Below are 114554 nucleotides of genomic sequence, written 5' to 3' on the forward strand. Positions count from 1 at the left end.
TAGTGCCTTCCCGAAATGGTCCATGCCGCAAGCAAAACATGGGCCGTTGGCGCCGATCAATACGGCGTGTCCTGCAACAGAAAACGGCCCTGCCCACCCGTAGATCACAGGGGGGAAACCCGCTTCGCTCCTCGCCACTTGGTTAAGCCTGCCTTCAGCCACCCAACTGCCAACCGTGGACACAATCAAATCGGTGTTCTTGAAAACGTTAAAACGTTTGCCGTAGAGCGATTGCCAGTCCTCAGCAAAGTACTTAATCGAGCGCATATGCGGGAAGTCACCAGCCAATTTTTGTGTAAGTGACTTAGCTTTAGACGTTCGGACTTGCGTGACCCCGAGCATATGACGTCCAACATTGGGATAATCCAGAAGTTCTGGGTCGACCAATGTGATCGAGCCAACACCTGTCTTTGCCAGTAGCAGAGCAACCTCGCTTCCCAATGACCCCGCGCCGATCATCAGAACACGCTTGCCAAACAAAGGGGTGACAGTAGGGGTGTCACGCCCATGTATCCACGATGCATCCGCGCGCATAGTCTCGAGGCGCTCAACCTTGTTCCCCCCGAACAGCCGCTGCATCCGGATATGGGTCGGTACCTTTCCAGGCCGGAAGCCCTTCTGCACCATGTCTGGGCGTCGCTCGGCTTTCATACCCTGTTTGACGGGAGGCATAACTTCGACGGCAAAAAACACCGGCCCATCATCCGTGCGCCCCTCGAAGGAAATGGTGAACTTGTCATCAGCAGTTTCCGCAGCTTCTTCCAGAAGCTCTATGGATTCGGGTGCCAGATCCCGTAAAAAGCGTAGAACCGTCGCACCCGACTTCGGGTATTCCGAAGGCAGAATAGGCCTTTCGAGGACGATGTGCGTTGCGGTTGTGAAGCGGTAGTTCTTCTTGTTCCCCGGAAATCGGTTGCGAAACCAATTATCCAAAGCCGCGTCGTCATCCGCTAGATAGTAGTCAACTGTGCTGCGCCACAGGCATACCCTACGAGAGGCGCCCCCGGGAGACAGAAGGCTGACGATGTTTTTGCCACCCTCTGTTTTGCTCCAATAGGAATCGAACTCGTCCGCGAAATCATTGATAAACGCGTCGTCGTATGAAGCTACGATCAATCGAGTAGCTTCTTTGATAGCGTCCCATATTAACCCTTTGGGGTTCAAGGGATTGTGCTCTGTGCCCGGCGGGTAAAGGCAGAATGCACCATGGCAGGTCTTGCGCGACGCGCAACAACGCCAGATCATCCCTGTCGCTGGCAATTGCCGCCGACGTCTTCTCAAAGACAGACACCACTGCGGCCATGAGTGTGATCGATGCCAGCCTACCCTTGGGCCATTGGAAGTCTTTCCAGCCCTTGAGATAGCGGCTAACGGTTCGGACCTGTTCGCCGTATTGTTTCACGGCATCGACAAACCAGTCTTCGAGTTTACGCGGGTCGGATTTCATCCAACCCTCGTTGCGGTGCGCGAGCATCATCTCGTCGTGAGACAACATTCGATACGCAGTATCTTCTATCCGCAGTTCGGCTGTGAAGTCCACACTGAAGTGGTCCCACCTTTTCGGACAGTTTTGCAGCTTTTCTAAGGTGTATCGGGTTTAGATTTCATGCTGCTCTTTGCTCTTCCAAGCCTGCCCAATATGCGTCCTCGGGCGTCAGCCGATCACGCGCGGAATGGGGGCGTTCGCTGTTGTAGAATGCCATCCAGTTTTTGACGACCTTTCGGGCCTGGAAGCCGTCATTGATCTCTTCGAGGTAGATCGCTTCCTGTTTCAAGCTCCGCCACAGGCGCTCAATGAAGATGTTGTCGAGGTATCTACCGCGACCGTCCATTGAGATACGTATGCCCGCTTCGGTCAGCGTCGTGATCCAGGCCGAACCGGTGAACTGGCTGCCCTGATCGGTATTCATGATCTCGGGAGGGCCGTGTTTGGCGATGGCCTCGTGCAGGGCCTCCACACAGAAGTCGGCGTGCATTGTGTTCGACAAGCGCCAGCTCAGAACCTTGCGCGACGCCCAATCCATGATGGCGACCAGATACAAGAACCCGTTTCGCACCGGCATGAAGGTAATGTCGGCGCACCAGACCTGGTTGGGCCGGTCGATCTGCATCTCTCTGAGCAGGTACGGATAGACCGGGTGCTGAGGATGGGGCTGGCTGGTCCGAGGGCGTTTGTAAATCGCTTGCAGGCCCATCTTGGCCATCAGCCGCCTGATGCGATGACGTCCGACAATGGTTCCTTCCCGCCGCATGTAGGCAGCGATCTGGCGGCTGCCGAAGAACGGGTATTTGGTGAATATCCGGTCGATCTCTTTCATCATCCCAGCGTGTCCGCATCAACACCGACCGGCGTGTAGTAGAAGGCCGACCGGCTCAGCCGCACCAGTTTGCACTGCTGGCTTATGCTCAGTTCAGGATGATCCCGTTTGATCATCGCGCGTTTCTTCTCCGGGCTCACCGCTTCAGCCCTTCGGACAAAAAATCGTTCTCGACGGCCAGCCTCCCGATCTTGGCATGGAGCTCCTTGATTTCTGCTTCTGTCGGCCCTTCCGGCCTGCCGCCACGCGCAAACACATCGGCCATGCCTTCGACAGCCTGACGCTTCCACGTGCTGATCTGGTTCGGATGCAACTGATGCTTCGCGGCGATCTCCTGGATCGTCTTGTCGCCACGCAGCGCTTCCAACGCGATCTTGGCCTTAAACTGGTCTGTAAACTTCCGGCGCTTCGCCATTCTCGTATCCCTTCAAAGGTTCGGGATACACCTTAGCCAACTGTCCAGTTTTCTGGGACCACTTCACATCCTGGCAACAGCAACTCTCATTGCACCACTCGTCATGGGGACTCAGGTTTTGGCCCATGCTACCTACGCAGAGAGTGAGGTCACCCAGGGTGAGACCGCCCGTCTGACGCTGCGCGTGCCGCATGGATGTGGCGACGAGGCCACGCTGCGCGTGCGCATCCAAATCCCGGAAGGTCTCATCGCAGCGCAGCCGATGGTCAAGGCTGATTGGGAGCTGGAAACAGTGACGGGTCCCTATGAGAACAGCTACGAATATTACGGCAATACCCTTACCGAAGGCGTGCGCGAGATCATCTGGTCAGGGGAGTTGTCCTCCCCCTATTACGACGAGTTTGTGTTCCGTGCACGGGTGACGGACAAGGTGGCCGCGAACGAGATGTTGTATATCCCGGCAATTCAGGAATGCGCCAGCGGCGTCGCGCGCTGGATCGAAATCCCGGCTGAGGGGCAGGACAGTCACGATCTGGATGAACCCGCATCGGGCGTCATGGTTATCCCGGCGTCGCACGACGGCCACGCCCACTAAGTCAGTGTTTGCAATCTACTCGCGCGCGCGAAGATTCCGCCGGACCTGAACAGCGTCCGGCGGGACAAAAGTTGTAGCCTTGGTGATGACAGCTCCCTGACCGCTCATTTTTACCTGTTACGTGGACCGGTCGACGAGCGGCGGTTCGGCTCTTCATTAAAGGGCTGACCCCTTGTTTTTTATTCTGCGGTAAAGTCGGGGCGGTTCAGGTTGAGAAATTTCGAGGTTTTCGCCCGCGTGTCATACTCCTGTGATGTAGGACTGATTTGAGGACCGCGAGTTGTCGTAGACTTGGTCATGATGTCATCGCGCATCCGTTCCATGTGAATTTCCATAGTCTTTTGTTATGGAGCTTGGCACAGGAATAGTCTTGAACCATGCGAACGCTCGGATAACGTGTAGAAATTCAGCATCAACGAAAATGTCGGTGCGATACTCGGGAGAAACACATGAAAAATCTGACAACTGGCGCCTTGATCGCCGGATCAACGATCCTTTCGCCGTTTGCGGCCTATGCCGAAACCGAAATCCAATTCTGGCATGCCTTTACCGGTCGGCTTGGTGAACTGGTTGCGGACCAAGTGGAAGATTTCAACGCGAGCCAGGACGAGTTTACCGTCGTTGCATCCCACAAGGGAAACTATTCCGAGACGTTGAATGCAGGCATTGCGGCGTTCCGCGCCGGTGAACAGCCGCAAATCCTGATGGTGTTTGAGGTCGGAACAGCCACGATGATGGCCGCCGAAGGGGCGGTACGCTCCGTCACTGAAGTCATGGAAGCCTCTGGCGCTGAGTTTGATCCCGATGCCTATATCGGTGCGGTCAATGGATATTACACCAACACCGAGGGCGAGATGCTGTCCTTGCCGTTCAACGCGTCCACGCCCGTCCTGTGGGTAAACCGTGATGCGTTCGAGGCTGCTGGCGTCGATCCTGACACTGATCTGTCCACCTGGCAAAACGTCGGTGAGGTGCTGACCGCGCTTAAGGACGGTGGCAGCACTTGCCCCCTGACCACTGCTTGGCAGAGCTGGATTCACCTCGAAAACCTCTCTGCTTACCATGACGTTCCCTTCGCCACGCAAGAGAACGGATTTGCAGGGACTGATGTTGAATTGGTGTTCAACGGCGAAGCGCAGGTTGCGCATATCTCGGCCATGGGCGAATGGGCGCAGGACGGAAAATTCATCTATCTGGGCCGACGCAATGAAAGCGGCGCAAACTTCCGTGCCGGCGAATGTGCCCTGTTCACCGAAAGCTCTGCTGGGTATGCGGGTATCGAGGCAGAAGCAGAGTTCGATTTTGACGTGCGCCCCCTTCCGTATTGGGAAGGTGTCGGCAACAGCCCGCAAAACACCATTATCGGTGGTGCTTCCCTCTGGGTGATGGAGGGTCATGAACCGGAGGAATACGAAGGTGCGGCACAGTTCCTCGCATATCTGTCATCCACACCGGTGCAAGCGCAATGGCATCAGGACACCGGCTATTTGCCAATCACCAACGACGCCGCCGAGGCCACACGTGAATCCGGTTTTTACGCCGACAACCTCGGCACCGAAGTGGCCGTCCTTCAGATGACCGCGAATGAGCCGACCTCGAACTCCAAGGGCCTGCGTCTTGGCTCATTCGACCAGATCCGCGGGATCATTGACGAAGAGTTTGAGGCCGTCTGGGCCGGTGACAAGGACGCGCAATCCGCACTCGATAGCGCCGTGGCACGTGGCAATCAGTTGCTGCGCCGCTTTGAGCAGGCGAACTAATCAAGCATATGATGCGGGCGGCCGATTGTGGTCGCCCGCATGTTTATTGAGGCGCTCTATTTATGGAAAAACGGGTCACGTTCAAAGGCTGGCTATTGCCGCTGTGCCTGATCGCGCCGCAGGTCCTGGTGTCTGCGGTGTTCTTTTTTTACCCCGCAGGACAGGCCGTTTGGCAGTCCTTGTTCATTCCGGACCCGTTCGGGCTGTCGATGCAATATGTCGGCCTAGGCAACTTTGAATACCTGCTGTCTGACCCCTACTATCGCGCCTCATTCCTGACGACGGCAATCTTCTCGACCTTGGTCACGCTGTGTTCCATGGTTCCAGCCCTGTTTCTGGCGGTTGTCGCGGATCGTTTGATCAAGGGCGCAGGCGTGTACCGTACCATGCTGATCTGGCCCTATGCCGTGGCGCCCGCCATCGCGGGCGTGTTGTGGCTGTTCATGTTCAACACGCGTGTCGGCGTCGTCTCGTGGTATCTGGGCCATTTGGGATATGATTGGAACCACGTGCTGAACGGTGGAGAGGCCATGGGCCTGGTTGTCGTGGCCTCCGCCTGGGGGCGCATCAGCTACAACTTCCTGTTCTTTTTCGCGGCGCTTCAGGCGATACCAAAATCTGTCATAGAAGCCGCGGCGATTGACGGCGCGCGGTTCTGGCGCCGGTTCTGGACCATCGTTTTGCCGCTGTTGTCGCCGACGACGTTCTTCTTGCTGGTCGTCAATATCGTCTACGCCTTCTTTGAAACTTTCGGCGTGATCCACACGATCACGTCAGGCGGCCCGCAACAATCCACGACCATTCTGGTCTACAAAGTCTTCTCGGACGGGTTCGTGGGCCAGGACCTCGGCTCCTCTGCCGCGCAGTCGGTAATCTTGCTGGTGGTCGTCGGGGCGCTGACAATCTTCCAGTTTAAATTCATTGAGCGGAGGGTGCATTATTGACCCAATATAATGATCCCCCCCCCGGCATGGTCGAAAGGCGCGGCGCGTCATTGTGGCTTAGCCACGTCATCATGATCGGTGGCGTTCTCATCGTGTTTTTCCCGATCTGGCTGGCCTTCGTCGCATCGACCGTCACCCAACCGGAAATCACGCAGCCCCCCATGCCGCTGTGGCCCGGCGATCAGTTCCTTGCCAACTATCGCGAGGCCTTGCTGTCGGGTGTGAACGTGCCCGTCGCAACGATGCTGTTTAACTCTCTGGTTATGGCCATGGGCATCGCGGTCGGCAAAATCATAATCTCGCTGCTGTCGGCGTTTGCGATCGTTTACTTCAAGTTTCCCGGCAAGATGATCTTCTTCTGGCTGATCTTCCTGACGCTGATGCTCCCCGTCGAGGTGCGTATCGTGCCCACCTATGAGGTCGTCGCGGGCTTTGGAATGCTCAACAGCTATGGCGGGCTTATCCTGCCGCTCATCGCATCAGCCACAGCAACGTTTCTGTTCCGCCAGTTTTATATGACCGTGCCCGATGAACTGGCCGAGGCCGCCCGCGTGGATGGTGCCTCACCCATGCGGTTCTTCCGGGATATCCTTTTTCCGATGAGCCGCACAAACATCGCCGCATTGTTCGTGATCTTGTTTATCTACGGCTGGAACCAGTACCTTTGGCCGCTGCTGATCACGACGGACCCGTCGATGAACACCATTGTGATGGGCATCAAACAGATGTTTCCGTCAGGCGATGACACGGCAAACTGGCCGGTCATTATGGCGACGTCCATTTTGGCAATGATCCCTCCGATCATCGTCGTCATTTCAATGCAAAAACTGTTTATCCGCGGTCTCGTGGACAGTGAGAAGTAGGCAACCATGGCAACTGTAGAGCTCCTCGATATCAAGAAACGCTTTGGCAGCACCCAGGTTATCCATGGTGTCAGCACGGCGATTGAGCACGGTGAGTTCATCGTCATCGTCGGCCCGTCCGGCTGCGGAAAATCCACGCTTCTGCGCATGGTGGCAGGGCTGGAAAGCGTGTCTGAGGGTGAGATCAGGATCGGCGGCAAGCGCGTCAATGAGCTCGAACCAATGGATCGCGACATCGCGATGGTGTTTCAGAATTACGCGCTTTATCCGCATATGTCCGTGCGCGAAAATATGGGGTACGGGCTGAAGATCGCGAAATTTCCGAAGGCCGAGATCGCTCAAAAGGTCGAGGCCGCAGCAACACTTTTGCAACTGACCGATTACCTTGATCGACGCCCTCGTGATTTATCTGGCGGCCAGCGCCAGCGTGTCGCCATGGGGCGGGCCATCGTGCGTGAACCGGCGGTGTTCCTGTTTGATGAGCCGCTGTCGAACCTGGATGCAAAGCTGCGCGTACAGATGCGTCTTGAAATCCGCGATTTGCAGAGCCGCCTTGGCATCACGTCGCTCTATGTCACACATGATCAGGTCGAGGCTATGACAATGGCGGATCGGATGATCGTCATGAATGCAGGTCGCGCCGAACAGATCGGCACGCCACTGGAGGTTTACGAACGCCCGCAAACCCTGTTCGCGGCGCAGTTCATCGGCAGCCCGTCGATGAATGTTCTCAATGGCAAGGTGACGGACGAAGGCCTTTCCATCGTCGATACAATCGTACCAACCCATATGAAGGCTATGGGCAACGTCACAGTCGGTATCCGACCCGAACACGTGGTCGCCGATCCAAACGGACCGCTGTCGATGACGGTTCAGATGGGCGAACCTCTGGGCGCGAATACGCTGCTGCACGGGCGTATTGCAGGCAGCAAGGAGGCATTCACTATCAGCCTGCCCGGGGTGCATCATGCCGTTTCCGGTGAAACGGTTCGGTTCAGCGTCGATCAGGATAACCTGCATTTCTTTGACCAGCAAAGCGGACAGCGAGTTGAGGGATCGGGATAATCTGTCCGTCGTCATATAAAGTTGGAGGTCAGAGCGGCTTGAGTATTGGAGGCTCTGGCTCGTTTGTTTGATTGATTATGCTGCTTGTTTTTGATGTTGCGAGCTTTGACCTGCCCCCCGAAACGTCCCTCAGTTTGATGTAGAGTTTGCTCAAGCTTTTGAAGGAGCAAACAAATGCGAAAGAGCTGTGTCGCAAGCACGGCGTCAGCGATGCGACTTTTTACAAATAGCGCTCGAAATATGGCGGTATGGAAGTGTCCGACGCCAAGAAGTTGAAGTCGCTTGAGGTTGAGAACGCCAAGCTCAAGTAGTTGTTGGCGGAACAGATGATGGATGTGTCGACGCTGAAAGAGATGCTGGGAAAAAACTTTTGAGGCCCGGTGCGCGACGTAGAGCTGCGAGCTGGGCCATGACAGAGAAACGGTACAATCAGAAACGCGCCTGTGCTTTGGCCGGGATTGATCCACGCGTTTATTGATCCACGCGTTTATCGGCGTGTGTCGAAGCGGCCAGCGGATGCCGAACTGCGCGGGCGGCTGAAGGAGCTGTCATCTGAACGACGGCGGTTTGGATATCGACGCCTGCACATTCTGCTGAAGCGCGAGGGGTGGCATGTGAATTGGAAGAAGCTGTACCGGATTTACCGCGAAAAAGGGTTAACTGTCCGTAAACGGGGCGGACGCAAGCGCGCAGTGGGCACCAGGGCGATCCCCCAAGGTCCAAACCAACGGTGGAGCTTGGACTTCGTGTCTGACAGCCTGACTTGCGATCGTCGGTTCCGGATTCTGAATGTGATCGACGATTTCAGCCGAGAATGTCTGGCGGCGGTCGTTGATACGTCTTTGTCTGGGGGCCGCGTCGCTCGGGAACTTGATCGGATTGCCGAGATGCGGGGCTATCCTTGCATGGTGGTCAGCGATAACGGCACAGAACTGACTTCGAATGCGATCCTGAAGTGGCAGGAAGACCGCAATGTCGAATGGCATTACATCGCGTCCCACTGCCTGGCAGGGTCATGCAAAGCATGATCCCGAGAGGGGGTAAACCCATGCAAAACGGTTTTGTGGAAAGCTTCAACGGCAGGATGCGGGATGAGTGTTTGAACGAACACCTGTTCGATAGTCTACGCCATACCCGCAATCTCATCGCGGCGTGGCGCAACGACTTTGACCACCACCGCCCACACACAAACCTCGCTGGCTTGACGCCAGCAGAATATGCTAACCGGTCAAAGGAAGACCAAAACCTGAACAGAGCTAACCTAAATTAGCGGACACATTGGGGAGCAGGTCAAAGTTGAGATTTGAGCGCCCTCCCGCAACCATGGTTCCCTTGGCAGCTTTCGAAGCTGCTAGGGTGGGACAAAGCAAGCCCCCGCAACAAAAATAACTAACAAATGCAAACACTAATAGCCACCTTCGGGTGGTTCTCTGCGTTGCGCTTCGGCTTAGGTCCATGTCGTCACCGAGAGGGGAACTAGCTGGCAAAGATGTTGCGCAAGAGGTGCCCGAAGCTGTCGGTGATGTTCATGTCTGGCTATATGAATCAGGCCACCGCCGCCGGGGAGGTGGTTCTGGCGCGGTTTATCCGATTGGTGAACCGGTGTTCCGAGAAGATCTGCTGCGCTCCTTGCGGGCCGCGTTGCCAGACTTTCAGCCTTAATCGCTCAATACATGAGCGCGTCATGGCTTCGTCACGTAAAAAGTGGACATTGCGCGTCGGCCTTGCATTAATGCGGCAACTTCAAATCAAAGGAACTTATCATGGGTACGAAATCCGGCTTGCTGACCACGACGGTTGTGATCACGGCGATGTCTGTGGCTGCTGCCAATGCGGAAACGCTGCGTTTGCTGACCTGGGGCGGGTATGCACCTGATGATGTGATCGAGATGTTCGAGGCGGAAACCGGTCATTCTGTCGAGGTTACGACCTCTAACAACGAAGAAATGATCGCGAAGCTGCGGGCCACGAATGGCGGCGGTTTCGATCTGGCGCAACCCAGCCAGGATCGCATTACCAGCGCGCAGGAGGAGTTCGGCATCTACAAACCCATCGATATGTCACGTGTCGATGCCGAGCAGTTCATCCCTTCGATGCTGAGCGCGACCGCGGACAACACCACGCTCGACGGTGAGGTTTACGGCCTGCCGCATGTTTGGGGCACCAGCGGTCTGGTGGTGAACACTGCCGAGGCGGGCGACGTGACGGATTACATGGATCTGTGCGATGAGGCGGTCGCAGGCCGCGTGTCGTATCGGTTGAAGCGGCCGACGCTGATCGGCTTTGCCTATTCGATGGGGCTCGACCCCTTTGCGGCATATGGCGACACCGACAGCTATCAGGCCATTCTGGATGAGGTCGAGCAGACCTTGATCGACTGCAAGGACAACGTCAAAACCTATTGGGATGGCGGTGATGAGATCAAGAACCTGCTGCGGTCAGGTGAGGTGGTCGCGGCGATGGCATGGGACACGGGCGGTTGGCAATTGAACGCCGACAACCCTGATATCACCTTCGTCGCGCCCGAGGCTGGTGCCCTGGGCTGGATCGACACATTCGTCCTGCCGGCGCGCGGTCGGGCGGATGATGCGGCTTATGATTGGATCAACTTTGTGATGCGGCCTGACGTGGCCGCGATGATCACGAACACCGCAGGAAACTTCACCGCTGCCGTCGGTGGCGACGAAGGTGTCAGCGCCGAGTTGAAGGCCCGCTATCAGGGCAGCTTCGATCAGGCTGCGATCGACAACATCAAGTGGTATCCGCCGGTTCCCGCCGGGTTGGAAACGCTCGAAGGTGCCGCGCTGGACCGGATCAACGCCGCGAACTGAGCGATCCGAAAATATGATGACGGGAAGGGCGCAATCCGCGCCCTTCTTCGTTGAAGGAAAGACACTGCACATGCCCGCGACCCCCGACCTGCAATGCATCGAACTGACCAAGGATTTCAGCGACTTTCGTGCTGTCGATCAGGTGAGCTTCGATGTTCCCCCCGGTTCCTTCTTCTCGATCCTGGGCCCGTCCGGGTGTGGCAAGACAACCTTGCTGCGGATGATCGCGGGGTTTCAGTTCCCCACCAGCGGCGATCTGAAGATCAAGGGCAAGTCAATGATCGGCGTCGGGCCGAACAAGCGTCCGGTCTCGATGGTGTTTCAGCATCTGGCGCTGTTCCCGATGATGAATATTGGGGAGAATGTCGGCTTCGGCCTGCGACAGCGCGGCGTGAACAAGACGGAGATCAAGCAGCGGGTGGAGCGTGTGCTGGACAGGGTCGGCCTGCCCGGCATCACCGAACGGCAGGTTAGCCAGTTGTCCGGCGGGCAGAAGCAGCGCGTCGCCATCGCGCGGTGTATGGTGTTGGAGCCGGACGTCCTGCTGCTGGATGAACCGCTGGGCGCGCTGGATCTGAAGCTGCGCGAGCATATGAAGATCGAGCTGAAATCGCTGCAATCGGCCTTCAACACCACATTCGTCTATATCACCCATGACCAGTCCGAGGCGTTGGTGATGAGCGACAAGATCGCCGTGATGAACAAGGGCCGTTTCGACCAGATCGGCACGGCGCGCGAATTGTACTACGACCCCAACAGTGCCTTCGTGGCCGGCTTCGTCGGGGATGCGAACCGGTTCGAGGGGAAGATCACCGCCGTGAACGGGGACGCCGTGACGATGATCACCGACAACGGATCGCACCTGAAGGCCCGCACGATCACGGAGCGTGTGACCGAGGGACAGCACGTACAGATCTTCATCCGGCCCGAGGCGATCCAACTGACGCTTGAGGCCGTTGCGGATGCTGATGAGTACATGATCGAGAGCGTTCTGTTCAACGGGGCCAACAGCCTGGCCATCCTGCGCGATCCGGCCACGGGTGATCTGCTCAACGTCACGCTGCCGCAAACCGGGGCGTTTCTGGTATTGGGCAAGGGCGACAGAGTTCATGCGCGATGGGATCCGCAGCAGGCCAGATGCTATCCGGGCGAGGGTCGCTAGGATGGCCTCGGACAGATCGAAACTGGGATTCTACCTGCTGCTGGCGCCGCTTTTGCTATGGCTGGTCCTGCTGATCATCCTGCCGCATATCGGACTGTTCTTCGTCTCCATAAGTGAGAAGGTGGGCGTCCGGCAGTATGAGACGGGCTTGGGCAACTACGCTGTCTTTTTCAATGAGCCGCTCTATTGGCGGACATTCGCACGCACCGCGATCATGTCGATTTCGACCACCGCGCTGACGCTGATACTGGGTTTTCCCATCGCGTATTACATCGCGAAGATGACACGCGGGCGCACGAAGACCACCTTGTTCCTGATGTGCCTGATCCCGTTCTGGGTGTCCGAACTGGTGCGCACATTCGGGTGGATGATCCTGTTGCGCGAAACGGGAATTGTGTCCAATGCGCTGCAATATCTTGGCCTGACGGCGGGGCCGGTCGAGTTTTTGTACAATGACGCGGCGATCATGGTGGGGTTGGTCTATACCTCGATCCTGTTCATGATCGTACCGCTGGTCACGACGCTGGACAGCCTCGACGACAGCATGATTGAGGCGGGATACGATCTGGGAGGCACCGGCGTTTCGATCCTGCGTGAGATCATCATCCCCCATGCCATGCCGGGCATCGTTTCGGGCTGCATCGTTGTGTTCATGCTGTCGCTGGGCAACTACCTGACGCCGATCCTGCTGGGGGGAAAGGACAGCCTGTGGTTCACCGGGCTGATCTACACGCAGTTCATCACACGCTTCAACTGGGAGCTCGGCTCCGCCTTCGGGTTCCTGCTGCTGGCGCTGTCCTCGGGTATCGTCTTCGTCGGGTTGAAGCTGTCGCGTCAGACCTTGTCAGAAACAATGGGGCGGTGAGATGATTCCGACCGTACCGCAATCGGGCGTTCTGAAATGGTCCTACCGGGCCTATGTGACGCTGTTCTTCGTCTATCTCGCCCTGCCGCTCAGCGTGGTGTGCGCCTTCGCGTTCAACGACAGCGTGTTTCCCTCCCTGCCGTGGGAGGGCTTCACGCTGGACTGGTTCTTTGGCGATGAGGCACCTTTCATCGGCGTGTTCCACGAACGCTCGATCCTGCGATCCATCGGGACGTCGGCCTTCGTCGCGGTCTGGGTGGCGGGCATGGCGGTTTCCGTGGGAACCTGCAACGCGTTCCTGTTCGTGCGGCACAGCTTTCGCGGGCAGGGGGTTCTTTATATTCTGATGCTGCTGCCGCTGATTATTCCGGGCGTCATTCTGGGGATTTCGATCCTGGTCTTTTCCAGCTCTGTCGCCAACACGTTGGAGGATGCGACCGGCCTGTGGTTCGACGGTCTGCGGCCGGGGCTGATCCTCGTCATTCTGGGGCAGTTCTCGTTCATCACGACCTTTGCGACACTGGTTATTTCCGCTCGTTTGCAGAAATTCGATCAAAGCCTGGAGGAAGCGGCCCTGAATCTGGGCGCCACGAAATGGGGCGCGGTCCGGCAGGTCACTCTACCGTTCCTGCTGCCCGCCATTCTGGGGGCCGGTGTCGTTTCGGTGTTGATGAGCTTTGAGAACTTCAACACGACGCTGATGCTGGTCGGGTCGGATTCGCCGCTAACCATCACGATGTTCGACAAGCTCAAGCATGGCTCGACCCCGGTCCTGAACGCGGTTTCGCTGCTGCTGATCGTCTGTTCCGCCATTTTGGGCCTTATGTCCCTGCTGTTTCAGGGGCGCGGGAGTAAGGGCTGACAGAGTGCTGGGCCGGATCGGTCCTATATATGCCGGCGTGGGGGCATGGTCTGAACTTGTCATGCCCACCCCGCCGACCTAGCTATCGGGAATGCGCAGGTTCCTCACCTCTCTGCTGGTTTTCGCTCTGCTCCTTGCGGTTCAAATGGATGTCGTACATGCGTTGGACCAAGGGCATGGCGATATGCCTGTCTCTGCTCAAATGCCCATCTCTGCTCAAACGTTTATGCATCAACTGAATGCGGATGAGTCCTGTTGCGAGACGACAGGCGCGCATGCGAATTCTTGCCTGAGCGATATTGCGAACCCTCAGTACACTGCGATCACCGCATCGGGAACGCGCGTCGTAAGGTTCAGCCCGTTTCAGGGGCGCACGCCTGTCACGTTCAGCCCCGATGGCCCTATCGACCCTCCCAAAGCCTGATCCCTATCGAACCTGATCTGTCGCGCCAGTGGCGGGGCATCTGTAGATATGAGGATCTTCAATGACAAATCGACGAGCTTTTCTGACCCTGCTGGGCGGTGGCGCCCTGACGAGCGCATTCACACCGGCGCTGGCAAATGCCGCGTCCGCACTGCCGGGTAACAAGATTCACGTGCTGGCGGCACCGGGCTGTGGCTGTTGCCATGCCTGGGCCGATCTGGCGCGATTGCATGGCTATGATGTGACGATCAGCGATCTGGTGGAACCCGATGCGCAAAAATCGGCGCTGGGTGTGCCGCTGCGGTTGGCCTCCTGTCATACTGCACTGTCGGGGGGATATGTCTTTGAGGGGCATGTGCCCTTCTCAGCACTTGCCGCTGTGTTGCGGGACCGCCCTGCCATCACCGGTCTGGCCGTACCGGGCATGCCCGTGGGGTCCCCGGGAATGGGTGACGATCCGAACGCACGCTTCGACGTGATCGCATTCGGAGGCGACGCGGCAGACGGGCGGGTGTTCTATCGCGCGGGCTTCGAAGCCCCGTTCGCGGGGTGAGTGGATGCGTATCGCAGTCGTTTCACTGGCCGCCCTCGCCTTGATCGCGGGGGCGGGCTATTGGGCCATGTCCGCTTCCGACGGTTCGTCACCGACGGTGCAATTGTATCCGGACGACCGGCAAAGAACCGCGAACGGGCGGCTGATCTATCGGCAGTCCTGCGCCTCGTGCCATGGTCGCGAGCTGGAGGGGCAGCCCGAGTGGAGGAAAGCGGGCCCCGACGGTCTGATGCCCGCCCCACCGCATGATGAGACGGGCCATACCTGGCACCATCCCGACGCGGTGCTGTTCACGCTGACCCGCGATGGGCTGGGGGCGGTTCTGGGTGAAAACGCGTCCTATACCTCGGCCATGCCGGCCTTTGGCGACACTCTGACGGATGAGGAGATCGTGGACGTGCTGTCCTATATCAAATCGACGTGGCCCGAGGATATTCGGGCAACCCATGACGACATCAATGCGCGCGCCGCGAACGGCTAGGCCGATCGTTCTGGCCGGTGCGGCATTCATACTCGGTCGCTTCCACCCCAGTCGATGCGGTGGAGGCGGCCAAGTTGCCGAGCCGATGCCGCGACATACCATGAATACGAGACTCGAAATTTCATAACCGACTTTGCAAAGGAAAATACGATGTCTGGAACAGATACTGGAAAGACCGCGGAACTTTACCGCATGGTGATGCCCGAGCACACGTGCCCCTATGGCCTGAAATCGAAGGACCTCCTCGAAAGGCAAGGTTACGACGTCGAGGATCACCCCCTGACCACGCGTGAAGAAACCGACGCCTTCATGGCGAAACACAATGTCGAAACCACGCCGCAAACCTTTATCAATGGCAAGCGGATCGGCGGATATGACGATCTGGAGGTGCATTTCGGCAAGAGGGATCCGAACGCGGATGACACCAGCTATACGCCGGTCATTGCTCTGTTTGCCGTGGCGGCACTGACCGCACTCGCCTTCAGCTGGTACGCGCTGGACACCCTGTTCGCATGGCAGACGCTGGGCTGGTTCGTCTCGATCTCGATGATATTGCTGGGGCTGCAAAAGCTGAAGGATATCGAGAGCTTCTCGACCATGTTCCTCAATTACGATCTGCTGGCGAAACGCTGGGTGCGGTATGGCTACATCTATCCATTCGTGGAGACGGGCGCGGGAATTCTGATGACGGCGATGGTCGGCATCTGGCTGGCAGCACCCGCCGCGCTGTTCATCGGCACCGTCGGAGCGGTCAGCGTTTTCAAGGCGGTCTATATCGACAAGCGTGAGCTGAAATGTGCCTGTGTGGGCGGGGATTCCAACGTGCCGCTGGGGTTCGTTTCCCTTACCGAGAATCTGGGCATGATGGCCATGTCCATCACGATGCTTATCCTGCTGTTCACCTGACGCCGGTATTGATAAGCCGGAATTGGTAACGCGGTCCCCATTCCGCTGCGGGCCGCAATGGATCGGAGGTCCGCGCCATGAGACGCGCCTATATCATGGTTGCGCCGAACGGTGCACGGCGCGGCCGGTCGGATCATCCCGCGTTGCCTGTAACTTTGCCGCAGATCGTCGCCACGGCGGTGGCCTGCGCCGGGGCAGGGGCCGACGCGCTGCACCTGCATGTGCGTGACGCTGAGGGGCGCCATTCGCTGGATCCCGGCCGCTATATCGAGACCCTGGCAGAGTTGAGCCGCGCAGTGCCAGACCTGCGCGTCCAGATCACGACCGAGGCGGCAGGCCTCTTCGACGTTGCCACGCAGCTCGATTGTCTGACCCGTGTGCGGCCTGATTGGGCGTCGATCTCGATCCGTGAAATCGCCCGCGATCCTGCCCGTGCCAGCGCGATCTACGGCACCTGCGCCGCGCAGGGCACCCAGGTGCAGCATATCCTGTACGACAGTGCCGATATTGCCCTGCTGCGCGATTGGCGGGCGAGGTCTGTCGTCGCGGCGGGGCAAACCTCGGTCCTGTTCGTTCTGGGGCGTTATACAGCGGGACAGGTCGCCGCTCCACTCGATCTGGAGGAGTTCCTGGACGCCGCGCCCGACATGCGCGACTGGATGGTCTGCGCATTTGGCCCGCACGAACATGAATGTCTGCTGGCGGCGGCACGGCGGGGCGGTGACCTGCGGGTCGGCTTTGAAAACAGTCTTACGGATTGTTTTGATCGTCAACATGCCGACAACGCGGCCTCGGTCCGCGCGTTGCGAGCCGCGCTTGAAAAACAGATCGGCTAGCACATCGCCCTTGCGGCCACAGGGCGGTCAGATCGCTTGCAGCGATCTGAATGCGAAATCGGCGGCATTTGCTCACAGAGGTCTGGCGGCACTGACCGCCAGCCCCTAAAGAACATACGGTATTCAACCGACCCGAACGAACGCCCAGCATTCAACCAGATACCGGATATGGCCTGCCCCAGCCGCCGAGCCATGACACGACCACCTGAGAGTATTCGGAGATTCCATGACCAAGTTCTGTCTGACTGTCGCCTGCCCGTCCCGCCGGGGCATCGTCGCGGCCATCGCCGGTTTCATCGCGGAGCAGGGCTGCAACATCACTGACAGCGCCCAGTTCGACGACCTCGACAACGGCCAGTTCTTCATGCGCATCAGCGCGGTAGCCGAGACGGGCACCACGCGCGACGAATTGACCGAACGCTTTGCCGAACTCGCCCACACGTTCGAGATGGATTATCTTTTCCATGATGAGATGAGCAAGATGAAGGTCGTCGTCATGGTCTCCCGTTTCGGGCACTGCCTGAACGATCTGCTCTACCGGGTGCGCATCGGTGCCCTGCCGATCGAGATTGTCGCCGTGATCTCGAACCACATGGATTATCAAAAGGTGGTCGTGAACAACGACATCCCCTTTCATCTGATCCGCGTGACCAAGGAAAACAAACCCGAGGCCGAGGCCCGCATCATGCAGGTGGTTGAGGAGACCGGCGCGGAACTGGTGGTCCTCGCCCGGTACATGCAAATCCTCAGCGATCGGATGTGCCGGGAAATGTCGGGGCGCATCATCAATATCCATCACTCGTTTCTGCCCAGCTTCAAGGGCGCGAACCCGTACAAGCAGGCCTTCGCGCGCGGGGTGAAGCTGATCGGGGCCACCTCGCACTACGTCACTGCCGATCTGGACGAGGGACCGATCATCGAGCAGGACACAGTGCGCGTCACCCATGCGCAAAGTGCGGAGGATTACGTCAGCCTGGGCCGGGACGTCGAGGCGAGCGTACTGGCCCGCGCCATCCACGCCCACGCGCATCGACGCGTGTTCCTGAATGGAAACAAGACGGTGGTTTTCCCGGCCTCGCCCGGCAGCTACAGTTCCGAAAGAATGGGGTGATTTCTCGGGGCGGCCCGGTTTGCGCCCCTTCGCCAACTCAACCGGTATGACCCGCCGCGGGGGCATCATGCCGATGCCAAGGGAAAGTCTGATATGAAACGTCTGGAAGGAAAATCGGCTCTGATAACCGGCGCGGCGCGTGGCATCGGTCGCGCCTTCGCGCAGGCCTATCTGGCCGAGGGGGCGACGGTCGGCATCGGGGATATCGACATGTCAGCGGCGGAACACACGGCTGGCGATCTGGGTGCCGGGGCCTATGCGGTCCATATCGATGTGGCGGATCAGACGAGTATCGACGCCGCGATGGCTTGCGTGATCGCGCGAACGGGCAAGCTGGACATTCTGATAAACAACGCCGCCCTGTTCGATGCGGCGGAAACGGTGGATATCACCCGCGCCAGCTATGATCGGCTATACGCCGTGAACGTGGCGGGAACCCTGTTCACCATGCAGGCCGCGGCGCGCCAGATGATCGCGCAAGGTCATGGCGGTAAGATCATCAACATGGCCTCTCAGGCGGGCCGCCGGGGTGAAAGCCTCGTTCTGATCTACTGCTCCACTAAGGCTGCCGTCATCTCGATGACGCAATCGGCAGGACTGAACCTGATCCAGCACGGAATCAACGTGAATGCCATCGCGCCCGGTGTCGTGGATGGTGAGCATTGGGAACATGTGGACGCGATGTTCGCCAAGCTGGAGGGCAAGCAACCGGGTCAGAAGAAAGCCGAAGTGGCCGCCGGCGTTCCTGCCGGTCGGTTCGCCGTTCCGGAGGATTTGACCGGTATGGCGGTCTTCCTCGCATCCCGCGATTCCGACTACATCGTTTCCCAGACATACAATGTCGATGGCGGTCAGTGGATGAGCTGACGACGGTCCTCAGGACCCGCTCATCGGGGGGGCAGTGCCCGTTCAGGATGTCTCGTGAATGCCCGCCAGCAAGTCTTGCACCACCGCGTCGAAGGGCTGGTCGATATCGACGGTAATCGCATCCTCGGGCGGGGTGGGGGGCTGCAAGGTTTCGAATTGACTGGCCAACAGCGCGGCCGGCATGAAATGGCCCTCTCGCTTGGTAAGGCGTTTCGCGATGACTTCCGGCGAACCGTCCAAAAACAGGTACGTGACATGTTTCCCGGCGGCCTGCGCTATTGCGTCGCGATACTGTTTTTTCAGGGCCGAACATGCGATGAGCGTCGTCTCATCATGCCGCGCCAGCGCCTTTCCAACCTCGATCAACCAAGGGGCACGGTCGGCGTCGTTCAGTGGTTCGCCTCGTGCCATCTTCGCGATATTGCTGGCTGGATGCAAAGCGTCGCCGTCGATGAAGGTGCCGCCCAAGGCCCTCGCGACCGCCGCGCCGATGGAGGATTTGCCGCAGCCCGACACACCCATCACGACGAAGGCCCTCGCGCTCGAATCTGCGTTTCGTATGGTGTCATGGTCCTTTGCGGTCACGACTCATGTCCTCCGTTCGGTCGTCGGTGTCGCTGGCTCGGATTGCTGCACAACGCACGGATCGCAATCAGATGCGCAGACTGTCATCCTCGGCGTGCACGTCAAGGTGGTGGGGAGTGGTACCGGCTCTGATGACCGTAACCGGAATGTAGGAATTGACAGGGGAAGGTTGTTATAACATAACAGCACCATCAAAAAGGAGTCACCCATGCCGCACCTGCGTCCCACCCTCGCTGTTTTCAGTCTGCTCGCGACACCCGCCATGGCCGAGGTGCCACTTGTCGTGACCGATATCGCGCCGGTGCACTCGCTGGTCTCCATGGTGATGCAGGGCGTGGGGCAGCCCGATCTGCTGATCCCGGCTGGATCGTCACCGCATGATTTTTCGCTGCGACCCTCGGATGCTGCCCGGCTTCAGGACGCGGACCTGATTGTCTGGATCGGCGAGGATCTGACCCCTTGGCTCGCCCGTCCACTCAGCATCGTAGCTGAGGGCGCGGTGAACATGCCCCTGATTGAATTGCCCGTGACCTTGCTGCGTGAGGGCGGGCATGAGCATGATACACTGGACGCGGCCGCCCATCCCGACGACGATCACGACGATCACGACGATCACGACGATCACGACGAGGAAATGCATGGTTCCCACGATCCGCATGTCTGGCTGGACCCGGTGAACGCCATCGCATGGTTGCCGGAGATCGCAAGCGCGCTGACCAGGCAGGATCCGCAGAACGGCCCGCTCTATTCCGCGAATGCTGCAAACGCCGCAGACATGCTCGATCAGTTGCTGGACGAACTGGCGCAGGGCGACCTTGCCCGCCCATTTATCGTGTCCCATGACGCGTTTGGATATTTCGAGGATCGTTTCGATGCGCACGCCCTCGGCTCGATCGCGGGTGCAGATGCGTCGGCCCCCGGTCCCGCCCGTGTCGCCGCGCTGCGCGATGCCGCGCGCGAGGCGGATGTGCGCTGCGTTCTGGTGGAGCCTCAATTCAACTCCGGCCTAGCGGAGGCGGTCGTGCCGCAGGGGGTAACGATCAGACAGATTGACGCGATGGGATCGGATCTGCCGTTGGGCGCCACGCTTTATCCCGATATGATCCGCAGCATTGCAGCCGCAATTTCAGGCTGCCCTGATGAGTGAGTGCAAAAATGAGTGAGCACAAGGCAGAACAGGCCGCCGGACTGGCGCGGCACGACCACTCTGCCTGTATCGCTGATGCGCTGGACGTGGTCGAGCGGACCTGCGCGGCGGAGGGCCTGAACCTGACGCCCGTGCGTCGGCGCGTATTGGAGATCCTGCTGGAGACGCACACCGCGCTGGGCGCTTACGATGTGTTGGAGCGTCTGGCGGCGGAGGGGTTGGGCTCCAAGCCGCCCATAGCCTACCGTGCGCTGGGGTTTCTGGTGGATCACGGGTTCGCCCACCGCATCGAGGGGCGCAACGGTTTCGTTGCTTGCGCACATCCCGGGGAGCGGCACGAGCCCGCCTTTCTGATCTGCCGCACCTGCGGGCGGATCGGTGAGGCCCGGATCGAGACGGCGGAACTGGATCGATCCGCCGATCTGTCCGGCTTCGAGGTCGAGCGTACCGTTCTGGAGGCGGAGGGCTTGTGTCACCGCTGCGTAAAGGTATCCTGATGCAATCTCTCGTACAGACCCACGACATCGCCGTCGGCTTCGGCGGGCGGCAGGTCCTCTCGCATGTGGCCATCACCATCAATCCGGGTGAGATCGTCACCATCGTTGGCCCGAACGGTTCGGGAAAATCGACATTGCTGCGCTTGATCGCGGGGGCGGTAAAACCCGATCACGGTCAGGTCGTGCGCCGCCCCGGTCTGCGGATCGGCTATGTTCCGCAAAAGCTGCAATTGGACCCCACACTGCCCATGACCGTCCGCCGGTTCCTTGATCTGCCGCGCCGCTGTGACGATGCCACGGCGCTGGTCGCGTTGGAGGAAGCCGGGGTAAGCCCCGCCGCCGACAGGCAGATGTCCGAGCTGTCCGGCGGTCAGTTTCAACGTGTCCTGCTGGCGCGTGCCCTGCTCAACCAACCTGACCTGCTGATTTTGGACGAGGCGACGCAGGGCCTGGATCAGCCCGGCTCCGCCGCGTTCTACCAAAGGATCGAGGCGGTGCGTGATAAACTGGGATGCGGCGTCCTGATGGTCAGCCACGAACTGCACGTGGTGATGAGCGCATCGGACCGGGTCATCTGCCTGAACGGTCATGTCTGTTGCGAGGGGACGCCGGATGTCGTCTCCTCCGCCCCTGAATATCGTGAGTTGTTCGGAACCGGCACCGGTGGGGCCTTGGCGCTCTACCGCCATGAACACGACCACGCACATCACCACAACCCCGAGGATTAGACCCGTGTTCGACGATTTTCTGGTTCGCGCCACCCTGGCCGGTGTCGCCGTCGCGATGGCGGCTGCGGTGCTTGGATGTTTCGTCGTCTGGCGTCGCATGGCCTATTTCGGGGACGCGACGGCCCATGCCGCGATCCTGGGTGTGGCCCTGTCGCTGGGGCTGTCTATCTCGATCTTTGCGGGGGCGATGGCGGTGGCCGTCATCATGGCGCTGATCGTCGCGGGTTTGAGCGGTCGCGGCTATGCCGAGGATACGCTGCTCGGCGTTCTGGCGCATTCGGCGCTGGCCTTCGGTCTGGTCGCGGTGTCGTTCATCCCGGACGTGCGGGTTGATCTGGGCGCCTATCTGTTCGGAGATATCCTGGCGGTGGGCAAGGCTGATCTGGCCGTGATCTGGATCGGCGCGCTGGCGGTGGTCGGGCTGATTGCATGGCGTTGGTCGCGTTTGCTGATGGCGACGCTGAATGCGGACCTTGCCTTTGCGTCGGGCATTCATCCCCGGCGCGAGCAACTGGTCCTGACGCTTGCACTGGCCATTGTGGTCGCCGTGTCGATCAAGGTTGTGGGTGCCTTGCTGATCACGGCCCTGCTTATCATTCCCGCCGCCGCCGCCCGCCCCTTTGGCCGCACGCCCGAGGCGATGGCGCTGGGCGCGGTGGTGATCGGGGTGGCCTCCGCCGTGCTTGGCATGGTCGCGGCCTATCAACTAGACACGCCGACCGGTCCCACGATCGTCAGCGTCGCGGCGATCCTGTTCGTGCTGAGCAATCTGAGCCGTCTGTTGTGGAGCCGCTAGGCCGCGCCACGCACGAGGCGAAGAAAGAGGCATCGGGCCGGAAACGTGCCTCCCTCAACTGTCCGGGGAGCTCTCCCCCGACTGAGGCGGCAGGGGAACCGGGCTGTCGGACTTGAACGTCAAGGTCCTGTACGGGAACGGAATTTCGATGCCTGCATCGTCCAGCGCACGCTTGACGGCGGACACCACCTGATCGCGGGAGGCCCGGATATCGATCGGGCGGGAGCCAGTCCACCAGGTGATCTCGAAATCTATGGACGAAGCGCCGAAGGCATGGGCGAAGACCTGCACATCGCGCACGTCATTGCGCACGGTATCGACGCTACGCACCGCGTCCTCGATCACCGTGCGCGATATATCCACATCCTCACCATAAGCGACGCCGCAGATGATACTGGTTCGGCGCAGCTCGGCATCGGTTCTGACAACCACGGGGTTCTGGAACAGCTCTGCATTCGGCACCACGGCAAGCTGCCCGTCGGTCTGGCGAATATGGGTGTCACGGATGGTGATCTCCTCGACCTGACCTTCGATCCCGGATTCCTCCGTCCAGATATAGTCCCCGATCTTGAAGGGTTCGCGCAGCAGGATCAGCAAACCGGCCAGAAAGTTCTCGAATATATCCTTGAACGCGAAACCGATGGCGACAGAGCCCAGACCGAGTGTGGTCAGCGCGCGGCCGGGGGTGATCGAAGGGAAGACGATCGTGCAGGCGATCAGCAGACCGATCAGCCAGATTACAATGGACGTGAGCATCATCAGCACTTCACGCAGGTTCCGCCGCATCCGCGCCCGGTTGGCAACGCGGCGAATGATCCAGCGTGATGCGATGACTGTCAGCCAGGTGACAATTATCAGCAGGATAGCCGCTGCTATGCGGGGCAGGGCGGCGATCAGGGCCGTCCCGTATCCGCTGATCTGATCCATGATCAGAGTAATGAAACCCGCTTCTTCCATTGGCACCTCCCCGTTCGCAGGGACAGTTAGTCGCAATCGGCGCGAAATCAAAAGTTAACGCGCGCGGGCGGTTCGCTTCCCCTTCCCGAGGTGCGATTTTTGGCCGCTCATGGAACCATCACATTGCCGGGAGGTTGGTCGGGTACTCAAACAATAGGTAATTTCGAGGGAAAATAGATGGGTAGCGTATTCTATCTGATTGGTCTGATCGTGATCGTTCTGGCCATCATTAACCTTGTATTTTGAAAATTCTATCGGAGGCCCGATTATGACCGATATGTATAAAGACACCTCGTCCGGTTCCGCCAATGACACCGCGAACGAGGCCAAGACCGAAGTCAAGGATGCGGCACGCGATGTTGCAGGCTCCGCGCGCGAAGTGGCGCAGGATGCAGCCAACGCTGTTCGCGACGAAGCCCAGAGCCACGCCGAGACCGCGAAAGGCAACGTTGCTGCCGAAGTCTCCAACATGGCGGGTGCGCTGCGCACAGCGGCAAGCGAGATGCGCGACGGTTCCCCCCAGGAACGTACATTCGCCCAGATCGCGGACGGTCTGGCCGATGCGTCCGACAGCATCAAGGACAAGGACCTGGGTGAGATCGCCAGCGATGTGTCCCGCTTCGCCAAGCGCAATCCGCTGGTCTTCCTCGGCGGTGCCGCGTTGGTCGGTTTCGCTGCAACACGGTTTGCGACGGCATCCGCACGGAACGAGGCGGATTATTCCGGTTCGACCGGGGCGTCCGCTCGTGGAAGTGCCCATGGCAGTGAGCGCCAGCCCGTCACGACGTCCACCACGCCACCAGTGACCCGTCCGACACCAGCCATCCAGCCTGGTTTGCCGGGGGCCAAAGCCAACACATCGGGAGATAACGCATGACCGATCCCATCTATACCGATACCACTCCGCCGCAGCAGCCCGCCAGCCGCTCCACGACCGATCTGATCGGTGATGCGCTGAGCCATGTCAGCTCGCTCGTCCGTAAGGAAGTCGATCTGGCGCGCGCCGAAGTGAACGAAAACCTCAACCGCGCCGGTGTGGCGATCGGACTGATCGTAGGGGCCGTCGTGATCGCGCTGACCGCGCTGAACGTTCTGGCCGCCGCACTGACCGCCGCATTGACCGAGGCGGGCATCCCCGCTGGGTGGAGCGCACTGCTCGTCGGTGTCGTGCTGGCCATCATCGCATTCGTGCTGATGAACAAGGGCCTGAACGACCTGAAGCTTTCGAGCCTCGCCCCCAGCCGCACCGCCGACAACGTCAAGCGTGACGCGCAAGCTGTAAAGGACGCATACGATGCAAAATGAAAACCGCACCCCCGAGCAGATCGAGCGCGACATCGAGCGTGAGCGCATGGATCTCAAGCAGACCATCAACGGCATCCAGGATCGGTTCTCGGTCGATGGCGTCGTGCGTGAAGTCTCCGACCAATTGCGTGAGCATGGTGGCGACATCGGTCGTACGGTAAGCCGTTCGGTCAAGGAAAACCCGATGGCACTGGCACTTACCGGTGTCGGGCTGGCGTGGATGATCTTCGGTCAGAACCGGCCCGCGCCGCGTTCGGTCGAGGCGCATCGCCCCCGGCATCTGCACCAGAATCGCCACGTCGCGCATTCCACTGATCTGGATGATGACGACTACGATTATGATGACCGCGTCGCGGTCGCCCGGACCACGCACACACAGCGTCCTGCGCGCCCCGTGCCACTGCCCGCCGGCCCTGAATGGTCGCGTCCGGTAACGCCCTCCGATTTCGACGACCATGATGAGGATTCCGGTCCTGGCATGATGGACAAGGCGAAGGACAAGGCCTCCGCTGCGGGCGATGCCGTGAAGAGCGGTTTGTCCTCCGCCGGGGACAGCGTCGCGAATGCAAAGTCCGCTGTTGGCGGGGCCGCGTCTTCGGCTGCTTCCTCGACTTCCGGTGCCGCAGGCGCGGTGCGGGATCGGGCGCGTGGTGCGTATTCCGATGCCAGCGCACGTGCACGGCTGATGCGTGAGCGTATGGCGGCGGGGACCGAATCCCTGTCCGAGGACGCGCGTGAGCGTGTGATTGCCGCGCGTGAACGTGCGATGCAGGCCCGTGACGACGCGGCGCGCGCTCTTCGGAACAGTGGGGACAAGGCTGCTGACTTCTATGAGGATCATCCCCTCGTCGTAGGCGCTTTCGCATTCGCCATCGGTGCCGCTGTTGCAGGTGCCCTGCCGCGGACCCGGACGGAGGACGAGTATCTCGGCTCCCGCTCGGATGAGCTGTTCGACGAGGCGGAGCGCATCTTCGAGACGGAGAAGGCCCGTGCCAGCAAGGTCGCGGATGCCGCGTTGAAGGAAGCCAAGACGGTCATTTCCGACACCAAGGCCGATATCGACGCCAAGGCAGAAGGTGACAAGAACGCCGCCAAAGCTGTCGGCGACAAGGCCAAGGACGCCGCGGAACGGGTCAAGGATGCCGTCGCGGATGAGGCTGACAATCAAAATCTGGGCGGCAGCGTTCCCAAGCCCTGATCCCAGCACCTGATTTGAAACGTGAAACGGCCCCCTCAGCGGGGCCGTTTTTTCATCCGCATGTGAAACGCCTGTCTATTGCGGCTCGTCCGGCTCGCGGTCATCCAGCAAAATCCGGGCGGCGTCACCTTCCAAATCCTCGTATTGTCCATGTCGCAACGTCCAGATGCACGCCGCCAGCCCGGCAGCGCCCAACGTGATGGAAACGGGGATGAGAACGATGAGAATGTTCATCGGCGCACCGCATTTCCAACGACAGTGACCGACGACAGCGACATCGCGATTGCTGCGGCCAGCGGTGAGGCGAGCCCGGCCAGCGCGATGGGTATGGCGATGGCATTGTATCCCGCCGCGATCGCCAGATTCTGCCGGATGCGTCGCAGCGCCCTTCGCGCCGCGCGCAGCGATTGGGGCACGGCCCGCAGATCGCTGGCAAGGACCACTCCGTCCGAGGCGACCCGGGCGGCGTCCAGCGCGGTGGCCGGGGCAAGGGAGACATGCGCCGCCGCCAGCGCCGCCGTATCGTTCAGCCCGTCCCCGATCATCAGCACCCTTCGACCCTGCGCGGTCAGTTCAGCGACCAGCGCGGCCTTGTCCTGTGGCTGCATCCCGGCATGTACATGCGAGATCCCCAACCGTGCCGCCAGAAGATCGGCGGCCTGCTGCCGGTCGCCGGTCAACATGTGGACGTCGTATCCGTCGGACCGCAGGCTCTCGATCATATCGGCAGCGCCGGGGCGCAAATGCTCGGCCATATTCAGCGCGATCTGACGGTCGGGCAGCGTCAGGACCGTGCCATCGGGGCCGCGACCCAGCGCCACGGGGGAACCATTCCATGTGGCGGTCATTCCCTGACCCGCCGTCTCATGAATATCGTCGAGCGCAACCGGCGTGTGGCCCGTCAGCGCGGCGGCAATGGCTCGTGAGACAGGATGGCTGGAGGCCTGCGCCAGGGTCAGCGCGATTCCGGCCGCAGTCGCGTCCAGTTCGGGCAATCGTGGCGTGCCCTCGGTCAAGGTTCCGGTCTTGTCGATCAGGATGCAATCGACCTCGGCTAGACGCTCCAGTGCCGTACCGGATTTCAGCAGGATGCCCGCCCGGAACAACCGGCCGGTCACACTGGCCGTGACGGCAGGCACGGCCAGGCCCAAGGCGCAGGGGCAGGTGATGATCAGGACGGCGGTCGCAATACCAATGGCCAGATGCGCGTCACCCGTGCTCCACCACCAGCCCAGAAACGCCAACGCGGCAAGCCCATGCACCAACGGCGCATAGAGCCGCGCGGCGCGGTCCGCGATCCCGGAATAGCGGTGGCGACCGGTTTCGGCCACCTCGACCAACGCGGCAAGACGGCGCAAGGTGCTGTCCGCCGCACGGGCGGTGGCGCGCAGAGTCACGGGAGCGTCGAGGACGGTTTCGCCCGCGCAGATCGACGCACCCGCCTCGATTGCGACCGGCGCGGATTCGCCCGTCAGGGCAGAGCGGTCGAGTATGGCCGGTCCCAGCGTGGTGCCGTCCACCGGCGCACGCGCTCCGACGCTCAACGCGATATGATCGCCGGGCAGAATGCGGGCCACATCGACGGTACGCCGTGTGGTGCCTTCGATCAGGGTGGCGCGGGGCAGTTCCAGCGCCGTCAGTTCCGCCGCCGCGGATCTGGCCGTGGCGCGGGCGCGGTGATCCAGATACCGCCCCGCCAACAGAAAGAACGTCAACGACAGCGCCGCGTCGAACCATGTGTCCGCCCCGGCGGAATAGATCGTTTCATGCAGCGAGGTGACGCTGGCCAGCAGGATCGCCAGGGCGATGGGCACGTCCATGTTGACGCGCCCCCCCCGGATCGCGCCGAGGGCCGAGCTAAAGAACGGCACCGCCGCGTAGGCCAGCGCGGGCAGGGCGATGGCGGCTGAAACCCAATGGAACATGGCTTCTGTGGTTTGCGAGGCCCCCGACCATACGGCGACCGACAACGCCATGACATTCATCATGGCAAAGCCCGCGACCGCAATCCGCGCCAGCAGGGTGCGGCCCGTATCGTCGCCCGTAGGGGTCGCGATGCTGTCGTCCAACTGGTGGGCCTCGAACCCGGCGGCGGTCAGGGCCGCGAGGGCCGGGGCGGCTCCGATATCGGGCGCGGTGACGATGCGCACGCGGCGGCGGCCCAGATTGACCCGGGCGGCGCGGATGCCGGGCACCGAGGTCAGGGTACGTTCGACCCCGGCGATGCAGGCGGCGCAGTGAATGCCCGGCAGGGACAGATGCACCACCTCACCCGCCGCATCGCGGGCGATGTCCTGCGCGGAAGGGACCGCGACACAGGCTGCGCAGGCGGCGGTCATGGCAGCACATGCAGGGGTATGCGACGGCGAAACGGCGTGCCGTCCGCGCTGCGCAGATCCAAGCGCAGGTTCCAGTTCCCCGGGGCGAGGGGCGTGTGCGCCGACAGATAGCTTCCCGTCCACACGAAGTCGGGCGTCATGTCCGAGGCCACCGTCGTCGCGCGGCCCAGCGTGGCGCTGACGATTTCGGGGTGCACATTCCGCCCATTCGGACCGACGATGTGCAGGCTCAGATCCTCATCTGCGTAAGTCAGATCGACGGTCCAGCCCAGGGCGTCCTGCGCAGCCCGGTCGGCGTCGAATGTCTGGCTGGCGACGTAGGAACTGTCCGTCTCCAGACCGGGAAAGGTTCTCACGGCGCTATAGGCCAGCAGCAGGTTCACGGCGATGATGATGCCGAACCCGCCGATGAACATGGCCAATACGTGCCAGCCGGTCAGCGTGCGGTTGTGAGGGCGTCTGGTGTGCAAGGGTTCAGCGTGCATTGTTGCCTCGTCCGTTGAAGATGGTTTCACGGTGCGCCTCCTCGCCCGAGGCGGTGTCGCGGATCGTGAAGCCGATCGTGGTGCGCTCGTCCTGCGCGGCGTCGGTTTCGGGTGGTGCGATAACGTATGCACGTTGCAGCATTGTCGCGTCGGGGGGAACCGTCACGGTCACGCCCGCATGTCCTTCGAGCATCAGCGCCAAGTCGTCGTCAGAGGTGAGGGAGAACGCAAAGTCGCGCGGCTCCCCATGCTTGTTGCGCAGACGAATGTCGTAGGTGTTGCGCACCGCGCCGTCGGAAAGCGTCACGAAGGTCGGGTTGCGCACGGGGGCGATCGTCAGCTCGATATCCGGGCGCAGGTACAGGGCCGCCAGCAATCCCGCGCCGATAGCCGCCCATACGATGGTGTAAAGGATCGTGCGCGGCCGCAGCACGTGCCGCCAGTTCGCGGTGGGCGTCCAATCTTGGCTGTGAGACGTGGTGAAGGGCTGTTCCGCTGCATTTGGCGCAGGGGCCGGGTCGCCCTCAATCGGTGTGGTGGCCGTCGCGTCCGCATCCAGCCCGGCACAGGCGGCGGCGGTGGGGGCCGGTACGCCGGTCGCGGCACCCTGATCCTCCGGCGCCTCGTTTCCGAAGGGACGGACCGGGGCGTGTTCGCCCGGCAGAACCGGCGGGCGGTCGTCGAGGGCGAGGTAGTCGATCAACCCGCGCGGGCGACCGATCCGGGCCATTACCTCATCACAGGCGTCGATGCACAGGGCGCAGGTGATGCATTCCAACTGCTGGCCCTCGCGGATGTCGATGCCCATGGGGCAGACGTTGACGCAGGCCATGCAGTCGATGCAATCGCCCAGCACCTCGCCCTCGCGCGACAGTCTGGGTGCCGCGGAATCCTTGTCCGCGCCCGCGCCCGCGCCGTAGCGTACGGGCAGGGCGGGGCCGACCTCCGCCGCGACAGCGCGGCGTCGTGCGTTGCCCTTTCCACGCGGCTCCCCCCGCCAGTCGCGATAACCGACGGTCAGGGTGCCCTCGTCCATCATGGCGCCCTGTATGCGCGGCCAGGGGCACATGTAGATGCAGACCTGTTCGCGCATGAAACCGCCGAATATGAAGGTCGTGGCGGTCAGGATCGCGATGGTGACATAGGCGACGGGGGCCGCTTCGAATGTTACCAGATCGCGCAGCAATGTCGGCGCATCCGCGAAGTAGAACACCCACGCACCGCCCGTGGCCATGGCGATCAGCAGCCAGATCACCCATTTGGTGACGCGCAGCCGCCATTTATGCAGGCTCCACGGTGCTTTCCACAGACGTACGCGGGCGTTGCGGTCGCCCTCGATCCAGCGTTCGACCTTCAGGAACAGGTCGGTCCACACGGTTTGCGGACAGGCATAGCCGCACCAGACCCGACCAAGGGCTGAGGTGAACAGGAACAGCCCCAGCCCCGCCATGATCAGCAGGCCCGCCACGAAATAGAATTCATGGGGCCAGATCTCGATGAAGAAGAAATAGAATCGCCGGTTTGCCAAGTCGATCAGAACTGCCTGATCGGGCAGGGCGGGGCCGCGGTCCCAGCGCAGCCAAGGCACCAGATAGTAGATGCCTAGGGTGATCCCCATTATCCACCATTTCAACCGCCGGTAAAAGCCGGAGACCCTTTTGGGAAAGATGGGTTCGCGTGCAGCGAAGAGGGGGGCATCGGACATGGGCGCGGCTTCCGTCGAAGGGATGTTTCGCGGCCTGTATCGCGCACCGCACCCGCCCGCGCCTTGAGATGGATCAAGGCGCGGGCGGGTGCGGCGTTCTGTCAGTCAGCGGCGCCGACCTGTGCCTCACCGCCGCCCAGACCGTGAACATAGGCGGCGACGGCGCGGACCTGCGCTTCGCCCAAGCGCTCTCCCCAGGGGGGCATCACGCCGAAGCGGGCGTTCTCGATGGTGTAGGTAACATCCTCGGGAGTGCCGCCATAAAGCCAGATCGCATCCGTCAGATCCGGCGCGCCCAAGGTGCGATCACCCGTACCCTCATCCCCGTGGCACGAGGCGCATTGGTCCGCGAACAGGGTCGCGCCCAGCGGATCTGCTTCCTCCAGCCCGGACAGGCTGCGGACATGGGTGGTCAGGGCCGCGATTTCTTCCTCCGACAGCATCTCACCGAAGGCGGGCATGGCGGACCAGCGGGTCGCGGGGTCGTCCTCGGACCGGATGCCGTGGCGGACGGTGTCGGCAATGTCGGTGATTTGTCCACCCCACAGCCACGCATCGTCGAGCAGGTTGGGATAGCCCGCCGCCTGCACACCCGCCGCGCCCGCGCCGTGGCATTGCGAGCAATTCGTGCGAAACACCGCCGCCCCAGCCGATACGGCGAAGCGGTGCAGCGTCTCGTTGCGTTCCAGTGCGCCAAGGTCCACCTCGATCAGGCTCTGCGTCATCTCGGCGTTGGACAGGTTTACGGCCTCGATCTGTGCCGCGACCTCGCCCCGGGTGGTCCAGTCCAGAATGCCGCGGGTCGTTCCGGACACGAGGGGCCATGCCGGATAGAGGATCGTGTATATGATCCCCCAGACGATGGTGGCGTAGAACGTCCACAACCACCACCGGGGCAGCGGGGTGTTCAGCTCCTCGATACCGTCCCAGTTGTGGCCGGTCGTCTCTGTCCCGGTTTCGTCATCGATGCGTTTCTTGTCAGTCATTGCCGTCACCTTTTGTCCGGGGGGCGTTGTGGCGGGTCAGCTGCGCATCGTCGTGACGGAAGGGTACGGCCGCCGCATCGTTGTGCATTCCGCGCGATCCCGGTCGGAAGGCCCACGCCACCACACCGAGGAAAATCAGCGTCAGGACCAGAAGGACCCAACTGTCGGCCAGTTGGCGAAGGAAGGAGTATGTTTCCATGACGTGCGCCTCAACGATCAGGGTCGGGCGTGAAGGTCGAGAAATCGACCAACGTGCCGAGCATTTGCAGATAGGCGATCAGCGCGTCCATCTCGGACGTGCCTGGTAGCCCGTCGAAATTGCGGACCTGTGCGCCCGGATAACGTTCCAAAAGCCCGTCGATGTCGCCGGTGGGATTGGTCTGGACCAGGAAATCCGCGCGGGCCGCGATCACCATATCCTCGGTATAGGGCACACCAACGCTGCGATGCGCGGACAGCAGATCCTCGATATGCGCGCCGTTCAGGCGGGTATCGGCCAGGAAGGCGTATTTCGGCATCACGCTTTCCGGCACGACGGATTGCGGGTCGGACAGGTGATCGACATGCCATTCGTCCGAATAGCGCCCGCCGATGCGCGCCAGATCGGGGCCTGTGCGTTTCGAGCCCCACTGGTGCGGGTGGTCATACATCGATTCCGCGGCCAGACTGTAATGGCCGTAGCGTTCGACCTCGTCCCGCATGGGGCGGATCATCTGCGAGTGGCAGGTATAGCACCCCTCGCGCACATAGATCTCGCGCCCCGCCAGTTCGAGCGGCGAATAGGGACGCATCCCCTCGACGTCCTCGATGGTGTTTTCCAGCCAGAACAGTGGCGCGATCTCAACGATGCCGCCGACGGTGACCACCGCGAAGCTGGCGATCAGCAGCAGGGTGGCGTTGCGCTCCAACCGCTGATGGAAGGATATGGTTGCCGTTTCGGGCGGCAACTCGTTGGGGACGTCGCCGGGCACGTCCGACAGGGTCTTTACCTTGGGGTCGTCCGCGGGATCGTAGTCGGGGTTGTGAGGGTCCTTGCTCATATTCTTACTCCGCAGGGGTGGCGATGGCAGCGGTGCGCGGCTCGCGGATGGTCATCCACATGTTCCAGACCATCAGCACACCGCCCGCCAGGTAGAGCGCGCCACCCAGGGCCCGCACGACATACATCGGGAATTTCGCATCGACTGTGTCCGCGAAGGAGTTCACGAGGAAGCCGTTGGGATCGACCTCGCGCCACATCAGGCCTTCCATGATGCCCGACACCCACATCGACGCGGCGTAGAGCACGATACCCACCGTCGCCAGCCAGAAATGGGCGTTGATCGCGGGGACCGAATACATCTCGCGCCGGCCCCACAGTTTGGGCGTCAGGAAATACAGCGCGCCAAAGGTGATCAAGCCGTTCCAGCCCAACGCCCCCGAATGCACGTGACCGATGGTCCAGTCCGTGTAGTGCGACAGCGAGTTCACGGCGCGGATCGACATCATTGGGCCTTCGAACGTGCTCATCCCGTAAAAGGCCAGCGAGGCTACGAACATCCGGATGATCGGATCGGTGCGGATCTTGTCCCAGGCGCCTTGCAGCGTCATCAGACCATTGATCATGCCACCCCACGAGGGCATCCACAGGATGATCGAGAACACCATCCCCAGCGTCGCGGCCCAGTCGGGCAGGGCGGTATAGTGCAGGTGGTGCGGTCCCGCCCAGATATACAGGAAGATCAGCGCCCAGAAGTGGATGATGCTCAGCTTGTATGAATAGATCGGGCGGCCAGCCTGCTTGGGCACGAAATAGTACATCATGCCCAGAAAACCCGCCGTCAGGAAAAAACCGACCGCGTTGTGGCCGTACCACCATTGCGTCATCGCATCCTGCACACCGGCGAAGACCTGGACCGATTTCGACCCGAAGATGCTGACCGGAAGCGCCAGGTTGTTGACCACATGCAGCATCGCGATCGTCACGATGAAGGCGAGGTAGAACCAGTTGGCGACGTAGATGTGCCGCTCACGCCGACGCAGGATCGTGCCGAAAAACACCGCCAGATAGGACAGCCAGACGATGGTCAGCCAGATGTCCACATACCATTCAGGCTCGGCATATTCCTTGGACTGGGTGGCCCCAAGGAGGTAGCCCGTGGCGGCCAGCACGATGAACATCTGATATCCCCAGAACACGAACCACGCCGTAGGTCCGCCCCACAGACGTGCGGCGCAGGTGCGCTGCACCACGTAGAAGGACGTCGCGATCAGCGCATTGCCGCCGAACGCGAAGATCACAGCCGAGGTGTGCAGCGGGCGCAGGCGTCCGAAATTCGCATAGGGCTGCGCCCATTCGATGTTCAGCGCCGGAAAGGCCAGCTGGAACGCGATAAACGTGCCGACCAGAAATCCGACGACCCCCCAGAACGCGGTGGCGATCACGCCCGCCCGGACGGGACCGTCCATGTAGCCGGTCGGTGCCACGGGGGGCAGCGCAGGGCCACCGCCCACCGGCAGGGATTTCAAGGTCCAGACGAACAGGCCTGCGGCCACCGTCATGAAGATGAGTGCGTGCACCATATAGGCGACATCGCGTGACCAGCCGGCGGCCAGGGCTGCGAAAAACGCAATTGCGGCCAGCGCGATCAGCAGCAGGACGCCCGAGGAGCCTCTGAGGTAATAGGACATGCGGACGGGATCCCTTTCCGATGGAGTTCGGATCGGGCATCGCAGATGCGCGGGACCTGCGCCTTGATTCAGGTCAAACCGTTTGGAATTCGATCAGGGGGCTGCGTCGATTTCAGCCTCAGCCTGCAGGGCGGCCAGATCGGCACATAAAATACCGCGGCGCCCCTCCAGCCCGATCAGGCCGTCGCGGCGCAGGGCGGTCATCTGCCGGCTGACGGTTTCGATGGTCAGGCCGAGATAGATCGCCATCGCTTCTCGCGTGAGGGGCAATTCGGCGCGTATGGGATGCACGTCCGTTGCGGTGCGACGCAGGATGTTGACCAGCAGGCTGGCGACTTTCTCCCGCGCGGTCTTGCGACCCAGAACCATCATCCACTCGCGGGCGGCATCCAGTTCGTCCAGCGACATTTTCAGCAGGCGTTCCATGACATGCGGCGTGTCGCGAACCAGTTGCTGGAATTCCGCGCGCCGGAACAGGCAGAAGGTCACATCGGTGGCGGCGACGATCTGATACGCGGCACGGTCGCGGTCATGCCGTCCAACAAAATCCGACGGCAGCAGCAGACCGACCATCTGCGTGCGCCCATCCTCCATCGAGCGGGTCAGCGTGGCGCAGCCTGATACAATGGACCCGACGAAGGGCAGAACGTCACCCTCCATCACGATGGTTTGTCCGACGCGCCAGCTGCGATAGGTCTTCATCCGTTCCAGTCGCAACAGTTCATCGTCCTCGCAGGTCGCGCAGATGGCGCGGTGGCGGATCGGGCAGGCCGAACAGCTGGGCGCGGCGAGGGAGAGGTCGATACGGGTCATGCCGCACATCTACACACCAGTTGATCGACATCAAGGCGCGACGGAGAAACATCTGCTCCGGCCTGTCGAATCGTGCGGAACGTGACCGCGAGAACACGCGATTCGTTTGCCTGTCAGCGGGCAGCGAGAGATGTGAAAACTGTCCACACCAGCGTGACGCGGGACTGCAACGGCGGACATCCGTGGCCAGACAGCCTGACAAAAGGGGCGGAGGCGCGAAGATCACGCCCCTGCCCGAAATCGCTACACGTTCAGCAGAAGGTGCTGCCGCTCCCAGGGGGAGATGACTTGCATGAACTGGTCGTGTTCCGTCCGCTTTACTGCCGTGAACGTATCCACGAAATAATCGCCCAACACGTTTCGCAACTCCACGCTTTCGTCCAGCGCGACGATGGCGTCCAGTAGCGAGGTGGGCAGATCGCGGTCGCGGCTGTAGCTGTTGCCCTTGACCCGGACCCGCGGCTTGATCTCCTCGGTCAGGCCCAGATATCCGCAGGCCAGCGTTGCGGCCAGCGCGAGGTAGGGGTTGGCGTCCGCACCCGCGACCCGGTTTTCCACGCGGCGCGCGGCGGGGGTGGCGCGGGGGCTGCGCAGGCCGGTTGTCCGGTTGTCCTCGCCCCAGTCCAGATTGATCGGGGCCGACCAACCCGGAATCAGGCGGCGGTAGGAGTTCACGTAAGGCGCGACCAGCGCCGTGGCCGCATGGAAATGCCCCTGCTGACCGCCGACAAAGGCATCGTGCAGCGCCGTGGCCTTTCCATCCGGGCCGGAAAAGATGTTGTTGCCGTTCACGTCCGTCACGCTCATGTGGATATGCATCGCGGAGCCGACCTGATTGCCATACGGCTTCGCCATGAAGGTCGCGTAGGAGCCGCAGCGCAGGGCGGCCTCGCGGATCAGACGCTTGAACAGGAACACCTCGTCGGCCAGACGCACCGGATCGCCGTGGATCATGTTGATTTCAAGCTGGGCGGGTCCGGCCTCCTGAATGATCGTGTCGATGGCCAGGTTCTGGGCGTCGGCGTAATCGTAGATCAGTTCGATCACCTCGTCATATTCATCCACCGCGGACAGGGAAAACGCCTGATTGCCGGTGGACTGCCGCCCCGATCGGCCCACGGGCGGCTCCAACGGATAGTCGGGATCGTGGTTCGGTTTGACCAGGTAGAATTCGATCTCGGGCGCCACGATCGGATACCAGCCACGCTCGTTATAAAGGCTCACCACCCGTTGCAGCACCTGACGCGGGGCGAGGCCGAACGCCTTGCCATCCTCGGTCTGGGCGTCATGCATGATCTGGAGCGAGCGGTCGTTGGCCCATGGCACGGCGCGGATGGCACCGTAATCCGGTGTCAGCACCAGATCCGGATCGGTATAGAGTTGCGGGCCGACTTCCTCGGTGTAATCGCCGTTGATGGTGGCGAAGAAGGTGGACATCGGCAAACGCAGGCCAGGCTCACGCAGGAATTTCGCCGCCGGCATCACCTTGCCACGTGCAATTCCGGCCAGATCGGGAATGACGCATTCGATTTCCTCGACCCGGTGTTCGCGGATCCACTGGCGAAGCTGATCCAGCGCATCGGGCGCATCGCCGTCGATGTTGGGGGACTCGGTAAGGCTGAGCGGATTGCGCGGTTGCATTGTAAGGCTCCTGAAGCGTTGCGTTTACTGGCTAACATGGCCGCGATACGCGCGGTAGTGGGTCCGTGCGACGAAAGCTCTTCCCAAGCCGCGAACATGCTGCATATGCTCAAACCAAGCGAGAACGCCAACTGAGGAGTGCACCATGCTCAAGACCAAGCTGACCGCCACCACGGCCCTTGCCGCGCTGGCGCTGACGGTCCCGGCCGCGCTGATGGCGCAGGATCGGGTGCTCAACATATACAACTGGTCGGACTATATCGCCGAGGACACCATCGCGAAATTCGAGGAAGAATTCGACGCGACGGTCAACTACGACGTGTATGACGGCAACGAGGTGCTGGAGGCCCGGTTGTTCGCCGGAAATACCGGGTTCGACATCGTGGTGCCGACATCGGATTTTCTGCGCAGACAGGTTTTGGCGGGCATTTATCAGCCGCTCGATTATTCCAAACTGCCCAATGCCGAAAACATGGATCCCGACCTGATGGCGGCCGCTGCGGTCTATGACGCGGATAACGCCCATTCCGTGATCTACATGTGGGGCACCACCGGCATCGGCTACAACACCGCGATGATCGAGGAACGGCTGGGCGCAGATGCGCCGACCGACAGTTGGGACATGGTATTCGACCCGGAGGTAATCTCGCAACTGGCCGATTGCGGCGTCACCATGCTGGACGCGCCGACGGAGATGCTGCCCGCCGCGATGAATTACCTCGGCCTCGACCCGAGATCGACCGATACCGACGATCTGGAGGCAGGGGCGGAGCTGCTGGCCTCGATCCGGCCTTATGTACGCTATTTCCACTCATCCCAGTACATTTCCGATCTGGCGAATGGCGATGTCTGCCTGTCTGTCGGTTGGTCCGGTGACGTGTTCCAGGCGCTCTACCGCGCCGAGGAAGCGGAAAACGGGGTCGAGATCGCTTACGTGATTCCGTCCGAAGGCGCCTTGCAATGGTTCGACATGATGGCGATCCCCGCCGATGCGCCGAACCCCGATCTGGCGCATGAGTTCATCAACTTCGTGATGCGCCCGGACATCACCGCCGATATCACCAACTACGTCTGGTATGCCAACGGCAACGCCGCGTCGCTGGAACTGGTGGACCCCGAAATCACCGGCGATCCCGGAATCTTCCCGACGGAGGCTGCGAAGGACCGTCTGTGGGCCTCCGAAGTCTATGACGCGCGGACCGACCGGACGATCAACCGGCTGTGGACCACCGTCAAGACGGGCGAGTGATCGCGGTGCCGACGCAGGACGAACCGTTCCTGCGCATCCGCAATGTGGTGAAGGAATTCGACGGCGTGCGCGCCGTCGATGACCTGTCGATCGACATTCACCGAAAGGAACTGTTCTGCCTGCTGGGCGGCTCCGGTTCGGGAAAATCGACCCTGCTGCGCATGTTGGCAGGGTTCGAACGACCGACCTCCGGCTCGATCGAGATCGAAGGCCGCGACATGATCGGCATCGACCCGGCGGACCGGCCCGTGAACATGATGTTCCAGAGCTATGCCCTGTTTCCCCACATGAATGTCGCAAACAACATCGCCTATGGATTGCGCCGGATGGGCATGGGCCGCGCGGAGCGGGAGGCGCGTGTGCGCGAGATGTTGCGCCTCGTGCGGATGGAAGGTTTCGCCACGCGCAAACCGCACCAGATGTCGGGTGGGCAACGCCAGCGGGTCGCCCTGGCACGGGCGCTGGCCCGGGGGCCGAAACTGCTGTTGCTGGATGAGCCGTTGAGCGCGCTGGATCGCAAGCTGCGTGAGGAAACGCAGTTCGAATTGATGGATATCTTCGACAAGACCGGCACCACGTTCGTCGTCGTCACCCACGATCAGGAGGAAGCGATGACGCTGGCCACCCGGATCGGCGTGATGGACAGGGGCCAACTGGTGCAGGTGGACACGCCGCGCCGCATCTACGAATTCCCGCGCAACAGGATGATCGCCGATTTCGTCGGCAACGTGAACATGCTGGACGCGACCGTCAGGGGAATGGACGGTGATCGGGTCCGGCTGGATTGTCCCGCCATCGGGCAGCAGGTTCTGGCCGCCTGCGAGGGGACCCCGCCCGAGGTCGGTACGCCTGTCACTCTCGCAATCCGGCCCGAGAAGATCACCCTCGGCACCGGGTTTCCCGCAGTGGTCGAGGATTACGCCTATCGCGGCGACGTCACACGCTATCGCCTGACATTGCCGGGGGGCGGCACGCTGGACGTAACCCGCCCCAACCGCTTCCGCGAGGGGGAGGGCGACATCACCTGGGACACCCCCGTTCTGTTCGACTTCGCGCCCGAGGGTGCCGTGGTGCTGCGCGAATGAGCGGGCATCGGATGAGCGGGAACCGGATCATTTCGCGCTGCCGCGCGAGGATATTTGCAGGACAGAAGAGGGCCGCTTTCTTCTGTCTCGAAATATCCATTTCGGATCCGCCCCGATGAGCGAGCCGGTGGAGCGCATCACGGACGTGACCGTCAATGATCTGGCAAGGGCGAAGCCGCGACGCAGGCTGGGCGGCGGTTGGGGCAAGCGGCTGGTGATCGGCGTACCGTTCTTCTGGTTGCTGCTGTTCTTTCTGATCCCGTTCGGCATCGTCTTTCTGGTGTCGCTGGGCAGCCCGCAGTTCAGCGTGCCGCCCTATTCGGCCGCTTTCGAGTTCGACGGCTGGTGGCCGCGGTTCGTCGGGTCCTTCGGCAATTACGTCTTTCTGACCGAGGACGATCTGTATTGGCGGGCCTATCTCGGCTCGGTGAAGATTGCGGCGGGCGCGACGTTTCTGTGTCTGCTGGTCGCCTGGCCGATGGCGTGGATGATCGCGCGGGCCGAACCCGCGCGGCGCAATCTGCTGCTGATGCTGGTGATCCTGCCGTTCTGGACATCGTCATTGTTGCGGATCTATGCGCTGATGGGAATGTTGCGGCAGGGTGGCATCATCAATTCCGTTCTGATCTGGGTCGGTGTCATAGATCAACCGATCCAGATGATGCAGACGGATTTTGCCGTCTATCTGACCATCGTGTTTACCTATCTGCCCCTGATGGTGCTGCCGCTCTATTCCACGCTGGAGAAGCTCGACGGCGCGTTGTTGGAGGCATCCGCCGATCTGGGCGCCTCGAAATTCGCGACGTTCTGCACCGTGACCTTGCCGCTGAGCGCACCGGGCATCGTCGCGGGGTGCCTGCTGGTGTTCATTCCGGCAGTGGGGGAGTTCGTGATCCCCGATCTTATGGGCGCTCAGGATTCCCCGATGATCGGAAATGTCCTGTGGGGTGAGTTCACGCGCAACCGCGACTGGCCCGTCGCCAGCGCGGTGGCCATCGCGATGCTGGCATTGCTGGTCATACCGTTCATGCTGCTGCGCTCCTCCCCGGCGCTGCGTGAGGAGGCGTGATGTTGAGGTTTCTGGCGATCCTTGGTTTCGCGCTGCTCTACGTGCCGCTGACGATCCTTGTGATCTATTCGTTCAACGCCAGCCAGCTGGTCAGCGTCTGGGGTGGGTGGTCCACCAGATGGTATGTCGAGTTGTGGTCCAACGAAGCGGTGCTGGACGCGGCCGTGGTCTCGCTGCAAGTGGCGGTGCTGTCCGCGACGGTGGGCACGGCGTTCGGCACGGTGATCGGCTATGTCCTGTCACGCTTCGGCGGATTTCGTCTGCGCATCCTGTTCACTGCGATGGCCACCGCGCCCATCGTGATGCCCGAGGTCGTGACGGGCCTCTCGCTGTTGTTGCTGTTCATCACGATGGAGCAATGGTTCGGTTGGCCCGAGGGGCGGTCGATCCTGACCATCGTGATCGCGCACGCGACCTTCGGCATGGCCTTCGTCGCGGTGGTCATTCAGGCGCGTCTGGCCGGGTTCGACAAGAGTATCGAGGAAGCCGCCCGCGACCTGGGCGCGCGCCCGCTGCAAATATTCGTCGGGATCACCTTGCCGGTGATCGCGCCGGCAGTGATTTCCGGCTGGTTGCTGGCATTCACCCTGTCGCTGGACGATCTGGTCATCGCGAGTTTCGTCAGCGGGCAGGGGTCCTCCACCCTGCCGATGGTGATCTACTCCAAGGTTCGGCTGGGCGTCAGCCCGGATGTGAACGCGCTGGGCACCATCGTGATCGCCATCGTCGGCGTGGGGCTGGTTGTGGGCATGCAAATCATGCGCCGGGCAGAGGTGCGCCGTAAACGGGGGCAGGATTGAAATGAGGCTCCCCCTCGATTCCGCCCCACCCACCGCGCGCGAAGCCTTCGCCCTGCGTGAAACTACCGGCTGGCCCATGCCGAGCGTAGAGCGGTTGGCCAGCGCGCTGGATGCTTCCTGCGCGCATGTGACCGCGCGCGACGAAGCCGGAACCCTGATCGGAATGGCGCGCGCGGTCGGGGACGGCGTGCTGAACCTCTATATTCAGGATGTGATGGTTCATCCCGACATGCGCGGTTGCGGGATCGCCCGCGATATGGTGGCCGACCTGCTGGCGCGGCTGCAATCGCAGGCGCAGCCGATGACGACCATTGGTCTGCTGGCGGTTGCCGGGTTGGAGCCATTCTATGAAAGCCTTGGCTTCACACGTCGGCCCAATGGGCAGTTCGGCGCCGGAATGATGCTGTTTACGCAATAGGCCGCGCTTGAACTGACAGGAACCGCGCGGTAAGCACTTTTCAAAGCGTGGAGGGATTTCTATGGCAGTGGGTGAGACGGGCGATCTGGTCAGTGTCGAATGGCTGGCCAAACATCTGGGCGCACCTGATCTGCGCATCCTCGACGCCAGCTGGTTTCTGCCCGCGCAGGGCCGCGATGCCCGTGCCGAGTATGAGGACGAGCATATCCCCGGCGCTCGTTTCTTTGACATAGATGAGATTTCGGACAGTGCGTCCGATTTGCCGCATATGGCCCCCCCGGTCGAGAAGTTCATCTCACGCATGCGGGCGATGGGCATCGGCGATGGGCACCGTGTTGTGGTTTATGACAGCACCGGTCTGTTTTCCGCACCCCGCGTCTGGTGGCTGTTCCGCCTGATGGGCAAGAGCGACATCGCCGTTCTGGACGGTGGCCTGCCCGCATGGAAGGCCGCCGGTCACCCTGTCGAGGATGACTTGCCCTTGCTGCGTGACCGCCACTTCACCGCACGGCGCGACACGACCAAAGTGCGCGACGTCACGCAGGTCGCGGCACAGGTCAAGCTGGGCCAGGAGCAGATCGTGGATGCCCGTTCCCCCGCCCGGTTCAAGGGTGAGGAGGAGGAGCCGCGCCCCGGTCTGCGCGCGGGCCATATCCCCAATTCGTTGAACGTCTATTACAGGGACGTGCTGACGAGGGATGGGACGATGAAGTCGCAGGACGAACTGCGCACCGTGTTCCAGGCCGCCGGCGTCGATCTGAACAAACCGATCATCACCACCTGCGGCTCCGGCGTGACGGCCGCGATCCTCAGCCTCGCGCTCGCCGTGATCGGGCATCGTCAGGTCGCGCTCTACGATGGATCGTGGGCCGAATGGGGGATGTATCCGGATCTGAAGGTCGTTCAGGGATGAGGCGCGAGGCAGGTGAGAAGGTCGAATATACCATCACCTTTCTGGAAATGAACGAACGGCCCGGCTTTCCCCGTCCTCCCGCGCCCAGCCGCCCCCCCGTGGCCTTGCTGAGAGCGGAGGATCCGCCGGTGCGCTATTTCCTCGACCTGTATCGCGGTGTCGGCTCCGATTGGGAGTGGAACGATCGTCTGCGTCAGCCCCATGCGGAACTGGAGGCGTTCGTCTGCGATCCGAAGGTGCATCTGTACACCCTGATCCGAAACGGCTGGCCGTCGGGGTTCTTCATGCTCGACCACCGTCAGGATGAGATCTGCGATCTGGCCTATCTGGGGTTGATGCCCGAGGTCGTGGGGGCCGGTCTGGGCACCTGGCTGCTGCGCACGGCGATCCATTCCGCGTGGGATGCCCCGGAAACCCGGCTCCTGACCATCAATACCTGCACGCTGGACCACCCGCGTGCGCTGCCGCTCTATCAGAAAAACGGGTTTTCACCCGTGCGCCAAGAGATCGCGACCATGGTGCTGCGCGCACCGCGCGAAATGCCCTAAGGAGGCTTTCCAATGTTCAGCACCCTTCCCGAGCCGAAGCCGGACGCCATTATCGCGCTGATTCAGGCCTTTGCCGACGATCCGCGTGAGGACAAGGTCGATCTGGGGGTCGGCGTCTACAAGGACGATGCCGGCAAGACCCCGGTCATGCGCAGCGTCAAGGAGGCGGAGCGTCGCCTGCTGGCCCGTCAGGACACCAAGAGCTATACCAAACTGACCGGAAACCCCGATTTTGTCGCCGGTATGCAGCGCCTTGCCTTGGGTGATGTGAACGAGCGTCTGACCGGCGCGCAGGCCCCCGGCGGCACCGGAGCATTGCGCGTGCTGTTCGAACTGACCCTGCGGGCGAACCCGAATGCACGGTTCTGGTATTCCGATCCCAGCTGGCCAAACCATCAGGCGATGCTGACCAGCATGAAGGTTCCGCACCAGTCCTATCCGTATTTCGACACCGATACGCTGGGCGTGAAGTTCGATGCGATGATCGAGACGCTGGACGGGCTGGGCCCGGACGACATCGTGATCCTGCACGGCTGCTGCCACAATCCCACCGGCGCGAACCTGACTCAGGCGCAGTGGGAGCGTGTGACGCAAAGCGCGCAGGACAATGGCTGGATGCCGCTGGTGGATTTTGCCTACCAAGGTCTTGGGGACGGGCTGGAGGAGGACGCGCGTGGCGTGCGCCACATGGCGTCGAAGCTTTCGCGTTTGATGATCGCCATGTCGTGCTCGAAGAATTTCGGCCTCTACCGCGATCGGGCCGGCTGCGCCATCGTTCAGTGTGAAAACGCGGCCGAGGCGGCACTGGTCGCGGCGACGCTGGGTGTGGTGAACCGGTTGCTCTATTCCTTCGCGCCGGACCACCCTGCATCGGTTGTGGCGGAAATCCTGGGCGATCCCGAGCTTCGCGCCGATTGGGAGGCCGAACTGGGAGCAATGCGCGATCGCATCAACGGCCTGCGCACCGGTCTGGCAGAGGCGCTTCGGCAGGAGACGAATTCCGGCAGGTTCGATTTCATCGCGGAACATCGCGGCATGTTCTCGCGTCTCGGGGCGACCCCCGCACAGGTGGCCGCGATGCGTGAGGGCGGCATCTACATGGTGGGCGACAGCCGGATGAACATCGCAGGTCTGACCAGCGACAAGCTGCGCGATTTCGCACGCGCGGCGGCAAAGGCGGGAATTTGATGGCCGCGCTGCCCTATATCACGGCGGATGACGTCGGCAAATGCGACTGGCCGCGTCTGGTCGATGCGCTGCAGGCGGGGCATCGCGGTGCGGCGCCGGAAATCGCGGATCAGTTCCTGCATCGCGGCGACGATGTGATGTTGAGCCGTGCCGCCTGGATCGACGGACTGGGCGTAGGCGTGAAGTCGGTCACGGTCCTGCCGGGCAACACGGGCAAGGGCCTGCCCAGCGTGCAGGGCGCGATGCTGATCTTCGACGACGCAACAGGCGCACCGCGTGCCCTGATCGACAGCGAGTTGATCACACGCTGGAAAACGGCTGCGGATTCAGTGCTGGGCGCGCGTCTGCTGGCGCGCGAGGATGCAAAACACCTGTTGATTGTCGGCGCAGGCTCGGTCGCGGCCAGTCTGATCGAGGCCTATCCCGCCGTTCTGCCGGGACTCGAGCGGATCACCATCTGGAACCGCACGACAGCCAAGGCACAGACTTTGGCCGCCGCGCATTCCGGCGTTGAGGTCGCGTCCGATCTGCACGCGGCGCTGGCCGATGCGGATATCGTGTCCACCGCGACGATGAGCAGCGCACCGGTCCTGCCTGGTGCCCTGCTGCGGCCCGGCACCCATGTTGATCTGATCGGGGCATTTACCGACACCATGCGGGAGGCGGATGACGAGGTGCTGCGCCGCGGCCGCCTGTTCGTCGATGCGCGGGAAACCACAGTGGATCATATCGGGGAGCTGACGATCCCGCTGGCGGCGGGAACCATCAGTCGTACCGACATACAGGGCGACCTGCGCGATCTGGTTGCGGGCAGCGTGAAGCGCGACAGTATGGAAGAGATCACGGTGTTCAAGAATGGCGGCGGGGCGCATCTGGATCTGATGACCGCCGATCTGATTTTGACGATCTGCGGCGTTTAAGGAACTTTTCGCAATACGGTCACGTTGAGTGATTGTAATTGAAGATGAAAAGGAACTTTCCATGCGCAGCATCATTTATCTTGTCGGTCTCGTCGTCGTCGTTCTGGTTATTCTGAGCCTGCTCGGCATCGTTTGACCTTCGGGCCGTCACTGCGCGGCTGCAACATCTTCATGCGCATTCAGGCTGATCTGGAAACTTGCACCCGGCCCGTTCGGAGAGAGAGTAAGATCACCGTCCAGATTGCGCATGATTTCCCTGCTGATCGGCAGGCCAAGCCCGGCACTGCCCGCAAGGGTCTGATGACCGAGCCGGGTGAATTTCTCGAACACCTTTTCCTGATCCTCAGGCGCGATGCCGGGGCCGTTATCCGCTATGGTAATGGTTACCCTCTGTCCGGTTTTCTTGACCTGCACGATGATCGCGGGGGGGCTGCCTTGCCCGTATTTCACCGCATTGCTCAACACATTTATCAGCACCTGCGCCAGCCTGTCGCGATCGGCTGAAACGGTAATGTCCTGTCCGGGCGCGTGGATCAGTTGCACTCCCGCCCGTCGCATCAAAGGTTCCGTCGCCGCCAGCGCCTGTTCTATCGTCGCGTTGAGCGAGACCGGAACCTGCACGATCTGCGCCTGACCGTTTTCCAGTACGGAGACATCGAGGATCTCATCCAGCAAGCGGGTCAGGCGCTGGCTTTCTTCGTGTATGATGGAGACGAAGCGCCGGGCCTGGTCCGGCTCCAGATCATCGCCGTCGCGCAGGATCTCCGCGAAGGACCGCACGGAGGTCATGGGCGTGCGCAGTTCATGACTGACCTGGCTGAGGAAGGCGTCCTTCTGCTCTGCGATCTCGTGTAATTGCGCGTTGGCGTGGCGAAGCTGGGATGCTGTCTCCTCCAACTCGCGGCTCTTTTCCTCGATCCGGTTGGAATATTCGATGATCTGGGCGGTTTCATCGGCCATGCGCATCAGCTCCGACACTGACACCGTACCGTGCCCGCCGATCTGGCTGACCATCGCATGAGCGGAGGCCGCGCCGATCGCGCCGGCCAGGGCGCGCTCCAACCTCTGCGTCAGGTCCGAGGAGGGGTCGGGCAGACCGCTTGCCTTACCCTGCGCACGTGCCGTCTGCGTGAACATCCGCCACGCGGTTTCACGGCCTAGGATGCGTTGGGCAAGCTCGAACAAATCCTCGGATTTCGCGGTACGTCGCAGGGCCATGCCGGGGCGGTCGGCGGTGCCGGTGAACACATCGACAAACAGTTTCGCCTGCAGTTGCTCCAGCGCGCCGGGCCGTGACAGCAGCGATACCACCACCAGCGCGCTGACGTTTACCGCCATCGACCACAGTGTCGCGTGGACGAGGGGGTCTTCAAATTCGGAACCGAACAATCCTTGCGGCCGCAGCAGCTCCACACCCCATGGCCCGTTGGCGATCACTTCGGGTGACAGCAGGAACGCGCCGTCGAAACTGGGTATGAACAGCGCATAGGCCCAGACCCCGAAGCCCAGTATCACTGCGGTAATCGCCCCGGTGCGCGTTGCACCGCGCCAGTACAACGCGCCGATGATGCTGGGAAACAACTGCGCCGCCCCCAAAAACGAGATCAATCCGATGGAGGCCAGCGAGGTGGAGCCGCCCGTGACCCGGAAATAGATATAACCCAGCGCCAACACTCCGACGATGCTGGCCCGCCGTGACAGCAGCAGCATTCCGCGCACATCGCCGCTCGCCGCAGTTGTATGCCGCGTGGATCGCAGCCAGAGCGGCATGATGATGTGGTTCGATACCATGGTGCTGAGCGCGATGGCCGCGACGATGACCATGGACGTCGCGGCGGAAAACCCGCCCAGAAACGCCAGCAGCGCCAGTCCACCGTTCCCGGCCCCCAGCGGCACAGTCAGAACATAGATGTCCGGATTCGCATCGGCGGGCAGACCGGTCATGCCCATGATCGCGATGGGCATGACGAACAGGGACATCAGGAAGACATAGAAAGGGAATGCCCAACTGGCCGTCGCCAGATGACGCTCGTCCACATTCTCGACCACGGCGACCTGAAACATCCGGGGCAGGCAGATCACGGCGGTGGCGGACAGGAACAGCAGCGTGACCCATCGCGGACCGAAGACATCCGCGCTCAACAGGTCGGGGTCGGGCAGCCGCGCAAAGATATCCGCCGGGCCATCGGCGATACCAAAGACCACGAACAGACCGACGGAGGTCAGCGCGACAAGTTTCACGACAGCCTCCACCGCGATGGCGGTCACGACGCCGTAATGCTGTTCATTGGCATCGACATGCCGGGTGCCGAACAGGATGGTGAAGGCGGCCAACCCGCTCGCGATCCAGAACGCCGTCTGCGCGGGGCGCGTGCCAACATCCGAGAACAGCGTGAAGCTCAGACTCAACGATTGCAATTGCAGCGCGATATAGGGGGTGGAGGCGAGCACGGCGATCAGCGTCACGACGACGCCGATGGACGTGCTCTTGCCATAGCGGGATGACAGCAGATCCGCGACCGAGGTGATGCGCTGTTCCCGCGAAATCCGCACCAGTTTGCGCAGGATCAGCCACCAGCCCAGAAATGTTAGCGTCGGGCCCAGATAGATCGTCACGAACTCCATGCCGCTGCGCGCGGCGGACCCGACTGCCCCGTAATAGGTCCAGGTCGTGCAATAGACGGACAGCGACAGGGTGTAGACCCAGGGCGATCTGATCCAGCCGAACTGCCCGCGCTTCGCCCGTTGTTCCGCCCAGAATGCGATGCAGAACAACAGGGTGACGTACAATAGGCACGTTATGACGATCGTGTTCCAACTGGGCATGATTATTCGTCGTCCGGGTGCGACAGCAGATGCGCCAGCCGTCGGGCGATGGCAATCAGCACCAGCCACTGGCCGAACAGCCACAGCACGATCAGCGGAATTCCGAATACCGTGACGGGGACGGCGAACAACCCGACGAAGGGCGGCAGGATCAGCATCGCGGCGAAGATTGGCAGAATGACCGCTCCGTCATAGCGTCGCTTGCGCGCGCGCGGAATGTCCTCCGGCTGGCTCACGGATCCAGTCCGGTAAGCCGGCGTGCCTCCGCGATGATGGCGGCGTTCGAGAACGGCTTGGTCATGAACAGATCGGCACCCAGCTGTTCTGCCTGATCGCGGTCACGGGTCTGGCCCTTGGCTGTCAGCATCATCACCGGGGTCGCGCTCAGCCCGTCATGGGCGCGCAGATCGCGCAGCACGTCGAAGCCCGAAAGGTTTGGAAGCATCACGTCCAGTATCATCAGATCGGGTGAAACACGCTCCGCCTCACCCATGGCGCGGGCGCCGTCGGGCATGGTGGACACCTCGAACCCGTCGCGGCGCAGCAGGAACGCCAGCGATTCCATGATATTAGCTTCATCCTCGACGATAAGAATGCGTTTGGGCATAGGTCTCCTTCCCTCCCCGGCGCATATGCGTCATCTGTCGTGACCCTTGGCGCGTGGGATACCTTAGCGCCGCGAACGGTCATGCGGCAACGTCAAAGCTGATGCGCGATCACCGGCTCCGCGATGCGGGCGGTACAGCGCGTCCGGGAGCAGACCCGGCATCCCGGGCCTGCGGCAACGGTGCCCGGATCGGTGGGCGCAAACAGATGTCGCGCGGAATCGGGAACGATCAGCATCGTGGCGGACGGGCGTCCGCGTTCGCCCATACGGTGGGGCGGGTCTATTTCGGCAGTGCAGATCGCCAGCGTGCTCTGACCGCCGGGCATCTGAACATCGACAGGCCAGGTCGTGCCGGGTTGCCAAAGCGCGTCGAAGACCGGCAGCAGCGGACAGGCCGCCATCTGACGTGAGATCGGCCAGTCGGGCAGGGGACGACGCAGCAATATCTGGCCCGCGCCGTTGATCGCGATCAGTCCCAACGGCGCCTGCCCCTGTCGGAAGGCCAGCCTGCGCATCAGTTGCGCGACACCAACGCCCAGCTTACGCGCCGCCACAGTCAAGTCGAGCGGCGTGGCAAGCAGATCGGTGAGCACCGCCTCCGGAACAGCTTCGGCATCGTTTCGCCATCGGGTCAGCCAGTGGCGCAGTTCGGCCCGCGCGGCGGCCCCCTTTGGCAGCAACGTGTCCAGCAATGGCTCCACCTCACCGCCATGCTCCAACTGTGTGAAGCTGTAGCCCGCCGTTTCCAGGATGCGGGCGACCTCTTCCTCGGGCGTTGCGGGGGGGCGGTCGGAGGAGGCGGTTCGGTCGAAGTAATCTGTCAGGGCACCTGCAACCTCGCTCAATCGCTGGCTCTCGTCATGGATGGCGCGGGTGAACCGCTGGCGCTGTGGCGCTTCTATGTCGTCCACCGTGGCCAGGATCGAAGCGGTGGAGCGGATCGCGGTGATGGTGGTCAGCATCTCATGCATGTCCGATTGCAGCACCGGGTCATGGGTCAGCCGATCACCCAGCGCCTCGACCGTGGTGCGCAATTCACGGTTCGTTTGATCGAGCGTGGAAATCATGCGGGCCCAGCCGGGATAGCGCCCGACGAATTCCTCTATCTGATGCGTTTCGGGGTCATGGACCGGCAGATCGGCGGCAGCCTCGCGCAGGGCCGCGACCAGGCCGAGGGTCGCTTGTTCGCCCAGTGCGGAGGGCGGCACATCCAGCGCCCGCGCCAGCGCCAACAGCACCTTTCCCGCGACGGGGCGGCGGTTGTGCTCGATAAGATTGAGGTAGGACGGGGAAATCCCGGCCTCTCGCGCCAGGGCGGTCTGGGACAGGCCAAGGACGAGTCGACGCTCGCGAATCCGCAGCCCTGCGAACGACCGCACCATGGGGAAAATCCTTTCGCAAAAGCGTCTTACCGCGCCGCAATGTAATGTTCTTCACAGATCGACATATTGCAACTGTAAATATTTTACAAAATTAATATGCAAAAGCAACCACTTGTTGATTTGTTTACACCGACCCCGAATAGTGACGTCAGGTCAGAAATGGCCTGCCTGCGCCGTTCAGTCGCATCAAGAACGACCGACGCAGGCGATCCGACACAAAGGGAGGAACCTCATGTCGAAATCGAACTTCAGCCGTCGCGGTGTGCTCAAGACTGGCGCGGCCTTTGGCGGCGTTCTCGCAGCGCCGACATTCTTCACGTCCGCGGCCAACGCGTTCACCAACGCGCCGGGCGCGTCTTCCGTGACATTCGGCTTCAACGTGCCGCAGTCCGGCGCCTATGCCGACGAAGGCGCGGACGAGCTGCGCGCATATCAGTTGGCCGTGAAGCACCTGAACGGTGAGGGCGACGGCGGAATGCTCAACACGTTTTCGTCCCGCGCGCTGGACGGCACCGGCATTCTGGGTCGCAAGGTCGAATATGTTACGGGCGACACGCAGACCAAATCAGACGCTGCGCGTGCCTCTGCCCGCTCGATGATCGAGCAGGACGGCGCGATCATGATCACCGGTGGTTCGTCCTCGGGCGTAGCCGTGGCGGTTCAGGGTCTGTGCCAGGAAGCTGGCGTGATCTTCATGGCGGGTCTGACCCACTCCAACGACACGACCGGCAAGGACAAGAAGGCGAACGGCTTCCGCCACTTCTTCAACGCCTACATGTCCGCAGCTGCCTTGGCACCCGTGCTGTCGGCCAACTATGGCAATGACCGCAAGGCGTATCACCTGACGGCAGATTACACTTGGGGCTGGACGCAGGAAGAATCCATCGCGGCCGCGACCGAAAACCTGGGCTGGGAGACGATCAACAAGGTGCGCACCCCGCTGGGCGCCGGCGATTTCTCGCAGTACATCACGCCGATCCTGAACTCCGGCGCCGATACGCTGATCCTGAACCACTATGGCAATGACATGGTGAATTCGCTGACGCAGGCGGTTCAGTTCGGTCTGCGCGACCGTCAGGTCAACGGCAAGGACTTCCAGATCGTCGTTCCCCTCTACTCCCGCCTGATGGCGCAGGGTGCGGGCGAAAACGTGAAGGGCATCTTCGGGTCCACCAACTGGCACTGGTCGCTTCAGGATGAGGCTTCGCAGGCCTTTGTGCGCGCGTTCGGTCAGGAATACGGCTTCCCGCCGTCCCAGGCCGCGCATACCTGCTACGTGCAGACGCTGCTCTATGCGGATGCGGTGCAGCGCGGTGGCGACTTCAACCCGTGCGCGGTGGCCGAAGCCCTCGAAGGGTTTGAGTTCGACGGTATGGGCAACGGGCCGACCCTGTACCGTGCCGCCGATCACCAATGCTTCAAGGACGTTCTGGTGGTGAAGGGCAAGGACAACCCCTCCAATCAGTTCGACCTTCTGGAAGTGGTGGATGTCACCCCGGCCGATCAGGTTACCTATGCACCCGATCACCCCATGTTCGCCGGTGGTGAGCTGGGTGAGTGCAACCCGGGCGCGTAAGCACCTTCGGGCCGCCTTGCCTCGGGGCGGCCCATCCCCCTCATTCAACACCGGGAGCATCAGATGGGCGATATCGTCCTGCAAATTCTCAATGGCCTCGACAAGGGTTCCGCATATGCGTTGATCGCCCTTGGCCTCACCCTTATTTTCGGAACGCTCGGCGTAGTGAACTTCGCCCATGGCGCATTGTTCATGCTGGGCGCATTCGTCACCGTTACGTTCACCAACCTGCTCAGCTTCGAAAGCGTCACCCTGTCCGAGACGGAAACGACGGCCTGGGGATCCCCGCTGGAAATCCGCGAGCCCGTGCTTCAGGCATGGTTCGGGGATTTCGGTCTGTGGTTGATCGACTATTCGGTGCTGGTGTCGATCCTCGTCGCGATCCCGATCATGTTCATCATCGGAGTGGTGATGGAACGCGGGCTTATCAAGCATTTTTATTCCCGCCCCCATGCGGAACAGATCCTCGTCACCTTCGGCCTTGCCATCGTGTTGCAGGAAATCGTGCGCACGTTCTATGGCGCGAACTCGATCTCGCAATCGGCACCCGACGCGTTGCGCGGAATGATGGATTTCGGGGTCGTTCTGGGATTCGAGCCGGGCATGGTGCCCTATCCCACATGGCGTTTCGTCTATTTCTTCTTCGCGGTGGTGGTCATCGGTGGCGTCTTTGCCTTTCTGCAATTCACCACCTTCGGAATGGTCGTGCGGGCCGGCATGGCGGATCGGGAAACCGTGGGCCTGCTGGGCATCGACATCGACAAGCGGTTCACCTTCATGTTCGGTCTGGCGGCCACGGTCGCGGGTCTGGCGGGGGTGATGTACACGCCGATCCTGTCACCCAACTATCAACTGGGCATGGATTTCCTTGTATTGAGCTTCATCGTGGTCGTGGTCGGGGGCATGGGTTCGCTGCCCGGCGCGGTGGCAGCGGGGTTCCTGCTGGGCATCCTGCAATCCTTCGCCTCGATGAACGAGGTAAAGGAGATCATTCCGGGCATCGACCAGATCATCATCTATCTCGTCGCCGTCATCATTCTGCTTACCCGACCCCGGGGCCTGCTGGGCCGCGCGGGCGTGATGGAGGACTGAGCCATGTTCGGATCCAAGATCTCCGACACTACGACGCTGATCCTGTTCGTGATCGTGGTCGCCTTGATTCCGCTGCTCGCGGCACCGTTGGGCGCGGGCTACCCTGCGCTGATGCAGTTCTTCGCGATTTTTGGCATCCTGGCGATCGGGTTTAACATCCTGTTCGGCCTGACCGGCTATCTCAGCTTCGGGCATGCGGCCTTTCTGGGGGTCGGTTCCTATTCGGCGGTGTGGATGTTCAAGCTGTTGAGCATGAACGTGATCCCGGCGCTGATCCTGTCGATCCTGATCGCGGGCGTGTTCGCTCTCATCATCGGGTTCGTCAGCTTGCGCCGGTCCGGCATCTACTTTTCGATCCTGACGCTGGCCTTCGCGCAGATGAGCTACAAGCTGGCCTATTCGGTGCTGACCCCGATCACCAACGGTGAAACAGGTCTGCAACTGGCGCTGGACGATCCGCGAATTCTGGACAGTGCTCGCACCAGTGGTCAATTGCCGACGCCCAACCTGTTCGGTCTGGATATGAACGCGACGCGCGTGGTCGATGTCCTGGGTCTCGAAGTGCAGCTGAACTTCGGCTACTTCTTTTCAGCGGCGTTTTTGGTGCTGGCGTTCTGGATCGCGATGCGCATCTTCCGCTCGCCCTTCGGTCTGATGCTCAAGGCGGTGAAGACCAACCAGAACCGGCTGAACTATACCGGCGTCAATACCCGGCCCTACACGCTGGCAGCGTTCGTCATCTCCGGCATGTATGCGGGGCTGGCGGGCGGATTGCTGGCCTGCATGGACCCCCTCGCAGGGGCGGAGCGCATGGTCTGGACCGCATCGGGAGAGATCGTTCTGATGACGATCCTGGGCGGGGCGGGCACCTTGCTGGGGCCGATCATCGGCGCGACCGTCATCAAGTTCGCGGAGGCCAAGCTGTCCAAGTTCAACGAGGGCGTCGTGCATGGCTGGTTCGATTTCCTGCCTGACGGGCTGGCGGACGTGCTGACATGGGTCGTGGCGAAATTCGTCGGTGACGGCTGGCACCTGACGCTGGGTCTGGTCTTCATGCTGGTCGTGACGTTCCTGCCCGGCGGCTTGGTCGAGGGCGCACGCCGCATCGGCGGCTATCTGGGGCGGCGTGGTCAGAAGGAAGACCTCGAACAGCTCGGCTCCAACGTGCAGGGTGGCAAGACCACCGCTGCGGAATAAGGGAGAGGACGATGGGTATTCTCGAAGTCCAGAACGTAAACAAGCGCTTCGGCGGCTTGCAGGCGCTCGACGATGTCAATTTGAATGTTGAGGAAAACACGGTCCACGCCATCATCGGGCCGAACGGCGCGGGCAAGTCCACGCTGCTCAACTGCTTCGTCGGGCGGTTGACGCCCGACACCGGCACCGTGATGTTCGACGGGCAGAGCCTGATCGGGCGCAAACCACACGAGATCAACCAGATGGGCGTCAGCCGCGTTTTTCAGACGCCGGAGATCTTCACCGATCTGACCATTCTGGAAAACGTGATGATCCCGTCCTTTGCCAAGCGTGACGGGGCATTCAAACTCTCCCCCTTCGCGGCGGTGAAGGCCGAAAGCGCCATTCGTGATCATGCCGAGGATATGCTGGGTCAGGTCGGAATGCTGGAAAAGCGTCATATGGTGGCCTCCGCCATGTCACGCGGTGACAAGCGGCGGCTGGAGATGGCAATGTGTCTGGCGCAAAGCCCCAAGCTGCTGCTGCTGGATGAGCCGACGGCCGGCATGGCGCGGGCGGACACGAACGCGACGATCGACCTGCTCAAGCAGATCGCAGACAGCCGTCCGATCACCTTCGTGGTCATCGAGCACGACATGCACGTCGTGTTCTCTCTCGCCGATCGGATCAGCGTGCTCGCACAGGGTCACGTGATCGTCGAGGACCACCCGAGCAACATCAAGGGCAACCCCAAGGTGCGCGAAGCGTATCTGGGCGATGCGCACGAGTGAGGACGAAACATGACTGAAACTTCTACTCTGAGAGCGCCGGAGCATCCTTCCTCGCCTGCCTATTTCTCCTGCGTCGACATCCACGCCTATTACGGTGAAAGCTACATCGTGCAGGGCATCAGCATGAACATCCGGGAGGGGGAGATCCTCGCCCTGCTCGGGCGTAACGGCGCTGGGAAGACCTCCACGCTCAGGGCCATTGCGCGGGCGGGCTCACCCCTGGTCACGCATGGCGAAATCTGGCTGGATCACCAGCCGATCCATGAGATGAGCGCGCATGAGGCCGCACGTGCAGGCGTGGCGCTGGTGCCCGAGGATCGCCGCATCATTCAAGGCCTGACCGTCGAGGAAAACCTGCAACTGGCCCAGATCGCCCCGCCCAGGGGCTGGTCCATCGAGCGTATCTACGAGTTGTTCCCCCGTCTGGGTGAGCGGCGCAAGCAGGAGGGTGTGACCCTGTCGGGCGGTGAGCAGCAAATGCTGGCCATCGGTCGCGCCCTGGCCCGCGACATCAAGTTGCTGTTGCTGGACGAACCGTATGAGGGGCTGGCCCCCGTGATCGTGCACGAAATCGAACGCACACTGCGCGAAATCCGCAGTCTGGGCATCACCACGGTCATTGTGGAACAAAATGCAGTGGCAGCGCTGAAGCTGGCAGACCGGGCGATAATTCTCGATACCGGTACTGTTGTCTATGATGACACGGCCCAGCACCTGCTGGATAACAAGGACATGCGTGAGCAATACCTCGCCATTTGACCTGCATCGCTTCGGCCCTGTCCCGAAGCGCAAGAAAAGTTCTGGAGGGATCCGATGAAGGATATCTACGAACCTGCCGCCGATCTGATCGCAAATGCGCATATCGATGCCGCGGGATACAAGGAAAAATACGCCGCGTCCGTTGCCGATCCGGAGGCGTTCTGGGCCGAGGAGGCAAAGCGCCTCGACTGGATCAAGGCTCCGACGAAAATCAAGAACACGACCTTCGCCTACCCGGATGTCTCGATCAAATGGTTCGAGGATGGCGAATTGAACGTCGCCGCGAACTGCATCGACCGGCACCTGGAAACCCGCCCGGATCAGACCGCGATCATCTGGGAACCCGACGACCCGCAGGAGGACGCGCAGCACATCACCTATCGTGATCTGCACGCGAATGTCTGCCGGATGGCCAATGTGCTCAAGGATCTGGGCGTGGGCAAGGGCGACCGCGTCATCCTCTATATGCCGATGATACCGCAGGCGGCCTATGCGATGCTGGCCTGCGCGCGGATCGGCGCGATCCACTCCGTCGTGTTCGCCGGATTCTCGTCCGACGCGCTGGCAAACCGGATCAACGGATCGCAGGCGAAGGTGGTCATCACCTCTGACGGGGCGCCGCGCGGCGGCAAGGCCACGAACCTCAAGGACAACGTCAACCAGGCGCTGCTGCATTGCGATGACAGCGTGCAATGCCTGGTGGTCAAGCGGACGGGCCAGCAGATCGCCTGGCGGTCCGAGAACGACATCTGGCTGCATGAGGCCGAGGCGTCCGTCGCGGACACCTGTGCGCCGGAACCAATGAACGCGGAGGACCCGCTGTTCATCCTCTACACCTCCGGCTCCACCGGAATGCCCAAGGGGGTCGTGCACACGACGGGCGGCTATCTGCTCTACGCTGCGATGACGCATCAGTATACGTTCGACTATCACGATGGCGACGTGTTCTGGTGCACCGCCGATGTCGGCTGGGTTACGGGGCACAGCTATATCGTCTACGGTCCTCTGGCGAACGGGGCGACCACCGTGATGTTCGAGGGCGTGCCGACCTGGCCGGACGCCTCGCGCTTCTGGCAGGTCTGCGAAAAGCACAAGGTCACGCAGTTCTACACCGCCCCGACCGCGATCCGCGCGCTGATGGGCAAGGGCGCGAAATGGGTCGAGGGCAGCGATCTGTCATCGGTCCGTATCCTGGGCACCGTGGGGGAGCCGATCAATCCCGAGGCCTGGACCTGGTACAACGATGTCGTGGGCAAGGGGAAATGCCCCATCGTCGACACGTGGTGGCAGACGGAGACAGGCGGCCATCTGATCACGCCGCTGCCGGGCGCTATTCCCACGAAACCGGGTTCTGCCACGGTGCCGTTCTTCGGCGTGCAGCCCGAGGTCCTCGACGCGGCGACCGGTGAGATCCAGACGCAGACGGAGGCCGAGGGCGTGCTGGTCATCAAGGACAGCTGGCCCGGCCAGATGCGCACCGTCTGGGGCGATCACAACCGGTTCGTGAAGACCTATTTCGCGGACTACAAGGGCTACTATTTCTCGGGCGATGGCTGTCGCCGCGATGCGGATGGCTACTACTGGATCACGGGCCGCGTGGACGATGTCATCAACGTCTCCGGCCACCGGATGGGCACGGCGGAGGTTGAAAGCGCCCTCGTCGCGCATTCCGCAGTATCCGAGGCTGCGGTCGTCGGATTCCCGCATGAGATCAAGGGGCAGGGCATCTATTGCTATGTCACCCTGATGGACGGGCGTGAGCCGTCGGACGAGTTGCGGGCCGAATTGCAGAACCACGTACGTGCCGAGATCGGCCCGATTGCCAAGCCTGACGTGATCCAGTGGGCGCCGGGTCTGCCGAAGACGCGGTCCGGCAAGATCATGCGCCGCATCCTGCGCAAAATCGCTGAAAACGATTATGGTGCGCTGGGCGACACATCGACGTTGGCCGACCCATCGGTCGTGGATGACCTGATCGCGAACCGGGCCGATGGCTGACGCCTGAACCCCTGATATATCAAAAGGGGCGATATATCGAAGGGGGCGCTGCGGCGCCCCTTTTCATTTGGGGGAGAATTTTTGATTTCCGCGGGACAGTCGGTGCTTTCGCCTTATCCTGTATCGTGATTTCCACGCCCAACAATTTCGGGAGCGTTCCATGCGCCAGTTTCTCATTCTTCCCGCACTTCTCCTCGCCGCATGTGCACCGCCGCCGCCGCCGGTGGAGCCTGAGGTCGTGGTCTCCACCTGCGATCCTGCCGGATATGATGAGTTCATCGGGCAAAACGAGGAGATTTTTGCGCGATCGACATTCCCCGCACCCATGCGGATCATCCGTCCGGGTCAGGCCCTCACGATGGATTTCAATCCGGAGCGGCTGAACTTTACCCTCGATGACAGCGGAACCATCGTGCAGGTCTATTGCGGCTGATCGGGGCGACAACGACACCGGCATTTGATCGGGGCGCGCCTGCACGCGCCCCGGATCGTTGAGTCAGACCGGATCCCAGCAGAAGATGTCGCCCGATACATCGAGCGGCTGGAAACTGGATCGCAGCGCCGGAATGGCCCGATCGCGCACAGTTTCGACATCCCAGCCGTCCCCACTATGGACGGAGCGGACCGGGCGCGGTTGCGACATCAGGAATATCTCGTTGTGGCGCACGGCGAAAATCTGTCCGGTGATGTCCGCCCCTGCATCCGAGGCGAGGTGCAGGGCCAGGGGGGCGATTTTCTCCGGCACCATTTCCTTCATCCGGTTGACGCGCTCCTCCTGCTCGGGGCTGTCCACCTTGATCGAGGAGGTCATGCGGCTCCACGCGAAGGGGGCGATGCAGTTAGACCGGACGTTCCAGCGCTTGAGGTCCAGCGCGATGGATTTTGACAGCGCGGCTATCCCCAGCTTGGCGGCGGAATAGTTCGCCTGCGCCAGATTGCCGATCAGGCCGGAGGTGGAGGTCATGTGGATCAGGCTGCCGCTCTCCTGCTGACGAAACACGTCGGCAGCGGCGCGGCTGGTGTTGAACGCACCGTAGAGGTGGACCTTCACCACGGCATCGAAATCCTCGTAGGTCATCTTGTGAAAGAAGCAGTCGCGCAGAATGCCGGCGTTGTTGATGACGGCGTCCAGCCTGCCAAAGCTGTCGGTCGCCTGCGTGACCATAGCCTTCGCGCCATCCGGCTCCGCGACGCTGTCGCCGTTGGCGACGGCCTTTCCGCCCAGCTTCTCGATCTGGGCGACCACGGTTTCGGCGGCTTCGCTCGACTCGCGCTTGCCGTCCAAAGATGCGCCTAGGTCGTTGACCACGACACTGGCGCCGGCCTTCGCGGCCTGAATGGCAAGGGCGCGGCCGATGCCGCCGCCTGCTCCGGTTACCAGGATGACTTTTCCGTCAAGGGGCAGTTGTTCCGACATGTATCCTCCGTCTGTTTGAAGTTTGAAATCACGCTTCGGTCTTCCGGCCAAAGACCCCGCGTTCGATCTGTTCGGCCGCCGTCTTGAGCGATGAGGCCACAGCGGCGAGGCTATCCGCGCCCTGCTGACCGGCGATGGTGATACTGCTCATACCGATGCGAGGTGTCCCCTCGGCATCGCAGGCGAGCGTGGCGACAATTTCGAGCCCGCGAAAAAGGTTGCGATCATAGGCGTGCCCGGTTTCACGCGCCGTCTGCACGTCCTGCCAATAGCTCTCGAATCCCGGCGCATCCTGCCAGCGCACGGTGTCATAACCGGTGCGGGTCTGTTGCTCCGTCAGGTTCATCGCCGCGGCATAGACCCGCCCGATGGCACCGCCGAAAACAGGCAGTCGGCTGTTGCGGGAGATGACGGCCTGCACGATCCGCTCCGCCGTGAAGCGGTCGATCAGCACGATCCGGTCGTTTTGCGTGATCTGCCACAGGGCGATCATCACCTGATGCTCCTGCGCAATCTCGTTCATCAAGGGACGTATCAGGTGGGTCGGATTTGCGCCGAGCAGGGGGGCCGCGAATTCCATGATGCCCATTCCCAGCAGGTAGTTTTTGGACAATGGATCAAAACTGACCAACCCTTCGTGGGCCAGCGTGCGCAGGATGTTGAAGGCCGACGATACGTTCAGACCTGTCTCGCGCGCAATCTGGGTCGCGCCCATGGGCTGCCCCTGGGACGCCAGCAGCCGCAGGATCACCGTTGCGTTCTGCACCGCAGGAACAAATTTTTGACGAAGGTGATCGGACATGATATTTCCCTTATGGAATAATATTCAGTATACAGAATTTCAGTGATGCGACAAGAGGTGCGTACTCCGCGCCTCGGGGAGGAGAGCCAAAAATGCTGACAGGTGTGGAAGAGGACGTATTCACGCAGTTGGTTACGGCGGTGGACCGATTCGCGAAGGAAAGGCTGATACCGGCCGAGCGTCAGGTTGAGGAGGAAAACGAAATTCCTGCCGAGATCGTCGCGGAAATGAAGGATATGGGCCTGTTCGGTCTGTCGACACCGCAGGAATTCGGCGGCATCGGTGTCAGTGCCAGTCAGGAGGCGGTGCTGATCGAAACCCTGTGCTATGCCTCTCTCAGCTTTCGGTCGCTGATCGGCGCCAATGTCGGGATCGGCGCACAGGGCATCGTCATGGACGGCACGCCCGAGCAAAAGGACGAATGGCTGCATCGTATCGCGGCGGGCGATGTCATCACTTCGTTCGCCTTGACCGAGCCTGACAACGGTTCGGACGCGGGGGGCATTCGCACATCGGCCCGGCGCGACGGCTCCGATTTCGTCATCAACGGCACCAAACGCTATATCACGAACGCGGTGAAGGCCGGGGTCTTCACTCTGATTGCCCGGACGGACCCGGACAAGTCCGGTGCCGACGGTGTCACCGCTTTCCTCGTCCCAGCCGATACGCCGGGCATCACCGTGGCCACGCCGGACCGCAAGCCGGGTCAGCGCACCCTGTTGGAGCGTGCGGCATGAGCAGCGAAAACACACCACGCAGGCTCGACCAGATGCCGCCGCAATCCGCATATTCCGTGCTAACGGGTATCGAGCTGGTCAGCGCCACCCCCGACGAGGTGGTCTACCGGATGAAGGTGACGGACAATTTGACCAATCGTAACGGCGTGCTGCATGGCGGGGCGGTGATGACGCTGGCGGACAATACCGCCGGAACACTCGTCTTCATCAATATTCCGGCGGAAAAATCCAACACGACGGTCGAGGCGAAGACCAACTTCCTGCGCAGCGTCAGCGTCGGCGACATTGTGACGGCCCATTGCGTGCCGCTGCACCGTGGGCGCACGACTTTCGTGTTGCAGATCACAATGACGCGCGGCGATGGCAAGGCCGTCGCCGTGACCACCCAAACTCACATGATCCTGAACTGGTCGGAGGAACGATCCAAATGACCCACGCCGATACCAAGGGCCCGCAGGCCACATACGAGGATTTCCTAGCACAGGGGAAATTCATGATCCAACGCGCGAAATCCACCGGGGAATACGTGTTCTATCCGCGCGTAACGACCGCGACCGGCGCGACCGATCTGGAATGGGTCGAGTCAGGCGGAGGTGGAACGCTCTATGCGATCACAGTCAACCGTACCCGCAGCGGATCGAGCAACGTGGCCCTGGTCGATCTGGATGAGGGCGTGCGCATGATGTCCACGCTGCCCGGTGTGGAAACAGCCGAGATCGGATCCCGGCTGACCGCGCGGATTGAGAGCGAAGGCGAGACGCCGCGCGTCGTGTTTGATCTGGCAAAAGGAGACTCGGCATGAGCATGCGGGGAAAATCAGCCATCGTCGGAATGGCCACCGCCGGAATAGGAGAGGCACCGGGCTATTCCGCAATGGAACTGCTGGGACAGGCCGCCGTTGCGGCCGTGGCCGATGCGGGCCTGAAGTTGCAGGATGTGGACGCGGTGTTCGCGGCGACATCCTCACACGCGTTTCCGACGATGAGTGTTGTGGAATATCTGGGACTGAAGCCGAAATTCTTCGACGGCACGAATGTCGGCGGCTCCAGCTTTGAATTGCATCTGCTACAGGCGACGATGGCGCTGGACGCGGGCCTGTGTGACGTGGCGCTGGTTTGCTATGGCTCGAACCAGCGCACAGCGGGCGGGCGCCTCGTGTCGATGAGCGAGCCGCAATGGCATGAGACGCCGTACAATCCCCGGCATCCGATCACGGCCTATGGGCTGGCCGCCAGCCGGCATATGCACCAGTACGGCACCACGCGTGAACAACTGGCCGATGTCGCACTGGCGGCGCGCGGATGGGCGAACCTGAACCCCGAGGCCTTCGCCCGGGGGCCGCTGACGAAGGATGAGTTGCTGTCTTCGCGGATGATCTCGGACCCATTGACCAAGGCGGATTGCTGTCTGGTGACGGACGGGGCCGCCGCCGTCATCCTGACCCGCGCGGATCGCGCCAAGGATCACCACGCGAAACCGGTTTATTTCATGGGCGCGGGCGCTGCGAATTATCACCGCTCCATCGTTGCAATGCCGGATCTGACCACCACGGCGGCCGTGGACAGTGGCCCGCGCGCGTTCGAGATGGCGGGCGTGCAACGCTCCGATCTGGACCTCGTAATGCTGTATGACGCGTTTACGATCAACACGATCCTGTTCCTCGAGGACCTCGGCTTTTGCCCCAAGGGCGAGGGCGGGCGGTTCGTCGAGGATGGCCGCATCGCACCCGGCGGCGAACTGGCCGTGAATACCAATGGCGGGGGATTGTCCTGCGTCCATCCGGGTATGTACGGCCTGTTCCTGATCGCGGAGGCGGTGGAGCAGATACGCGGCACCGCGGGGGAGCGTCAGGTCGACGACTGCAATCTGGCCCTGTGTCACGGCAACGGCGGCACGTTGTCCAGCCAGTGCACCGCCATCCTGGGGTCGGAGGCTGCATTATGACGGACCTAAGCCATGTGGATGGATTGCTGACCCCCCGATCCGTTGCGGTGATCGGGGCGTCAGAGGATGTCACCCGCATCGGGGGCCGCCCCATCGCGGCGATGCTGAAGGCCGGATACAAGGGCCGCATCTTGCCCGTGAACCCCAAGCGGGAAACCGTGCAGGGATTGCCCTGCTATGCCGATATAGACGCATTGCCGGTTGCGCCGGATGCCGCCCTGATCGCCGTCCCGGCAAAGCTGGTGCCCGAAACGATCGTGGCGCTGGGCCGCAAGGGGTGCAAGGCCGCGACGCTGTTTTCCGCCGGCTTCGCAGAAACCGGGGAGGAGGGCGAGGCCGCGCAGCGTGAGTTGGTGGCCTTGGCGAAATCCTGCGGAATGCGCCTGCTGGGGCCGAATACGCTGGGCGTCTACAATGTGGATATCGGTTATTATGGCACGTTTTCGTCCTCTCTCGACACCGGGTATCCATTGCCCGGCAATATCGGCATCGCCAGCCAGTCCGGTGCATTCGGGGCGCATCTAGGTGCCTTGGCGCGGGATCGGGGGCTGGGATCCTCGATCCTGATGACCACGGGGAACGAGGCGGACATCACCGTCGCGGATGCGATCCGGTGGATGGCGCAGAGCGACGGCATCGACGTGATCTGCACCTACATGGAGGCCGTCAACGATGCGCCCGCCCTGCTGGACGCGCTCGACGCGGCACGCGCGGCTGGCAAGCCCGTGATTGCCCTGAAATCCGGGCGCTCCATCGTGGGGGCGCAGGCCGCCGCTTCGCACACGGCCTCGCTGACCGGGGATGCGGTCGTCGCTGATGCAGTGCTGAGGGCACATGGTGCCATTATCGTCCGCGATTCCGAGGCCATGATGGACATTGCCTATGTCGCCTCCAAAAAGATCTTCCCCACCCGCGATACGTTCGGTGTCATCACCGTCAGCGGGGGTGCCGGCATCGTCATTAGTGACGAGGCGGAGCGGATCGGTTTCGCGATGCCACCCATGCCGACCGAGGCGCAGACCCGCCTCAAGGCTGTGCTGCCCTATGGCTCCCCGGTCAATCCTCTCGACTGTACGGCGCAGGCGCTGAACGATCCGTCCTTGTTGGAGAAGTTCACCCGTGCCGCACTGGAGGAAGGGGGCTATGGCGCGGTGCTGTGCTTCTTTACCTATGTGGCGGGCAGCCCCGCGATGTCGGATATCATCCTCAAGGCTGTGAAACCCCTGCGTGAGGCATACCCGGACCGCATTATCGCCTTTTGCGCATTGGGAGAGCCGGAGGTGCTCAAGGAATATGACGATCAGGGCATTCTGATCTTCAACGATCCGTGTCGCGCGGCGCGGGCGATCCATGCGATTTGCGGCTTCCGCCAGGCCGCACCCCGTACCATCCCATCTGCGCCCCCGGTAACATTGCCCGACACCACACCGGACGAAGCGGGCGCGAAGCAAATCCTCGCCGGGTGCGGTATTGCCTGCGCCCCGGAACTGGCCGTGCAAACCGTCGAGGAGGCCGTCGCCGCGGCCGAGACATTCGGATATCCGGTGGTAATGAAAATCCTCTCGCCGGATATCCTGCATAAATCCGATATCGGCGCGGTCAAACTGGACCTTGGCGATGCCGATGCGGTTCGTGCAGCCTATACCGATATCGGCGCGGCGGTGGCGAAACATGCACCAGATGCCAAGGTCAGCGGAATGTTGGTTGCCAAGCAACTGTCGGGGGGTGTCGAATGCCTGATGGGCATCAACCGCGACCCGGCATTCGGACCGGTGGCGGTCTTCGGGCTTGGCGGCATCTTCGTCGAGCTGCTCAACGATGTTGCCGTTCAGGCCTGCCCGTTCGATGCGGAATCGGCCCGTGAGATGATCCTTTCCATTCGCGGGGCCTCGATCCTGAAGGGGGCGCGCGGGCAGTCTGCGGTGGATATCGACGCGCTGGCGCAGATGCTGTCGCAATTGTCGATGTTCGCTGCCGGGGCAGGGGATCGTCTGGTTTCGGTCGACCTCAACCCTGTGCTGGCCCTGGCCGAGGGGGCCTATGCGCTGGACGCGGTGATCGAAATGGAGGACCGCTGACATGGCGATCGACTATGATCACCTGATGAATTTCGACATTCCCGAGGTCGAACAGCATTACGGACTTCGTGAGGTCGCGCATTATGGCCTGTCCGTCGGCCTAGGTCAGGATCCGATGGACCTGCAACAACTTGCCTATACCGGCGCGTTGGGTGACGACGTTCGGGCCATGCCTGCCATGGCGAACGTGCTGGGGCATCCCGGATTCTGGCTGGGCAACCCTGAAACCGGGGTCGATGCGCTACGACTGGTTCACGGCGAGCAGGGCATGACCATACACGAACCGTTGCCATCCGAAGGGCATATCCGGGCGAAGACCCGCGTTGTCGGCCTGATCGACAAGGGAGCGGGCAAGGGGGCCTTGCTCTATTCGCAAAAGGAAATCCATGACGCGCGGTCCGGGGTCTTGCTCGCCACCTGTCGCGGCACGACCTTCCTGCGCGGCGATGGCGGGTTCGGCGGTCCGACGGGCCCCGCGAAGGAGCCGCACCGCGTTCCCGACACCGCGCCGGATCATGTCTTTGAAACGCCGACCCGACCCGAGCAGGCGCTCTACTATCGCTGGAACGGCGACACGAATCCGCTGCACATGGACCCCCGTGTCGCACAAAAGGCCGGGTTCGAGCGCCCCATCCTGCACGGGCTGTGTACCTTTGGCGCGGCGGCGCATGCCTTGCTGGCGGTTCTGTGCTCCTATGATGCAACACGCTTCGGCTCGATGGACGGACGATTTACCGCGCATGTCTTTCCTGGTGAGACGCTACGCACGGAAATCTGGAACGACGGATCGTTCCGAACCCATGTCGTCGAACGGGACAAGATCGCCATCGGCAACGGGTTGTTCAAGCTCAGGAGGGATGCGACATGACCGTCAAGACAGACATACGCGACACCGGCGTGATGGTCATTACGTTGAACCAGCCCGAGCGCCGCAATCCGATCGGGCATGAAGTGCGTCGCGCCATAGTGGCCGCGCTGTCGCAGGCCGAGGGCGACGATACCATTCGTGCCGTCGTGCTGACCGGTGCGGGTGGGCAATTTTCGGCCGGCGGGGATGTCCGCGACCAGCGTGATCGCAGCATGGCCGAACAGCGTGAACGGTTTGCATGCGTCAAGGATATGGTCGAGCGGATGGTTCGCTTCTCCAAGCCCTTGGTCTCGGCGGTCGAAGGGTGGGCTGCGGGGGGTGGCTTCTCGGTGGCAGTGGCGTGCCCTACGGTCGTTGCGGCCCGCGATGCGAAATTCGTGGCCAGCTTTACCAAGGTGGGGCTGATCCCCGACATGGGCCTGTTGGGAACGTTGCCTGCGCGGGTCGGCCCGGCGCGGGCGCGCCGGATCATCCTGAACAATCGGCCGATCGGGGCGGAGGACGCGTTGGCAATCGGCATTGTCGATGAAGTTGCCGAGGCCGGCGGCGCATTGGAGCTTGCCTGCACAATCGCGGCGCAAGAAGCTGCCGGTGCGCCGCTGCCACGGCAGTTCATCAACGATTGGTTCGCACGTGACGTTAGCGCCGCACTGGACTATGAGCATAGCTTGCAGCCGATTCTTCTAAACAGCGCCGACGCTGCCGAGGGTCGCGCGGCATTCCTGGAAAAACGCGCCCCGAACTACAAGGGGCGTTAGGCGCCTGCGGGGGCAAATGCCGAAACCACAGAACTCCACATCCCTTGCCGGGGCCCTGACCACGCTGCATCGTGGCCTGATGCCGTTTGTCATGTTCGCGGGCGTCACATTGATCTTCGTCGAGTCTGTCTGGCTTACGATCGTGGCGAACCTGGCACTGGTTGTTTTTCTGGCGATGGGATGGCGACGCTTCAGTGTAGGTACGTGGGTTCCGGTGCTGCTGTCACTCGCGACGTTTGCGTTGGCCTTGTGGAAGGGTGTTTCAACCGAGGTCTTGCTGGATGCGCTGGGACGGATGCTGTTTCTGGCGGCGCTGATCTCGATGATGGGCACGCTGCGCTCCGCTGCGGCGCTGGCACCCGAGGTGATCCAGGCGGGCACGTATCTGACCGGGCAGCCCGCCTCGCGGCGCTATATCGCGCTAACCTTCGGGGGGCATTTGTTCGGTGTTTTGATCAATTTCGGCGGTCTTGCGCTGCTGCTCGATATGGCGACCCGCTCCATGAAGTCGGAGGCGAGCCTGAATCTGCCCGCCGCGATACGGGAGGTAAAGCTCAAGCGCATGACGCTGGCGATCGTGCGGGGGTTCGGGCTGATATCGCTATGGTCGCCGCTGGGCTTCTCCGCGAATGTGATCCTGATCACGCTGCCCGGACTGACCTATCTGGATTTCGGTCCGGTAGGGTTCGTTATGTCGTTCGTCTTCATCGCGATCGGCTGGAGCTTCGACCAGGTCGAACGGCGCAGGATCGGCACGGTTGCCGTAGCACGGCCAAAACCGCCTGCGGGGTCGTGGCTGGGGGCGGTGATGCTGGTGGGGCATGTGCTGGCGCTGGGTCTGCTGATATTCGTGGTGCATGGAATCTTCCCGTTGAGCTTTCAGGAAGGGTTGATGACGCTGATTCCGACCTACGCCTTTTTCTGGGTCATCTGGTCAACCAGAACTGCCCCCCGGGCGGGGCTGCGTGAGGCCGGAAAAATCGTCATGCAGCGGCTGCCCAATTCCGCGGGGGAGGTCGGCGTATTCGCCTCCGCCGGGTTCCTGTCCGTCATGTTGTTGGCGCTAATCCCGGTGGAATCTTTGCGCCTGATCATCGCGGATTTCGGTTTGGGTGCAATCTCCCTGGCGCTTTGCATCGTGTTCGGCATCGTGCTCATGGCATTTTTGGGGATCAATCCCATCGTCTCCGCTTCGGTTCTGGGAGCGGTCGCGTCACAGCTTGCCGTGCCGGGGTTGAGCGATGCGGCAATCGCGTTTTCCATCATCGGTGGATGGACGACCGTGATCGGGCTTTCGCCGTTCATCACGACAATCATCTTCTGCGCCGCCATAATCGAACGCCCGCCAATCCTGATCGGCCTGAAGTGGAACAGGGCCTATTCCCTAACTATCCTGACGTTGTGGTGCGCGTTCCTGATCACTCTGATGCTGACGGGCGCGGTCTAGCTGCCGAATTCGGCGCGGATGCTGGCCGTATGCTCGCCGAGTGCCGGTATGCTGGCGTTCTGACCGCGACGCGCGCCGTCTATGATGGCGGGTGCGGCCGGGTGGGTGACGTTGGCCCCCGCAGGCGTGGCTGTACGGGTCGTGGCGAGGTGGGGATGCGCGATCAGACCCGTCATGTCCTTCACCCCAGCGAAGGCCACATTCGCATCCAGCAATACGCGGGTGATTTCCTCGTTGCTGCGCCGCGCGATGGCGGCGGCAACCGTGGCATCCACAATGGCACGATTGGCGAGGCGCGCCTTGTTGGTGGCAAACTGCGGATCGGAGGCCATCTCCGGTGCCTCCAGAACCTTCTGCGCGAACAGTGTCCATTCCCGGTCATTCTGAATCGACAGCAGAACATCCTGCCCGTCCGCAGTGGTAAACACGCCATATGGCGAGATGGACGGATGGGCCAGGCCGATGCGCTGCGGCGTTTGCCCCGATGCGGCATGGAGGTACGGAACCGACAGCCAGTCTGCGATCACGTCGAACATGGAGATGCGGATGTCGCAGCCCCGTCCGGTGATGCCCCGCTGGATCAATGCCTCCAGAACCGCGGATTGCGCCGCGGCGCCACTGGCGATATCGACGATGGAGATGCCAACACGGGCCGGTTCATCAGGCCCGCCAGTGATGGAGCAAAGCCCGGATTCCGCCTGAATCAGCAGGTCGTAAGCCTTGCGCGTCGCATAGGGGCCGGTATCGCCATATCCGCTGATGCCGCAGGTTATCAGGCGGTCGTTGCGCTGTCGCATTGCCTCAGGGCCCAGCCCCTTGCGTTCCAGTGCGCCGGGTTTGAGGTTGTGGACTAGGACATCCGCCTTGTCGATCATCGCCAGCAGAAGCTTGTGATCCGTGGCGTCGTCCATGTCGATCACGACGGATTCCTTGCCACGGTTGAGCCAGAGGAAATAGCTGCTTTCGCCATCCGCCGCTTGGTCGTAGCCCCGGGCGAAATCACCTTCGGGTCGCTCAACCTTGATCACACGCGCCCCCGCATCGGCCAGACGGGAGGTGCAATATGGCGCGGCCACCGCTTGCTCGATCGACACGACGAGAACGCCGTCCAGCGGACCTTTGGACATGTGAGCTTCCTTTCTGCCGGCCTTGCGTGACCATCGCGATAGCTTAAACCAAGCGAAACCATGCTTGTAAGGCCAATTGGAAATTTCAGAAATGCCTTTTCGGCATGATTGTCAGAGCGTGGTGCCAGGCCACTGGCCCGAAGTCACCAAATGGTGCACCTCGGAGGTAAGGAATGCCGAGAATTCTGACGATACGCGCGATCCGGGACGGTTGAGCGGGGTCATCAAAACCAGCGTCCTGTCAATCGTTCTGCGGATGATCGGACGGGCGATCAGTGTCCCCGCCCGGACCTGATGAATGACGCTGACCAAAGGCAGAACGGTGGAGCCGAGGCCGCGCTCGACAAAGGCCAGCATGGTCGGCAGGATATCAATTTCCAGAACGACGTTGAGGTCGATCTTCTCGCTTTGCGCAATGGATTCGACGCGCCCGCGCAGACCGTGTTCCGGGTTTGGCAGGATGAGGGGCAGACGCAGCGCGTCCTGAGCCAGGATGGGCGTGCCATCCCCCCCGTCTGAAAACTGCGCGGCCTGGATCAGGAAAAGCTGTTCTAAAATAATGGGTTGTGTCTTGATTGATGGAGATTTCTGCCCCTCGTAAGCTACTCCCAGATCGATCTTACCCCGCAACAGCCAGTCCTGTACGTGGCCGCTGAAGCCGGAGACGATGCGCAGGTTCACATCGGGGTACAGGTCGAGGGCGCGCTCGATCAGGTGGGTTGCCAGAACCTCCGCCACAGTGGGTGGCAATCCCAGCGTCAGGGTACCGGACAGGGTCTTCTTATTGCTCGAGAATTCACCGACCAGATCCTCCATGCTTTCCAGAATGACGGAGGCCCGCCGGGCAAGTCGCAGCCCCTCCTCCGTCGGCATGACGCCACGCCCGTGACGGCGCAGCAGGGAAACGCCCAGTTCTGCCTCCAGCGCCTTGACCTGACGGCTCAGCGCGGGTTGCGCGATATGAAGGCGGTCAGCGGCGGCGGTGATGCTGCTCAATTCCACGATCTGTACGAAATTGCGGAGTTGGCGGAAATCCATTCATGCCTCATATGTATCTCTGATATAGCCATAATGCATTTGCTACATGAATGACCATCTTTCACGGTGGGCGGGAAGGCAAGTCCGCTTTCCGGCCCGTCCCGGGCTCGGATGACCGCTTTGCTGTTCGGATACGGTCAACAGGCCGGTCGGAACAGTGTGCAGGCAAGGGCCTTCGCCATAGGGAGAATGAACATGAAGAAAAATATCCTGCGTTCCACGATCGGCGCGCTCATGACATGTGCGGCGCTGCCCGCATTTTCACAGGAACTGCCCGATACGATGGTCTGGACGTCGTATGATGTCGGTTCCGCCGGATATGCCGAGGCATCGGCGATTGCAGACGCATTCGGACGTGAATTCGGCACGCGCGTTCGCATCCAGCCGTCGGGCAGCAGCATCGGACGCCTTCAGCCGCTGCTGCAGGGGCGGGCTGATTATGCATTCCTCGCAACGGAGGCTTTCTTCGTCTCCGAAGGAGCGTTCGATTTCTCGACGCCGGAATGGGGTCCGCACCAGTTGCGCGCCATCGCAGGCCGTCCTGCCGGCCTCACGCTGATCGCTGCTGGCGACGCCGGTATTGAAACGGTCGAGGACGCGCGCGGCAAGCGTATCGCCTTCGTCGCGGGCAACCCGTCGGTGAACGTGAAGTGCGAAGCAATTCTGGCCTTTGGCGGGCTGACGCTCGACGATGTCGAAATCATCATGTTCCCGACCTATGGCGCGGCGATGTCATCGATGACGCGCAACGAATCCGACGCGACCTGCACGACGCCGACCACCAGCCAACTGTACGAACTGGCCGAGAGCCCGCGCGGCATCCACTACGCCCCGCTTGAGGCGGATAACGAAGCCGGGTGGGCGCAGCTGCTTGAGGTTCTTCCCATCATGACGCCATCGGATGAGGACGTCGCCGCCGGCCTGCCCGAAGGTGAAGTCGCCAAGATGGCGGCCTATCGCTATCCCGTCATCACCACCACAGACGACAAGGGTGAGGATGATGTCTATGCCTTCATCAAGGCGTTGGACGAGACCTATGATCTGTACAAGGACGGCACCGCCGCGATGAGCCGCTGGTCGCTGGACAGGTCCGGCCGTCCAGCCATCGACATTCCGTTTCACGAGGGTGCAATCCGCTACCTGCGCGAAATCGGCGTGTGGACTGAGGAAGACGATGCGTGGAACGAGCAGCGTGTGACGCGGCTGAATACGCTCAGCGAGGCGTGGGCAGAATTCCACGATGAGAACATCGACATGTCGGAGGAGGATTTCTCCGCCGCGTGGATGGAACGGCGCGCCGAGGTCGTTTCCTCGCTGAACTGATCGAGACCCAAGTCGCGATACCCCCCGGCGTTTCGGCGCCGGGGGACAGTTCATCAGTAGGTCAGGGACGGTCTAATGAAATCAGAGAGCACTTCCCCAGGCGCCGACGCGCCCGATTTCGCGACGAATGCGTCATCAGGACCCAGCGCGATCATGCGCTGGCCTGTCATGGCGTTGGGCGCGCTGGGTGTCCTGTTGGCCGTCAACCAGCAATTCCTGCTGAACCTGTTCGGCTTTCAACCGCTGGGGAATGCCTATCTTTATTATCTGATCGGGATTTTTCTGGCAGTGACCTTCCTGGCGCTGCCGATTTCCAGCAACCTTGCCGGGCGTTTGCACTGGGTCAACGTCGTGCTTGCGATCGCCGCGCTGGTCAGCGGCGGTTGGTTGGGGCTGCACGGGCTCGATATCATCTCACGCGGGTGGGAATACGATGCACCGCTGATGGCGGACATCATGGCCACGATCCTGATTTTCCTGGTGCTTGAAGGCGTGCGCCGCGCTGGCGGACCGGTCCTGCTGGCCACGGCGCTGCTGTTCGGAACCTTTCCGCTCTATGCCGGGCATATGCCGGGTTTCCTTTGGGGAACGCAGTTTTCCGCGATCGAGACGGTTCGCGCGCACGTTCTGGGGGTGGAGAGCATCATCGGCATCCCGATGCAGGTGGTCGCGGAACTGGTCATCGGCTTCGTGATCTTCGGCTCGGTTCTGGTCATCACCAAGGGCAGCGACTTCTTCATGGAGCTTGCCTCCGCGCTGTTGGGGCACAGCCGTGGTGGCCCGGCCAAGGTGGCGGTCATCGGTTCGGGCATTCTCGGCTCTCTGTCGGGCAGCGTCATCTCGAACATTCTGACATCCGCACCGTTTTCCGTGCCGACAATGCGGCGCGTGGGGTATCCTGCCAGCTATGCCGCGGCGGTTGAAGCATGTGCGTCGACCGGGGCCACGTTGATGCCGCCGGTCATGGGCACGGTTGCCTTCGTCATGGCATCGTTTCTGGGCGTGCAATATTCCACCATCGTGATTGCCGCCGTGATCCCCGCGATTCTGTTCTATGTGGCACTGCTTTTTCAGGTGGACATGTACGCCGCGCGTCGCGGGCTGCACGGTCTGCCGCGCTCCGAAACGCCGAAGATCCTGCCGGTTCTGGCCAAGGGCTGGCCCTATCTGCTGAGCCTCGCGGTGCTGATCTTCGTGCTGATGGTTCTGCGGATGGAGTCGCGCTCACCCTATTATGCCTCGATTGTGATGATCGTCGCGACGTCCTTTCGCAAGGAAACGCGCCTGACCTATCAGCGGTGCAAGGCGCTGCTTCTCGATATCTCGTTGAACGTGGGCAAGCTGGTCGCGATCCTGGCCGGGATCGGCCTGGTCGTGGGGGGGCTATCCTATACCGGGGTGGCCGGTGCCTTCAGCCGTGAGCTGCTGCTCTATGCCGGTGGGAACACCGCGCTGATGCTGCTCGCCGGTGCTGTGACCAGCTTCGTTCTGGGCATGGGGATGACGGTGACGGCGTGCTATATCTTCCTGTCGATCCTGCTGGCGCCCGCGCTGGTTCAGGCCGGGCTGAACCCGATCGCGAGCCACCTGTTCATCCTGTACTGGGGCATGCTGTCCTATATCACGCCGCCGGTCGCGCTGGCTGCGATTACCGCCGCGAACGTCGCGGGTTCCAAACCGATGGAGACGGGATTCCGCGCCATGCGGCTGGGACTGCCGCTGTTCGTCCTGCCCTTCATCTTCGTCTATGACCCCGCCCTGATCATGGAGGGGACGGCGATAAATATCGTGGAGCGGATCTTCCTGACGACGGTGGCGATCTGGGCGGTTACCTCCGCATTCGAAAGCTGGATATACAAGGTCGGACGGATCGGCGTGGTCAGCCGTATCGCCTTCGCCGCCGGGGGTGTTCTGATCATCGTGCCGGAGCTTTTGACCAGCATTGCGGGCGCGATCGTTCTGGGCGTCGTGATCGCCGTCAACCTGATGCTGAAGCGGCGCAAGCCGGCACAGGGCATGTGAGGAGCGTATGATGGACAAGAGATTGCCTGATTTGGCGACCGCAGTTGCCAGGATCGAGGATGGCGCACGGCTGATGATCGGTGGCTTTGGGTCCGCCGGCATCCCGTTCGGCCTGATCGACGCGCTGCTCGATCATGGTGCGAAGGGTCTGACCGTGATTTCCAACAATGCCGGCGCGCAGGAAACCGGGATCGCGAAGCTGCTGAAGGAAGGGCGCGTGGCAAAGGTCATCTGCTCCTATCCCCGTTCCCCTGGGTCCATCTGGTTCGAGCGGCGCTATGAGGCGGGAGAGATCGAGCTGGAGGTCGTGCCACAGGGCACGCTGGCCGAACGCATTCGTGCCGCCGGCGCCGGGATCGGCGGATTTCTGACGCCGACCGCCTATGGCACATTGCTGGCGGAGGGCAAGGAAACGCGGGTCATCGACGGACGCGGCTATGTCATGGAAATGCCCCTGCACGCCGATGTCGCGTTGTTGCGGGCCGACCGCGCAGACAAGTGGGGCAATCTGACGTTCCACGGCACCGCAAGAAACTTCAATCCGGTCATGGCGTCCGCTGCGAAATACGCAGTCGCGGAGGTGCGGAAGCTTTCCGACGTGCCGCTCGACCCGGAACGGGTGGTGACGCCGGGCATCTTTGTGCAGGGCGTGGTGGAATATGGGGTACGGCCATGAACAGTCTCACCGACGCTCAACTGGCGGCGCGGGTTGCGCGCGACATTCCCGACGGCTCCTACGTCAATCTGGGGATCGGCAAGCCGACCCACGTGTCCAGCTACGTCCCCGAGGGGCGCGAAATCATCTATCATTCGGAGAACGGCATTATCGGCGTCGGCCCGACCCCGCCTGAGGGCGAGGAAGATTTCGAGATGATCGACGCCAGCAAACGCTACATCACGACGGCCCCCGGTGCCGCGTTTTTCGAGCATGCCGACAGCTTCGCGATGATGCGTGGCGGGCATATAGATATCGCGGTCCTCGGCGCCTATCAGGTGGCGGAAAACGGCGATATCGCGAACTGGGCGACACTGGATGAGAAGTTTCCGCCTGCAGTTGGCGGTGCGATGGATCTGGTCGTCGGGGTTCCGACGATCTTCGTCATGATGAGGCATACGAACCGTGACGGCACACCGAAACTGCTGCGCAGCTGCACCTATCCGCTGACCGGTCTGGGTATCGTCAGTCGCGTCTACACCGACCTTGCTGTTCTGGATCTGGCGCCCGAGGGTTTTCGTCTGGTCGAACTGACACCGGGCAACACGCTCGAAGAAGTGCAGGCCCTGACCGACGCAAAAATTCATTCCTGAAGGGCAGAGATGAGCAAGCGCAAGAAAAATCCCGCCCGATATCGGGTGGAGCCTGGCGGACGGGACATCGTTCGCACCGACAGTAAGATTCTAAGAAATCGCGGCCTTGCGGCCGAGTGACAACCGCCTTCGGGCACAGATAAAATTTAGGAGAGCCTTGTGAAAACCAGCGCCCCCGAGTCCCATGACGACCTGCGCGATGCATTGCGCGCACTATGTGCGGAATTCCCCGCCGAATATCACCGCAAGCACGGCGCGGCGGAGACATATCCCGAGGAATTCGTGACGTCCCTGACGCAGGCAGGCTGGCTGGCCGCGATGATCCCCGAGGAGTTCGGCGGATCGGGCCTGGGGCTGACCGAGGCGTCCATCGTGATGGAGGAGATCAACCGCGCGGGCGGCAATGCCGGCCATTGTCACGGGCAGATGTACAACATGGGCACGTTGCTGCGCCATGGATCGGCCGAGCAGAAGGCGAAGTACCTGCCCAAGATCGCATCGGGTGAGTTGCGCCTGCAATCCATGGCCGTGACCGAACCTACGACCGGAACCGATACGACGAAGCTGAAGACCACCGCTGTGCGCAAGGGCGACAGGTATGTCGTCAACGGTCAGAAGGTCTGGATCAGCCGTATCCAGCATTCCGACCTGATGATCCTGCTGGCCCGCACCACGCCACTGGCCGAGGTCAAGCGCAAGTCCGAGGGGCTTTCCATTTTCCTCGTCGAGCTGGACCAGATGATCGGCAAGGGGATGGAGGTCAAACCCATCTCGAACATGGTCGGGCATGAGACGAACGAGTTGTTCTTCGACAATCTGGAAATCCCCGCCGAAAGCCTGATCGGTGAGGAGGGCAAGGGCTTTCGCTACATCCTCGACGGGCTGAACGCCGAGCGGACGCTGATCGCGGCGGAATGTATCGGTGACGGGTACTGGTTCATCGACAAGGCCACGCAATACGCCTCGGAGCGTGAGGTCTTCGGCCGGCCCATCGGACAGAACCAAGGCATCCAGTTCCCGCTGGCCAAGGCCTTCGCCCATCTGGAGGCTGCCAATCTGATGCGGTTCGAGGCGTGCCGCCGGTTCGATGCGGTTCAGGACGCAGGCGCGCAGGCCAATATGGCGAAGCTGCTGGCCGCCGATGCCTCATGGGAGGCCGCGAACGCCACGATGCAGACATTCGGCGGATTCGGCTTCGCGGAGGAATACGATGTCGAGCGCAAGTTCCGTGAAACGCGGCTGTACCAGGTCGCGCCGATCTCCACCAATCTGATCCTGTCCTATGTGGCCGAACATATCCTCGGTATGCCCCGCAGCTTCTAGGAGACCTCCATGTCCGATACCGCTATCACCGCAGTGCCGAGTTTCCCGCTGTTCGTGCCTGCCGATCGCCCCGATCGGTTCGCGAAGGCCTGCGCTGCGGGAACCGACACCGTCATCATAGATGTCGAGGATGCCGTCGCCCCGGATAGCAAGGTGGCGGTGCGCAGAATACCCGAAGGTGCCTTGCCAAGGGAGCGTACCGTGCGGCTGTACCTGCGGGTAAATGCCGTGGACACCCCATGGTATCGCGACGATGTCGCCTTCGCGCGGGCGATGGCCTTTGACGGGGTCGTTCTGCCCAAGGCGGAAAGCGCGGCTCAGGTCGCGGCCCTGCGTGAGGCGTTGGAGCCAGGGCGCACGATCCTCGCCCTGGTTGAGACGGTTGCCGGTCTGGCCGCGATAGACGAAATCGCGCGCGCCGCGGATCAGATCGCGTTCGGCTCCATCGACTTTGCCGAGGACATGGGGTGCGCGCACACCCGGCAGACGCTGTTGCCGATCCGCAGCCGTGTCGTGATGGCAGCGCGGCTGGCCGGGCGGCCCGCGCCGATAGATGGCGTCACGCCGACGACCACGGATACCGCCCTGATGGCAGATGATGCCAAGCATTCCAATGAGATGGGCTTCGGCGGGAAGCTGTTGATCCATCCTCATCAGATTGCGCCCTCACGTGCGGCGTTCCGGCCTGATGCGGGGGATCTGGACTGGGCCAGCCGTGTACTTTCCGCCGCCAAGAGCGGGGCGACCGTGGTCATCGACGGTGCAATGGTTGACGCCCCCATCGTGGCGCGGGCCCGCAGAATTCTGGCTCGGGAAAGGGCCCTGACATGAACGACACAGCTGCAATCGACTTCGATCATCTGAACGGTTGGATCGGCCGCACCGAAACCGTGGCGGATATCGTGACACCGGGACTGGTGGATCGGTTCCGCGCCACCTTCGGCAAGCGTCTGTACGGCGATCCGCAGAGCGTGCCGCTGGGTCTGCACTGGTGCCTGGCCCCCCCGGCCGTTCCGTTGGAGGAGATCGGGCCCGATGGCCATCCTGCGCGGGGCGGCTTCCTGCCGCCGGTTCCGCTGGAAAACCGGATGTGGGCAGGCGGTGCCGTCAGCTTCCACGCGCCGTTGCAGATCGGGGATGAGGTTACGCGCGCGTCCCGCATCGCGGCGATCACGCCCAAGAACGGGCGCAGCGGGCCGCTGGTCTTCGTCACGGTCGAGCATGAACTGCATGTCGGCAATCGCCGGGTGATCGAGGAGCGTCAGGACATCGTCTATCGCCCGGCCCGCTCGGTCGAGGCGGCACAGCCCGAAGCCGTGCACGACATTCCCGAGGATGCGTTTGTCGGCGATCCGGTGACGTTGTTTCGCTACTCCGCCATGACGTTCAATGGCCACCGGATCCACTACGACTATCCCTATGTCACGCAGCAGGAGGGCTATTCCGGGCTGGTTGTTCACGGCCCCATTCAGGCAACCTTGCTGATGAACGCCGCCGCCGCCGCCGCGCAGCAAGACGCGATCCGGATCGAGTATCGCGGCCTGTCGCCGCTGATCGCGGGGCAGCCTGTCTCGATCAAGCGTGACGACAAGCATGTCTGGCTGGAAAAGCCCGATGCCACCGCCACCTTCGACGCCCGTTATTCACTGCTCTGAGGATACCACCATGGCCCGAGCCGACGTAGATGCGCTGAAATCGGACCTTGTCCTGCCGCTGATCGGCGCGCCGATGTTTCTGACCTCGGGCGTTGATCTGGTGGTGGCGCAGTGTTGCGCCGGGATCATCGGCACGTTTCCGGCGCTCAACGCACGTCCGGCGCCGGTTCTGGATGAATGGCTGACCCGGATCGAAACGCGGCTGGCCGATCACGAGGCGCAAACAGGCCGCAAGCCCGCCCCCTATGGCGTCAACCTTATCGTCAACGACTACAACGAAAGGCTGGAGGAAGACCTGGCAACCATCGTCCGCCACCGGGTGCCGCTGGTCATCACGTCCCTGTCCGCCCCGGACAAGGTGGTCGAGGCGGTGCATGGATATGGCGGCATCGTCTTTCACGATGTCATCAAGGCGCGGCACGCCAAACGTGCGGTCAAATCCGGAGTGGACGGCCTGATACTGGTCTGCGCGGGTGCCGGGGGGCATGCCGGAACGCTCAGCCCGTTTGCACTGATCGAGGAGGTTCGCGCCTTCTACGATGGCCCGCTGATCCTGTCGGGCGCGATCGCCAACGGTCGTGCCGTGTTGGCGGCGCAGGTTCTGGGCTGCGATTTCGCCTATTCCGGCACGGTTTTCATCCCCACAAGTGAGGCGATCGCCCCCGAGGCACACAAGCAGATGATCGTCGCAGCCGAGGCGGAGGGCATCGTCTACACGCCGATGTTTTCGGGCACGCACGCGAACTACCTGACGGCGAGCATCGAGCAGGCCGGTGTCGATCCCGAGGAGGCCAGACGCGCCGAACCGCGCCCGATGGTCGCGAAGGATCATCCAGATCGCCCCAAGACGTGGAAGGAAATCTGGGGCGCGGGGCAAGCCGTAGGTCAGTCAAGATCCGTGCAGCCCGCCGCCGACGTGGTGGCCCGGTTGCACGCTGAATATCTGGACGCATGCGGGAGGGTTTCGAAATGAGCCGGATCGAAGGGTCTGACACTTATTGCAACGTGCCTGACAGCAGGGGGCTGAACGTCTTTCGCGCGGACCCGGCGCTGGCCGCGCTGGTCCGGCTGTATGCGCCGCCGGCGTTGCATGATGTATTGCTGCCGCAGTTGGACAGGATGGGATCGCTGGTCGGGGACCGGCTGGAAACTCTCGCGCTCAGCGCGGATCAGAACACACCGAAGCTGGCGTTGCGGGCGCGCACCGGGGCTCCGGATGAACGGATCGAGAAGCATCCCGACTATCAGGAGCTGGAGCGATTTGCCTTCGGTGAGTTCGGACTGGCCGCAATGTCGCACCGGGCCGGGGTGTTCGGGGCGGATGCGCCGCTGCCGCCAATTGCGAAATACGCGCTGGTCTATCTTTTCGTGCAGGCGGAATTCGGCCTGTGCTGTCCGCTGAGCATGACGGATTCGCTGACCCGCACCTTGCGTAAGTTCGGCTCGGACGAGCTGATCGCGCGATATGTGGATCGCCTGACCTCGCAGGACATGGACGCGCTTTACCAGGGCGCGATGTTCATGACGGAGCAGGTCGCGGGCTCGGATGTGGGTGCGATCGAGACGACGGCCCGTCAGGATGGTGAGACATGGCGTTTGTCAGGTGACAAGTGGTTCTGCTCCAACCCCGACGCCGCGCTTGCCATGGTGTTGGCCCGGCCCGAGGGGGGCGGCACCGGCACCCGCGGGCTGTCGCTTTTCCTGTTGCCGCGGCATTTGCCCGACGGGCGGCGAAACGACTACCGGATCGTGCGGCTGAAGGAAAAGATGGGCACGCGGTCCATGGCCTCGGGTGAGATCGTGATGGAGGGGGCGGAGGCGTACCTCGTCGGTGATCCGGGGCAGGGCTTCAAGCAGATGACGGACATGATAAACATGTCACGTCTGGCCAATGGCGTGCGGTCCGCCGGATTGATGCGCCGCGCGGTGGGTGAGGCCCTGTTCATCGCGCGTCATCGGACCGCGTTCGGCAAATCCCTCTCCGACATGCCGCTAATGCGCCGCCAGTTGGTCAAGATGCTGCTGCCGGCGGAGCAGGGGCGCAGCATGGTGTTCCACACCGCAAGGGTTCTGCAGCAGTCCGATGCGGGCGATGCCGAGATGGCGAAGGTGGTGCGCATCCTGACACCGCTCATCAAGTTTCGGACCTGCCGCGATGCGCGCAAGGTTGCCGGAGACGCGATGGAGGTTCGCGGCGGTTGCGGCTATATTGAGGAGTTTTCGGATGCGCGGGTTCTGCGCGACGCCCATCTCGGCTCCATCTGGGAGGGGACGAGCAATATCGTAGCCCTCGACGTGGCACGGGCGAGCCACCGGACCGGGGCGCTGGACGCGCTCACCCGGTATTTGCGCGATCTCCTGGGAGGGGTGGATGCCCCCCTCGCGGCGGAGCTGGACGATGCCTTGACCAGGGCGGTTGCGCTGATGGGCCAGACCGCCGAGGGTGAGGCCGAAGTCCGCCGCGCCGCCAGCGCATTGTATCACGTAACGTCCGCGATCTTCCTCGCGTGGGAGGGGGCGCAGCTGGACGACGCTGCGGTGGCCCGCGACAGGTCGAGGCTTGCGTCACTGGTGTTGAGCCATATTCTGACGCCACGCGATCCATTGGGCGCGGTCGAGGTTGAACCCGACTGGCTCGACGGACTTCTGCGCCGTGCGGGCATCGACGATTTCTCCACCCCCGACTTCTCCACCGCCGACGAAGGAGCATCCACATGACGCTGGCCCAAATTCTCGCTGATTTTGCTTCGGCTCCCGTATCGCGGAACGACACGATGGCGCAGTTCGTGCGCTTCTCGCTGTTGGACTGGGCCAGCGTTGGCATCGCGGGCCGGGCGGAGCCTGTGGCGCAAGCTTCGCGTCAACTCGCACTGGCCGAAGGGATCGAACAGGCCACGCTGTTTGGGGGAGGCAAGGGGTCGGCGCGAACCGTGGCGATGGCCAATGGCGCGATCAGCCATGCTCTCGACTACGACGACACGCATTTCGGCTATGTCGGTCATCCCAGCGTGGCGATCATACCTGCCGCTCTCGCCATGGCGGAGCGTGAGGGGGGGAGCGGTGCCCGGTTCCTCGATGCGATCACCGTCGGGATGGAGGTCGTCTGCCGGATCGGAACCTGGCTGGGCCGGACGCATTATGATGCGGGGTTCCACCAGACAGGCACGTCGGGTGCGTTCGGGGCCACGGCTGCGGCCGGGCGGGTGCTGCGACTGGACGCGCCTGCGATGGCGCACGCTCTCGCTCTGACCTCGACGCGGGCGGCGGGATTGAAAAGCCAGTTTGGAACCATGGGAAAACCGCTCAATGCAGGTTTCGCGGCGGAGGTGGGCGTCACGTCGGCCTTGCTCGCGGCGGGAGGAGTGACGTCCGCGCTGGATGCGATCGAGGGCGTGCAGGGGTTCGGGCCGACCCATGCCGCGGCTGAAGATCATGCCGCGTTCGAGGGGCTGGGCCAGGAATGGTTGTTCCCAAATGTCTCCTACAAATTCCACGCCTGCTGCCATGGCCTGCACGCGATGTTGGAGGCATTGCGGACACTGAACCTGTCGGGTCCTGTCACCTCGGTTTCCATCGAGACGCATCCCCGCTGGTTGAAGGTGTGCAACCAACCGTCACCCACGACAGGGCTTGCGGCCAAGTTCAGCTACAGATTGACCGCCGCGATGATGCTGTCCGGTGTCGATACGGCGGCGCTGGAATCCTATACCGACGAAGTCTGCGCGCTGCCGGACCTGATCGCACTGCGTGACAAGGTGGAGGTGCGTGGCAACGATACGCTCGAGGATACCGAGGCGCAGGTGACCGTGGTGGCCGGGGGGCAAACCCATCAAGCGCGGAGCAACCTGATGGAGGCGACGGACATCGCCCGGATCGGCGATCGTCTGAACGCGAAATCCACGTCACTTCTGGGCGACGCGCTGGCACGGGATCTGCAGCACGATCTGAGCGTGCTGGAGGAGGCCCGCGATCTGTCCGCATTCACGACGCGGATCGCCACGATCTGATGGCAAGGGCGGCCAGACGCGGAAAGGCTGCTGTCCTGCGCCGCCACCGCGAATCCGGGTATCGCACCGCTACAGGGTCAGTCTATCCAATACGATAAGATATGCTGCCTGAATATGGGTCTGACAGGCGCGTTCGGCGCCGTCAGGATCGCGTGCACTGATTGCATCGACCAGCGCGCGCACCTCTTCTACGCTGACTTCCAGCCGGCCTGGTGCCGACAGTGAGCTGACGCGCAGTTGCGAAATCCGATTGTGCAGTGATTGCAGAATACGCTCGACCTGAATGTTGCACGCACCGGTGAACAGCGTGGCATAGAACTGGTTTTTCCTGGCGATCACCGTTTTGATATTCGGTTCCGTGCACGCATCCTCGAAGGCCGCGAATGCCTTTTTCAGCTTCGCGATGTCGGCATCCTTGCCGAGCAGGGCCATCTGCCGGGCGCAATAACCTTCGAGAAGTTGCCGCAGATCGTATATCTGACGCGCGTCCTCTGCCGTCACGGTCGCGACTGTGGGGCCACGATGGGGCGGGCTGGTGACAATACCCTCCGCCTCCAGCTGGCGCAGGGCCTCGCGAACGGACGTTCTGCCGACGTCGAACAATTCGCAAAGCTCCCGCTCGATAAGGCGGGCGCCCGGGGGGAACTGACCGCTGATTATGGCGGTTCTAAGCTGGTTCTCGACCTGAACGCGCAAACTGGTCGGACGCCTGGAAATAGTGAATTCGGACTCGGTCATTGGCGTGTTCCGAAACAAGGGGGGGAAGAAGCTTGATTATCATAGGCTCATTTCAGCCCGGTAAAGTCAGAGTGCAAGCATACACTGAAACGTAGTATCTGTTTACGGTGAAGTTACTGCCAAATCGTCGCGGCTTTTATTTTCTAGAGACGGTAGAGTCTTGCGAACGCGGGTGCGCCCACGATGACGACCAGAATGCGCAGGACGTGGTGTGCAATGACGAAGGCCATATCCGCCCCTACGATCAGGGCGAGGATCGCCATTTCGGCCTGACCGCCGGGCGCGAAAGCCAGCAGGGTTTCAAGGGCAGGGGCCAGGTCGAGCAGGTGGACCGCCTCCGCGAACACCACCGTCAGGGCCAGCAGGATCACACAGAATCCCAAGGCTGCCGTCAGGTCGATGCGGACCTCGCGCATGGTGATGCCGGCATATTTCGCGCCGACGGTCATTCCGATGAAGAATTGCGCGGCCCAGATCGCTTCGACCGGGGGGCGATGATGCAGGACGCCTGCCAGCGCGAAGGCTCCCGCCAGGATCATCGGCCCCAGGATGGAGGCACCGAACAGCCCCACACGCTCCGCTAGTTTCCAGCCGACCAGACCGCAGAAGATCATCAGCACCAGCTGCTGCCACGCGATTTCCGAGGCCGGCGCCCCCGGCGGAACCGACAGATCGACATCCCAGTAGGCGCGCAGAATGAACGGCAGGATCGCCACGATGAACAGCACACGGGTCGCATGGACCAGCGACATGGCGCGCACGTCGCCGCCAGCTTCTTCACCAAAGATCAACATGTCCTGCAATCCACCGGGCATCGCCGAATAATAGGCGGTGGGAAAGTCGAAGCCCCAGAGCTTCTGAAAATAGGGAACACCGACCAGACCGATCAGCACGGTCATCAGCGGAATCAGGATCAGCGTCGGCCACATCGCGCCCATCGACACCAGAAGCGCCGTGGTGAACGTTGCGCCGACCGCCACGCCCAGAATGCCGCGCATCGCCGTGTTCAGAACCTTGATGGTGTCCAGCGGTACGCCCAGCAATGCCGCCGTCAGACAGGCCATGATCGGCCCGAGCAACCATGGCAGCGGCAGATCGACATAGGAAAACGCGGCGACGCCCAGCCCGGCGATGGCGAATGTTACCAAGATGCGGATCATGTGCGCATCGTCATCAGGCGGTGTCGCAGGGACGTTTTCAGGTGTTCTTCGGCGGCGTTGCCCGCACGCTCGACATCGCCCTGACGAATGGCGTCTATGATCTGCGCATGTTGCGCACAGACGATCCGCACGCGGTCCTCATCGCCCAGCGTCGTTCGACCCAGCAGGAGCATTGCGTTGGTCAGCGCCCGGGTTGATCCCAACAGGAACCGGTTGCGCGTGGCCAGATACAGACAACGGTGAAACTGCTGATTGATGGCGGCGGCGCGATGCGGCTGCGTACCGGCGGCTTCGATTTCGGCGTTGAGCGCTTCCATCTCCTCCGTCTCGGCCTGCAATGCGTGTTTCGCGGCCATCTGCGCGGCAGTGCGTTCGAGGACCGCGCGCATTTCGTACAATTCGACGACTTCACCATGACCCAACTGTCGGATCACGGCACCGATGCGGGCGCGGTGTTCGACGATGCCGTCGGCCTCCAGCCTTCGCAGGGCCTCGCGTATCGGAGTGCGTGAGATGTTCAATCGGTCTGCGATCTCCGTTTCACGCAAGCGGTCGCCGGGCAAGAAGTCGCCCCGCGAGATCGCTTCATACAGCCGGGAATAGGCCAGTTCGCCTTGCGATAGTTTCGTCAGTTCCGACATATTCCCATCCTTGTATCCGCCTGGATACAATGTGGGGTACAGGTCGTGGCATCAGGTATCAAGCCTTGGTTTTCAGAAACGTCCACGCGGTCCGCTTTCGCTGCGTGCGCTTGCCAGATTCAAAATGAACGCCAGTGGGTGAAACAAATTCCTTGCCGAAACCGGTTTCGTAGCGGAGCCTGAGTCGTGGGAGGATAAAAGTTGAGCATCGACGCGGACCAGATGAAGGCCGGATCGCAACGCCTGCGCGTGACGATTTCCGACGTGTCCGAAGCTCTGGGTCTGACCAAATCGACGGTTTCACGTGCCCTGAACGGCTATGCCGATATTTCGGAATCCACCCGACTGCGCGTGCGGCGCGCGGCGGACAAGATGGGCTATCGACCCTTGAGCCACGCCCAGGCCATCCGCACGGGGCGGACGAAATCGCTGGGTTTGGTCATCCAGATGGCGGACCATGACGCCCAACGGCCGTTTCTGGCGGAATTCCTGTCCGGCCTGTCCCAAGGCGCGAGCGAGGAGGGCTGGACCCTGACGATCGCGGCCAGCGACAGCCCGGAAACCACGTTCGAAACGTTCAGGACCATGATCGCGGATCGCAAGGCGGACGGGTTCATCCTGCCACGCACCATGAGTGACGACCCGCGGGTGAAGCTGCTGCGTGCCTCCGGCATTCCTTTCGTCCTGTTCGGTCGCTGCGAGGATCCCGCCGGGTGCGCGTGGTACGATGTGCTGGGTGAGGATGCGATGCAGGACGCCGTCCGACATCTGGTCGCGCTTGGTCATCGGCGGATCGGCTTTATCAATGGCGGGATGCAGTACACCTACGGACATCTGCGGCGTGAGGGGTTTCTGACCGCCATGGCCGAGGCGGGTCTGAAGATCGAGCCGGAGCATATGCGCGAAAACGCGGTGACCATTCAGGATGGAGAGGTCAGTGCCCATGAAATTCTCGATTCCAGCCCTACGCCGACCGCCATCGTGTGTGCTGTCGATATGGCGGCGCTGGGGGTGTATCGCGCGGCGGCAACGCGCGGATTGCAGATCGGGCATGACCTGTCGGTCATTGCCTATGACGGCATACAGGACGGCGCCCATGTAACGCCGCAACTGACGACCTATTCCGTCGATTATACCCATTCGGGCCGACGGCTCAGCGCATTGCTGATCCGACGGGTGATGGGTGAGCCGGTGGAGACACTGCGCGAAACCGCGCAGGCCCGGTTCCTGAACAGGGGGTCCACCGGCCCACCCGCCTAGGGGGCTGACCGGGGCACAAGATCCCGGCCCATCGTGACTGCACAAAACTTCAAAGGGAGAAAGACTAAGATGAAACTCAAAACACTCATGATGTCCGGAGCAGCGACGGCGCTGATCCTGTCCGCCACGACCGCAAGCGCGGAGGAACTGCGCTTCTGGACGACGGAGGAGCAGCCCGAGCGGTTGGCCCTGCAGGAGCAGATGGCAGCCGATTTTTCGGAGGCGTCCGGGCACAGCGTCGATGTCATTCCGGTGACGGAATCCGATCTGGGCACCCGCGCGACGGCGGCCTATGCGGCGGGCGATCTGCCCGATGTGATCTACCACACGCTGCAATACGCGCTGCCCTGGGCGGAGGCCGGCATTCTGGACACCGACGCCGCGACCGACGTGATCGAGGCGCTTGGCGCGGATACCTTCGCACCGGGCGCGTTGAACATGGCCGCGACGATGGATGGCTACGCCTCCGTTCCGGTCGATGGCTGGACGCAGATGATCGTCTATCGCTCCGATCTGTTCGAGGAGGCCGGACTGGCCCCGCCCAACACCTATGCCAACGTGATCGCCGCCGTTGAGGCTCTGCACAATCCGCCAGAGATGTACGGGTTCGTCGCCGCGACCAAGATCGACGAGAATTTCATGAGCCAGGTGCTGGAACATGTGTTCCTTGCAAATGGCGTCTCCCCGGTCGGGCCCGACGGTGTGCAGCCGCTGGACGAGGCCGCCACCATCGAGGTGTTGGAGTTCTACAAGGCCATCGCGGAAGCGTCCCCTCCGGGTGATCTGTACTGGGATCAGTCACGCTCGCTGTATTTTGCGGGCGATGCGGCGATGATCATCTGGTCGCCGTTCATTCTGGATGAGCTGGCCGGCCTGCGCGACAGCGCCCCGCCCACCATCAACGACGATCCGACCTCCACCGATCTGGCGGCGGCGACGGGCATCGTGACCAACTTCGCCGGTCCATCGAACCCGGACGGCGCAGCATGGGGCGACATCCGCTATTTCGGCATCACGTCGGACGCTTCGACCGATGCGGCGATGGAATTCGTCGAATATTCGTTGAGCGAGGGATATGGCGCAACCCTGGCCATTGCCCCCGAGGGCAAGTTCCCGGTTCGCCGCGGTACAGCGGACAATCCGACGGAGTTTTCCGATCTGTGGGCGACGCTGGATGTCGGCGTTGATCGCCGTGCGCCGATGGGTGATCTCTACGCGCAGGAGATGATCGACGAGATCGTCGGCGGTCTGGACGTGGCCCAGCGTTGGGGTGTCGAGGACGGTCAGCTCGCCGCTGCGTCCAAGATCATCAACTCGCAGGTCATCAACCGTCTGGTCCGTGAGTATATCGACGGGGAGCGGGATGCAGCCGCGACCGTGGCGGAACTCAACGATGCGATTGCGTCCGTCGAGTAAATCAAGATCGGATGCGGGGCTGTTCGCGGCCTCGCATTCCTGTCCTGCGTGATCCTGAGCGGAGCACTGTTCCATGACCGATATCGCCCCACCCAAGGGCTCCGGCCCCCTCGCACGGCGCGAAGCGCGTCTTGCATGGGGGTTGTTGCTGCCGACAATTTCCGCCGTGGCGCTCGTCGTCGTTCTGCCGTTGCTCGCGATCTTCTGGATCTCGGTCAAGCCGGTGGGGCTGGCCGATTTGCGCGCGCCCGAGGTGGTGCTGCGCGAAGATCTGCGCGGCGGGCCGGAACAGGCGGGCGACGCGGCCGAAATCCGCTATCGTTTGCGCAATTCATCGCAGGACCGGATGATCTCGCAGGTGGGATTCACCGACACCGTGCCGGAGGGTCTGACGGTTACGCAACTGGACCCGCGCTGTACGTTGAACGGGTCGGCGCTGGCCTGCGATCTGGGCGATTGGCAGGGGGGCTATCGGGAAAACCTGATGATCCCGGTTACCGTGGAACAGGCCTATCTGGACGCCGGGTTGCGTCCGCAGGACAGTGAAGCCCAGGTGCGGGGGCGGGCCTCCAGCGTACTGACGGATTCGACGTTCACCCTGGATAACTTCGCGCGCATCTTCGATGGTGATGAATTCTGGGGCGTTCTGGGGGTGACGCTGTTCTATTCGGTCTTTGGCACGGTGGGGGCGCTGCTGTTCGGATTGTTCGCGGCCATGCTGCTGAACAAGTCCTTCAAGGGGCAGGGCATTCTGCGCGGCCTGTACCTGTTCCCCTATGTCTCACCCGTTATTGCGGTGGCGTTCGCGTGGATCCTGCTGTTCGATCCATTTTCCGGCTCGGCCAATGCGTTGCTGATCCAGATGGGCGTGACGCAGAACAGCATCAATTTCTTTGGTGAGAAGCCGCTGGCCCTGATCATGGTGACGCTGTTCGAAATCTGGCGCTACTTCCCGCTGAGCTTTCTGTTCATCCTCGCCCGGATGCAGAGCATTGACACAGATATGTATGAGGCAGCGGACATGGACGGTGCCTCGCCGTTCCAGAAGTTCTGGTATCTCAGCGTACCGCAATTGCTGGGTATTCTGAGCGTTCTGTTCCTGCTGCGCTTCATATGGACGTTCAACAAGTTCGACGACATCTTTCTGCTGACCGGCGGCAATGCCGGAACGCGCACGCTGACTGTCAACGTGTATGAACAGGCGTTCGCGATCTCCAATATCGGCGCGGGGGCGGCTGTGGCGGTGGTCATCTTTGGCTGTCTGCTGGTGTTCTCGCTATTGTTCCTGCGCTTCATTTCGCAAGAGGAGGGGCTGTGATGGACATGCTCAGACGGGGATATGTCACCGCACCGTTGCTGGGCATCCTGTGGATGTTCGCCATCGCGACGACCGTGGCAATCGCGATGTCTTTCGCAACCGGATCGGCTTTCCGTCCCTCTCTCTCAGGATCGGTGGTGTGGGGCGGAATTATCGGCCTCGCCTGCCTGCACGGCGCGTTGTGGCGGCCGGTCCTGGCGGCGGCTTTGGTCGTCGTCGTAACGGCACTGGGCTTTGGCCCGGTGGTGACGGGGGACGGGGTTTCGGTCGTGTCCATGCTGCTGGGCGCGATCGCCACGGCAGGATTTGCGGCCTACGGATTGTGGAGGATACTGGACGAGGTGGCACTGGGTGAAAACAACCGTCACCTGTTCGAGGCAGCGGTGCTGCGGTTTCTGACCGGATTTGGCTACATCTTCTTTACGGCGATTGTGCTGATCCCGTTCTACGTCATGGTTCTGACCAGTCTGAAGAACCAGTCGGAGCTGATCCAGAACCCGCTCGACTTCTCCATCGACCTTGGCAAGGGGTTTGAGCTGTTCCGTTCATATGACGAGTTGTTCACGCAGTTCAATTTCGGCACCTATCTGTTCAACTCGTTCTTCATTTCGGTGCTGACAGTATTCATCACGCTGCTGTTCGCGATCCCAGGCGCCTATGCCGTGGCGCGGTTGCGGTTTCGTGGGCGGGCAACGTTTTCGCGCTCGATCCTGATGATCTACATGGTGCCGATGATCGTTCTGGCGCTGCCGATCTATATCGCGTTCTCGATGGCGGGTTTGCGCAACTCGCTGGGTGGAATCATCCTGATCTATCCGGTGACCACGATTCCGGTCGCGCTCTACATGTTGCAGGGCTATTTCCGCGGCTTGCCGGCGGAGATCGAGGAAGCCGGCCTGATGGACGGGTTGAGCCGTCTGGCCGTGATCTGGAAGATTACGTTGCCGCTCAGCCTGCCGGCGATGGCCAGCGTCTCGCTCTACGTCTTCATGATCGCGTGGAACGAGTTCCTGCTGGCGTTCATGCTGCTGGACGATCCGTCGAAATTCACCCTGACGCGGGGGATCGCGTCGTTGAACTCCTCCGAAATTCCGCGCCAGCACCTGATGGCGGGCTCCGTGATCGCGACCGTACCGATCATGGTGCTGTTCCTTGGGCTGGAACGCTTCATGACGAAAGGACTGACCGCGGGGTCGGTGAAAGGATGACCATGACTTCTCTGGACGAACAGGCGCGGGCGATCCTGCGTGGCAACGATCAGGGCGGCTATACCCTGCCGACGCACGGGCTGTATCCGTATCAATGGAACTGGGATTCCGCCTTTGCCGCGTGGGGGTTCGCCACCTTCGACAATGCGCGGGCATGGGATGAACTGGACACTTTGATGGCCAGTCAGTGGGATACCGGGATGGTGCCGCACATCATCTTTCACAAACCCGATCCGGGTTATTTTCCCGGCCCCGATGTCTGGCAAACCGGGCAAAGCCCCGCGACATCCGGCATCACGCAGCCTCCGGTGGCCGCGATCATGGCCCGCAAGGTATGGGAGATGGACCCCGAGGCAGGGCAGGCGCGGATGGCCGCGCTCTATCCCAAATTGCTGGCATGGCACCGTTGGTGGCATGAGGTCCGCTGTACCCATGGCCCCGCCGCGATCACCCATCCGTGGGAGTCCGGGCGTGACAACTGCCCCGACTGGGATATCGGCATGGCGGGCGTCGACGGGTCCAGCGCAGGGCAATACCAGCGGCGCGACACAGGCCACGTCAATCCCGAGATGCGCCCGACCAAGCAGGACTACGACCGCTACATCGCTATGGTGAAGTTTGGGTGCAGCGTCGATTGGGATCAGGCAAGGATCGTGCGGGACGGGCCGTTCCTGATGGCCGATCCGGGGATCACCTTCATGCTGCTGCGCGCGGATGAGGATCTGGCCGTCATGGGGCGGGCACTGGGTGAAGATGTGACGAAATTGCTCGGCTGGGCCAAGGATCTGCGTGCCGCGCTGCCCACGATCTGGAACGATGAGCTGAATGCCTATGATGCGCTGAACCTCAAAACCGGCGAATTTGCGAACATCCTGGGATCGGGTGCGTTCATGGCCTATCTGGCAGATGCGGGAAATCCGCAGCTCGATGCGCAGTTGATGCGGGTGTGGGACAAGGTCAACTACGGCATCCCCTCCGCCGATCCGGAGGCCGCGACCTTTGACCCCCGCAAATACTGGCGCGGGCCGACCTGGCCGGTGGTGAATGCGCTGCTCGCCATCGGGTTGCGCGATGCGGGTCGCGCCGATCTGGCCGAACGGTTGCGCGCGCAGACGGCAAGCCTGATCCGCAAACACGGGTTCTATGAATATTTCGATCCGCTCGACGCTACTCCCTGCGGCGGGGCGGACTTCACCTGGACGGCTGCGATCTGGTTGACCTGGGCCGGCAGGGACGTTGAAAGCGACGCTGTAAGAGGGGCTGCCTGATGTCATCCATCGAGTTGAAAGCCGTCGAGAAGTGGTTCGGCACCGTGCAGGTCATCAAGGGCGTCGATCTGGCAGTCGAGCAGGGCGAGTTCATCATTTTCGTCGGCCCGTCCGGCTGTGGCAAGTCCACCCTGCTGCGCATGATCGCGGGGTTGGAGGAAACCAGCCGCGGCCAGATCATGATCGCCGGCCGCGACGCCACCGCCGAACCGCCGTCAAAGCGCGGGCTGGCGATGGTCTTCCAGTCCTACGCGCTCTACCCGCATATGTCCGTGCGCGACAATATGGGATTCTCGCTGAAGGCCGCGGGCGTGCCCAAGGCGGAGCTGGACCGGCAGGTAAACGAGGCGGCCAAGGTTCTGAAGCTGGAACCCTTCCTCGATCGCCGCCCACGCGATCTGTCCGGCGGGCAGCGGCAGCGCGTCGCCATCGGCCGATCCATCGTGCGGGAGCCGACGGCGTTCCTGTTCGATGAGCCGCTGTCCAACCTGGACGCAGCCCTGCGCGTCGAGATGCGGTATGAAATCGCCAAGCTGCATCAGACCCTGAAGGCAACGATGATCTACGTGACCCACGATCAGGTCGAGGCGATGACGCTCGCTGACCGGATCGTGGTGCTCGATGGCGGACATATCGCGCAGGTCGGCTCCCCTCGGGAACTGTACGAACGGCCCGCGAACCTGTTCGTGGCGCAATTCATCGGCAGCCCGCGGATGAACGTCATGCCCTGCACGGCAGAGGGGGCGTCATTCGCGCTGCCCGGCCAGGGCGGTGGCGCGTATGGGCGTTCGCGTGCGGCAGTCTCACTGGGCATCCGCCCCGAGCATATCGAGATGGCACCGGTCGGTGCGGGGCACCTCGACGGGGTGGTGGATGTTCTGGAATATCTCGGCTCCGATACTTTCGTGATCGTCGAATGCGGTGAAGCGGGCAAGGTTACGGTTCGCGTCGCGGGGGATACTGACCTTGCCCCCGGCGATCCGTGCAGCCTGAATTTTCAGGCCCCGCACTTGCACTTCTTTGATGAGAGCGGTCTTGCTGTACTGAGCTGAGATATGAGCGGCCCTGCGAGAGCTGTGCCGTTCGTTTTTCTGTCGCACCTTTCGCCGTTAGGGGGCGAGAGCGGGAAAAACCCCGACTGACAGTTGCTGCGGATTTAATCAAACTGGAAAAATTCTGTCCTAAATCTGTGCTTTTGCAATTTGCTGATGTTTCTGTGGGCAATAATTCTTGCCGCATTCGCGTTGTCGCTCAAGATAGGCGGCGCAAGAACGGGGCTAAGCCGGGACTGCATTGGAATGTGTGGTGACGAGACGCTTGGAACCGACCCCGCCACCACACGGGTGCAACGCGACGTTGCCTGACTGAAGTAGGACGGACCGATTGCGTGGGCAATACCGGTTGTCGGCTTTGGCGGGTCCGCGTCTCAATCGCGAGACAGATACATGACGAAACTTTTCCCCCTCACGGCCACGCTGTGTGCCGCCGCAATCAGTGTGGCCGCGCCCTCGATGGCTCAGGACGCGCCGTCAGGTGAGCCCATCAAGGTTGGTATTCTGCATTCTCTGTCGGGGACGATGGCGATTTCGGAAACGACGCTCAAGGACGTGATGCTGATGCTGATCGAGCGTCAGAACGCCGCCGGTGGTGTGCTTGGTCGCCCGCTGGAGGCTGTCGTTGTCGATCCCGCATCTGACTGGCCCCTGTTCGCCGAGAAGGCGCGCGAATTGCTGGAGGTCGAGGAAGTCGCCGCCGTGTTCGGCAACTGGACCTCGGTCAGCCGCAAATCCGTTCTACCGGTGTTCGAGGAACTCAACGGCATTCTGTTCTACCCGGTGCAGTACGAGGGCGAGGAATCGCAGCGTAACGTCTTCTACACCGGTGCCGCGCCCAACCAGCAGGCGATCCCCGCAGTGGATTACCTGATCGCGGAGGAAGGCGTGGAGCGTTGGGTTCTGGCCGGCACCGATTACGTCTATCCTCGCACCACCAACCGCATTCTGGAGGCATATCTGATCTCCCTCGGCGTGGCTGAGGAAGACATCATGATCAACTACACGCCGTTCGGTCACTCCGACTGGCAGACCATTGTCAGCGACATCGCCGCCTTCGGCTCCGAGGGGAAGAAGACCGCCGTCGTCTCGACCATCAATGGCGACGCGAACGTGCCGTTCTATCGTGAACTGGGCAACCAGGGCATCTCCGCCGAGGATATCCCCGTCGTGGCGTTCTCCGTCGGGGAGGAAGAACTGGCGGGTCTGGACACGGCCCCTCTGGTCGGCCATCTGGCCGCGTGGAACTACTTCATGTCGGTGGATACGGACGCGAATTACGATTTCATCGACGATTGGGTGGAATTCATCGGCGACGAAAATCGCGTGACCAACGACCCGATGGAGGCCCACTACATCGGCTTCAACATGTGGGTTCAGGCGGTCGAGGCGGCAGGCACCACCGATGTGGATACGGTCATCGACTCTCTGATCGGACAGACCGTGCCCAATCTGAGCGGCGGCTATTCCGCGATGATGCCGAACCACCATATCACCAAGCCCGTGCTGGTCGGAGAGATCCAGGACGACGGTCAGTTCTCCATCGTCTGGGAGACGTCGGGACTGGTCCCCGGCGATGCGTGGTCGGACTATCTGCCCGACAGCGCCGACCTGATCTCGGACTGGCGGGCGCCGTTGTCGTGCGGCAACTACAACGTGGCGACAGCCTCGTGCGGCGGCGCGGCTGAGTAAGGCGTGATCTGCGGGGGGCGCGGACGACGCGCCCCCGGTTTTCGGTGCTGTGGCACCTGACTTTAATTCCCGGAATTCATCATGCTTGGCCTGCTGCGCAGAACGCTGCTGATCTTCCTGCTGACACCGTCATTTCTGATGGCGCAGGATTTCGAAAACCTAGTGACCCTGTTGCCAGAGGGCGATTTCGATGATCGCGGACGGGTCGTGAACCAGATCGCGATAAGCGGCGACGACAGGGCGCTGCCCTTGTTGGAGATGCTGACCAATGGTGAGCTGAGCTATCTGCGTGAAACCGGCCGCATCGTGACAATACGTGAGGAAGGCGACGACGATGTTGCCTACGACGCGTTGAGCGATGAGCGGCTCGGCGTTGTCGGGCGACGTGACGCCCGCGACATTCGCGTGAACAATGGTTTGCGCCGCGACATCGCCGCCGCCATCGGACGCATGGGTTTGCAAAGCCCGGATCCCGCTGTGCGGCTTGACGCGGCCCAGCGGGCGTTTCGCGCCCGTGATCCCGCACAAATCGCGGCTTTGACCGACGCCCTGTCGGCGGAGTCCGAACCGCATGTCGCCACGGTGTTCGAGCAGGCGCGCGCAGCGGCGATCCTGCAATCGGATGATGCTGCGCAGGCAGAAAAACGTGCGGCGATTGCCGTATTGGCGGCGCGCGGGGACAGGGACGCCCTGTCGGCGCTGTCCCCCGCCTTGTCGGACCCGGCTTTGGTCGCGGATGCACAGGCCGCAACCGATGAGATAGAACGGTCCATCGCGTCATGGGGGCTGGCACAAAACCTGTGGTACGGCATTTCCCTCGGCTCTGTTCTGATGCTTGCGGCCATCGGGTTGGCGATCACCTTCGGCGTGATGGGTGTCATCAACATGGCGCATGGCGAATTGGTGATGATCGGGGCTTACACGACCTATCTGGTGCAGGAAACGATCCGCAATTCCTTTCCCGAAATGTTCGGCTGGTCGCTGGCGATCGCCGTGCCCTTGGCCTTTCTGACGGCAGGCGCGGTCGGGGTGGCGATCGAGCGGGGCGTGGTGCGCTATCTCTACGGTCGCCCGTTGGAGACGTTGCTGGCCACATGGGGGATCAGCCTGATCCTGCAACAGGCCGTCCGCTCGATCTTCGGCCCCAATAACCGAGAGGTCGGCAACCCTGACTGGATGTCGGGAGCGGTGGATGTCGGGCAGATGGCGATGACGTGGAACCGGATCTGGATACTGGTCTTCGCACTGGCCGTGTTCGCGGCGCTGCTATTGGTGCTCAATCGAACGCCGATCGGTTTGCAGATGCGCGCGGTGACGCAGAACCGCAGCATGGCGGCCAATATGGGCATTCGCACCGGTTGGGTCGATGCGATGACATTCGGTCTGGGGGCAGGGGTCGCGGGGCTGGCCGGCGTGGCGTTGAGCCAGATCGACAACGTGTCACCGAATCTGGGGCAAAGCTACATCGTGGACAGCTTCATGGTCGTCGTCTTCGGCGGGGCGGGGAACCTGTGGGGCGCGTTCGCGGGGGCATTCACCCTAGGCATCGCAACCAAGTTCATGGAGCCGTGGGTTGGCGCGGTGCTGGCCAAGATCCTGATCCTCGTCGCGATCATCCTTTTCATTCAAAAGCGGCCGCGCGGTTTGTTCGCGCTCAAGGGCCGGGCGGTGGATTCATGAGCAGACTTATCGACAGGCGCATGGGGTTTTTCCTGATTGCGCTGTTCATCGCGGTGGTGGCAATCCCGGTGGGCAATCTGGTGATGGAGGGCAAGCCCGTCGCCTCCTACGTCGTGCAGTTGTCGGGCAAGTACCTGTGCTATGCCCTGCTGGCGGTGGCACTTGATCTGGTGTGGGGCTATTGCGGCATCCTCAGCCTTGGCCACGGGGCGTTCTTCGCGCTCGGTGGCTACGCGATGGGGATGCACCTGATGCGCGAGATCGGCACGCGGGGCGTCTATGGCGACCCGGTGCTGCCGGACTTCATGGTCTTTCTCAGCTATGAGGAGCTGCCCTGGTTCTGGCTGGGCTTCGACCAGTTCTGGTTCGCGGCGCTGATGGCGATGGTTGTGCCAGGGGCGCTGGCGTTCCTGTTCGGCTGGTTCGCATTCCGCTCCCGCGTGTCGGGGGTGTATCTGTCGATCATCACGCAGGCCATGACCTACGCCCTGATGCTGGCGTTTTTCCGCAACGAAATGGGGTTCGGCGGCAATAACGGCCTGACGGATTTCAAGGACGTTCTGGGCTTCGACCTGCAATCGGATGCGACGCGCGCCGGGCTGTTCGTGGCCAGCGCGGTGGCGCTGGTGGCGGGGCTGCTGATCGCGAAGGCCATCGCGCTCAGCCAACTGGGCAAGGTGCTGATCGGCATTCGCGACGCGGAGGACCGGACGCGGTTCCTCGGCTACCGGGTGGAGGGGTACAAGCTCTTCGTCTTCGTGGTGTCGGCCATGATGGCCGGGGTTGCGGGCGCGCTGTATACCCCGCAGGTCGGGATTATCAATCCGGGGGAGTTCAGCCCCGCAAACTCCATCGAAATCGTGATCTGGGTCGCCCTGGGCGGGCGCGGCACGTTGGTTGGTGCGGCGATCGGTGCGATCTTCGTGGCGCTGGCAAAAACCTTCCTGACCGGCTGGATCCCCGAAATCTGGTTGTTCGCGCTGGGCGGTCTGTTCGTGTTCGTGACGCTGTTCATGCCCAAGGGCATCCTGGGCGTGATCGAGGATGGCTGGGGCCGTATCAGGCGACCGACCGTTCGAAAGGAGGTCACGCCATGACCGCGCAACTCTATCTGAACGGGGTGGAGCGTAGCTTCGACGGGTTCAAGGCGATCAACGGCCTGTCGCTGCACGTCACCAAGGGCGAATTGCGCGCAATCATCGGGCCGAACGGCGCGGGCAAGACCACGATGATGGACATCATCACGGGCAAGACCCGCCCCGACAAGGGCGAGGTCTTCTGGAACGAGAAGGTCGATCTGACCAAGACGGACGAAGCTGGCTCCGCCAGGCTGGGCATCGGACGCAAGTTCCAGAAACCCACGGTCATCGAAAGCCTGAGCGTTGAGGACAATATCGCGCTTGCCTTGAAAACCGACCGCTCCGTCTTCGCCACGCTGTTTGCCAGGCGAACCGCAGCGCAGGAGGATCGGATTACCGAGTTGCTGGAACTGGTGCGGCTGGTGGCAGAGCGTTCGCGCCCCGCAGCGGATCTGAGCCACGGGCAGAAACAATGGCTGGAGATCGGGATGCTGCTGGCGCAGGAGCCGGAATTGCTGCTGGTGGACGAACCCGCCGCCGGCATGACTGATGATGAGACGATGCGTACCGCCGAATTGCTGCGCGATCTGGCGGGCGAGCATACTGTCATCGTCGTCGAGCACGACATGGAGTTCGTCCGCGCGCTGGCCTGCAAGGTGACGGTCCTGCATCAGGGTCGTGTGCTGGCGGAGGGGTCCATCGACCATGTTTCCGCCAATCCTGAAGTCGTCGAAGTCTATCTGGGGCGCTGATATGTTGAACGTGGACAAGATCGACCTGCATTACGGCGCGGCGCAGGCCTTGCGCGGCGTCAGCCTGACCGCGAAGCCGGGGCGGGTAATGACCGTTCTGGGCCGCAACGGTGTGGGCAAGACGACATTGTTGCGGGCGATCGCGGGTCGAAATGCCGTCTCCGCCGGAACGATCCGGTTCAAGGGGCAGGATGTGACCCGCACCAGATCCGAGGCGCGGGCCCGCAGCGGTATCGCCATGGTGCCGCAAGGGCGTGAGATTTTCCCGCTGCTCAGCGTGAAGGAAAACCTCGAAACGGGCTATGCGCGTCTGCCCCGCAGGGACCGCAGCATTCCCGACGATGTGTTCGAGTTGTTTCCCGTGCTCAAGGATATGCTGGGCCGTCGCGGCGGTGATTTGTCGGGCGGGCAGCAACAACAGCTTGCCATCGGGCGGGCGCTGGTGATGCGGCCCGACCTTCTGGTTCTGGACGAACCGACGGAGGGGATCCAGCCCTCGATCATCAAGGATATCGGACGGGCCATCACATATCTTCGCGCAAAGGGGGACATGGCCATCGTGCTGGTTGAGCAATATTTCGAGTTCGCCCGCGATCTGGCCGACGATTACGTCGTGATGGACCGGGGGGAAATCACGCTGGCAGGTGCCGCCGCCGATATGGATGAGGATGAGGTTCTGCGCCGCATCGCCGTGTGATGGGCGCGAAAGCGGGCTGACAAATCGGCTCGGGCTTGTCACAGTGCCAAAAAACGAACCACCAAAAAACGAACCCGGGCGAGGAACAGATCCATGACCATCAGAACTCTCATCACGGCTGGCACGCTTGCAGCGTTGAGCGCGACCACAGCCCTTGCCGATGTAAAGGTCGGCATGATCACCACCCTTTCGGGCGGTGGCGCGGGGCTGGGTATCGACGTGCGGGACGGATTCATGCTGGCGGTTGAACAGTCGGGTCGGGGCGATATCGAAGTCATCATCGAGGACGACCAGCGCAAACCGGATGTTGCGGTGCAGCTGGCCGACCGGATGATCCAGTCCGAACAGGTCGATATCCTGACGGGCATCGTCTGGTCCAACCTCGCCATGGCGGTGGTGCCCTCGGCAGTGGCGCAGGGTAAGTTCTACCTGTCGCCCAATGCGGGCCCTTCGGCCCTGGCCGGACGGGGCTGCGACCCGAATTATTTCAACATCGCCTGGCAGAACGACAACCTGCATGAGGCAGCCGGCGCATATGCCAACGATGCGGGATATACGAACAGCTTCATCCTGGCACCGAACTATCCTGCCGGTCAGGATGCGTTGATGGGGTACAAGCGCATGTATGATGGCGAACTGGGGGGCGAGATCTACACGCAGCTTGGTCAGACCGATTATGCGGCGGAAATCGCGCAGATCCGCGCCTCGGATGCGGACAGCGTGTTCTTCTTCCTGCCCGGCGGCATGGGGATTTCGTTCCTGAAACAATATGCGGACAGCGGCGTCGATCTGCCGGTGGTCGGGCCCGCGTTCAGCTTTGACCAGGGCATATTGCAAGCGGTGGGCGCGGCGGCGCTGGGTGTGCACAACACCTCGCAATGGAGCAAGGACCTCGACAACCCGACCAATGTCGCCTTTGTCGAGAGTTTTCAGGCGGAATTCGGCCGTCTGCCTTCGCTTTATGCCAGTCAGGGATTCGACACGGCGAACCTGATGATTTCAGCGATGGAAGTCGCTGACGTGGACGATCAGGACGCGTTCCGCGCAGCACTTGAGGCCGCCGATTTCGACAGCACGCGCGGCGAATTCGCGTTCGGACCGAACCACCATCCCGTGCAGGACATCCATGTGCGAAAGGTCGTGCAGGAGGGGGACATCTTCACCAATGTCATCGTCGCCACCGCCCTGACGGATCATGCGGATGCCTACGCGGCGGAATGCCAGTTTTGATCTGATGCCGTATCGGGCCTGATCGCGGGCCCGTTCAACTGGAGTTCTGCATGTCGATGATCCTGTTGATCGAACAGGTCCTGAACGGGCTTCAGTTCGGTGTGATGCTGTTCGTGATGGCGGCTGGCCTGACATTGGTGTTCGGGGTGATGGGGCTGATCAATCTGGCCCACGGATCGCTGTACATGATCGGCGCCTTCGCGGCGGCGACTGTGGCGGGGATGACGGGATCATTCCTGCTGGCGCTGGCGGCCAGTCTGGCGGCGGCGGCCGCGGCGGGCGCGATTGTGGAGGTCGTGGTGATCCGCAGGCTCTATGCCCGCGATCACCTCGATCAGGTGCTGGCGACCTTCGCCTTGATTCTGATCTTTTCCGAAGGCACCCGCTGGCTGTTCGGATCGTTCCCGCTGTTTCTGGACGTGCCAGACTGGTTGCGCGGGCCGGTCAGTCTGCCCGGTGGTATCCTGTACCCGGCCTACAGACTGGCCATTATCGGGGTCGGACTGGCCGTCGCGCTGGGATTGTGGGCGTTGATCGCGCGCACGCGTCTGGGCATCCGCATCCGCGCGGGTGAGAGTGATCGGGAGATGATCGCCGCATTGGGGGTCGATATTTCGAAACTGTACACGCTGGTTTTCGCGCTGGGGGCTGCCCTGGCCGGATTGGCCGGAGCGCTGGTCGGGGCAATCCAGTCGGTGCAGGTCGGGATGGGGGAACCTGTGATGATCCTCGCCTTCGTCGTGATCGTGATCGGGGGCATTGGCTCGATCAAGGGGGCGCTGGTCGCATCATTGCTGGTCGGGGTCACGGATACGCTGGGAGGGGTGCTGCTGCCTGTTGCCTTCGCCCAGATCATGCAGCCGTCGAACGCCATGCTTGTCGGATCGGCTCTGGCCTCCATGCTGATCTACATCCTGATGGCGGTCGTGCTGGTGGTGCGACCCTCCGGCCTGTATGGGGCGCGGGCATGATCGCGGAAAAACACCTCAACTGGCTGATCGCGGCAGTGCTGCTGGCCGTGCCGGTCGCGGCCTGGCTGGCGGGCGAAATCTACACCGTGACGCTGGCGACGCGGGTGGCGGTGCTGGCCCTGGCCGGCGTCGGGTTGAACCTGGCGCTCGGCTCCGGCGGGCTGGTCAGCCTGGGTCATGCGGCATTCTTCGGTGCGGGGGGCTATGCGATGGGCATTCTGGCCAGTCATGCGCAAAGCTATCAACCGCTGATGGAGTGGCCCTTTCTGATCGAGGGCACGAAATCCATGCCGGTGATCTGGCTGGTCGCGATTGCATCCGGGGCGTTATCGGCGCTGGCGATCGGGGTGCTGAGCCTGCGTACCTCGGGCGTCTACTTCATCATGATCACACTCGCCTTTGGTCAGATGTTCTACTATTTCGCGATCTCGTGGCCTGCCTATGGTGGTGAGGACGGGTTGAGCATCTATGTGCGTAACGGTTTTCCGGGGCTCAATACGCTGCAACCGATCCAGTTTTTTGCCTTGTGCTATGCCTTGCTGATCGTGGCGCTGGTGCTGTGCGCGCGGATCAACGCCTCACCCTTCGGTCTGGCGTTGAATGCGGTGCGGCAAAGCGCCCAACGGGTGGAGACGGTGGGCCTGTCGCCCCTTCGCCTGCGCCTGACGGCGTTCGTCCTGTCCGGCGCGATCACCGCGTTGGCCGGGGCCCTGTTTGCCGACCTCAACCGGTTCGTCAGTCCGACGATGTTCAGCTGGCAAACCAGTGGGGAGATCATGGTCTTCGTCATTCTGGGGGGTGTTGGGCGATTATATGGCCCGGTGATCGGCGCTGCGGTGTTCATCATGCTCGAACACTGGCTGGGGGGCGTCAGCGAGTATTGGCAACTGTTTCTGGGCGTACTGTTGTTGGGAGTCGTCCTGTTCGCACGGGGCGGATTGATCGGCCTGTTCGCCCGGCGGAGGGTCGGGCATGTCTGATCCGGTTCTGGAGTTGCGGGACGTCTGCAAGAGTTTCGGTGCCCTGAAGGCGAGCGACCACGTTTCACTCGACCTGAGGGCCGGTGAAATCCATGCCTTGATCGGGCCGAACGGGGCCGGAAAATCGACCCTGATCGCCCAGATCGCGGGCAGTCTGGCACCGGACAGCGGGTCGATCCATTTCGATGGACAGGATGTGACCCATCTGGGGGCGAGCGCACGGGCACGGCTGGGGCTGGCACGCTCGTTCCAGATCAGCGCTGTCGTGCCGGGATTTACCGTGGCGCAGAATATCCTGCTGGCGGTTCAGGCGCGTGCGGGGCGCAGCTATACGATGTGGCGCAAGGCCGACGATATGGCCAGCGATCAGGTGGCGCGATGGGCCGATATGGTGGGTCTGTCCGACAGGCTGGGCGCCGCCGCCTCCGATATCGCACATGGGGAGCGTCGGCGCCTTGAAATCGCGATGGCGCTGGCGATGCGGCCCAAGGCCTTCGTTCTGGACGAACCGATGGCCGGAATGGGGACGGAGGGTGTCAGCGCCATGACATCTCTCCTCGACCCGTTGCGGTTGCAGGCCCCCATTTTGCTGGTGGAACACGACATGCAGGCGGTCTTCGCGCTTGCCGATCGGGTCAGTGTATTGGTCTACGGCCGTATCATTGCCACCGGCACCGTCGCGCAAATTCGGCGCGATCCCCTGGTGCGGCAGGCCTATCTGGGGGATGAGGCATGAGTTTGCTCGAAGTGCGTGATCTCAAGGCGTCCTATGGCGGATCACCGGCCCTGTTCGGCGTTGACCTCAGCGTGGAGGAAGGCGAGGTCGTCGCCCTGATGGGCCGCAATGGCATGGGCAAGAGTACGACGATACGCTGTATCTGCCGGATGATGCCGATAGATGCCGGAACGCTCAGTTTCACCGGTCAGGATGTGCGATCGCTGCCCTCCCATGCGGTTGCTCGCCTCGGCATCGGCCTGGTTCCGGAGGGGCGGCGATGTTTCCCCAATCTGAGCGTTCGCGAAAACCTGATTGCCGCAGCCCGGCCCGGCCATTGGGACGAGGCACGGGTCGCCACGCTGTTTCCCCGGCTGGCCGAACGCTCCGGTCAGAGCGCGGCCACCCTCTCGGGCGGGGAGCAGCAGATGCTGGCCATCGGACGCGCGCTGATGACGAACCCGCGTTTGTTGATCCTGGACGAGGCGACGGAGGGGCTGGCCCCTCTGGTTCGGCAGGAGATTCGCGAGGTGATCGCAGGTTTGAGCGAGCAAAGCGGCCTATCTATCGTCATCGTGGACAAGTCGCTTCGCGAACTGTCGCATATCGCGCGGCGCGTTGTCATATTGGAGCGGGGGCGCAGCGTCCTGAACGAAACGATATCCGCAGTGACCCCACAGGTGGCTGACCGATATCTGGGCGTATAGGTTGAACGGATGGCAGCGACACTGCCCGAGCGATTTCTACCTTCACCGGCGGTGAGGGGATCTGCCCCGACCGTTCCTTCATGGGTGAAAACGTTGTTCGTGCGGACGATCAGACCTGCCTTTCCGTGGGGGAAAGACATTTCGCAAACTCTGCCGATAGCGTGCGTATTTGTACCGACGTTGCGGGACAACTGAATTAATTGTCAGTCATCGCAAGGCGGATTTGGCTGTCCCAATATGCTGAAGCTTAAACGGCCTAAGTATATGCCATCGCCTCGATAAATGACCTTGCACCCCTCCGACGTCCCCGGGGTGCTCGGTTTCGCCGGAACACGGGTATGCCCCCCATTCGTGTTCCGGCATTACACCCCGAACTTTGCCTACGAGACGTCGATATCCCCCATGTCGTGCGCATGCTGGATCAATCTGTCCGGTTCGAGAAAAGTGATGCAGCCCCGCCGTGTGCCGATAACGCCCATTTGGGCGAGGGCGCTCAACTCCCGGCTGACGGCTTCACGGTTTGCGCCGACCTGCGCTGCGATCTCGGCATGGGTTGGGGCGGGGCGCAGTTCGCCACCCTCGATCAGAACGCTTTGTTCCAGACCCGCACGCACCAGAAACAATGTCAGACGATCCGCCAGCTTCAGTGCCGTCAATTCGAAACTGCGCTGCGTCAGGTTTCGCACCTTCTCGACCATATCGCCCAGCAGGACCTGTGCCACACCCGGCTGATCCCGTATCAGGGCGCGCAAGGTTCGGCCGGGCAGGCGCGCCAGTTCCGCCGGGGTGCGGGCGAAGATGCTGGCAGATCGTTCGCCGCCGCCGATTGCGGCGATCTCTCCGAAATAGGTGCCGCGCTGCATTTCGCCCAAGGCGACTTCACGACCACGCCCGGAAATCAGGATGGCCGTCAGTTGACCGCTCAACACCAGATAGAAATCATCGGATTTGTCCAGGTGCTGCACCACCAGTTCACCACGCTCCGGACGCACGATGTCGACGCGGTTCGCCAGGTCAGACAATGCATCGGCGTCGAGTGATGCGAATATATCGAACTCCGCCAGTGATGACGGCAGATCACAACGCTTTATCATGGTCATCCCCTATGTCCCTTTGACAGACTGGTACTATTGCAGTGAACACGATTATCTGCCAGCGACGCGGTTAGTTAGGACAAAGCTGATGACACTAGCAAGTAAAACGAAGGTTTTGATCCTGGGGGGCGGGTGCGGTGGCGTTGCTGCGGCCTATACGCTTGGTGCGACGCCCGAACGGCGCGAGACCTTCGATGTCACGCTGTGTTCGCAAGGATGGCGGATCGGCGGCAAGGGGGCCAGCGGACGCAATGTCGCCGATCACCAGCGGATAGAGGAACACGGACTGCATCTGTTCCTCGGGTTTTACCGAACGGCCTTCACGATGCTGCGCGATGCCTATGCCCAATTGAGCGGTGCGCAAGACGGGGTGTTCCCCTCGATTGAGGACGCATTTACCCCCCAACACCACGTTACGTTATGGGCGGCCCCTGGCGATGGCGGGGGGGCGGGGTGGAAGGATTACACCCTGATGGCCCCCCGATGGCCCGGCCTGCCATGGGATGCGGACGAGGACGATTTGCGCCAGGCCCCGGACAGGCTGGCCGAACTGATGCGGATCGAGGCCGCGCATGTCGGCGCGGACCGTTTGCGCACCCCGCTCGACCCCGACCGACATGCCCATGCGAAGCCCGAGGAGCGGGAGAGCCTGTTCGCCTGGTTCCTGGACGAGCTGCACGACATGGATTGGGCGCTGGGCTGGCACGTGTTCAGGGATCTGCTCGAAATCGGGGGGGCGGTGTTGCGGGGATATTTCGCGGACGTGTTGCCGCATGGCTGGAATGCCTGGCATCGAATCGACCATCTGGACTTTCGCGCTTGGCTGATGATGCACGGGGCCAATGCCTCCGCCGCGTGGTCCGAGACGATCCGCGTCATCTACGATCTGGCCTTTGCGTATCGGGGCGGCGACGGGGACGATCTCTCCGACGCGGATATCGCTGCGGGCGCATGTCTCAAACTGATCCTCGATCTGGTGGCGGGCTATCGGGGTGCGCCGATGTGGCGTATGAACGCCGGTATGGGCGACACGGTCTTTACCCCGCTGGTGAAGTGCATTGCACGGCAAGGCGGCAAGATCAGACTATTCCAACGGGTCAGGGAGATCGAATTCGACGGTGACCGGGTCGTGCGGGTGCGTATGTCGGTTCAGGCCGCGCTGGCCGGGCAGGGCTATGATCCGTTCGTGCGGGTCAACGGTCTGGATTGTTGGCCCAGTGCGCCGCTTTGGGATCAGCTCTCTGCTGACACGCCGCGTGTGAACTTCGAGGATGCGTGGACGCATGTTTCGATCGCGGAGCATGTGCTGGAGGTGGGGCGCGATTTCGATCACATCATTCTGGCGATTCCCCCCGCCGCGGCCGCACCGTTGACCGACGGGCTGGCGCGGACCAACCCCGATTGGGCGCGTATGTTGAACACGGTCGGCACCGCGTCGGTCGCCACGCATTCCGTTCAGCTATGGCTGGACCGAACCACGGTCGAGGCCGGTTGGGCCGAGAGTGTGGAGCCGGTGTCCGGCGCCTGTGCGCCGCCCCTGGGAACATGGGCCGACATGACGCATCTGATTGCCCATGAAACATGGCCATCGGGACAGGCGAAAAGCTGTCAGTATCTGGTCAGCGTCACGGAACTGCCGCCCGACCTGCCACCGATCACGGTCGAGGCGCCACATGTGCAGATCGAGGCGAACACGGCGGGGCAGGCCTTTACCCAAATGTGGCTGGACGCAAATGCCCATATCCTGTGGCCCGGGATCGCGACACCGGGCGCGTTCGACCGGCAGCGGATCGTCAGCACCTACGACCACGTCAATATCTCACCCAGCGAGCGTTATGTCCGCACCCCTCCCGGCAGTGTGGTGGATCGTTTGCCGCCCGATTGGGACGGCGTGCGAAACATGAGCCTGGCGGGGGACTGGACGATCACCTCGATCAATGGCGGCTCGGCGGAGGCCGCACTGGAAAGCGGCAAGACCGCAGCGGATGCGTTGGCCCGTGCCGCAGGGGTGGCGTGACCAGACGCCTCAGCCCGGTGCCTGCCACAGCGTCTTTCCGTTGCGGGTGGTGAAATCGAAGTTCACCCAGAACGCGAAGCGCGCCTGCGTGGTCAGCAGATCGCCGTCCCGCGTACCGGACAGCCCCAGATCGCGGGCGATCTGGTGGCTTTCGCAATCGCGGATCGTACAGGCCCATTGACCCGGCATCAGTCCGCCGCGATGTACGGCGTCCAGATGTGCGGGACTTTCGGTGATTGCCTGATAGCAGGCCTTGGTCCAGTCCTCCGCCGCGCGAAATTGCTTGAGGTTCACGACAGGCACGATGAAATCGAACGCGAGCTTGCCGATATCCCACACGAAGGCCGCGCCCTCCACCATGGTTTCCAGCAGACCTTGCGGGTGGCGCATCTGGTCCATGATAACGCTGAGCATACCGCCGATGTCCTGAAAGTCATCGCGCCAGGGGCCGTGCACGTCGGTGCCGGTGAGGGTGATCAGCTCCGCATTCTCGACCGCGCGGGTGGTGTCGGCAAATGTCGGAAAGATGGTGGTGCGTGCGACGAACCTGTCACCGGGATCGGTGACGAGCTGAATATCGCCCAGCGTCTTGCGGTATCCCCAGATTTCGCGCCCGACGACCAGCCCGGTATCGACGTTGATAAACAGATAGGGCACCCAGAAGGTCAGCCGGGGAAAGATCTGTCCCTCGCGATATTCCCACAAGGGGACCCAGAACATCGCCTCCCTGTCGCCCTGCACGCCGATGGTCTGTGACAGGGATGTCGCGGCGGCCACCTCCAGAAAGGTCAGAAGGACCGTGTCGCCAACCGTCTCGTATCGCAGTTCTGGGGCGCAGGCTGCATTGAGCTGACTGTCCACAAAGGCCTGAACGCTGCGCGAATCCGCGTCCAGCGCGAAGGCATAAGAGGTTGTCCCCTCCAGCCGCAGGGGCTGTGGAAAGCAGATCTCGCCGTGCCCCAGACGGTCCACGTAATCAGGCATGTTGCTGGTATCGGTCATGTCATATCCTCACAGGTAATCTTCGCCGATGACGACGCGCGGTTGGCCGCTGATCGCGCGACTGGCCTGCATACCGCTCATCACGGCGGATTCGACGCAGGTGGTGTTCAGTCCCGTGCGGATATGACATCCGGCAAGGAACAGGTTGTCAAAACCGCTGCCATCTGCGGGCAGACGGTATTGCACCTGTCCGGCCGCCGCCCCGACGCAGCATTCGGAGGGGTCGATATTGGCGCGAACATAGACCTGTTCCGGCGACAGAGGTTCAGGCGGGCGGGCGCACCATGCGGTGGTGCCGTAATCGTCGATCCATTGGGCGAATTGCGCGGTAACGTCGGCGTTTGCCACGGCCTGCGCATTCGTATGTGCAGGCGCGCTATACGTGGTAGAGGCATAGGCACCGCAGAAATAATGGATGGACCCGGCCCCGCCCTCGACCGGCAAAAGCTGGCTCATGTCGGACCAGATATCGAACCGCTCAGGCCCCGCGACGGTGGCGGGGCGATCGTCCCAGCCGAGCTCGCTGGTGGTTTGCGGCAGCCAGACCTGCGCGGCCAGCGTCGGGACCAGTCCGGTATTTTCGACCATATCCGCGAAGGGCCCGCGCTGTGCAATCAGTTCCCGCGCCAGACCGGGTTCGTCCGGGTTGAGCTGCTTGTACCCGCCCATTGCGATGCCGAGGATCACCTTGTCGAAATCCTGGCCCCTCTTCAGGATGACCTCCTCCGTCGGATAGGGGGGGGACCAGTGGTTTTCGAAATCGACGCCGGCCTTGGCCAGTGCCTCGCCATCCTCGATCTGCTCCCAATAGGGATGCGCGGGCCAAGTGGGCACGCCGTTGATGACCTTGGTTGGCCGGTAGTCGCCCAAGGTCCGCGCCTGCCGTGCCAGAGTGATACGGGCGATGGAGTTTTCGGCGGCGTCCAGATGCAGGCCTGTCGTCTTGTGAAAGAAGTTCACCTTTACCCCCCGTGCGCGCAGGATGTCATATATCGGCGCGACGACCACCTCCGCCATGCCGGCCTTGACCGTGAACATCACCGATTCCTTGTAGGTGGTGATGATCCGCAGGATCACCCGCAGCGCCGTGCCTGTGCCCACGGACGGGCGATTGTGGTCGCCCTCAAGATACCAGAAACAGCAATCATAGATCGCCCGCACAGGTGATGTGGTCTCGACGATCTCCGGGTCGGCACCGTGATTCTTGAGCCACTGGCGAAACTCGATCTCGTTCAGGTCGTCCAGGCTCTTGCCGCAAATCAGCACGTCCCAGGTGATGCCCGCGGCGAAGGTCGCTCCCAGATGCAGAAGATCCCTGAACAGATCGCCCAGCGGCAGGCTGCGCTGTCTTTTCGGACGGAAAGACTCTCGAACCTCACGCAGATGTACCAACGCCTCGGTATCGGAGCCCTCGGGCGCCTCGATCTTTTGCGCGGCACAGCCCAGATCGACGTCCTCTCTGGCCACGGCGCTATGTGTCGGATCGGTGTCGTCCTCGAAGGTGGCATGCAGAAGTTGTTTGAGCAGGGAGGCCAGTTGACTGAGCATTCCACGGATCGACAGGTTCAATTCACCCGAGCCACGCTCATCGCTATTCGTCGGCCATTCGATATTGCAGAAATCCCAGGAGCCATCGGACGATTGCGTCCATAACGGGGTGAAGTTCTGTGGTTCGAACGCATCGAGACCCGTTTGAAACGGGCAGTTTTCCGGGCGGTCCCATTCGGCATATATCTCACGCAACATCGACCAGGCATTGTCGTAGCAGCCGAACCAGAAATGCAGGCCGTGTTCCAGAATGCGGTTGTGATCGTCGCGGCCCGTAGCGCATTTTCCGCCGAGCCGCCAACCCATCTGCCAGATTTCCACATCGTATCGCCGCCGTAGTTCGGGTGTGGCGCTCAGATGCCATGCTGCGGTCAATGCGCCGAATCCTCCCCCAAGGATCGCGATCTTCTCTTTCTCCATGCGGATGCCCTCAGGGATCTTGCAGCCAGACCGGAATGGGTCGACCGACAGCTTCGGTAAAGTTCGTGAAGACCTCGGCATCGCTGACGAGGTGCATTTGTCGTGCCAATCTGGCAGCGTCGGCCAGCATTTCAGTGCGTTTCGATACGTTCGTCTGGTCGAATGCGCTGTGGAACATGGCGGCTGGTTTCGCGACGGGCATCTTCAGCGCGAACCGGCGCAAGACCTTGCGCGCACGCGCGGCCGCTGCTGCGTCGTCCAGCAGGGTCGTCGCACAACACAGCCAACGCAACGCATTGCCCAGATGCCAGGCGCCCGGTGGGCTCTTCTCCGCTATATCCAGCGCAAGACGGGCACGCTGGCGGGCCAGCGCCGTCTCACCCATAAGGACATCGGCCAGCGCCAGCGTGCACAATGCGAATGTCTCGTCCGCTTTGTTGAGCTGCGGATGTGCGACCAGTCCCGCCAGCGCCTTGTGTGCCTCGATCGGGACGGGTTCTCCACCGGACAGCGCGGCACCGATCCGGGCTGTCTTGACCCAGACACGGATCTGCGCGCTGACGCGGCTGTCCAAACCGGATTCCAGTTCGCCCAAGGCGGGATCGTCGCTGCGCAATTTCCACCGGGTGAGGCGAGAATGAATGTCCGTCGCGACGCTCTGCCGCCAGCGACCGCGCGCCCCCAGTTCACCGTATAACCGGATTGCCTCGCGGGCCGCCGGATCGGCGCGAAGCCAGTCGCCCCGGCCTGAATACAGGACCAGCGCAACCAGTGACGTAAAGGCTCTGTCATGCGGATCGCCCCCGGCCAAGGCGGTGCGTTTGGCATATCCGGCATAGGTGTCCGCGAGTTTTGGCAACCGGCTCGTCTCGAACCCGATGGATAGTGCGGTATAGCCCGCGACCATTTCGCGCGTCAGCCCGACCCGTTCCGCTATGTTGAGCGATTTCAGCGTGTGCAGCAGAACGTCACCCAACTCGCCTTCAAAATAGGCGATTTCGGCCAGATCCTTGTGCGCGCTCGCGGCCATTGCGGCATAGGGGATCGACGCGGGCGTCGCGCGCCCTCTGACCCGGTGCAGCACCTGCCGGGCAAGCGCGGGAAAGAGTTGCAGCGTCTTGATCACCGTGCTGCGCGATTGCGGATGCCCCATGGCGGTCAGCGCCTCGGACAAACGGGCCTCGGCCATTCGCAACTCGACCGCCTCCAACGCGGCGGAGCCTTCGGTCATCAACAGTTTGATCCTGCGGCGCATCGGAAGGGTTATTCCGTTGCGCTGCGCGATCAGACGTGCGTGCGAGGCGTGGGCGATGGCCTCGTCATGGGCGAACAGGGCGCTTGCATTCCGGGCAAGACGTTCATGGCAGGCGAAGGCCTTCTGCGTCTGATCCGCCCCGGCCCAGTGGCGGGCCGCATCGGCGAGGTCGTCCTGCCCGCACCGTTCTGCCAGATGTCGGTGTAGCCTGCGCCGCGCCGCGAAGGGGAGGGCGCTGTACGAAACCTCCCGAACCAGATCGTCGCGAAAGGCGAACTGGCCGGGCTCGACTTCCCTCAGAAACTCCCGCTGCAACAGTGAGGCAAGCGCGTCTTCGATAGGTGCAAGAGGGGGTGCGTCCGGCAGGGCGGCGATGTCAGGAGCGCTGAACGGCTGTCCCAACAGGCTGGCAATCGACAGGACCTGTCGTTCCACGGGTTCGCATGTGTCGAGCCGGGTTGCCGCTAGTTCGCGCAGCGTCGCGGGCGACATGCTGCGCAGTTCCGGGTCCGCGGGCTCTGCCGTTGGCAGTCGCAATGCGCCGCCGGTCATCCTCAGCCGCCCGCTTTCGCTCAGATCTCGAACGAGTTCCCTTAGGAACAAGGGGTTGCCACCGCTGCGCCGAAACAGCTCCCGCACGGTATCGGGTTCGCATGCAGGCGCGTTCATCAGGCGGCAAATCGCGCGATCGACGCCGTCCAGGTCGAGAGGTTCGATTGCGAAGCCCCCCTCGGACGGTGGAGCCGCCTCGTCGGTGCGGACCGCAATCACCACCCGAACCCCGTCACGTGCGACACGTTCCAGCATCGCGGCGGAACTTCGGTCGAGGCACTGCGCATCGTCCAGAGCGATCAGCAAAGGCGGCAGGTTGGCCAGATCATGCAGGATCAGCTGGCTCAGGGCGGATTCCAGCAGGGATTGTTGTGGCTCCCCGCTTGGGACGGACGCTTGCGTCACGGTCGGTGGGGCGATCAGCTCACGCAGTGGGGCGAACTGCCTCAAGGCCGTGATCTGGGATGCTGTAAATTGCGGCGGATCGTGAAAGGATGACGCCAGCTCCGCCGCGACCCGTGCGATGCCGTCATATGCCAGTTGTGCCCCGTCGGGACGCAGGGCCGGACGGATGACACGCCAGTCGGTCGCCTGCGCGATGGCGCAAAGCCCGCGCATATGTTCCGATCGCCCGATCCCCCTGGGTCCGCTGAGGACATGAACCGGGTGGGGCAATCGCGGGTCCTTCAGCCAATGGATCAACGGTGAGGTGGGCGACAGGTCGTTGGCGGGCGACATATCCCTGATCCGGGCAATGGCTACGGGGTCGGACCAGCCTTTTACCGAGAGAGGCGGCAGCGGCTGAGTGTCGATTGCCACGCCCGCACGTTCCGCTGTTGCTGCATCGACCAGAGGCGCGTCCGTCGCGGCCTGCATCAAACGGGTGGCGAGGGAACTGGGCCATCCGATGGCCGAGACGGTTCGCGTGGTGCGTGTTCCATGACGGCTCAGGAACATCCGGCCATCGGCCACACCCACCGGACATCCGAGCTTCGGATCCGCCATGATGGAGACAGCAGCCCGCATCGCGCGCAATTCGCGCCCCGATGGCCCAAGCGGTGGCAGGCCAAACACGATGTGCAGAACCGTGCCTTTTTCCTCGGCCATCATGTTGACGGGAACGCCGGCCCAAGGCTCGATATGGCGGAAAATCCGGCCGAGGCGCTCGGCAACCTGATCGGCGCGATATTCTTCGGCATGAGCGCCAGCCGTCAGATCGCATGACAGAACCGTCAGATCGCGAAACGTCGATGTCCCGTCCTCGCCTGTGATCCGAGTCCAGACGCGGGTCAGCGGTGTCCGGTCATGTCGGGGCGCAACGCGGGTCTGGTCGTGCTCGCCAGCAGATGGGCGGCGGGATCTGCTCGATATGGTCGCGCCGGGTGCCGCGCTGGAGTTCAGACGTGCGGCGATCGCCGCCGCAGGGCCCGTTGCCACCCAGATCTCGTCCGTGCCGGCGTGAGTGTAACGGTCGATACCGGCACGGCCGGAGGCGACGCTGATGCGGCATCGTATCTGATCGGGCAATTCGCTGTGGATGATCCGTGCGGTGTCATGCGCGGTAAAGTCCATTCCGGCGCCGGGCCAGACCGCCATGACGGCATCACCCGCGAACCCGGCGATCAATCCGCCTCTGGCTTCGACGGTGCGGATGAGCGTATCGAAGAACGTTTCCAGAACGGAGGACAGGATTTCCGCACCCTGCGGGCCCTGCTTCGACAGGTTCGCGGCCAAACCGGAAAACCCGACAAGATCGGCCTGCAGGACGGTTGCAGCCTCCCACGCGACGCTGAATGTTTCTACATCGTCATGCTTTTGTAGATCCGAACCGTCCATTGGTATCCACCGCATCTGCCCCCAGTGCGCGATTCACGTCTGTGACGTTCCGGTGCACATCTCGACCGATAGCAGAAAATCGCCGATCGTGTACGCAAAATGCGAACATCGCCTCTGGCAGGAATGTCACGTGACAGTCGTGTAGCGGGGGTATTCAATCGGGCAACCAGTCACTTTCGCGAAAGGCATTCACATGACCGCAACATTCAACATCAGCCGGCGGACCCTTTTGGCCAGCGCAGGTGCGCTGGTGGTCCTGCATCCCTTTTCGGCCATGGCGCAGGGGCGTCAGGCGCATTTGCGCATCATGTCCACGACAGATTTGCATGTGCATGTGTACCCTTACGACTATTACGCGGATCGTCAGGTGGACACGGTCGGCCTCGCCCGGACGGCCAGCCTGATCGAGGGCATTCGCGCCGAGGCGACGAACACCGTTCTGGTGGACAACGGCGATTTCCTGCAAGGCAATCCGATGGGCGACTACATGGCCTATGAGAAGGGCCTCTCCGACGGGGACGTGCATCCCGTCATCATGGCTATGAACACCCTGGGCTATGACGCCGCGACGCTGGGCAATCATGAGTTCAACTACGGGCTGGATTTCCTGATGAAGGCGGTCGCCGGCGCGCAATTCCCCGTCGTGTCCGCCAATGTGGCGAAGGGTGAGCTGGGCGCTACGCCGCAGGCCGACGATCATCTGGTGCCGCCCTACACGATTGTGGAGCGTGCAGTGACCCTGGGCGACGGCACGACGGAAACGGTCAGGATCGGGCTGATCGGCCTGTTGCCACCGCAGATCATGAACTGGGATCGCCGCCATCTGGAGGGCAAGGCCAACACCCGTGACATCCTGCAAGCTGCCCGCGCCTTCGTGCCTGAAATCCGCGAACAGGGGGCCGATCTGGTGGTCGCGTTGAGCCATTCGGGCATCTCGACCGAGGCGCATACCGACGGGATGGAAAACGCCTCGCTCTACGTGGCGGGAATCGACGGGATCGACGCGGTCGTGACCGGGCACCATCACCTCGTCTTTCCGGGTGAGGATTATTCGGGCGAGGGCATCGGGCAGGACACCCTGATGGGCAAGCCTGCTGTGATGGCCGGTTTCTGGGGCAGCCATATGGGGCTGATCGACCTGATGCTGGAGCATGAGGCCGGCGAATGGCGGGTCGTGAACTCCACCACCGAGGCGCGTCCGATCTATTCCCGGGTGGAGCGTGAGGTCGAACCGCTGGTCGAAAGTTTCGAGCCGGTGCTCGCCGCCACCGCGCAGGAGCATGAGGAAACCCTCGCCTATATCCGGCGAGCCGTTGGGGAAACGGCGGCACCGCTGCATTCCTATTTCGCGCTGGTCGCGGACGATCCCTCCGTTCAGATCGTCAGCCAGGCGCAGACCTGGTATATTGAGCAGATGATGAAGGGAACGGAGTGGGAGGGCCTGCCGATCCTGTCCGCCGCCGCACCGTTCAAGGCGGGCGGTCGAGGGGGACCGGATTATTACACCGACGTGCCGGTCGGCCCTGTCGCGATCAAGAACGTCTCGGATCTGTATCTGTACCCCAACACCGCCCGTGCCGTTCTGATTAACGGTGCAACGGTCAAGGAGTGGCTGGAGCGTTCCGCCGGGATGTTCAATCAGGTCGCGCCGGGCGCGCAGGACGCCACGCTGATCAATCCCGACATGCCGTCCTATAACTTCGACGTCATGGACGGGGTCGAGTATCAGATAGATCTCAGTCAGCCTGCGAAATATGACCGCGACGGCGCGATCGTGAACCCGGACGCAAACCGTATCGTGAACCTGACCTATCAGGGCGCGCCGATCGATCCGACGCAGAAGTTCGTCGTGGCGACGAACAACTACCGCGCGGGCGGTGGTGGCAACTTTCCCGGTGCGGACGGTTCGACGACGATCTTCGTCGGGCCGGATACCAACCGCGATGTGATCGTGCGCTATATCGTCGATCAGGGAACCATTGACCCCAAGGCCGACGCGAACTGGACCTTCGTCCCGATGGAGGACACCACCGTTCTGTTCGACACGGGGCCCGCAGGGGCGGAGCATATGGACTCCGTGACCGGTGTGAACATCGAAGCAGCCGGAGAAGGCGACGACGGCTTCGCGCGCTATCGCATCACGCTGTAACGCGCGTCCTCTCGCGCGGTGCGTCTATGGATGCTCCGCGCGAGAGGCCCCCTTGATCCTTCCCCTCCGTTGCGTGAAACACCTTCGTGTAGCGAGGGAGAGACGACGTGACCGATTTCGAGGCGACCAGGGCGATGTTCCACCTGCCGGACGGGGTGATCTATCTCGACGGAAATTCCCTTGGTCCCTTGCCGGTTGCCGCGCAGTCGCGGGTTGCGTCGATGATGCGCGACGAATGGGGCGATATGCTGATCACCGGCTGGAACCGGGCCGGATGGATGGCGCAGCCCATGGCGCTGGGCGATCGCATCGCACGCTTGATCGGAGCGGAGCCGGGTCACGTGGTTCTGGGCGATACCCTTTCGGTCAAGGTCTATCAGGCGCTCGCCTCCGCGTTGCGCATGACGGATCGCAAGGTGATCCTCAGCGACAGCGGCAATTTCCCCTCCGATCTCTACATGGCTGAGGGGCTGATCCGCATGTTGGGGCAGGGCCACGAATTGCGCGTCGTAGCCCCCGAGGAGGTCGAGGCCGCGATAGACGAGACTGTCGCCGTGACCCTGATCACCGAGGTGGATTATCGCACGGGCCGCAAGCATGACATGGCAGTTCTGACCGCCAGGGCACAGGCGGCCGGGGTCCTGACCATCTGGGATCTGGCCCATTCCGCCGGGGCGCTGGCCGTGGATGTGGCGGGCGCCGGCGCGGATTTTGCCGTCGGCTGTACCTACAAATATCTCAACGGAGGGCCGGGGGCACCGGCGTTCATCTATGTCGCGCCGCGCCACGCGGATCAGGTCGTTCCCGCGCTGAGCGGCTGGTTGGGGCACGAGGTGCCGTTTGCCTTCGACCGGGATTATCGCCCGGCTGGTGGAATCGAACGCATGCGTGTCGGCACCCCGTCGGTGATCCAGATGGCATCCCTCGACGCGGCGCTGGATATCTGGGACGGCGTCGATATGGAGGATTTGCGGGCCCGCTCCATCGCGCTGTGCGATCTGTTCATTGCCGAGGTCGAGGCGGCCACAAATCTCGTGCTCGCATCACCGCGGGACGGGGCGCAGCGCGGCTCGCAAGTCAGTTTTCGTCACGCCGAGGGATACGCAATCATGCAGGCCCTGATCGCAAGAGGCGTTGTCGGGGATTTTCGCGCGCC

104 protein-coding genes and 2 pseudogenes (2 of these 106 cut by a window edge) are annotated in these 114554 nt (G+C 62.1%); 76 read left to right on the forward strand and 30 right to left on the reverse strand.

The annotated features are described in order from the left end of the window. The 3 genes and pseudogenes from G8E03_RS06850 to G8E03_RS06860 form a co-directional block, all read right to left on the reverse strand. Positions 1–1116, reverse strand: the 5' portion of a protein-coding gene (locus G8E03_RS06850; RefSeq protein ID WP_166190060.1) for a ThiF family adenylyltransferase. 315 nt of this gene lie to the left of the window's left edge; 1116 of the gene's 1431 nt are visible here — the first part of the coding sequence; it begins with the start codon at positions 1114–1116; its stop codon lies beyond the left edge, outside the window. Next, positions 1079–1540: a hypothetical protein gene (locus tag G8E03_RS06855; RefSeq protein WP_166190062.1), complete on the reverse strand. Its 462-nt coding sequence runs from the start codon at positions 1538–1540 to the stop codon at positions 1079–1081. Before G8E03_RS06855 ends, G8E03_RS06850 begins: the two co-directional genes overlap by 38 nt. A 64-nt stretch (positions 1541–1604) precedes the next feature. Next, positions 1605–2733: pseudogene (locus G8E03_RS06860) on the reverse strand (IS3 family transposase). A gap of 118 nt (positions 2734–2851) precedes the next feature. Between G8E03_RS06860 and G8E03_RS06865 the strand changes: the two are divergent. The 16 genes and pseudogenes from G8E03_RS06865 (at position 2852) to G8E03_RS06940 (ending at position 18858) form a co-directional block, all read left to right on the forward strand. After that, positions 2852–3328 (forward strand): YcnI family copper-binding membrane protein, encoded by a 477-nt coding sequence (locus G8E03_RS06865; RefSeq protein WP_240910443.1) that lies wholly within the window; start codon positions 2852–2854, stop codon positions 3326–3328. Between the two features lie 449 nt (positions 3329–3777). Continuing rightward, positions 3778–5088: a sn-glycerol-3-phosphate ABC transporter substrate-binding protein UgpB gene (ugpB, locus tag G8E03_RS06870; RefSeq protein WP_166190066.1), complete on the forward strand. Its 1311-nt coding sequence runs from the start codon at positions 3778–3780 to the stop codon at positions 5086–5088. Between the two features lie 62 nt (positions 5089–5150). Beyond that, positions 5151–6032, forward strand: a complete 882-nt coding sequence (gene ugpA, locus G8E03_RS06875; RefSeq protein ID WP_166190068.1) for a sn-glycerol-3-phosphate ABC transporter permease UgpA — start codon at positions 5151–5153, stop codon at positions 6030–6032. A gap of 26 nt (positions 6033–6058) precedes the next feature. Continuing rightward, positions 6059–6895 (forward strand): sn-glycerol-3-phosphate ABC transporter permease UgpE, encoded by an 837-nt coding sequence (gene ugpE / locus G8E03_RS06880; protein ID WP_166193947.1) that lies wholly within the window; start codon positions 6059–6061, stop codon positions 6893–6895. Positions 6896–6901: 6 nt separating this feature from the next. Further along, entirely contained in the window at positions 6902–7960 is a 1059-nt protein-coding gene (gene ugpC, locus G8E03_RS06885; RefSeq protein ID WP_166190070.1) for a sn-glycerol-3-phosphate ABC transporter ATP-binding protein UgpC, read from the forward strand. 146 nt (positions 7961–8106) lie between these two features. After that, positions 8107–9230, forward strand: a pseudogene (locus G8E03_RS06890) (IS3 family transposase). Between the two features lie 541 nt (positions 9231–9771). Further along, positions 9772–10791 carry an extracellular solute-binding protein gene (locus G8E03_RS06895; protein ID WP_240910453.1) on the forward strand — a complete coding sequence of 340 codons (1020 nt, stop codon included), beginning with the start codon at positions 9772–9774 and terminating at the stop codon, positions 10789–10791. A 70-nt stretch (positions 10792–10861) separates the two neighbouring features. Next, complete coding sequence (locus tag G8E03_RS06900; protein WP_166190075.1) at positions 10862–11953, forward strand: ABC transporter ATP-binding protein; 1092 nt, start codon at positions 10862–10864, stop codon at positions 11951–11953. A gap of 1 nt (position 11954) precedes the next feature. After that, on the forward strand, positions 11955–12818 hold the full coding sequence (locus G8E03_RS06905) for an ABC transporter permease (protein ID WP_166190077.1): 864 nt from the start codon (positions 11955–11957) through the stop codon (positions 12816–12818). Position 12819: 1 nt separating this feature from the next. Beyond that, positions 12820–13680: an ABC transporter permease gene (locus tag G8E03_RS06910; protein WP_166190079.1), complete on the forward strand. Its 861-nt coding sequence runs from the start codon at positions 12820–12822 to the stop codon at positions 13678–13680. Between the two features lie 485 nt (positions 13681–14165). Further along, entirely contained in the window at positions 14166–14657 is a 492-nt protein-coding gene (locus tag G8E03_RS06915) for a DUF411 domain-containing protein (protein WP_166190081.1), read from the forward strand. A 4-nt stretch (positions 14658–14661) separates the two neighbouring features. Next, on the forward strand, positions 14662–15138 hold the full coding sequence (locus G8E03_RS06920) for a c-type cytochrome (protein ID WP_166190083.1): 477 nt from the start codon (positions 14662–14664) through the stop codon (positions 15136–15138). 150 nt (positions 15139–15288) lie between these two features. Further along, positions 15289–16044, forward strand: a complete 756-nt coding sequence (locus G8E03_RS06925; protein WP_240910444.1) for a glutaredoxin family protein — start codon at positions 15289–15291, stop codon at positions 16042–16044. A gap of 77 nt (positions 16045–16121) precedes the next feature. After that, the gene (locus G8E03_RS06930; protein ID WP_166190085.1) at positions 16122–16880 is read left to right on the forward strand and encodes a beta-keto acid cleavage family enzyme; all 759 of its coding nucleotides are present in this window, start codon (positions 16122–16124) and stop codon (positions 16878–16880) included. Between the two features lie 226 nt (positions 16881–17106). Then, positions 17107–17991, forward strand: coding sequence for a formyltetrahydrofolate deformylase (purU, locus tag G8E03_RS06935; RefSeq protein WP_166190087.1), 885 nt, complete (start codon positions 17107–17109; stop codon positions 17989–17991). Positions 17992–18084: 93 nt separating this feature from the next. Next, positions 18085–18858, forward strand: a complete 774-nt coding sequence (locus tag G8E03_RS06940; protein ID WP_166190089.1) for an L-iditol 2-dehydrogenase — start codon at positions 18085–18087, stop codon at positions 18856–18858. A 42-nt stretch (positions 18859–18900) separates the two neighbouring features. On the opposite strand, the gene G8E03_RS06945 is transcribed toward G8E03_RS06940, so the two are convergent. Beyond that, positions 18901–19443: a gluconokinase gene (locus tag G8E03_RS06945; protein ID WP_240910445.1), complete on the reverse strand. Its 543-nt coding sequence runs from the start codon at positions 19441–19443 to the stop codon at positions 18901–18903. A 208-nt stretch (positions 19444–19651) separates the two neighbouring features. Here G8E03_RS06945 and G8E03_RS06950 point away from each other — a divergent pair, with 208 nt between their 5' ends. The 4 genes from G8E03_RS06950 to G8E03_RS06965 are packed head-to-tail and all read left to right on the forward strand — an operon-like array spanning position 19652 to position 22611. Further along, positions 19652–20590, forward strand: a complete 939-nt coding sequence (locus G8E03_RS06950) for a zinc ABC transporter substrate-binding protein (protein ID WP_166190091.1) — start codon at positions 19652–19654, stop codon at positions 20588–20590. An 8-nt stretch (positions 20591–20598) separates the two neighbouring features. After that, positions 20599–21087 carry a transcriptional repressor gene (locus G8E03_RS06955; protein WP_166190093.1) on the forward strand — a complete coding sequence of 163 codons (489 nt, stop codon included), beginning with the start codon at positions 20599–20601 and terminating at the stop codon, positions 21085–21087. Continuing rightward, the gene (locus tag G8E03_RS06960) at positions 21087–21815 is read left to right on the forward strand and encodes an ATP-binding cassette domain-containing protein (RefSeq protein ID WP_166190095.1); all 729 of its coding nucleotides are present in this window, start codon (positions 21087–21089) and stop codon (positions 21813–21815) included. The genes G8E03_RS06955 and G8E03_RS06960 overlap by 1 nt, the downstream gene beginning before the upstream one ends. A gap of 4 nt (positions 21816–21819) precedes the next feature. Next, the gene (locus tag G8E03_RS06965) at positions 21820–22611 is read left to right on the forward strand and encodes a metal ABC transporter permease (RefSeq protein ID WP_166190097.1); all 792 of its coding nucleotides are present in this window, start codon (positions 21820–21822) and stop codon (positions 22609–22611) included. Between the two features lie 54 nt (positions 22612–22665). Here G8E03_RS06965 and G8E03_RS06970 read toward each other — a convergent pair whose 3' ends face one another. Next, complete coding sequence (locus G8E03_RS06970; protein WP_240910446.1) at positions 22666–23568, reverse strand: mechanosensitive ion channel family protein; 903 nt, start codon at positions 23566–23568, stop codon at positions 22666–22668. A 277-nt stretch (positions 23569–23845) separates the two neighbouring features. On the opposite strand from G8E03_RS06970, the gene G8E03_RS06975 reads away from it, so the two are divergent. The 3 genes from G8E03_RS06975 to G8E03_RS06985 are packed head-to-tail and all read left to right on the forward strand — an operon-like array spanning position 23846 to position 26071. Beyond that, positions 23846–24445: a hypothetical protein gene (locus G8E03_RS06975; RefSeq protein WP_205793296.1), complete on the forward strand. Its 600-nt coding sequence runs from the start codon at positions 23846–23848 to the stop codon at positions 24443–24445. Further along, positions 24442–24873: a phage holin family protein gene (locus G8E03_RS06980; RefSeq protein WP_166190101.1), complete on the forward strand. Its 432-nt coding sequence runs from the start codon at positions 24442–24444 to the stop codon at positions 24871–24873. Before G8E03_RS06975 ends, G8E03_RS06980 begins: the two co-directional genes overlap by 4 nt. Further along, positions 24863–26071 carry a DUF3618 domain-containing protein gene (locus tag G8E03_RS06985; RefSeq protein WP_166190103.1) on the forward strand — a complete coding sequence of 403 codons (1209 nt, stop codon included), beginning with the start codon at positions 24863–24865 and terminating at the stop codon, positions 26069–26071. The genes G8E03_RS06980 and G8E03_RS06985 overlap by 11 nt, the downstream gene beginning before the upstream one ends. A gap of 75 nt (positions 26072–26146) precedes the next feature. On the opposite strand, the gene ccoS is transcribed toward G8E03_RS06985, so the two are convergent. The 10 genes from ccoS to G8E03_RS07035 all read right to left on the reverse strand — a co-directional run bounded on the left by ccoS (position 26147) and on the right by G8E03_RS07035 (position 36710). Beyond that, positions 26147–26305: a cbb3-type cytochrome oxidase assembly protein CcoS gene (gene ccoS / locus G8E03_RS06990; RefSeq protein WP_166190105.1), complete on the reverse strand. Its 159-nt coding sequence runs from the start codon at positions 26303–26305 to the stop codon at positions 26147–26149. Next, positions 26302–28410, reverse strand: a complete 2109-nt coding sequence (locus G8E03_RS06995) for a heavy metal translocating P-type ATPase (RefSeq protein WP_166190107.1) — start codon at positions 28408–28410, stop codon at positions 26302–26304. The genes ccoS and G8E03_RS06995 overlap by 4 nt, the downstream gene beginning before the upstream one ends. Continuing rightward, the gene (locus G8E03_RS07000) at positions 28407–28895 is read right to left on the reverse strand and encodes a FixH family protein (RefSeq protein ID WP_166190109.1); all 489 of its coding nucleotides are present in this window, start codon (positions 28893–28895) and stop codon (positions 28407–28409) included. Before G8E03_RS07000 ends, G8E03_RS06995 begins: the two co-directional genes overlap by 4 nt. Beyond that, positions 28885–30600, reverse strand: a complete 1716-nt coding sequence (gene ccoG, locus G8E03_RS07005; protein ID WP_166190111.1) for a cytochrome c oxidase accessory protein CcoG — start codon at positions 30598–30600, stop codon at positions 28885–28887. Before ccoG ends, G8E03_RS07000 begins: the two co-directional genes overlap by 11 nt. A 101-nt stretch (positions 30601–30701) precedes the next feature. Beyond that, positions 30702–31586 (reverse strand): cytochrome-c oxidase, cbb3-type subunit III, encoded by an 885-nt coding sequence (gene ccoP / locus G8E03_RS07010; RefSeq protein WP_166190113.1) that lies wholly within the window; start codon positions 31584–31586, stop codon positions 30702–30704. After that, positions 31579–31785, reverse strand: a complete 207-nt coding sequence (locus G8E03_RS07015; protein WP_166190115.1) for a cbb3-type cytochrome c oxidase subunit 3 — start codon at positions 31783–31785, stop codon at positions 31579–31581. The genes ccoP and G8E03_RS07015 overlap by 8 nt, the downstream gene beginning before the upstream one ends. A gap of 10 nt (positions 31786–31795) precedes the next feature. Further along, complete coding sequence (gene ccoO / locus G8E03_RS07020; protein ID WP_166190117.1) at positions 31796–32626, reverse strand: cytochrome-c oxidase, cbb3-type subunit II; 831 nt, start codon at positions 32624–32626, stop codon at positions 31796–31798. Between the two features lie 4 nt (positions 32627–32630). Beyond that, complete coding sequence (gene ccoN / locus G8E03_RS07025) at positions 32631–34256, reverse strand: cytochrome-c oxidase, cbb3-type subunit I (protein WP_166190119.1); 1626 nt, start codon at positions 34254–34256, stop codon at positions 32631–32633. Positions 34257–34349: 93 nt separating this feature from the next. Continuing rightward, complete coding sequence (gene fnrL, locus G8E03_RS07030; RefSeq protein WP_166190121.1) at positions 34350–35069, reverse strand: transcriptional regulator FnrL; 720 nt, start codon at positions 35067–35069, stop codon at positions 34350–34352. Positions 35070–35312: 243 nt separating this feature from the next. Beyond that, a complete protein-coding gene (locus tag G8E03_RS07035) occupies positions 35313–36710 on the reverse strand; it encodes a glutamine synthetase family protein (RefSeq protein ID WP_166190123.1) in 1398 nt (465 codons plus the stop codon). A gap of 145 nt (positions 36711–36855) precedes the next feature. Here G8E03_RS07035 and G8E03_RS07040 point away from each other — a divergent pair, with 145 nt between their 5' ends. The 9 genes from G8E03_RS07040 to G8E03_RS07080 all read left to right on the forward strand — a co-directional run bounded on the left by G8E03_RS07040 (position 36856) and on the right by G8E03_RS07080 (position 44900). Continuing rightward, the gene (locus G8E03_RS07040; RefSeq protein ID WP_166190125.1) at positions 36856–37959 is read left to right on the forward strand and encodes a polyamine ABC transporter substrate-binding protein; all 1104 of its coding nucleotides are present in this window, start codon (positions 36856–36858) and stop codon (positions 37957–37959) included. After that, on the forward strand, positions 37932–39044 hold the full coding sequence (locus G8E03_RS07045) for an ABC transporter ATP-binding protein (RefSeq protein ID WP_166190127.1): 1113 nt from the start codon (positions 37932–37934) through the stop codon (positions 39042–39044). Before G8E03_RS07040 ends, G8E03_RS07045 begins: the two co-directional genes overlap by 28 nt. A gap of 115 nt (positions 39045–39159) precedes the next feature. Next, complete coding sequence (locus tag G8E03_RS07050; protein ID WP_166190129.1) at positions 39160–40113, forward strand: ABC transporter permease subunit; 954 nt, start codon at positions 39160–39162, stop codon at positions 40111–40113. After that, the gene (locus G8E03_RS07055; protein WP_166190131.1) at positions 40113–40913 is read left to right on the forward strand and encodes an ABC transporter permease subunit; all 801 of its coding nucleotides are present in this window, start codon (positions 40113–40115) and stop codon (positions 40911–40913) included. The genes G8E03_RS07050 and G8E03_RS07055 overlap by 1 nt, the downstream gene beginning before the upstream one ends. Before the next feature lies 1 nt (position 40914). Further along, positions 40915–41331, forward strand: coding sequence for a GNAT family N-acetyltransferase (locus G8E03_RS07060; protein WP_166190133.1), 417 nt, complete (start codon positions 40915–40917; stop codon positions 41329–41331). Between the two features lie 61 nt (positions 41332–41392). Continuing rightward, a complete protein-coding gene (sseA, locus tag G8E03_RS07065) occupies positions 41393–42244 on the forward strand; it encodes a 3-mercaptopyruvate sulfurtransferase (protein WP_166190135.1) in 852 nt (283 codons plus the stop codon). Further along, complete coding sequence (locus G8E03_RS07070; RefSeq protein ID WP_166190137.1) at positions 42241–42792, forward strand: GNAT family N-acetyltransferase; 552 nt, start codon at positions 42241–42243, stop codon at positions 42790–42792. Before sseA ends, G8E03_RS07070 begins: the two co-directional genes overlap by 4 nt. A 12-nt stretch (positions 42793–42804) precedes the next feature. Continuing rightward, positions 42805–43980: an amino acid aminotransferase gene (locus G8E03_RS07075; RefSeq protein ID WP_166190139.1), complete on the forward strand. Its 1176-nt coding sequence runs from the start codon at positions 42805–42807 to the stop codon at positions 43978–43980. Continuing rightward, entirely contained in the window at positions 43980–44900 is a 921-nt protein-coding gene (locus G8E03_RS07080) for an ornithine cyclodeaminase family protein (protein WP_166190141.1), read from the forward strand. The genes G8E03_RS07075 and G8E03_RS07080 overlap by 1 nt, the downstream gene beginning before the upstream one ends. Before the next feature lie 147 nt (positions 44901–45047). Here G8E03_RS07080 and G8E03_RS07085 read toward each other — a convergent pair whose 3' ends face one another. The 4 genes from G8E03_RS07085 to G8E03_RS07100 all read right to left on the reverse strand — a co-directional run bounded on the left by G8E03_RS07085 (position 45048) and on the right by G8E03_RS07100 (position 49715). Next, positions 45048–47726 (reverse strand): sensor histidine kinase, encoded by a 2679-nt coding sequence (locus tag G8E03_RS07085; protein ID WP_166190143.1) that lies wholly within the window; start codon positions 47724–47726, stop codon positions 45048–45050. A gap of 2 nt (positions 47727–47728) precedes the next feature. Beyond that, positions 47729–47962 carry a hypothetical protein gene (locus G8E03_RS07090; protein WP_166190146.1) on the reverse strand — a complete coding sequence of 78 codons (234 nt, stop codon included), beginning with the start codon at positions 47960–47962 and terminating at the stop codon, positions 47729–47731. After that, entirely contained in the window at positions 47959–48333 is a 375-nt protein-coding gene (locus tag G8E03_RS07095; RefSeq protein WP_166190148.1) for a response regulator transcription factor, read from the reverse strand. The genes G8E03_RS07090 and G8E03_RS07095 overlap by 4 nt, the downstream gene beginning before the upstream one ends. Positions 48334–48425: 92 nt before the next feature. Next, positions 48426–49715: a helix-turn-helix transcriptional regulator gene (locus G8E03_RS07100; RefSeq protein WP_166190150.1), complete on the reverse strand. Its 1290-nt coding sequence runs from the start codon at positions 49713–49715 to the stop codon at positions 48426–48428. 232 nt (positions 49716–49947) lie between these two features. On the opposite strand from G8E03_RS07100, the gene G8E03_RS07105 reads away from it, so the two are divergent. The 7 genes from G8E03_RS07105 (at position 49948) to G8E03_RS07135 (ending at position 57540) form a co-directional block, all read left to right on the forward strand. Further along, positions 49948–51291, forward strand: a complete 1344-nt coding sequence (locus G8E03_RS07105; RefSeq protein WP_166190152.1) for a substrate-binding protein — start codon at positions 49948–49950, stop codon at positions 51289–51291. 63 nt (positions 51292–51354) lie between these two features. Next, entirely contained in the window at positions 51355–52383 is a 1029-nt protein-coding gene (locus G8E03_RS07110) for a branched-chain amino acid ABC transporter permease (protein ID WP_166190154.1), read from the forward strand. A gap of 3 nt (positions 52384–52386) precedes the next feature. After that, entirely contained in the window at positions 52387–53580 is a 1194-nt protein-coding gene (locus tag G8E03_RS07115) for a branched-chain amino acid ABC transporter permease (RefSeq protein ID WP_166190156.1), read from the forward strand. A gap of 11 nt (positions 53581–53591) precedes the next feature. After that, positions 53592–54350, forward strand: coding sequence for an ABC transporter ATP-binding protein (locus tag G8E03_RS07120; protein WP_166190158.1), 759 nt, complete (start codon positions 53592–53594; stop codon positions 54348–54350). A 9-nt stretch (positions 54351–54359) separates the two neighbouring features. Further along, positions 54360–55109 carry an ABC transporter ATP-binding protein gene (locus tag G8E03_RS07125; RefSeq protein ID WP_166190160.1) on the forward strand — a complete coding sequence of 250 codons (750 nt, stop codon included), beginning with the start codon at positions 54360–54362 and terminating at the stop codon, positions 55107–55109. A gap of 54 nt (positions 55110–55163) precedes the next feature. Beyond that, positions 55164–57107: an acetate--CoA ligase gene (gene acs, locus G8E03_RS07130; RefSeq protein WP_166190162.1), complete on the forward strand. Its 1944-nt coding sequence runs from the start codon at positions 55164–55166 to the stop codon at positions 57105–57107. Between the two features lie 160 nt (positions 57108–57267). Further along, positions 57268–57540, forward strand: coding sequence for an I78 family peptidase inhibitor (locus G8E03_RS07135; RefSeq protein WP_166190165.1), 273 nt, complete (start codon positions 57268–57270; stop codon positions 57538–57540). A gap of 63 nt (positions 57541–57603) precedes the next feature. On the opposite strand, the gene G8E03_RS07140 is transcribed toward G8E03_RS07135, so the two are convergent. Together G8E03_RS07140 and G8E03_RS07145 are read right to left on the reverse strand one after the other, a co-directional pair. After that, positions 57604–58524, reverse strand: a complete 921-nt coding sequence (locus tag G8E03_RS07140) for an SDR family NAD(P)-dependent oxidoreductase (protein WP_205793305.1) — start codon at positions 58522–58524, stop codon at positions 57604–57606. Between the two features lie 28 nt (positions 58525–58552). Next, complete coding sequence (locus G8E03_RS07145; RefSeq protein WP_166190167.1) at positions 58553–59326, reverse strand: IclR family transcriptional regulator; 774 nt, start codon at positions 59324–59326, stop codon at positions 58553–58555. A 92-nt stretch (positions 59327–59418) separates the two neighbouring features. Here G8E03_RS07145 and G8E03_RS07150 point away from each other — a divergent pair, with 92 nt between their 5' ends. From G8E03_RS07150 to G8E03_RS07185, 8 genes are read left to right on the forward strand one after another with little or no spacing between them, the layout of a single operon-like run. Beyond that, entirely contained in the window at positions 59419–60063 is a 645-nt protein-coding gene (locus tag G8E03_RS07150) for an acyl-CoA dehydrogenase family protein (protein WP_240910447.1), read from the forward strand. Further along, entirely contained in the window at positions 60060–60494 is a 435-nt protein-coding gene (locus tag G8E03_RS07155; protein WP_166190170.1) for a PaaI family thioesterase, read from the forward strand. The genes G8E03_RS07150 and G8E03_RS07155 overlap by 4 nt, the downstream gene beginning before the upstream one ends. Continuing rightward, the gene (locus G8E03_RS07160) at positions 60491–60865 is read left to right on the forward strand and encodes a Zn-ribbon domain-containing OB-fold protein (protein WP_166190172.1); all 375 of its coding nucleotides are present in this window, start codon (positions 60491–60493) and stop codon (positions 60863–60865) included. The genes G8E03_RS07155 and G8E03_RS07160 overlap by 4 nt, the downstream gene beginning before the upstream one ends. Continuing rightward, entirely contained in the window at positions 60862–62007 is a 1146-nt protein-coding gene (locus G8E03_RS07165; protein WP_166190173.1) for a thiolase, read from the forward strand. The genes G8E03_RS07160 and G8E03_RS07165 overlap by 4 nt, the downstream gene beginning before the upstream one ends. Continuing rightward, positions 62004–64085, forward strand: a complete 2082-nt coding sequence (locus G8E03_RS07170; protein ID WP_166190175.1) for an acetate--CoA ligase family protein — start codon at positions 62004–62006, stop codon at positions 64083–64085. The genes G8E03_RS07165 and G8E03_RS07170 overlap by 4 nt, the downstream gene beginning before the upstream one ends. Position 64086: 1 nt before the next feature. Beyond that, the gene (locus G8E03_RS07175; RefSeq protein WP_166190177.1) at positions 64087–64953 is read left to right on the forward strand and encodes a MaoC/PaaZ C-terminal domain-containing protein; all 867 of its coding nucleotides are present in this window, start codon (positions 64087–64089) and stop codon (positions 64951–64953) included. Further along, complete coding sequence (locus tag G8E03_RS07180) at positions 64950–65711, forward strand: enoyl-CoA hydratase/isomerase family protein (protein WP_166190179.1); 762 nt, start codon at positions 64950–64952, stop codon at positions 65709–65711. The genes G8E03_RS07175 and G8E03_RS07180 overlap by 4 nt, the downstream gene beginning before the upstream one ends. A gap of 16 nt (positions 65712–65727) precedes the next feature. Further along, positions 65728–67158, forward strand: a complete 1431-nt coding sequence (locus G8E03_RS07185; protein ID WP_166190181.1) for a hypothetical protein — start codon at positions 65728–65730, stop codon at positions 67156–67158. Here G8E03_RS07185 and G8E03_RS07190 read toward each other — a convergent pair. Beyond that, positions 67155–68285 (reverse strand): CaiB/BaiF CoA transferase family protein, encoded by a 1131-nt coding sequence (locus tag G8E03_RS07190; RefSeq protein WP_166190183.1) that lies wholly within the window; start codon positions 68283–68285, stop codon positions 67155–67157. The two genes, G8E03_RS07185 and G8E03_RS07190, sit on opposite strands and share 4 nt — an antisense overlap. A gap of 111 nt (positions 68286–68396) precedes the next feature. Beyond that, entirely contained in the window at positions 68397–69323 is a 927-nt protein-coding gene (locus G8E03_RS07195) for a LysR family transcriptional regulator (protein WP_166190185.1), read from the reverse strand. Positions 69324–69518: 195 nt separating this feature from the next. Between G8E03_RS07195 and G8E03_RS07200 the strand changes: the two genes are divergently transcribed. The 10 genes from G8E03_RS07200 to G8E03_RS07245 all read left to right on the forward strand — a co-directional run bounded on the left by G8E03_RS07200 (position 69519) and on the right by G8E03_RS07245 (position 80961). Then, positions 69519–70646: a TAXI family TRAP transporter solute-binding subunit gene (locus G8E03_RS07200; protein WP_166190187.1), complete on the forward strand. Its 1128-nt coding sequence runs from the start codon at positions 69519–69521 to the stop codon at positions 70644–70646. Positions 70647–70799: 153 nt separating this feature from the next. Next, on the forward strand, positions 70800–72668 hold the full coding sequence (locus tag G8E03_RS07205) for a TRAP transporter permease (protein WP_240910448.1): 1869 nt from the start codon (positions 70800–70802) through the stop codon (positions 72666–72668). Between the two features lie 10 nt (positions 72669–72678). Beyond that, positions 72679–73344, forward strand: a complete 666-nt coding sequence (locus G8E03_RS07210) for a CoA transferase subunit A (protein ID WP_205793308.1) — start codon at positions 72679–72681, stop codon at positions 73342–73344. After that, entirely contained in the window at positions 73341–73976 is a 636-nt protein-coding gene (locus G8E03_RS07215) for a 3-oxoacid CoA-transferase subunit B (protein WP_166190193.1), read from the forward strand. Before G8E03_RS07210 ends, G8E03_RS07215 begins: the two co-directional genes overlap by 4 nt. Before the next feature lie 159 nt (positions 73977–74135). After that, on the forward strand, positions 74136–75299 hold the full coding sequence (locus tag G8E03_RS07220; RefSeq protein ID WP_166190195.1) for an acyl-CoA dehydrogenase family protein: 1164 nt from the start codon (positions 74136–74138) through the stop codon (positions 75297–75299). 9 nt (positions 75300–75308) lie between these two features. Continuing rightward, complete coding sequence (locus tag G8E03_RS07225) at positions 75309–76130, forward strand: HpcH/HpaI aldolase/citrate lyase family protein (protein WP_166190197.1); 822 nt, start codon at positions 75309–75311, stop codon at positions 76128–76130. Beyond that, on the forward strand, positions 76127–76954 hold the full coding sequence (locus tag G8E03_RS07230; RefSeq protein WP_166190199.1) for an HTD2 family dehydratase: 828 nt from the start codon (positions 76127–76129) through the stop codon (positions 76952–76954). Before G8E03_RS07225 ends, G8E03_RS07230 begins: the two co-directional genes overlap by 4 nt. A 10-nt stretch (positions 76955–76964) precedes the next feature. Further along, positions 76965–77927 carry an NAD(P)H-dependent flavin oxidoreductase gene (locus tag G8E03_RS07235; RefSeq protein WP_166190201.1) on the forward strand — a complete coding sequence of 321 codons (963 nt, stop codon included), beginning with the start codon at positions 76965–76967 and terminating at the stop codon, positions 77925–77927. Then, on the forward strand, positions 77924–79672 hold the full coding sequence (locus G8E03_RS07240) for an acyl-CoA dehydrogenase family protein (RefSeq protein WP_205793317.1): 1749 nt from the start codon (positions 77924–77926) through the stop codon (positions 79670–79672). The genes G8E03_RS07235 and G8E03_RS07240 overlap by 4 nt, the downstream gene beginning before the upstream one ends. Further along, on the forward strand, positions 79669–80961 hold the full coding sequence (locus G8E03_RS07245) for an MmgE/PrpD family protein (RefSeq protein ID WP_166190205.1): 1293 nt from the start codon (positions 79669–79671) through the stop codon (positions 80959–80961). The genes G8E03_RS07240 and G8E03_RS07245 overlap by 4 nt, the downstream gene beginning before the upstream one ends. Positions 80962–81030: 69 nt before the next feature. Here G8E03_RS07245 and G8E03_RS07250 read toward each other — a convergent pair whose 3' ends face one another. The 3 genes from G8E03_RS07250 to G8E03_RS07260 all read right to left on the reverse strand — a co-directional run bounded on the left by G8E03_RS07250 (position 81031) and on the right by G8E03_RS07260 (position 83500). Further along, the gene (locus G8E03_RS07250; RefSeq protein WP_166190207.1) at positions 81031–81699 is read right to left on the reverse strand and encodes a GntR family transcriptional regulator; all 669 of its coding nucleotides are present in this window, start codon (positions 81697–81699) and stop codon (positions 81031–81033) included. 143 nt (positions 81700–81842) lie between these two features. Then, entirely contained in the window at positions 81843–82859 is a 1017-nt protein-coding gene (locus tag G8E03_RS07255; RefSeq protein WP_166190209.1) for an AbrB family transcriptional regulator, read from the reverse strand. Next, positions 82856–83500: a GntR family transcriptional regulator gene (locus G8E03_RS07260; RefSeq protein WP_166190211.1), complete on the reverse strand. Its 645-nt coding sequence runs from the start codon at positions 83498–83500 to the stop codon at positions 82856–82858. The genes G8E03_RS07255 and G8E03_RS07260 overlap by 4 nt, the downstream gene beginning before the upstream one ends. Before the next feature lie 201 nt (positions 83501–83701). Between G8E03_RS07260 and G8E03_RS07265 the strand changes: the two genes are divergently transcribed. The 16 genes from G8E03_RS07265 (at position 83702) to G8E03_RS07340 (ending at position 101525) form a co-directional block, all read left to right on the forward strand. Next, complete coding sequence (locus tag G8E03_RS07265) at positions 83702–84760, forward strand: LacI family DNA-binding transcriptional regulator (RefSeq protein ID WP_240910449.1); 1059 nt, start codon at positions 83702–83704, stop codon at positions 84758–84760. Positions 84761–84829: 69 nt separating this feature from the next. After that, positions 84830–86176, forward strand: a complete 1347-nt coding sequence (locus G8E03_RS07270) for an ABC transporter substrate-binding protein (protein WP_166190213.1) — start codon at positions 84830–84832, stop codon at positions 86174–86176. 73 nt (positions 86177–86249) lie between these two features. Continuing rightward, positions 86250–87494, forward strand: a complete 1245-nt coding sequence (locus G8E03_RS07275) for a carbohydrate ABC transporter permease (RefSeq protein WP_166190215.1) — start codon at positions 86250–86252, stop codon at positions 87492–87494. Then, entirely contained in the window at positions 87494–88702 is a 1209-nt protein-coding gene (locus G8E03_RS07280) for a carbohydrate ABC transporter permease (RefSeq protein ID WP_166190217.1), read from the forward strand. Before G8E03_RS07275 ends, G8E03_RS07280 begins: the two co-directional genes overlap by 1 nt. Further along, complete coding sequence (locus G8E03_RS07285) at positions 88699–89970, forward strand: MGH1-like glycoside hydrolase domain-containing protein (RefSeq protein ID WP_347340513.1); 1272 nt, start codon at positions 88699–88701, stop codon at positions 89968–89970. Before G8E03_RS07280 ends, G8E03_RS07285 begins: the two co-directional genes overlap by 4 nt. After that, positions 89970–91022 carry an ABC transporter ATP-binding protein gene (locus tag G8E03_RS07290; protein WP_166190219.1) on the forward strand — a complete coding sequence of 351 codons (1053 nt, stop codon included), beginning with the start codon at positions 89970–89972 and terminating at the stop codon, positions 91020–91022. The genes G8E03_RS07285 and G8E03_RS07290 overlap by 1 nt, the downstream gene beginning before the upstream one ends. 393 nt (positions 91023–91415) lie before the next feature. After that, positions 91416–92714 carry an urea ABC transporter substrate-binding protein gene (gene urtA / locus G8E03_RS07295; RefSeq protein WP_205793321.1) on the forward strand — a complete coding sequence of 433 codons (1299 nt, stop codon included), beginning with the start codon at positions 91416–91418 and terminating at the stop codon, positions 92712–92714. 81 nt (positions 92715–92795) lie between these two features. Next, complete coding sequence (gene urtB / locus G8E03_RS07300; protein WP_166190221.1) at positions 92796–94394, forward strand: urea ABC transporter permease subunit UrtB; 1599 nt, start codon at positions 92796–92798, stop codon at positions 94392–94394. Further along, positions 94391–95491, forward strand: a complete 1101-nt coding sequence (gene urtC / locus G8E03_RS07305) for an urea ABC transporter permease subunit UrtC (protein WP_166190223.1) — start codon at positions 94391–94393, stop codon at positions 95489–95491. The genes urtB and urtC overlap by 4 nt, the downstream gene beginning before the upstream one ends. Further along, positions 95488–96225 carry an urea ABC transporter ATP-binding protein UrtD gene (gene urtD / locus G8E03_RS07310; protein WP_166190225.1) on the forward strand — a complete coding sequence of 246 codons (738 nt, stop codon included), beginning with the start codon at positions 95488–95490 and terminating at the stop codon, positions 96223–96225. The genes urtC and urtD overlap by 4 nt, the downstream gene beginning before the upstream one ends. Position 96226: 1 nt before the next feature. Further along, complete coding sequence (gene urtE, locus G8E03_RS07315) at positions 96227–96922, forward strand: urea ABC transporter ATP-binding subunit UrtE (RefSeq protein ID WP_166190228.1); 696 nt, start codon at positions 96227–96229, stop codon at positions 96920–96922. 93 nt (positions 96923–97015) lie between these two features. Next, entirely contained in the window at positions 97016–98152 is a 1137-nt protein-coding gene (locus G8E03_RS07320) for an ABC transporter substrate-binding protein (protein WP_166190230.1), read from the forward strand. 50 nt (positions 98153–98202) lie between these two features. Beyond that, the gene (locus tag G8E03_RS07325; RefSeq protein ID WP_166190233.1) at positions 98203–99123 is read left to right on the forward strand and encodes a branched-chain amino acid ABC transporter permease; all 921 of its coding nucleotides are present in this window, start codon (positions 98203–98205) and stop codon (positions 99121–99123) included. Next, positions 99120–100103 carry a branched-chain amino acid ABC transporter permease gene (locus G8E03_RS07330; protein ID WP_166190235.1) on the forward strand — a complete coding sequence of 328 codons (984 nt, stop codon included), beginning with the start codon at positions 99120–99122 and terminating at the stop codon, positions 100101–100103. The genes G8E03_RS07325 and G8E03_RS07330 overlap by 4 nt, the downstream gene beginning before the upstream one ends. Continuing rightward, on the forward strand, positions 100096–100839 hold the full coding sequence (locus tag G8E03_RS07335) for an ABC transporter ATP-binding protein (protein ID WP_166190238.1): 744 nt from the start codon (positions 100096–100098) through the stop codon (positions 100837–100839). The genes G8E03_RS07330 and G8E03_RS07335 overlap by 8 nt, the downstream gene beginning before the upstream one ends. Then, positions 100836–101525 carry an ABC transporter ATP-binding protein gene (locus G8E03_RS07340; RefSeq protein WP_166190240.1) on the forward strand — a complete coding sequence of 230 codons (690 nt, stop codon included), beginning with the start codon at positions 100836–100838 and terminating at the stop codon, positions 101523–101525. The genes G8E03_RS07335 and G8E03_RS07340 overlap by 4 nt, the downstream gene beginning before the upstream one ends. A 380-nt stretch (positions 101526–101905) precedes the next feature. Here the strand turns inward: G8E03_RS07340 and G8E03_RS07345 are convergent, their stop codons facing one another. Beyond that, positions 101906–102619, reverse strand: coding sequence for a Crp/Fnr family transcriptional regulator (locus G8E03_RS07345; RefSeq protein WP_166190242.1), 714 nt, complete (start codon positions 102617–102619; stop codon positions 101906–101908). Between the two features lie 88 nt (positions 102620–102707). Between G8E03_RS07345 and G8E03_RS07350 the strand changes: the two genes are divergently transcribed. Continuing rightward, a complete protein-coding gene (locus G8E03_RS07350) occupies positions 102708–104636 on the forward strand; it encodes an NAD(P)-binding protein (RefSeq protein WP_166190244.1) in 1929 nt (642 codons plus the stop codon). A gap of 9 nt (positions 104637–104645) precedes the next feature. Here G8E03_RS07350 and G8E03_RS07355 read toward each other — a convergent pair whose 3' ends face one another. The 3 genes from G8E03_RS07355 to G8E03_RS07365 are packed head-to-tail and all read right to left on the reverse strand — an operon-like array spanning position 104646 to position 111264. Beyond that, positions 104646–105638: an acetoacetate decarboxylase family protein gene (locus G8E03_RS07355; protein WP_166190246.1), complete on the reverse strand. Its 993-nt coding sequence runs from the start codon at positions 105636–105638 to the stop codon at positions 104646–104648. 9 nt (positions 105639–105647) lie between these two features. Continuing rightward, positions 105648–107606, reverse strand: coding sequence for an NAD(P)/FAD-dependent oxidoreductase (locus G8E03_RS07360; protein WP_166190248.1), 1959 nt, complete (start codon positions 107604–107606; stop codon positions 105648–105650). Between the two features lie 10 nt (positions 107607–107616). Continuing rightward, positions 107617–111264, reverse strand: a complete 3648-nt coding sequence (locus G8E03_RS07365; protein ID WP_205793322.1) for a hypothetical protein — start codon at positions 111262–111264, stop codon at positions 107617–107619. Between the two features lie 178 nt (positions 111265–111442). Between G8E03_RS07365 and G8E03_RS07370 the strand changes: the two genes are divergently transcribed. Beyond that, a complete protein-coding gene (locus G8E03_RS07370; RefSeq protein WP_166190252.1) occupies positions 111443–113398 on the forward strand; it encodes a bifunctional 2',3'-cyclic-nucleotide 2'-phosphodiesterase/3'-nucleotidase in 1956 nt (651 codons plus the stop codon). Between the two features lie 107 nt (positions 113399–113505). Beyond that, positions 113506–114554: the 5' portion of a kynureninase gene (gene kynU, locus G8E03_RS07375; protein WP_166190254.1), read on the forward strand. It continues 139 nt past the right edge of the window; the window shows 1049 of its 1188 coding nt (coding positions 1–1049); it begins with the start codon at positions 113506–113508; its stop codon lies off the right edge, out of view.

The sequence above is a fragment of the Pontivivens nitratireducens genome (assembly GCF_011290545.1).
GTDB lineage: Bacteria > Pseudomonadota > Alphaproteobacteria > Rhodobacterales > Rhodobacteraceae > Pontivivens > Pontivivens nitratireducens.

Excerpts from the sequence above, each read along its gene's own strand:
- ugpB (WP_166190066.1), top strand. The coding sequence starts at position 3,778 with ATGAAAAATCTGACAACTGGCGCCTTGATCGCCGGATCAACGATCCTT.
- ugpA (WP_166190068.1), top strand. The coding sequence starts at position 5,151 with ATGGAAAAACGGGTCACGTTCAAAGGCTGGCTATTGCCGCTGTGCCTG.
- ugpE (WP_166193947.1), top strand. The coding sequence starts at position 6,059 with ATGGTCGAAAGGCGCGGCGCGTCATTGTGGCTTAGCCACGTCATCATG.
- ugpC (WP_166190070.1), top strand. The coding sequence starts at position 6,902 with ATGGCAACTGTAGAGCTCCTCGATATCAAGAAACGCTTTGGCAGCACC.
- G8E03_RS06895 (WP_240910453.1), top strand. The coding sequence starts at position 9,772 with ATGTCTGTGGCTGCTGCCAATGCGGAAACGCTGCGTTTGCTGACCTGG.
- G8E03_RS06900 (WP_166190075.1), top strand. The coding sequence starts at position 10,862 with ATGCCCGCGACCCCCGACCTGCAATGCATCGAACTGACCAAGGATTTC.
- G8E03_RS06905 (WP_166190077.1), top strand. The coding sequence starts at position 11,955 with ATGGCCTCGGACAGATCGAAACTGGGATTCTACCTGCTGCTGGCGCCG.
- G8E03_RS06910 (WP_166190079.1), top strand. The coding sequence starts at position 12,820 with ATGATTCCGACCGTACCGCAATCGGGCGTTCTGAAATGGTCCTACCGG.
- G8E03_RS06915 (WP_166190081.1), top strand. The coding sequence starts at position 14,166 with ATGACAAATCGACGAGCTTTTCTGACCCTGCTGGGCGGTGGCGCCCTG.
- G8E03_RS06920 (WP_166190083.1), top strand. The coding sequence starts at position 14,662 with ATGCGTATCGCAGTCGTTTCACTGGCCGCCCTCGCCTTGATCGCGGGG.
- G8E03_RS06925 (WP_240910444.1), top strand. The coding sequence starts at position 15,289 with ATGTCTGGAACAGATACTGGAAAGACCGCGGAACTTTACCGCATGGTG.
- G8E03_RS06930 (WP_166190085.1), top strand. The coding sequence starts at position 16,122 with ATGAGACGCGCCTATATCATGGTTGCGCCGAACGGTGCACGGCGCGGC.
- purU (WP_166190087.1), top strand. The coding sequence starts at position 17,107 with ATGACCAAGTTCTGTCTGACTGTCGCCTGCCCGTCCCGCCGGGGCATC.
- G8E03_RS06940 (WP_166190089.1), top strand. The coding sequence starts at position 18,085 with ATGAAACGTCTGGAAGGAAAATCGGCTCTGATAACCGGCGCGGCGCGT.
- G8E03_RS06950 (WP_166190091.1), top strand. The coding sequence starts at position 19,652 with ATGCCGCACCTGCGTCCCACCCTCGCTGTTTTCAGTCTGCTCGCGACA.
- G8E03_RS06955 (WP_166190093.1), top strand. The coding sequence starts at position 20,599 with ATGAGTGAGCACAAGGCAGAACAGGCCGCCGGACTGGCGCGGCACGAC.
- G8E03_RS06960 (WP_166190095.1), top strand. The coding sequence starts at position 21,087 with ATGCAATCTCTCGTACAGACCCACGACATCGCCGTCGGCTTCGGCGGG.
- G8E03_RS06970 (WP_240910446.1), bottom strand. The coding sequence starts at position 23,568 with ATGGAAGAAGCGGGTTTCATTACTCTGATCATGGATCAGATCAGCGGA.
- G8E03_RS06975 (WP_205793296.1), top strand. The coding sequence starts at position 23,846 with ATGTATAAAGACACCTCGTCCGGTTCCGCCAATGACACCGCGAACGAG.
- G8E03_RS06980 (WP_166190101.1), top strand. The coding sequence starts at position 24,442 with ATGACCGATCCCATCTATACCGATACCACTCCGCCGCAGCAGCCCGCC.
- G8E03_RS06985 (WP_166190103.1), top strand. The coding sequence starts at position 24,863 with ATGCAAAATGAAAACCGCACCCCCGAGCAGATCGAGCGCGACATCGAG.
- ccoS (WP_166190105.1), bottom strand. The coding sequence starts at position 26,305 with ATGAACATTCTCATCGTTCTCATCCCCGTTTCCATCACGTTGGGCGCT.
- G8E03_RS06995 (WP_166190107.1), bottom strand. The coding sequence starts at position 28,410 with ATGACCGCCGCCTGCGCAGCCTGTGTCGCGGTCCCTTCCGCGCAGGAC.
- G8E03_RS07000 (WP_166190109.1), bottom strand. The coding sequence starts at position 28,895 with ATGCACGCTGAACCCTTGCACACCAGACGCCCTCACAACCGCACGCTG.
- ccoG (WP_166190111.1), bottom strand. The coding sequence starts at position 30,600 with ATGTCCGATGCCCCCCTCTTCGCTGCACGCGAACCCATCTTTCCCAAA.
- ccoP (WP_166190113.1), bottom strand. The coding sequence starts at position 31,586 with ATGACTGACAAGAAACGCATCGATGACGAAACCGGGACAGAGACGACC.
- G8E03_RS07015 (WP_166190115.1), bottom strand. The coding sequence starts at position 31,785 with ATGGAAACATACTCCTTCCTTCGCCAACTGGCCGACAGTTGGGTCCTT.
- ccoO (WP_166190117.1), bottom strand. The coding sequence starts at position 32,626 with ATGAGCAAGGACCCTCACAACCCCGACTACGATCCCGCGGACGACCCC.
- ccoN (WP_166190119.1), bottom strand. The coding sequence starts at position 34,256 with ATGTCCTATTACCTCAGAGGCTCCTCGGGCGTCCTGCTGCTGATCGCG.
- fnrL (WP_166190121.1), bottom strand. The coding sequence starts at position 35,069 with ATGACCCGTATCGACCTCTCCCTCGCCGCGCCCAGCTGTTCGGCCTGC.
- G8E03_RS07035 (WP_166190123.1), bottom strand. The coding sequence starts at position 36,710 with ATGCAACCGCGCAATCCGCTCAGCCTTACCGAGTCCCCCAACATCGAC.
- G8E03_RS07040 (WP_166190125.1), top strand. The coding sequence starts at position 36,856 with ATGCTCAAGACCAAGCTGACCGCCACCACGGCCCTTGCCGCGCTGGCG.
- G8E03_RS07050 (WP_166190129.1), top strand. The coding sequence starts at position 39,160 with ATGAGCGAGCCGGTGGAGCGCATCACGGACGTGACCGTCAATGATCTG.
- G8E03_RS07055 (WP_166190131.1), top strand. The coding sequence starts at position 40,113 with ATGTTGAGGTTTCTGGCGATCCTTGGTTTCGCGCTGCTCTACGTGCCG.
- G8E03_RS07060 (WP_166190133.1), top strand. The coding sequence starts at position 40,915 with ATGAGGCTCCCCCTCGATTCCGCCCCACCCACCGCGCGCGAAGCCTTC.
- sseA (WP_166190135.1), top strand. The coding sequence starts at position 41,393 with ATGGCAGTGGGTGAGACGGGCGATCTGGTCAGTGTCGAATGGCTGGCC.
- G8E03_RS07070 (WP_166190137.1), top strand. The coding sequence starts at position 42,241 with ATGAGGCGCGAGGCAGGTGAGAAGGTCGAATATACCATCACCTTTCTG.
- G8E03_RS07075 (WP_166190139.1), top strand. The coding sequence starts at position 42,805 with ATGTTCAGCACCCTTCCCGAGCCGAAGCCGGACGCCATTATCGCGCTG.
- G8E03_RS07080 (WP_166190141.1), top strand. The coding sequence starts at position 43,980 with ATGGCCGCGCTGCCCTATATCACGGCGGATGACGTCGGCAAATGCGAC.
- G8E03_RS07085 (WP_166190143.1), bottom strand. The coding sequence starts at position 47,726 with ATGCCCAGTTGGAACACGATCGTCATAACGTGCCTATTGTACGTCACC.
- G8E03_RS07095 (WP_166190148.1), bottom strand. The coding sequence starts at position 48,333 with ATGCCCAAACGCATTCTTATCGTCGAGGATGAAGCTAATATCATGGAA.
- G8E03_RS07100 (WP_166190150.1), bottom strand. The coding sequence starts at position 49,715 with ATGGTGCGGTCGTTCGCAGGGCTGCGGATTCGCGAGCGTCGACTCGTC.
- G8E03_RS07105 (WP_166190152.1), top strand. The coding sequence starts at position 49,948 with ATGTCGAAATCGAACTTCAGCCGTCGCGGTGTGCTCAAGACTGGCGCG.
- G8E03_RS07110 (WP_166190154.1), top strand. The coding sequence starts at position 51,355 with ATGGGCGATATCGTCCTGCAAATTCTCAATGGCCTCGACAAGGGTTCC.
- G8E03_RS07115 (WP_166190156.1), top strand. The coding sequence starts at position 52,387 with ATGTTCGGATCCAAGATCTCCGACACTACGACGCTGATCCTGTTCGTG.
- G8E03_RS07120 (WP_166190158.1), top strand. The coding sequence starts at position 53,592 with ATGGGTATTCTCGAAGTCCAGAACGTAAACAAGCGCTTCGGCGGCTTG.
- G8E03_RS07125 (WP_166190160.1), top strand. The coding sequence starts at position 54,360 with ATGACTGAAACTTCTACTCTGAGAGCGCCGGAGCATCCTTCCTCGCCT.
- acs (WP_166190162.1), top strand. The coding sequence starts at position 55,164 with ATGAAGGATATCTACGAACCTGCCGCCGATCTGATCGCAAATGCGCAT.
- G8E03_RS07135 (WP_166190165.1), top strand. The coding sequence starts at position 57,268 with ATGCGCCAGTTTCTCATTCTTCCCGCACTTCTCCTCGCCGCATGTGCA.
- G8E03_RS07140 (WP_205793305.1), bottom strand. The coding sequence starts at position 58,524 with ATGTCGGAACAACTGCCCCTTGACGGAAAAGTCATCCTGGTAACCGGA.
- G8E03_RS07145 (WP_166190167.1), bottom strand. The coding sequence starts at position 59,326 with ATGTCCGATCACCTTCGTCAAAAATTTGTTCCTGCGGTGCAGAACGCA.
- G8E03_RS07150 (WP_240910447.1), top strand. The coding sequence starts at position 59,419 with ATGCTGACAGGTGTGGAAGAGGACGTATTCACGCAGTTGGTTACGGCG.
- G8E03_RS07155 (WP_166190170.1), top strand. The coding sequence starts at position 60,060 with ATGAGCAGCGAAAACACACCACGCAGGCTCGACCAGATGCCGCCGCAA.
- G8E03_RS07160 (WP_166190172.1), top strand. The coding sequence starts at position 60,491 with ATGACCCACGCCGATACCAAGGGCCCGCAGGCCACATACGAGGATTTC.
- G8E03_RS07165 (WP_166190173.1), top strand. The coding sequence starts at position 60,862 with ATGAGCATGCGGGGAAAATCAGCCATCGTCGGAATGGCCACCGCCGGA.
- G8E03_RS07170 (WP_166190175.1), top strand. The coding sequence starts at position 62,004 with ATGACGGACCTAAGCCATGTGGATGGATTGCTGACCCCCCGATCCGTT.
- G8E03_RS07175 (WP_166190177.1), top strand. The coding sequence starts at position 64,087 with ATGGCGATCGACTATGATCACCTGATGAATTTCGACATTCCCGAGGTC.
- G8E03_RS07180 (WP_166190179.1), top strand. The coding sequence starts at position 64,950 with ATGACCGTCAAGACAGACATACGCGACACCGGCGTGATGGTCATTACG.
- G8E03_RS07185 (WP_166190181.1), top strand. The coding sequence starts at position 65,728 with ATGCCGAAACCACAGAACTCCACATCCCTTGCCGGGGCCCTGACCACG.
- G8E03_RS07190 (WP_166190183.1), bottom strand. The coding sequence starts at position 68,285 with ATGTCCAAAGGTCCGCTGGACGGCGTTCTCGTCGTGTCGATCGAGCAA.
- G8E03_RS07195 (WP_166190185.1), bottom strand. The coding sequence starts at position 69,323 with ATGGATTTCCGCCAACTCCGCAATTTCGTACAGATCGTGGAATTGAGC.
- G8E03_RS07200 (WP_166190187.1), top strand. The coding sequence starts at position 69,519 with ATGAAGAAAAATATCCTGCGTTCCACGATCGGCGCGCTCATGACATGT.
- G8E03_RS07205 (WP_240910448.1), top strand. The coding sequence starts at position 70,800 with ATGCGCTGGCCTGTCATGGCGTTGGGCGCGCTGGGTGTCCTGTTGGCC.
- G8E03_RS07210 (WP_205793308.1), top strand. The coding sequence starts at position 72,679 with ATGGACAAGAGATTGCCTGATTTGGCGACCGCAGTTGCCAGGATCGAG.
- G8E03_RS07215 (WP_166190193.1), top strand. The coding sequence starts at position 73,341 with ATGAACAGTCTCACCGACGCTCAACTGGCGGCGCGGGTTGCGCGCGAC.
- G8E03_RS07225 (WP_166190197.1), top strand. The coding sequence starts at position 75,309 with ATGTCCGATACCGCTATCACCGCAGTGCCGAGTTTCCCGCTGTTCGTG.
- G8E03_RS07230 (WP_166190199.1), top strand. The coding sequence starts at position 76,127 with ATGAACGACACAGCTGCAATCGACTTCGATCATCTGAACGGTTGGATC.
- G8E03_RS07235 (WP_166190201.1), top strand. The coding sequence starts at position 76,965 with ATGGCCCGAGCCGACGTAGATGCGCTGAAATCGGACCTTGTCCTGCCG.
- G8E03_RS07240 (WP_205793317.1), top strand. The coding sequence starts at position 77,924 with ATGAGCCGGATCGAAGGGTCTGACACTTATTGCAACGTGCCTGACAGC.
- G8E03_RS07245 (WP_166190205.1), top strand. The coding sequence starts at position 79,669 with ATGACGCTGGCCCAAATTCTCGCTGATTTTGCTTCGGCTCCCGTATCG.
- G8E03_RS07250 (WP_166190207.1), bottom strand. The coding sequence starts at position 81,699 with ATGACCGAGTCCGAATTCACTATTTCCAGGCGTCCGACCAGTTTGCGC.
- G8E03_RS07255 (WP_166190209.1), bottom strand. The coding sequence starts at position 82,859 with ATGATCCGCATCTTGGTAACATTCGCCATCGCCGGGCTGGGCGTCGCC.
- G8E03_RS07260 (WP_166190211.1), bottom strand. The coding sequence starts at position 83,500 with ATGTCGGAACTGACGAAACTATCGCAAGGCGAACTGGCCTATTCCCGG.
- G8E03_RS07270 (WP_166190213.1), top strand. The coding sequence starts at position 84,830 with ATGAAACTCAAAACACTCATGATGTCCGGAGCAGCGACGGCGCTGATC.
- G8E03_RS07275 (WP_166190215.1), top strand. The coding sequence starts at position 86,250 with ATGACCGATATCGCCCCACCCAAGGGCTCCGGCCCCCTCGCACGGCGC.
- G8E03_RS07280 (WP_166190217.1), top strand. The coding sequence starts at position 87,494 with ATGGACATGCTCAGACGGGGATATGTCACCGCACCGTTGCTGGGCATC.
- G8E03_RS07285 (WP_347340513.1), top strand. The coding sequence starts at position 88,699 with ATGACCATGACTTCTCTGGACGAACAGGCGCGGGCGATCCTGCGTGGC.
- G8E03_RS07290 (WP_166190219.1), top strand. The coding sequence starts at position 89,970 with ATGTCATCCATCGAGTTGAAAGCCGTCGAGAAGTGGTTCGGCACCGTG.
- urtA (WP_205793321.1), top strand. The coding sequence starts at position 91,416 with ATGACGAAACTTTTCCCCCTCACGGCCACGCTGTGTGCCGCCGCAATC.
- urtB (WP_166190221.1), top strand. The coding sequence starts at position 92,796 with ATGCTTGGCCTGCTGCGCAGAACGCTGCTGATCTTCCTGCTGACACCG.
- urtC (WP_166190223.1), top strand. The coding sequence starts at position 94,391 with ATGAGCAGACTTATCGACAGGCGCATGGGGTTTTTCCTGATTGCGCTG.
- urtD (WP_166190225.1), top strand. The coding sequence starts at position 95,488 with ATGACCGCGCAACTCTATCTGAACGGGGTGGAGCGTAGCTTCGACGGG.
- urtE (WP_166190228.1), top strand. The coding sequence starts at position 96,227 with ATGTTGAACGTGGACAAGATCGACCTGCATTACGGCGCGGCGCAGGCC.
- G8E03_RS07320 (WP_166190230.1), top strand. The coding sequence starts at position 97,016 with ATGACCATCAGAACTCTCATCACGGCTGGCACGCTTGCAGCGTTGAGC.
- G8E03_RS07325 (WP_166190233.1), top strand. The coding sequence starts at position 98,203 with ATGTCGATGATCCTGTTGATCGAACAGGTCCTGAACGGGCTTCAGTTC.
- G8E03_RS07330 (WP_166190235.1), top strand. The coding sequence starts at position 99,120 with ATGATCGCGGAAAAACACCTCAACTGGCTGATCGCGGCAGTGCTGCTG.
- G8E03_RS07335 (WP_166190238.1), top strand. The coding sequence starts at position 100,096 with ATGTCTGATCCGGTTCTGGAGTTGCGGGACGTCTGCAAGAGTTTCGGT.
- G8E03_RS07340 (WP_166190240.1), top strand. The coding sequence starts at position 100,836 with ATGAGTTTGCTCGAAGTGCGTGATCTCAAGGCGTCCTATGGCGGATCA.
- G8E03_RS07345 (WP_166190242.1), bottom strand. The coding sequence starts at position 102,619 with ATGATAAAGCGTTGTGATCTGCCGTCATCACTGGCGGAGTTCGATATA.
- G8E03_RS07350 (WP_166190244.1), top strand. The coding sequence starts at position 102,708 with ATGACACTAGCAAGTAAAACGAAGGTTTTGATCCTGGGGGGCGGGTGC.
- G8E03_RS07355 (WP_166190246.1), bottom strand. The coding sequence starts at position 105,638 with ATGACCGATACCAGCAACATGCCTGATTACGTGGACCGTCTGGGGCAC.
- G8E03_RS07360 (WP_166190248.1), bottom strand. The coding sequence starts at position 107,606 with ATGGAGAAAGAGAAGATCGCGATCCTTGGGGGAGGATTCGGCGCATTG.
- G8E03_RS07365 (WP_205793322.1), bottom strand. The coding sequence starts at position 111,264 with ATGCGGTGGATACCAATGGACGGTTCGGATCTACAAAAGCATGACGAT.
- G8E03_RS07370 (WP_166190252.1), top strand. The coding sequence starts at position 111,443 with ATGACCGCAACATTCAACATCAGCCGGCGGACCCTTTTGGCCAGCGCA.